This is a genomic window from Pseudonocardia sp. DxW (genome assembly GCF_058448985.1).
On record NZ_JBZFLK010000010.1, the window covers coordinates 1 to 114,047 of the forward strand.

Consider the following 114,047-nt stretch of genomic DNA (forward strand, 5'->3'; position numbering starts at 1 on the left):
ACGGGGTCGACCGAACCATGGCAAAACAAACTGGCATAAAAACGCCAAAACAATAAATAGCTCGACACACTGTTGAGTTCTCAAAAGACACCCGCACCACACCACCGGCCTCACAACCGGATCCGAAGGCGGATCGCCTTGACCCCACCACCATAAACACCCGAGAAACTCGGACATCCACCGGGGGGACCATCTGGCCAACGGGGCCTGTTGACCGGGCTCTGCGGCCCGTTCTGTCCGGCTCACTCGCTGACAGGAACTAAGTTACGCCACGGTGTCCGGGCGCGTCAAACCGGGGTCCCAAACACCCGCTGACCTGCGCAAACCCTCCGGAGAGGGCGCAGGGCCACCAGGTGGACCCGAGCCGTCCGTGCGACGAACGGTCACCCCGTCCGGCTCTCCCTGCATCCTGATTGACCAGCACCGATCGCGCAAGGGCAGGCGACGAGCGATGGTCGCGAAGTCCGATGGGGACGTCGTTCGTCCTGCGCTCCGGCGCCCGTCCGTCGTCGAGAATTTTTTTCCGACCGTCCGGCGCGGGCCGGGCGGCCGACGAACGGTCGGTGCCCGCCCGCCGGCTGCACCCGGCGGGTACCGCCTGGGGCACACCACGATCACCGGCGGTACGGCGCCGCTCGCCGTGCCGGACACCAACCGGCCCGGCGCTGCGCGAGACTGCCCGCGTGCCGACCGCCGGAGACGTCCTCGATCCCGTCCTGCACCGGCTGCGCGCCGGCAACGGTCCGACGGCCGCCCAGTGGTGCCGGTCCCCGGGGGCGACCAGTCGGGTGCGGGCCACGCTCGTCCAGGACGGGATCGCGCTCGAGGCGGGCGACGGCGCGTTCGGTGTCGTCCGGGCCCGTCCGCTCGCCCTGCCGCTGCGGACCCGCTCGGTGGACCGGATCGCGGTCCCGCTGCTCCTGCCCCTGCTGCACGACATGAGCGGGCTCTTCGCCGAGCTCCGGCGGGTCCTCGCGCCGCACGGCCTGCTCTCGGTCCTGCTGCCGGCGCCTGCGTCGCTCGGCTGGCGCGGCGGCGAGCTGCGCCGCGCGGTGCGGGCGTCCTGGCGGCACCGCTCGGCCGTCGAACACCCGGAGTGGCTGGCGTCGTCGGCGGATTTCGCCGTGCTCGCCGACGACCGGCTGGACTTCACCCTCGACGGGGCGGCCGAGGACCGGCCGGTGGCGGTGGCCGATCTGTGCGCCGCGGGCGTCTATCCGCCCGAGCTGCCGGCGTCGGCGCGGGCCGGGCTGGTCGCACACCGGTACGCGGCGCACCGGGTCCGGCTGCGGCGGATCGTCGCCCGCCGGTGAGGGCCCGCATCGGGTGCCGGGTGCGGCCCCACGGTGCGGCCCGACGACACGGCCGCACGCGCAGTACGGCCGGGCGCTCCCGCTGACGGCCGGCGCTGCACGACACCCCGCCGGTCGCCCGCGCGGGTGTCAGTTCGGGGTGGTGATCTCCGCGGCCGCGCCCGCGACGGTGACCTCCTGCGTCCGGTCCGCGTCCTCCGGCAGCTCGACGACGTCGGCGACGATCGCGGTGATGTTGTCCGGCCCGCCGCCCTCGTTCGCGAGGTCGATCAGCCGCTGCACGATCTCCGCCGGGTCCGCGTCGGCGGCGAGCTCGCTCAGGAGCGCGGCGTCGTCGAGCACGGCGGTCACGCCGTCCGAGCAGAGCAGGAACCGGTCGCCCTCGACGATGTCGATCCGGTCGAGATCGGGCTCCGGGGCGTGGTCGGTGCTCAGCGCGCGCATCAGCACCGAGCGGCGCGGATGGTGGGCGGCCTCCTCGGCGGTGATCTGCCCCTGGTCGACGAGCTGCTGGACCATCGTGTGGTCGTGGGTCAGCTGGGCCAGCCCGCCGTCGCGGAGCCGGTAGATACGCGAGTCGCCGATGTGCGCCAGCGCGAGCTGGTCGCCGGTCAGCAGCAGCGACACGACCGTCGTCCCCATCCCGCGGGTGTCCGGGTCCTCCCCCGCCCGCCGGGACAGCCGGTCGGTCGCGTCGACCAGGGCGGCCGTCATCTCGGCTGCCAGGTCGAGGTCGCCGAGGTCCTGGGGCAACCGTGCGTCCAGCTCGGTGAACGCCGACACCGTCATCGCGCTCGCGATCTCGCCGTGGGCGTGACCGCCCATCCCGTCGGCCACGATCAGGAGCCGGCCGGTCGTCGCGCCGGAGTCCTGGTTCGACGTCCGGCGGCGACCTACATCCGACCCGATCGCGGATCGCAGTCCCAGAACCATGGGGACAGTATGGACGTGACCGTCCGTCAGCGTCGCAGGCGAGGCCCTGTTCGCGCCTGCTTCAACCGTACGGATGGCGGAGCGCGGCCCGCGGCGGCCCGCGGGGCGACGTCGGATGGGTGATCGCTTGCCCGTGTCGCTACGGTTGGGGCCGCGCGCCGCGCCGCTGGTGACGGTGCGCGCAGCCTCCGTAGCTCAGGTGGATAGAGCATGGCCCTTCTAATGCCGTGGTCGCAGGTTCGAGTCCTGCCGGGGGCACCCACGGACCGAATCCCGCCGGTCCCCGCGGTCCGCCCACCCGCCGGGCCCGCTCACCGGTCCCCCGGCCTCGGCCCCGGCCGGGGAGGTGCCCGCGCAGGCACCGGGCAACGCCCACGTCACCGCCGGTGCGGCCGGCCGGCCGTGGCCGGCCGTGGGCCCGGGTACGAGCACCGGGACCACCACCCCCGCCGTCGGCGCGACGACCGGCACGGGCCCCGACCACGCCCGGTAGCGGCCCGACCGGCAACAACGACACCGCGGTCGGGACCGCCGTCGACACCGCGGTCGCCGCGGGCCCGGCGGCCGGCACGGCTCGCCCCGGCGCAGGCCACTGGCAGCGCAGCCGGCGGCAGCGACACCCACCACCGACACCCGACACCCGACACCCACCACCGACACCCGCTACCCGCTACCCGCTACCCGCTACCCGCCTCGCCACGAGCTCGGCGAACGGCACGGCTCGCGCCGGTTCGACCGCGGGCGCGGCCCGTCGGCGCAGACCTCCTCCGGTCCGGCCCCCACCGCAGCAGCGGCCGGTCCACCGGCCGGATGGCCGATGCTCGGCCCGGCACCCGTACCGACGATGTCCCGACGGACGGACGGACGGACAGATGGACGGACGCGGGCGCGGGGCGGGTCCTGCGGGATCGACCACGACCACGGCCGGGAACACGGCCGGACTCACGGCCGGGCTCACGAGAGGGCTCACGACAGGGCTCACGAGGTCGGGACCGTCCCGGACATCCCGCCACGAGCACACGGAGGCGACGACGGTGACCGACCACGAGCAGAACGACCCGGCACCCGGTGCGGGCCTCCCCCCGGTGGTCGACCGGGCGACCTGGCGGGCGGCCCGCGACGCGCTGCTCGCCCGGGAGAAGGCGCACACCCACGAGGGCGACGCGATCGCCGCGGCCCGCAGGCGGCTGCCGATGGTCGAGGTCGACGCGGGCATCGAGGTCGTCGGGCCGGACGGGCCGGTCACGCTGCTCGACGTCTTCGACGGGCGCAGGCAGCTCGTCGCCTACTTCCACGCCTGGTGGCCGGGCCGGACCGCGACGGAGCAGTGCGAGGGCTGCACGTTCTTCAACAGCCAGGTCCGCGAGCTCTCCTACCTCCACTCCCGCGACGTCACCTACGCCACCTTCTGCAAGGGGCCGTACCCGGAGAGCATCCGGTACCGGGACTTCCTGGGGCTGGACATGCCGTGGTACTCGGTCGAGCGGACGGCCCCGCAGCTCCTGGAGGGTCGCGACTGGCAGCGCCACCACCCGGTCTGTTACGTCCGCGACGGCGGGCGGGTGTTCGAGACGTACTACACCGGCGGTCGCGGGGTGGAGGTCATGACACCCACCCACGGGCTGCTGGACATGACGGTGTTCGGGCGTCAGGAGCTCTGGGAGGACTCGCCGGACGGCTGGCCGCGGCCGTGGGGCGACGGGGAGAACTCCGACGGCTGGCGACGCGACGGCCGGCCGATCGTCCAGTGGGCCCGGCTCGACGCCGGCCACCCGGACGACCTGACCCGGTGAGGTCCGGCGGGCGCGCTGCGCGAGCGCCGGGCGGCGCGAACCGGGTGGGACGACCGGGCCGGCGGCTCACCCGCCGGACGCGACCCGGCCGGGACCGGACCGGCGGACGGCTGCGGCGGCGAGCTCGGCGCGGCTGGTGACCGCCAGCTTCGCGAACACGTGGGCCAGGTGGGTCTTCACCGTGGACCGGCTCATGAACAGCCGCACCCCGATCTGCGGGTTCGTCAGCCCGTCGGCGACCAGCGCGACGACCTCGCGCTCCGCCCGGGTCAACCCGTCCCAGCCGGGCGCCGGGCGGCGCCGGGGGCCGCGCGACCGGTTCAGGTAGGCGTGCAGCTCGTCCCGGGACAGCGCAGCGCCCTCAGCCGTCGCGGTCGCCAGTGCGGCCGGCCCGAGCGCGGCGCGCAACCCGGCGAGCAGTGCCGTGTGCCCCGGCCGCTCGGCCGGCGTCCGCGGCCGGTCGACGCGCTCACGGGCGGCGTCGCAGGCGCCGAGCACCCGGGCCGCCCGCAGCGGGTCACCGGGCGCCGCGAGCCGGGCGAGCGCGTCGTAGGAGGAGACGGCGCACGTCCACAGCGCGGCCGCCACCCGCACCTCCAGCGCGCGGTGGTGCAGGTCCCCGGCGGCCGCCGGGGAACGGGCGAGATGGGCCAGCTCGTCGAGGGCGTCCGCACGGACCTGCGGCAGGTCCAGGGCCGCGGCGAGCCGCAGCGCCCGTTCGGCGTGCGCGCGGGCCTCGTCGTCCCGGCCGAGCCCGCGCAGCGCGGCGGCGAGCCCGGGCAGTGCCTGGGCGACGACCGGGTCGTCGCCCAGCGCGGCGGCGGGGCCGGCCGCGGCCCCGAGTGACCGGACGGCCTCCCGGTGTTCCCCGGCCCACCGCTGCACCGTGCCCGCCACCAGCGAGAACCGGCGCAGGACCGCGGACCCGGGCCCGGCGGCCCCGGCCGGGACAGCCCCCACTCGAGCGCGGCGCGGAGGTTGTCGCGCTCGGCCAGCAGGACGGTCCGCCACCGGTCCCGGTCGCGTTCCCGCAGCGCGGCGGCGGCCCCGGCGAACGCGACGTAGTGGTCGAGATAGTGGTCGAGATGGCGCCCGCGCAGCGCCGTGGCCGCTGCCGGTCCCTCCCCGGCTCGCGCAACGCGTACGCGCGGACCGAGTCGAGCAGCCGGAACCGGGTCACCGTCCGCGTCTCGACCAGCACCAGTGACCGGTCGGCGAGCCGCGCGATCCCGGCGAGCGTGCCGCCGCCGCAGACCGCGGTGGCCGCCTCGGCCGTGAACCCACCGTCGAACACCGACAGCCGGCGCAGCAGCCGCCGGTCGGCGGGTTCGAGCAGGTCGAGGCTCCACCCGAGGGACGCGGCCAGCGTGCGGTGCCGGTCGTGCACCCCGCGCGGGCCGTCCACGAGCAGCGCGAACCGGTCGTCGAGCCGGTCCTCGATCTCCGACGGCGTCAGCACCCGGGTCCAGGCGGCGGCCAGCTCGACGGCCAGCGGGATGCCGTCGAGCCTGCGGCAGATCGCCGCCACCGCCCCCGGCTCGATCCCGGCCGCGTCCGGGCACACCAGGGCCGCCCGCTCGGTGGACAGCCGCGCCGCGTCGTCCGGGCCCAACGGCGGGACCGGCCGCACCCGTTCGCCGGGCAGCCCCAGCCGTTCCCGGCTGGTGGCCAGCACCGTCACCTCCGGACAGGTCCGCAGCAGGGCCGCGACCAGCCGGGCGCAGGCGTCCAGGAGGTGCTCGCAGCTGTCCAGGCAGACCAGCGCACGGCGCCCGCGCAGCCACGTCGTCAGCGCGTCGGGCGCGCACCACCCGGTCCGACCGGTACCCGGGCGGCCGCCACCACCTGCGCCACCCGCTCCGGGGAGCCGGCCGACCCGAGATCGGCCCAGCACGCAGGGTCCCCCGGGCGAGCCGCGAGGGCCTGCCGGGCCAGCCGGGTCTTCCCGACACCGCCCGGCCCGGTCACGGTGACGAGACGGTCGCGATCCAGCAGGGCGCGCAGCGCGGCCGGCTCGGCGGACCGCCCGACGAACGACGTCGCGGCCGTCATCGGCGGGGCCCGCCGGGCGACCTCCCGGCGACCACGAGCGCCCGGAGCAGGCAGCCGAACGCGATGACCGTCAGGACGGTGCGGACGACGTGCCAGCCGGCCCACCGGGCCTCGTCGAAGGCGGCCCGCAGGACCGCCGGATCGGCCGCCTGCCCCGGTGCGCCGCCGCCCCGGACGACCAGGTTGAGCGGTTCGTGGACGGCGACCGTGATGAGGAACGCGGCCAGGTGCAGGCCGAACGCCACCAGGACGAGCGCCGACAGCCGCCGGCCGGGCCGGCTGCGGGCGAGCACCGCCGCGGCGCCGGTCGCCGCCGGCGCACCCAGGAACAGCAGCAGGAACAGCGGGGTGAGGATCGCGGCGTCCAGCGCGTGCTGGGCCGCGACGAAGGTGCGGTCGCCGGTCGTCCGCAGTGCGGGCATCACCGTGTGGGCCCAGTCCAGGTACACCCCGGCCAGCAGCCCGGTGGCCAGTGCGGCCACCGGCAGCAGGACCACCGGGGCCGGCCGGAGGTCACCCGGCCGCAGCCGGTTCGGCTCGATCACCCGACCACCCTCGACGGCGCGCCGGTGCCGAACAACCACCGAGTGCGCAACGATCGACGGCTCCAGGGTTCACGAACGGGGGCGCGTGCCGGTGGAACAGCGGGACATCGAGGTCTTCCTGGCGGTCGCCGACGAGCTGCACTTCGGGCGGGCCGCGGAGTCGCTGCGGGTGTCCACCTCACGGGTCAGCCGGACGATCCGGACACTCGAGCGGCGGATCGGCGGTGCGCTGTTCGAGCGCACCAGCCGCTGGGTGCGGCTCACCCCGCTCGGCACCCGGCTGGCCGAGGACCTCCGGCCGGCCCACCGGCAGATCCTGGACGCGGTCGCGCTGGCCAGGGCGACCGCCGGCGCGGCCCGGTCGACGCTGCGGGTCGGGTTCATCGGAGCCGCCTCGGGCCGGTTCGTGCTCGACGTGGCCGAGGCGTTCCGGGCCGGGCATCCCGGCGTCGACGTCGGGCTCCGGGAGATCCAGTTCGGACAGGGGTTCGCGCTGCTGCGCGGCGGCGAGGTCGATCTCGCACTCGCCACGGTGCCCGCCCGCGGCGCGGAGCAGGCACTGCTGCGGGCCGGCCGGGTGCTGACCGAGGAGGGGCAGCTGCTGGCGGTGCCCGCCCGGCACCGGTTCGCCCGCCGGGCGTCGGTGTCGTTCGCCGATCTCGCGCGCACCACCGTGCTGCGCACGCCGCCCACCATCCCCGCCTACTGGGACGACGAGCTCGTCCCGAGCCACACCGCCGACGGCAGGCCGGTCGAGCGCGGCCCGGTGTTCGACACCACCCAGGAGATGCTCGCGCTGATCGGCGCCGGTATCGGCACCTATCCGGTGTCCGCCCAGTTCACCAGCCACTACGTCCGTCCCGACGTGATCTACGTGCCGATCCGCGACGCCCCGCCCTACCAGCGGCGGCTGTTCTGGCTCCGGGGCGCGGAGACCGCCACGATCCGTGACTTCGACCGGGTCGCCAGCGCCGTGTCCGGCACCGGCTGAGATCACCCGCTGTGCCTCCCGACCCCCCGCTCTCTACCCTGCAACCGTGCGGATTCTGGTGGTCGAGGACGACGACCGGGTGGCACGTGGGCTAGTGCGCGCCCTGCTCCGTGCGGGCTACCGCGTCGTGCGTGCCGCCGACGTCACCGAGGCGCTCGGCCTGATCGACGAGCAGGTGCCCGATCTCGCGCTGGTCGACATGGGCCTGCCCGACGGGCACGGCAGCGCGGTGGTGCGCAGGCTGCGCGAGCAACCGGCCTGCGGGGTGCTCGTGGTCACCGCGCAGGACAGCGAGGCGGAGCGGGTGGTCGGGCTGCGCGCGGGCGCCGACGACTACGTCGTCAAGCCGTTCAGCCTGGCCGAGCTGCTCGCCCGGATCGAGGCGGTGAGCAGGCGGACCCGGGCGCTGCGGCAGGCCGTCGCGCCGGCCGCCGTCGTGCACCGCTGGGGCACGCTCGAGCTCGACGTGACCGCCCGGACCGTGCGGGACGCCGCCGACGGCTGGTCGGCCTCGCTCACCGCGATCGAGTCCGCGGTGCTGGCGCTGCTGTTCGAGCGGGCCGGGCAGCCGGTGGAGCGCGGGTTCGTGATCGACCAGGTGTGGGAGGCCCCGACCGAGTCCAGCTCGCGCACCCTGGACACGCACATGGCCACGCTGCGCGGCAAGCTCGGGGGCCGGGTCACCATCCGCACCCTGCGCGGCGTCGGATACCAGGTCGGCCCGTGAGACGCCGGCTGGTCGTGGCGATCGCGCCACTGCTCGTCCTGCTGATGCTGGGCGTGCTGGTGCCGACCGCCGGGACCGTCGCCGAACGGCACACCGCCACGCTGGTCGCCGACCGGCTCAGCGACGCGAGCCGGTTCTCGGTGCTGGCCCTCACCGCGCTGACCGGCGGGACCGCGCTGCAGGCCGACCTGGTGCGGCTGCGCGCCGAGCTCGACGAGTACGCCGACCTCTACGACACCCCGATGTGGTTCCTCGACCGCGAGCAGCAGGTGCTGCACGCCACCGACGGCTCGCCGCCGCCCGCGGCCGCGACGGACCGGCTGACCGGCGTGCTGGCCGGGCAGCTGCCGCCGGTGGAACGCACCGTCTGGCCGTGGCGGATCGAGCCCGAGCTGATCGTGACGCCGGTCGGCCGGGACTCCCAGGTCGTCGCCGCGCTGGTGCTCGCCGTCCCGACGGACTCGGTGCGCGCCGAGATCCTCGGCGACTGGGCGCTGCTGGGCGGGCTGTTCGCGCTGGTCGCGACGCTGGCGGTGTGGCTGGTCGGGCCGATGACCCGGTGGATCCTGCGGCCGGTCGCGGACCTGGAACGCAGCGCGGCCGCGGTCCGCGCCGGCCGGCTGGACGCCCGCGCCGCACCCGACTCCGGGCCGCCGGAGCTGCGCAACCTCACCGCCGGCTTCAACGACATGGTCGACGCGGTGCGCCGCACCATCGAACGTCAGCAGCGGTTCGTCGCCGACGCCGCCCACCAGCTGCGCAACCCGATCGCCTCGGTCCGGCTGTCGGTGGAGAACCTGGAACCGCACCTGGCCGCCGACGACGACGCGCGGGTCGCCTACTCCGACGCCGTCGACGATCTCGACCGGATGAGCACCGTGCTGTCCAGCATGCTCGCCGCCACCGCGGTCGCCGACCGGCCCGCCGCGTCGTCCGGGCCGGTCGGGACGGCGCTGGGACACCGCGCCGCGGCCTGGCGGGCGGCCGCCGAGGAGGCCGGGATGGAGTTCGCCGAGGACCTGACCGCCACCGCGACCCGGGTGCGGGAGCCGACCGGCGGGCTCGCCGCGGCCGTCGACGAGCTGGTCGCGAACGCCGTCCGGCTCTCCCGCGGCAGCACCGTCACGGTGCGCGGCCGCCCGGACGGGGCCGGCTACCGGATCGACGTCGTCGACGACGGCCGCGGGCTGGACGAGGAGGGCAGGCGGCGCGCGACGGAGCGCTTCTGGCGCAGCCCGCACGACCAGAACGTCCCCGGCACCGGGCTCGGGCTGGCCATTGTCGCCCAGGTGCTCGGCGACGCGGGCGGGTCGCTGGAGCTGACCGGGACGCCCGGCGGCGGGCTGACCGCCGTCGTCCGGGTGCCGCCCGCGACCTGAGCGCCGGTCAGGGCTTGCGTTCCCGGAACCAGCGCCGGGCACCCGGGTGCAGCGCGACCGGGGTGGTCGCCGCGCCGGTGCGCGGGTTGATCTGGCTCGCCTCGCCGCGCACCCGGGACAGCTCGGCGGCGTGCGCGAACAGCACCCCGGTCAGCCAGTTCGCGAGCTGCTCGTCCATCGAGGGCTGCACCGCGAGCAGGGTCGGCACGGCCAGCGCCGGCGCCGACTCCATCGGCGGGTACATCGTCGCCGGGACCACCACCGGCACGTACTCCAGCGGATGGGCCCGGACCAGCGGCTCGACCTGGGCGGTCAGGTCGAGCAGCCGCACCGCGCCGTCGCGGGCCAGCTCGGTGACCGCCGGGGTGGGCATCCCGGTGAGGCTGAGCACCGCGTCGACCTCGCCGGAGCGGAACGCGCGCACCGAGTCGGCCTGCGAGTAGCTGCGCAGGTCGGCGTCGCTGCCGGCCTGGTCCAGCAGCCGGCGGGCCAGGTACCGGGTCCCGGACAGCGGCATCCCGGCGGCGAGCGTCGCGCCGTCGAGGTCGCGCAGGTCGCTCGCGGTGCTGCCGGACGGGACGAGCACGTGCATCACCGAGTCGAAGACCCGGGCGAGCGCCATCACCTGCCCGGCGTGCGCCGCGGCGACGTCGACGTTGACGAACGCCATCTCGACCCGGCCGCCGGTCAGCATCGCCATGTTCTCCGGCGCCGCGTCGGTGTAGACGAGCTCGACGACGGGCCGGCCCCACGCCCGGTCGAGTACCCCGGCCAGTGCGAGACCGATCTCCCGGTAGACCGCCCCCTCCGGGCCGGTGGCCAGCCGGAACGGCTCCGGCGGCCGCGGCGGCGCCGGGGCGCAGCCGGTGACCAGACCGCCGCCGAGCGCCAGTCCGGCGAGGGCGCCGGAGGTGCGCAGCAGCGCGCGACGCGACAGCCCGGTCATGTCCGAAGGGTACGGCGCACCCGATATGACCGGTACGTCAAGCCAATCCCAAGAAGCCGTCCACGGAGTGGAAGACCGGGCCGCCGGCCGGGAGCCTCCCTGCAGCATCGTGACGCGAGGGAGCGAACCATGAGCAGTCCCACGGCGGACCCGGGACCACCGACGGTCGACCGGTCGCAGCGGAAGCGGACACCCATCTGGAAGCACCTGTACTTCTGGGTGCTGATCGGCATCAGTGCCGGAATCCTCGTCGGGCTGCTGCTGCCCGAGGTCGGCGCGCAGATGCAGTGGCTGGCCACCCTGTTCATCGACCTGGTGAAGGTGGTCATCGCCCCGGTCATCTTCGCGACCGTGGTCGTCGGCATCGCCGGCCTGGGCAACCTGGCCAAGGTCGGCGGCCTGGCCCTGCGGACGGTCATCTACTTCAACGCCACCACGGTCGTCGCGCTCGGCCTGGGCCTGATCACGATCAACCTGATCGCGCCGGGCGCCGGCCTGGGCTACAACCGGGAGACGTTCGACGGCTCGGCCGCGAACGACACCATCGAGTCCGCGGGCGGCGCCGCGGGCGGCGGCTTCACCGACTTCATCCTCAACCTGGCGCCGACCTCGTTCGCGTCGGCGTTCGTCGACGGGCAGCTGCTGCAGGTGCTGCTGCTGGCGATCCTGGTCGGCGTCGCGATCACCATGCTCGGTGAGCGCGGCAAGAGCGTCGTCTACGCGCTCGACTCGTTCGCCAAGGTCATGTTCGGCGTCATCAAGCTGGTCATGTGGGTCGCGCCGATCGGCGCGTTCGGCGGCATCGCCTACACCATCGGCGAGCACGGCAGCGCGATCCTGGGCAGCCTGGCGCAGCTCATGGTCACCTTCTGGCTGACCTGCCTGCTGTTCATCTTCTTCTGCCTCGGCCCGATCTGCCGGCTCGCCGGCTTCTCGATCCTGAAGTACATCCGCTACATCAAGGACGAGCTGCTGATCGTGCTCGGCACGTCGTCGTCGGAGACGGTGCTGCCGCGGATGATGACGAAGCTGGAGGCGGCCGGCACGCCGAAGCACGTCGTCGGCCTGACCATCCCGACCGGCTACTCGTTCAACCTCGACGGCACCGCCATCTACATGACGATGGGCGCGATGTTCATCGCCCAGGCGTTCGGCGTCGACGTGCCGATCTCCACCCAGATCGGCCTGCTGCTGTTCATGCTGATCTCGTCGAACGGCGCCGCGGGCGTCTCCGGCGCCGGGCTGGTCACCCTCGCGGCCTCGATCGCCGCGTTCGACCACATCATCCCGCTGGTCGGCCTCGCGCTGATCGTCGGCATCGACCGCTTCATGTCCGAGGGCCGCGCGCTGACCAACCTCACCGGCAACGGGATCGGCACCCTGGTGATCGCCCGCTGGACCGGGGAGCTGGACCGGGAACGGCTCGAGGACGTCCTCAACGACCCGGGCCAGGTCGACGTCGACGAGCTGATGAAGGCCGAGGCCCAGGGCCACGGCCCGGCCGCGCCCACCGCCCTGGACGCCTCGGCCGAGGCGTCCGAGCGCAAGGCCGCCGTCGCCACCGTGAACACCGGCGAGGGCGAGGTGCAGGCCGGCCGGGACCTGGAGTCCGGCCCGGGGCGCTGAGCCCCGCACGACCGCCACGACGGCCCGTCCCGAGCACCGCCCGGGGCGGGCCGTCGGCCGTCGCGACCCGATCCGCCGGCCCGGCCGGTGGACCGGCACCGATCTGTGTCAGGAACGTCGACCCGCGGCAACCCGCCCGCAACAGCGGATCCGCACCCTCTGGATCACACGAACCGGTGATACAGGACGAGAGGGTGCCGATGACCCACCCCGGCCGACCCCACCGCGACGACGTCCGGCTCGCGGCCCGAGCGCGTGCCGCCCGGCCCCAGCGGGTGCGCGTCGCCTCCGCGCTCGGCGCCCACGGCGCGCTGGTCACCAGCCTGCGGATCGGCGAGATCGGGGTGAACGACCGGCTCGACGAGGCCGAGCTGGGCGTCCGGTTCTCGGTGAGCCGCAACGCGATGCGCAGCGCACTGCGGCTGCTGGCGGCGGAGGGGGTGGTGTCGCGGTCGCCGCGGGCCGGGACCGTCGTCACCTCCGGGATGATCGACATCCCGATCGACAACGGCGTCGCCTGGAACATCGGGACCGACCCGGAGCGCCAGGTGGTGATCACCGACAACCGCTACATCGCGTCGTCCCCGGTCACCCGGCACCACCTGCGCACCACGGCGAGCCGGGTGCACGCCTGCGAGGTGCTCGACCTGCACGTCGGCAACCCGATCCTGCTCTACACCCGGTACACCCTCGACGAGGGACGGGACCGGCCGCTCGTCCCGCGCAGCGACGACGGGCGGTTCGAGGAGACCTTCGAGCGGACTTACCGGAGCCCGCTGGCCCGGATCGACACCTGGGTCGAGGGCCGCGCCGCCGACGACCGCACCGCCACCCAGCTGCGCACCTCCCCGGGCGCGCCGCTGATCGTCAAGTCCCGGGTGCTGTGGAGCGCCGACGGCAGACCGCGCGAGTTCAGCATCACGCACTACCCGGCGGCCCGCGTCGTGCTGTCCACCACGACCAGCGGGGCCGAGCTCGACGACGACCCGCTCGCCGCACCGTTCCCCGCGGCGCAGCCGACGCCGCCCGGCCCGGCGGCGGCCCCGACGTTGCTCCGGAGCTCGCACGCCGACCTGCACATGGAGCTGCGGGCCGCGATCCGGGAGGGGATCCTCCCGGCCGGCTCCCGGCCGGTGGAGGCCGACCTGGCCCGCACCTACGGCGCCGCCCGCTCGACCATGCAGCAGGTGCTCGCGCAGCTGCACGCCGAGGGCACGCTGGTCCGCCGCAACGGGCACACCGTCGTCCGCCCGGTCACCGCCTACCGGCTCAACTCCGGCGTCCCGTTCCGGGAGAGCGAGGCCGGCCGGCACGGCTACCGGCACCTCACCTCGGTCACCATCCCGGTCGCGCCGTTCCTCAGCCGGATGCTGCCGACGGCCGGTGACACCGTCGCGCTGGACGAGTTCCTGGTGCACCGGGACGGCCGGCCGTCCTCGCTGTACCTGCGCTACACCGAACCCAGCGCGGACCCGCGCCCGCTGGTGGTGGGCACCCGCCACGAGTTCAGCTCCGCGTTCCGGCGCACCTACGGGCGCCCGCCCGGCCGGATCCTCACCAACCTGCACGCGGTGTGCGCCGACGAGGCCGCGGCCCGCCGGCTGCGTGTCGCACCCGGCGCGGTGCTGCTGCTCTGCGAGCGGCTGCTGATCGACGCCGACGGGCGGCCCCGGGAGTTCAGCCACGCCTACCGCAGCGCCGCGCAGAGCTGCCTGGCGACCCGGACGCTGCTCGGCCACGCATCCCCGGCCGCCGTCTGCGCCTGACGGCACCCCAGGCGGCCGGGGCGGCATCGTCGGCTCGGCCCGCGCACCGGCCGGGGTGGCACGGCTCAGCCCGGCCCACCCGTGGGCCGGGGCCCGGCGCGGTCGGCCGGCCCGACCGCCGCGGCCCGGTCGTCGGGGCCGGTGCGCGGCCCGTCCGGCCGGCGCTGCTCGCCGGCGGCGCCGCCGGCCGGCCGGCGCACCCGCCACGGGCCGCCGCGCAGCACCGCGAACAGCAGCGCCAGCGCCGCCGCGCCGGCGCTCACCCCCATCGCGACCGAGAACGCGAGGACCACCGGGCCGTCGTCGGTCTGCCCCGCGTAGCTGCCCACCCCGCCGGTGACCACGATCAGCAGGCTCACCGAGGTGCCGACCGCCTGCCCGCTGTTGTAGAGCATCGAGCGCACCGAGTTGGCCACCGCGCGCCGCCGCGGCGCCACCCCGGCCATGATCGCCTCGGTGTTCGGGGCGGTGAAGAACCCCACCCCGAGACCGACGACGACCAGCCAGGCCGCGGCGACCGGCATCGACGGGTTCGCCGTGGACGCCGCCGACCCGGCCAGGCCGACGACGAGCAGCAGCCCGCCGCCCGCCGACACCGCCCGCGCCGTCAGCACCCGGCTCAGCCGCCCGGTGAGCGGGGTCGCGGTCATCATCGCCAGCGCCAGCGCGGTGAGCACGGCGCCCGCCTCGGCGGCGCTGCGCCCGCCGACGATCTGCTGGTGCAGCACGACGAGCACGGTGATGCCGGCCCTGGCACAGGAGTTGAAGTAGGCCGCGGCGTAGGCGCAGGCCCGGCGCAGGTCCCGGACCAGCGCCGGGTCCACCAGCGGATGCCGGGACCGGCGTTCGACGAGCACGAACAGCACCCCGGCGAGCACTCCCGCCAGGCCGACGCCGAGCACCAGCGGATCGGCGAGCCCGGCGGTGGCGCTGCGGTTGATCGCGTAGATGACCGCGGTCAGGCAGGCGACCGAGAGCACCGCGCCGGCCACGTCGAACCGCTCCCGCACCGCGCCGTGCGGGCGGCCGCCGGGGATCAGCCGGATCCCCAGCAGCAGCGCCACCAGCCCGAACGGGAGGTTGATCAGGAACACCGAGGTCCACCCGAAGGTCGAGACCAGCACCCCGCCGATGGCCGGGCCGAGCGTGTTCCCGACAGCGGCGGCGGTCATGTTGACGCTCAGCGCCTGGGCGAGACGTTCCCGGGGATAGGCGTCGGCGATGATCGCCGTGGTGTTCGCGACGATCGTCGCCGCCGCCACCCCCTGCAGCGCCCGCAGCAGCACGAACGTCGCCGCGTTCGGAGCGAGCACGGCGAGCGCGCTGGCCACCATGAAACCGGCCATCCCGCCGAGGAAGATGCGTTTGCGGCCGATCATGTCCGAGATCCGGCCGAAGATCAGGATCGACGCGGTGTTGGCCAGCATGAAGGCGAGCAGGAACCAGTCCGCGACGCCCGCCGGCGCGTCGAACGCGGCCGAGAGCTCCGGCAGCGCCACGTTCACCGAGGTGCCGTTGACCAGCACCAGCAGCAGCCCGAAGCTGGTGACCCACAGGACCGAGGAGGCGCCGGGCCGGTCGGCCCGGGCGCCCCCCGTCACGCCTGGACCTCGAGGTTGCCGTAGTCGATGGCGTTCTCCGAGCGGTAGGCGAAGCCGTGCACGGTGCTGCGGAACACCTGCGAGGGCTGGATGCCGCAGACGAAGATCTCCGGCGTGGACTCCAGCAGGATGGTCTGCGCCCGGTGCCACAGCTCCCCCGCCTCCGGGCTGAGCGGATCGGGCAGCGCCTGCGCCCGGTCCACCACCTCCCAGAACTCCCGGGACGCCGGCTCGTCCCAGCGGGACGGGTTGGACGGGTCGTCGTCCGGCCGCCAGAAGATCGTGCAGGCGTAGGTGGGGGTCTGCACCTGCGATCGGTTGCGGTAGATGAGCGCCTGGTTGGTGGCCTCGGTCCGGGCGGTGCCGAAGTCCGCGGCCGCCATCTGGGCGACGTCGATGGTGAAGCCGGCGTCGGCGGCGTAGGAGCGCAGCAGCACGCAGGTGTCGACGAGATCGGGGTTCGCGGTGGACACCGCGACGGTGAAGGAGACGCCGTCCGGGAAGCCGGCCTCGGCCAGCAGTTCGCGGGCGCGGGCCGGGTCGTAGCCGTAGCGGGGCAGTCCGTCGGTCGTGTAGTTGAGGGTGTTCGGGTTGATGTTGCCGATCATCGGCACGGCCCGGCCGTTGTAGATCTCGGCGGCGATCTGGTCGTAGGGCACCGCGTGGGCCATCGCGCGGCGCACCGCCGGGTCGTCGAACGGCGCCTTGTTCGTGACCAGCGTCAGGTCGACGTACTCGATCGGGTCGGCCTCGGGCACCACGACGCCGTCGTTGCCGGCCAGCCGGGCCTGGTCGGCGGGCCGGATCGCCTGCGCCATCTCGACGTCGCCGGCCACCACCAGGCTGGCCCGGGTGCCGGCGTCGCCGACCACCCGCAGGGTGACCTGGGAGATCGCCGGCTCGCCGAGTGCGTAGTGCTCGTTCGCCGTCAGGATCATCTCCTGGTCGGGGACCTGCGAGGTGACGTGGTACGGCCCGAGGCCCCAGCCGCCGTTCACCCGCGCCCACTCCAGCGCGTAGGGATCGTCCGGGGTGGCGTGCTCCTGCAACGCGGTGGAGTCGTAGACGTGGCCCTGCAGGTTCGCGAGCAACCCGAGGAAGGTGAGCCCGAAGCCCGCCGACAGCAGCTCGAACGCGACGGTCCGGTCGTCCACCCTGGTGATCGCCTCCGGGCCGGCGAACCCGGACTCCCAGACCGAGCGGCTGTAGGTGGGCACGTTCCACTTGCGCTCGAAGGAGTACAGGACGTCGTCGGCGGTGATCGTGTTGCCCAGCGGGCTCATCAGCCCGTCACGCAGCACGAAGGTGTAGGTCAGGCCGTCGTCGGACACCTCGTAGCTCTCGGCCAGGTAGCCGACGTAGGTGTTGAAGTCCTGCACGACGGTGTCCGGGGTGAGCCCCGGGATGTAGGGGTTGCGGACCAGCCCGGCCTGCAGGTTGGCGTTCATCTCGAACGACTCCAGGTTGATCCCTCCCCCGCCGACGACGCCGTCCAGGGTGGGGGCGAGCGCGGGCACGGCGACGACCAGCTGCCGGACGCCGTCCCCGCCGCCGGAGGCCCCGCCGGCCGGGGCGCCGGACCGGTCGGCGCAACCGGCGAGTGCCAGTGCGGCGATGCCGCCGAGGGTGCCGGTCAGCAGGCTGCGCCTGCTGAGGCCGCGGCCGATCGCGCGGGCGGGGTCGAACTCGTTCACGGGTGTCCTCCGGGGGAAGGTGGTGGTGGGTGGGACGGGTCAGCGCGCCGCGGGGCCCCGGCTGAGCCGGGTCAGTGCGCCGGACAGCGAGGCGGCGGTGATCACCGCGAGGCAGAGCGCGAGTGCCGGGAAGAGGGTGGTCCACCAGCCGCCGAGCATCACGTCGGAGACGCCGGTGGAGATCATGTAGCCCCACTCCGGGGTGGGCGGGTTGAGCCCGATCCCGAGGAAGCCCAGCGAGGCCAGGACGACGATCGACACGCCGAAGACGTTCGAGCTGTTCTCGATGGCCGGCCGCGCCGAGTTGGGCAGCACGTGGCGCACGGTGACCCGCCACGGCCGCAGGCCCGCCATCAGCGCCGCGTCGACGAACGCCTCACCGCGCACCCGGAGCACCTCGGCGCGGGTGAGCCGGGCCTGGTTGGGCAGCAGGATCAGGGCGAGCGCGGCGCTGAGGCTGGTCATCGTCGCCCCGAACAGGCCGACGATCACCACCCCGACCACCAGCGGCGGCACCGAGTCGGCCAGGTCGATCCCGCGGGTGACGCCCCGGCCGAGCAGCCCGAACGCACCGGCGCGGGCCTCGTTGGTGCCGACCGCGATCCCGACGACCAGGCCGCCGGCCGTGGCGAACACCGTCACCAGCAGCGCCATCGTCAGGTTGACCTGCGCCGCCGCGACGGTCCGGGAGAAGACGTCCATCCCGGTCGAGTCGGTGCCGAACAGGTGCCCCGCACCGGGCGGCAGGTTCGCCGGGGCGACCACCCGCTCCGGGTCGTAGGGCACCACCAGCCGGGCCGTCGCGATCACGCCGAGCAGCGCGGCCAGCGGCCACAACGCCCACCACGCCCGCGGCACCGAACCGATCCGCCCGACGCCCGGGAGACGCGCCACCACGGTGCTGCCTCGTACTGCCATCACTGCTCCATCCGCACGCCCGGCCGCCTGCGCGGATCGAGCAGCATGTTGACGATGTCGACGACCAGGAAGGTCACGAGGCTGAGCGCGGCGATGACCACCAGGAAGCCCTGCAGCCCGAGGAAGTCGAGGGTGTCCACCGAGTCCAGGGCGAACTGGCCGACCCCGCCGAAGCCGAACAGCTGCTCGAGCACGATCACCCCGCCGAGCAGCGCGCCGAACTTGGCGCCGAGCATCACGATCGAGCTGGCGCAGGCCCGGCGGAGCACGCTGCGGTAGATCGACCAGCGGGTCGCCCCGGAGGCCACCTTGAACAGCGTCGCCGGATCGGCGCGCTGCTCCTCGATGCCCAGGCTCAGCTGCCGCCAGAGCCCCGAGGTGTGCACCACGACGATCACCGCGAGCGGCAGCACGTAGCGGGCCGCGATCGCCGCGAACACGTCCCACCGGCCGGTGAGCACGGCGTCGACCAGCGGGAACCCGAGCACCAGCGGCTGCTGGGTGCCGGGCGGGACCCGCCCGACCGGGGCCGGGACGATCCGCAGCGCCACGTAGAACAGGACCAGCCCGACGATCGCGACCGCGAAGTCCGGGAGCGCGCCGGTGGTCTTGGCGTAGAACCGCATCGCCCCGTGCACCCGGTCTCTGGTGCTGGTCATCGCGATCATGCCGAGCAGCAGCGTCGCCAGCAGCGAGGCGAGCAGGCCGAGCACGATCAGCTCCAGGGTGCCCGGGAGCCGGGTCATCAGCTCAATCCAGACCGCCCGCCCGGTCACCGCGGAGTTGCCCAGGTCGAACCGGAGCAGCGCGCCCATGAACGTGACGAACTGCGACCAGATCGAGCCGGACAGGCCCATCGCCTCGGCCATCCGGTCGTACTCCTGCTGGGAGAACCCGCCCGAGGTGTCGATCCGGGCGAGCACCGGGTCCCCGGGGACCAGGCGCACCAGGAAGAACGCCGCGGCGGCGAAGGCCAGTACGTGCACCGGCAGCGCCAGGGTCCGGGTGATCCACCACCGGTTGCGCCGCAGCAGGCCGCGAAGCTGTTCGATCACGGCTGTACTCCTCTCTGCACCGGTCCACCGGGCTCGAACAAGGGGGGCGGGACGTCCGGCGGCCCGATCCGGTCGTGTTCGGACCAGGAGCCGCCGCGGGCCAGCGAGGCCGCCGTCGCGGCCAGCGCGCAGCCGAGCAGGACCGCGCCGGCGGCCCGGAAACCGGCGAGCACCTCGGGATCGGCGCCGGTGACGGCGTCGTACCCGGCGAACCCGCCCGCGGTGAGCGCCGCGGTCACCAGCACCAGCACCACCGCGTTGCCGCCGGTCTGCCCGCTGTTGAACAGCACCGAGCGGACGCCGTTGGCGATGCCCCGCCGGGCGGTCGGCAGGGCCGCCATGATCGAGGCGGTGTTCGGGGCGGTGAAGATCCCGTTCCCGGCACCGATCAGCAGCAGCCCGACGAGGAACACCGGGCCGGGCGGCCCGCCGTCCAGCCCCCACAGCACGGCGCCGTAGCCCGCCGCGGAGACCGCGCAGCCGGCCGAGGACACCGCACGCGGGGACAGCCAGCGCGCCGCCAGCCCGGCCACCGGCGAGGTCACGACCAGCGCGACCGCGGTGAGCGCGGCGGCGACACCGGCGTCCGCGGCCGAGCTGCCGATCACGATCTGCTGGTAGAGCACCACCACGACCAGCACCCCGGCCTGCGGCACGGCCATCAGGAAGGCGGTCGCGTAGGCGCACGCCCTGGACCACTCGGTGATCACCGCGATGTCCACCAGCGGGGACGGCACCCGCTGCTCCACCAGCACGAACAGGCCCAGCAGGACGAGCCCGGCGAGCGCCAGCGCCGGGGCGGCGGTGCCCCAGCCCGGGTCGGCGAGCCGGTTCACCCCGAGCACCAGCGCGCCCAGCCCGGCCGCGACCAGCACGGCGCCCGGCAGGTCGAGGCGTTCCCCGTCGCGGGGCCGGTGCGCGTCCCGGCGCAGCACGGCCAGCCCGAGCGCCACCGCGGCGAGCCCGAACGGGACGTTCACCAGGAACAGCGACCGCCACCCGTAGGCGTCGAGCAGCCGGCCGCCGATCACCGGGCCGACGATCATCGCGACCGAGGCCATCATGATGTTGACGCTGAGCCCGAGCGCGAGCCGGCGGGGCGGGAACGCGTCGGAGATCATCGCGTTGGCGTTCGGGATGATCGCGGCGGCGCCGACGCCCTGGGCGACCCGGGCGGCGATCAGCGGGCCGATCTCGTCGGTCCCGGCCGCGACCAGGCTGGCGACGATCATCAGGACCAGCCCGCCGAGGTAGAGCCTGCGCCGGCCGATCATGTCCGAGAGCCGCGAGAAGACCAGCACGCAGACGCTCAGCGCGAGCATGAAACCGAGCAGCAGCCAGTCCACGGTGGACGCGCTCGCCGCCAGGTCGGCGGAGATCGCGGGCAGCGCGACGGTCACCGCGGTGCTGTTGAGGAACACCAGCTGCCCGCCGAGCGTGGTCACCGCGACGACCGTCCACGGGCGCGGATGGCGGCCCGCGCCGGTGGCCCGGCGGTCGCCGGTCGCCGGGCCGTTCACGCGACCGGATCGACGGCGACGACCCGGCGCGGGCCGCGGCGGTAGGCGTCGAGCAGGGTGCGGGTGTAGGGGTGCTCCGGCCGCTCCACGACCTGCTCGGTCGGCCCGGTCTCGACCACCGCGCCGTGCCGCATCACCAGCAGGGTGTCGGCGATGAACGTGGTGGCGGGCAGGCCGTGCGAGATGAACCCGAGGCCGACCCGGTAGGTCTCGCAGTAGTCGCGGATCATGTTCAGCACGGCGCCCTGCACCGACACGTCCAGCGCCGAGACGACCTCGTCGCACAGCAGGATCTGCGGCCGCACCACCAGTGACCTGGCCAGCGCGAACCGTTGCCGCTGCCCGCCGGAGACCTGGCTCGGGTAGCGGTCGAGCAGCGCCGGATCGAGCTGGAGCAGGCCGAGCACGTCGCGGATCTCGGCGTCCGCGGCGGGGCCGGTGACCTCGCGCAGCACCCGCAGCGGGGTGGCGACGGCGTCGCGCAGGGTCCGCCGCGGGTCGAACGCGGAGAAGGTGTCCTGCGCGACGAACTGGACGGCCCGCCGGAACTCCCGGCGCTCGCGCGGCATGGACAGCATCCGGCTGATCGGCCGCCCGTCGAGGTGGATCGCGCCCGCCGTGGGCGTCTCGAACCCGACCAGCAGCCGGGCCAGCGTGGACTTGCCGGAGCCGGACTCCCCGACGATGCCCAGCGCCGTCGAGGTGTCGATCTCCAGGTCCATCGGCTGCACCGCGACGGTGCGGCCCGCGCCGCGGCCGAACACCTTGGTCAGTCCCTCGACCTGCAGGGTGGTCATGCCGGTACCGCCCGGCCCGCCCCGGCGAGCTGCTCGGCGAGCATCGTGTCGTCCAGGGTGGGCAGCCGGTCGGCGCGCGCCGACTCCAGCGTCGGGACGCAGGAGGTGAGCGCGAGCGTGTAGCGGTGGGTGGCGTCGGACTCGATCCGGTCGGCGCGGCAGATGTCGACGATCTCGCCGCGGTACATGACGACGACCCGGTCGACGTACATCCGGCACAGCTCGATGTCGTGGCTGACCACGAGCAGCCCGGCCCCGGTGCGGTCGGTCATGTCCCGCAGCAGGTCCATCACCTCGCGGCTGACCGCGGCGTCCAGTGCGCTGGTCGGCTCGTCGGCGATCAGCAGCCGCGGGTCGCTGCAGACGGCGAGCGCGAGCATCACCCGCTGCCGCATGCCGCCGGAGAGCTCGTAGGGCCGCAGCCGCAGGATCCGGTCGGTGTCGGCGAGGCCGACGCTGCGCAGCAGCTCCGCGGCCCGGGCCCGGGCCGCGGCCGGCCGGATCCGTTCCAGCCCGCGCAGCACGTCGACGAACTGGCTGCCGATCGGGGCGACCGGGTCCAGCGAGACCATCGCGTTCTGGAAGACCATCGACATGCCGGGCGTGCGGTACGGGATCGGCGGCCGGACCGGGCTGCGGTGCACCGGGCGGCCGTCGAACTCGAACCGGCCGAACACCGCCTCCGCCCCCGGTGCGGTGAGCAGCCCGGCGATCGCCAGCGCGAGCGTGGTCTTGCCGGAGCCGGACTCGCCGACGATGGCGACCCGTTCCCCGTACCCGATCGAGAACGTGGCGTCGCGGACGGCGACGGCGGGGCCGGCCTGCGCCGGGTAGCTGATCGTGGCGTCCTCGACGACGAGCAGGTCGTGACTGGTACCGCTCATGGTTGCCTCTCCTCACAGCGGCGGGGCGGGGGCGGGAGCGGCCACGGCGCCGCCCGCTGCCGGGCCCGTCAGAACTCGAGCAGGTTGTCCCGGAAATGGGCCGAGCCGTAGTCGGTACGGGTGAGCCCGCGACGCTGCAGGGCCGGTGCCAGGCCGTCGGCGATCTCGCTGACGTAGCGGCGGTTGAGGTCGAAGTTGGCGATCAGGAACCCGTCGCCGCCGACCTCCTGCATGACCTCGTCCATCTGCGCGGCGACGGTGTCCGGGCTGCCGACGAACTCCAGCGAGCCGGTGCCCTTGCGCAGGATCTCCCGGGGGGTGCGCCCGATCGCCTGGGCCAGCATCTGCTGGTGGCCGTTGGTGGTGGCGGTCTCCGGGATCGGCTCGTCGAGGTCCCACCGGGCGAAGTCGATCCCGGAGTGCCGGGACAGGTGCAGCAGGCCGAGCTCGGGATGGGCCTCGGCGAACCGCTGCTGGCGCTCGCGCTTGGCGTGCGCCTCCTCGTCGGTCTCGCCGAGCACCGGCGAGGTCATGAACAGCACCTTCACGTCGTCGGGGTCGCGGCCGAACTCCTGGGCGGTGGCCCGGACGTCCGCCCGGAACTGCGTCATCGCGCCGACGCCGCCCTCCACCCCGGAGATCACCGAGTTGGCGCTGCGCGCGGCGAACCGCTTCCCCCGCGGCGACCCGCCCGCCTGGACGAACACCGGCCTGCCCTGCGGGGACTGCGGCGCGTTCAGCGGGCCGCGGCAGCCGAAGAACTTCCCGTCGAAGTCGACCGTGTGCACCTTGGTGTGGTCGCCCCAGGTGCCGGTCTCCTCGTCCAGGACGACGGCGTCGGGCTCCCAGGACTCCCACAGCGCGCAGGCCAGGTCGAAGAACTCGTCGGCCATGTCGTAGCGCAGGTCGTGCTCGAACAGCTCGTCCCGGCCGTAGTTCTGGGCGGCCCGGTGGCTGGAGGAGGTGACGATGTTCCAGCCGGTCCGGCCGCGCGACATGTGGTCCAGGGTGTTGATCTTCCGGGCCAGCATGTACGGCTGGTACTCGGTGACCGACAGCGTCGGGACCACGCCGATCCGGGTGGTGAAGTGCGCCATCAGCGGGGCCAGCACGCTCGGGTCCATCTTGGGCGTGGCGGTCGCGCTGCGGACGTAGGCCTCGAAGCTGGACCCGTAGGCGTCCGGGACGTAGGACGAGTCCTCGATAATGATGTAGTCGAACCGGGCGCGCTCGAGCGCCTGGGCGATGTCGATCCACAGCTGCGGGTCCGCCCAGTCCGAGCCGCCGCGGCCGGACCAGGTACGGCCCCAGGACTTGACACCGAAACCACCGGCGCCGAACCAGGCCATGTGGAAGGGGCGTGCCGGCATGGCAGCCCTCCTTTCGTCGTCCGGCCTCCGAGCGGAGGCGGTGCGGTCAGAAGTCGCGCAGGTTGTCCCGGAACAGGCGGTGCCGGTAGCCGTCCCGGATCAGCCCGCGCCGGCGCAGCTCGGGGGCCAGCCCGGAGCAGATCGCGTCGATGTAGCGGCGGGTGTGGGTCAGCCCGGTCTCGGCGCGGATCAGGAAGCCGTCGCCGCCGACCTCGGCGACGATCGCTTCCATCTGGTCGGCGACCGACTCGACGGTGCCGACCACCTGCGGGCCGAGCTGGGCGCGTTCGGGCAGCGACTCGCGCAGCGTCCGGCCCTTGTTGCGGCGCATGAAGTCGTCGAGGATCGACTGGTGGCCGTTGGTGCGCAGGTCCTGCGGCATCGGGGCGTCCAGGTCGAGCGCACCGAAGTCGATCTCGGTGACCGCGGAGATCATCGCCAGGGTCTGCTCGATCTGCAGCGGGTCCTCCATCCCGAACACCCGGTGGTGCAGCTCGCGCGCCTCCTGCTCGGTCTCGCCGAGCACCGGCCCGAGGTGGAACAGCACCTTGATGTCGTCGGGATCGCGGCCGTGCCGCGCCGCCCGCTCCCGGATGTCGGCGCGGTACTCCTTCATCCGGTCGATCCGCGGGTTGGTGGCGACGATCGCGTCCGCGTGCTTCGCCGCGAAGTCCCGGCCCTTCGGTGAGCCGCCCGCCTGGCAGAGCACCGGATGACCCTGCGGCCCGGCGGGCATGTTCAGCGGGCCGCGCGAGCGGTGGTACTTGCCGACGTAGTGGATCGGGTGGACCTTCGTGTGGTCGGCGTAGCGGCCGGTCTCCCGGTCGGCGACGACGGCGCCCGGCTCCCAGGAGTCCCACAGCGCGGTGACGATCTCGACGAACTCCTCGGCCCGGTCGTAGCGCTCGTCGTGCGGCGGCAGCCGCTCCATCCCGTAGTTCTGCGCCGCGATGTCCTCCGAGGAGGTCACGATGTTCCAGCCGATCCGGCCGCCGGTGAGATGGTCCATAGTGGCCATCACCCTGGCCAGGATGAACGGCGGGTAGAACGACGTCGAGCCGGTCGCGATCAGTCCGATGTGCTCGGTCTCCCGGGCCAGCAGCGGCAGCAGCGGGAACGGATCGAGCTTCGGCGAGTGCAGGCTGTGCTTGAGATCGGCCTCCATCGTGCCGCCCATCGCCTCGGCGACCATCGTGGAGTCCTCGAACATGATGAAGTCGAACCCGGCGCGTTCGAGCTGGCGGACCATCGAGACGTAGTAGTCGCCCGACATCCACTCCCGGTCGGTGGCGCCGCCCCACGGCGAGCGCCACGCGGGCGGGGTGAACGAGGTGAACCAGGCCAGGTGGAACGGGGTAGCCATCAGGCCGCCACCTCCGTGGTGATCCGCGGGTCGAGCTCGTCGAGCCCGAAATGACCGGCGAGGGTGGACGCCGTGTAGCGGGTGCGGTGCAGGCCCCGGCGTTGCAGCTCGGGGACGACCGCGTCGACGAAGTCGTCGATCGTGCGCGGCAGGATCGGGGCCACCAGCGAGTAGCCGTCGCAGGCCCCCGCCTCGAACCACTCCTGCATGGTGTCCGCCACCTGCACCGCGGTGCCGGTGACGACGAACTGCATGTTCGCCAGGCCGCCGACGTAGGAGCGGTGGGCGACCTCGGCGATCGTCAGGCCCTCCTCGCGCGCCATCCTGGTGAACAGCGTCGCCTGGCTGACGCTCGCCGACCGGACCTGCGGCAGCAACTCGAACGGCAGCGGACCGGCGGGATCGTGCCGGGACAGGTCGTACTCCAGCAGCCTGCTCAGGTGCCCGACGACGTCGGCGCCCTCGGCGTGATAGGCGTCCAGGGTCCGCCGGAGCGCCTCGGCCTCCTCGGCGGTGCGCCCGAGGAACGGGGCGATCCCGAGCATGATCTTGATGCTGTCCGGGTCCCGGCCGTAGCCCGCCGCCCGGAACTTGATGTCGTCGTAGTACTCGCGGGCGCGGTCGAGCGTGGAGCCGCCGGCGTAGATCGCGTCCGCCCACCGGGCGGCGAGATCGCGGCCCTCCGGCGAGGATCCGGCCTGCACGATCACCGGCCGGCGCAGCACCGGCCGGTGCACGTCCAGGCAGCCCTCCACCTGGAAGTGCCTGCCGTGGTGCACCACCGTCTCCCCGCGGCTGCCCGCGGTCGGCGCCGCCGCCCAGAGCTTGGTGACCACTTCGAGGAACTCGTGCGAGCGCTCGTAGCGCTCGTCGTGCGGGAGCTGGGCGGCCCGGTCGAAGTTGCGGGCGACCGCGTCGCCGGTGGAGGCGACGTAGTTGACGCCCAGCCGGCCGCCGCTGACCGCGTCCACCGACGCGGCCCGCCTGGCGACGTCGAACGGCTCGTTGTAGCTGGTCGACAGGGTGGCGATGATCCCGATCCGGTCGGTGACGGCGGTGAGCGCGGCGGCCACCTCCAGCGGGTCGATCCGGGTGCCGGTGGCGCTGGTGCGGCCGTACTCGTGCACCGGGTTGTCGGCGATGAAGACCTGGTCGAACAGCCCGCGCTCGGCCTGCCGGACGGCGTGCAGGTACGCGTCCAGGTTCGGGATCCGGGACAGGTCGCTCTCCGGGTGCCGCCAGGCGCCGGAGTGCCGCCCGTACTCGGCCAGGTTCAGGCTCAGGTGCATCTGGGCGCTCATGCGGCGGTCCCCCCGTGCGCGAGGGCCGGCTCGATCCCGAGTGCCGCGGCGAGGCCGGGCCGGTCCGGCCGCGGCGCCGGGGACAGCCCGGCGACCAGCTCCGCGCAGTCGTCGGCGGGCCCCGGGTGCAGCGCCACCCCGGCCGCGACGCCGCGGTCGACCAGCGTGGCGGCGGCGTCCGGCGACAGCCGGCCCGGCCCGGGCGCGGGTCCGGCGGCGATCAGCACGAGCGGGCGGCCCGGCCCGCCGGGCAGCAGCCCCACCAGGTCGCGGGCGGCGTCCGGATCGGCTGCGCCGACCAGCACGACGTCGGCCGGGCCGGCCAGGTGGTGGACGTCGGCGGGGCCGGACACCTCGGCGAACAGCACCGGCCTGCGCTGCGGCGACGGCGGCACGTCCAGCGGGCCGTCCACCCGGAACGCGGTGGACCGGTAGCCGATCGGCCGGATCCGGTCGTCGTCCTTGAAGTCGCCGCTGTCCCGGTCCGGCCACTGCGCGCCGTCCTCCCAGCTGTCCCACAGCTCCAGCGCGATCTCGGCGAACTCGCCGGCCCGGTAGAGCTCCTCGCCCCGCCCGGCGCCGGCCCGCCAGCGGTAGGCGGCCCGCTCGGAGGGGGCGGTGCGGGTCCGCATCAGCCAGCCGGAGCGGCCACCGGCGAGATGGTCGAGCGTGGCCAGCCTGCGGGCGGCGTGGTACGGGAACCCGTAGAGCGCCGATCCGGTGGCGACCACGCCGATCCGCGAGGTCTCCACCGCGACCCGGGCGGCCAGGGTGCTCGACTCGAACGCCGACGACGGTGCGGCGGCCGCACCGTCCGGCCCGCCCGCGGTGCCCGCGGCGGCGGCGTCGGCGCCGTCGAGCAGCCCGACGGCGTGCGCCCCGGCCCGCTCCAGGTCGCGCGCCGCGGCGAGCACGGTGTCCGGCCCGGCCCGGCCCGGGTCGGGCGCGAGGAATGCGGTGACGATCATCGATGTCTCCGGTTCCGGCTCAGAAGGCCATCAGGTTGTCGCGCAGGTGCGGATGCTCGTACGCGGTCCGGGTGAGGCCCCGCCGCTGCAGCTCGGGCACCAGCCCGTCGCAGATCTCGGTGACGTAGCGGCGGGAGAAGTAGCTCTCCACCATCAGGAAGCCGTCGCCACCGACCTCCTGCACCACCTCGTCCATCTCGGCCGCGACCGACTGCGCGGTGCCGGTGAGCGGCAGGCATTCCAGCGTGCGGTGGTGGCGCAGCACCTCGCGCAGCACCTTCCCCTCGATCTGGCGGGCGCTGGACTGGTGCCCGTTGCTCTCCAGCGGCGGGATCGGCTGGTCGAGCTCGAACCGGGAGAAGTCGATGCCGGTCATCCGGGACAGGTGGGCGAGACCGAACTCGACTTCCTCCTCGGCGGTGTTCCAGCGTTCCGCCCGGCGGGCCTGCGCGGCCTCCACGGTCTCGTCGACGATCGGCGACACCAGGAACATCACCTTGATCGTGTCCGGGTCCCGGCCCGCCTCGGTGGCCCGCCGCCGGACGTCGTCGCGGTAGGCCTTCATCTCCTCGACCCCGCGGGCCGCGCAGATGATCGTCTCGGCCCACTGCGCGGCGAACTGCCTGCCGCGGCCGGAACCGCCGGCCTGGCAGATCACCGGGGAGGTCTGCGGCGAGCGCGGCGCGGACAGCGGCCCGCGGGACCGGAACCAGGTTCCCTCGTGGTGGATCGGGTGCACCTTCGAGCCGTCGGCGAAGACGCCCTTCTCCAGGTCGAGGACGAGTGCGTCGTCGTCCCAGCTGCGCCACAGCCCATGCGCGACCGCCATGAACTCGTCGGCCATGTCGTAGCGCTGGTCGTGCGGGAACTGCTTGTCCCGGCCGTAGTTCTGCGCGCCGCCGTCGTTCGAGCCGGTCACCACGTTCCAGCCGATCCGGCCGTCCGACACGTGATCGAGCGTGTTCATCTTCCGGGCCAGCATGAACGGGTGGTACTCGGTGGTGGAGCAGGTGACGACGACGCCGAGCCGCTCGGTCGCCGCCGTCACGAACGGGGCGAGGACGGTGGGGTCCAGCTTCGGGGTGTCGACCGAGTGCCGCAGGTAGGCGTCGTGCGATCCCTGGAAGGTGTAGGGGACGTTGGAGGAGTCCTCGAGCATCAGGTAGTCGAATCCGGCCCGTTCCATCGCGACCGCCAGCTCGACCGCGGTGTCCGGCTTGGTGAAGCGGTGCACCGCCGAGCCCGCCCATGCGTGCTTCCATGCCTTCGGGCCGAAGCCCTTCGAGTAGAACCAGCCCAGGTGGATACGAGGATCCGGCATCCGGCCACCACTTCCGACGATCGACGACGTAGCTCCTCCGCAGGCCCTGCGGGAGCTGCCACCGGAACGCTAGGAACACCGTGTTACGAGGCCACGCGTCCGCCGTCACGAGGCCCTTACGCCAGCCCGCCGCCACCGCGGGAAGCGACGTCGGTGCAGGTCAGGGCCGGTTCGGCGGGCCTGTGGACGCGATCGGGCCACGCGGGCGGCGCAACGCGGCGTCAATATCGGGGGCCGCCCGGAAATGCCTCCGTCACAGCCCGGGAGGCCCGTCCGGCGCACCGGGCCGACCGTTGCGCCGCGGTCCGCGGACGGCGCAAACGCCCGGATCGACGCCGGTAACGAGAGCGCAACCGGGCGGGCCGGGAGCGCCCCGCCGACCGCCTGTCACCGGCCCGTCGGCGCAGTGCGCGGTCACCGGTTCGCACCGGCCCGGCGGACCTGCGACGCTCGACGGGGTCCCGCCGGGACCGCCCGACATCCGCACCCGCCGGCCCGCTCCGGCCGGGCGCCGCCGAAGGAGCATCGAGCCGCATGGCCCTAGCGGAGACCGCCGGTACCGGAGCCGGGCCCGCCGGCACCCGGTCCGGAACCTCCGGCCACGAGGCGCCCGGGACATGGGAGACCGCGGCGCTGCTCGCCTCGGGCACCGGGCCGGGCACGGCGCTGCTGCTGCGCGCGCTCGTCGAGGCCGTCCGGTACCGCTACGTCGGCCGGGAGACCACGCTGCGCAGCGGGGATGTCGACGTCCGGCTGGTGCCCACCTCGGTCTCGACGTCCGGGCTCGGCCCGCGCGCGCTGAGCACCGGCAGGCTCGACGAGGTCCGGCTGACCGCCCGGGACGTGGTCCGCCCGGCGCTGCGGCTGCGCGAGCTCACCGTCGTCGCCAGCGACGTGCGGCTGCGGCCGGCGCTCACCCCGGAGCTGCGGACCGGCCCGGTCGCGTTCACCGCGGTGCTGGACCCGGCCTGGATCGCCGGCCGGCTGCGTGAGCGGGCCCCCGGGCTGGCGGTGACGATCGATCCGGACGGCGTGGTGCGGGCCCGCAGGCGCGGGCGCCCCGGGTTCGGCTCGGCCGACCTGGATCTCTCGCTGGACGGGCACACCCTGGCCTGGACCGTGACGGCGCTGACCGTCGCCGGGCGCCGGATGGGGCCGCCCCGCTCGGCGGAGGCGCGGCGGTCGGTGCGCGCGCTGCTCGACCGCAGCCCGCTGCGCGGGGTCCGGTCCGGCACCGTCACGATGCCCGGCCTGCCGGCCGGTCTGCGGCTGCACCGGCTGGACACCGCGCCCGGCCGGGTCGCCGTGCACGGCACGCTCGACGGCTGGCAGCGGGAGATCCCGGTCGCCGGGCTCGACGGGGTGCTGCGCGGCGCGCTCTCCCTGCTCGATCTCGGCCGCTGATCCGGCGCGGCCCGGTCCGGCGCGGCCCGGTCCGGCGCGGCCCGGGTCAGCGCCGCAGGCGGCCGGCGAGGGCGCGCAGCCCGGTGCCGGACCGGGACCGCTCCGGCAGCCGCCCGGCGACCGCGTCGTCGAGCAGCGCGCCGACGGTCTCCGCGGCGCAGGTCCGGTTGGCGCCGATCCCGCCGGACGGCCCGCGCTTGATCCAGCCGACCACGTAGTGCCCGGGCCTGCCCTCGACCCGTCCGGCGTCGTTCGGGACGATCCCGCGGCCGTCGTCGAACGGCAGGCCGGGGACGGGCCGCCCGCGGTGCCCGACCGCGCGCACCACCAGGCCGGCCGGGATCAGGGTCCCGTCGGCGGTCTGCACGCCCTGTACCCGAACGGACCCCTCGAGCCGTTCCGGCGCGGAGTGGAAGCGGAACACCACCCGCGGCCGGTCCGCAGGCACCGACCAGTCGATCTTCTCCCGGACGGCGCCGCGCAGCAGGCCGTGCGCCTCGCCGGCGGCCGGCCCGTCCAGCGACTCGGCGATCCGCGGATCGTGCTCGTCGACCACCACGTCCACACCGGACCGGCCGAGCAGCTCGCGCAGCTCCGGCGCCGTCGCGGCGACCGCCTCCGGCCCGCGGCGGGCCAGCAGCACGACCTCATGGATCGAGCCGGCCCGCAGGGCGGGCGGCACGTGCGGCGCGACCGGGGTGCCGGCGAGATCCTCCGGATGGGCGGTGAGCACCCGCGCCACGTCGATCGCGACGTTGCCGGTGCCGACCACGACGACCCGCGGCACCGCGGTGTCGACGGCGTCGGCGGGCACCTCGGGATGGCCGTTGTACCAGCCGACCACGGTGTCCGCGGCGATGCTGCCGGGCAGCCCGGCGCCGGGCAGGTCCAGGTCCCTGGGCTCCGGTGCGCCGACCGCCCACACGACCGCGTCGTGCCGGCGGGCGAGCTCGTCGGCGCTGACGTCGCGTCCGACCTCGGTGCCCAGCCGCATCCGCACCCGGGGATGGCGGTGGAACCGGGCGAACGACTCGCCGATCCGCTTGGTCGACGGGTGGTCCGGGGCGACGCCGAAGCGGACCAGGCCGCCCGGGGTGTCCAGCCGGTCCACCAGGGTGATCCGGGACGAGGTGTGCAGCAGCAGGTCCTGCGCGGCGTACATGCCGGCCGGCCCGGTCCCGACGACGGCCACGTCCAGTGGCGCCATGTCCGCGGGCAGCGTCCGGGTGAAGGTCGGCTGCTGCCACTCGTGGAAGGTCGGCGATCCGCCCGCGGTCGCCGCCGAGATCGGCCGGTCGGCGTAGAAGTCCGCGTTGACCTGCGCGTACCCGGCGAGCGATGCGCTCAGCCGCTCCACCGGGAACACCGCGTCGACCGGGCACGCGTCGGCGCAGGCGCCGCAGTCGATGCAGGTCCGCGGATCGACGTAGAGCATGTCGGTGGTCCCGAAGTCGGGCTCACCGGGCGCCGGGTGGATGCAGTTGACCGGGCACACCGACACGCAGGACGCGTCGGTGCAGCAGGTCTGGGTGATCGCGAAGGGCACGATGGACCGCCGGTTCAGATCAGGTTGGCGCGGCGGTAGAAGTGCAGCGCCGGCCTGGTGAGCAGGCCGCAGGAGGACAGGAACTCCATCAGCCCGGCGCAGGAGCTGCGCAGCAGCGCCTTGTGGTGCTCGTTGGCCCCGGCCTCGCGCACCGCGCGCGCCCGGTCCAGCCCCACGTTCTCGTAGACCTGCTCGTTCCACATGCTGGAGACGATGAAGTAGGCGGCCGCGGCGACGTAGAGCGCGTTGAACTGCCTGCGCACCCGGCCGGCCCGCTGCAGGTGCTCGCGGGTCTCCTCGCGGGCGAACTTCATGTGCCGCGACTCCTCGACCACGTGGATGTTGGAGACGGTGCGCACGAACGGGACGACGCGCTCGTCGCGCATCCAGTCCCGCTGCATCACGTCGAGCACCTCCTCGGCGACCAGGATCGACGCGTAGGCGGCCTCGCCGCTCGCGGTCGTCTTGAACAGCCTGCCGAGCTCGATCGTGGAGCGCTTCGGCACGTAGGCGGGTGCGCCGAGCTTCGCCGAGCCGCGGGCGAACATGATCGAGTGCCGGCACTCGTCGGCGATCTCGGTCAGTGCCCACTGGAACGACGGGTCGGTCGGGTCCTTGGCGTAGAAGTCCCGCAGCATCATCTGCTGCAGGATCATCTCGAACCAGATCCCGGTGGAGGCGACCGACGCGGCCTCGTGCCGGGTCAGCTCGGTGCGCTGCTCCTCGGTCAGCTCGTCCCAGTAGGCGGTGCCGAAGAGGCTGCACCACTCCGGGCTCATGCCGTGCTTGGTGCGGTCGAGCGGGGTCTCCCAGTCGACCTGGGTGGTCGGGTCGAACGACAGCTCCGCGGACGAGCGCAGCAGCCGCTCGGCGGTGTCCTTCCGGTCGGCGGGCTGGTCGGCCCTGGCCTCGGGAACGGTCGCGGTCATCTCGACTCCTCACGGACGACGACGTCACATGGTCCATGTCGTGTGCTGTAACCGGCGGTAACGTTACCACCGGTAACGCGATGATGCACGATCTCGCGCCGACACGGAACCCCCGGATCGACGGGTGGCGGCGGGACCACCCGACGGGGCCCCCGGCCGGCGCAGCGGGGACTACCGGGCGTCGCGGACCCCCGGCGGAAGCGTGATCCCGGCCACGTCCGGGTGCGGACGTGCGGACGGCCACCCGGCCGCCGCCGGAGCGGTGGCCGGGTGGCCGTCGGTGCGGCTCGCGGGCCCCGGCGAGCCGATCCCCCGGACGCCTGTGCGCACGCCCGGGGAGGTCGTCAGGTCAGGCCGTCGAGCACCGCGAACGCGGGTGCGGTCAGGTCGACCGGGGTGAGCAGTGCGTCCGGCGCCGGCAGAGCCGGGGCGCCGTCGAGCAGAAACACCGGGACGCCCGGAGGAGTCGCCGCCGGACTGCTGACGGGCCTCCGGCATGAGGTTGTTCTCGACCCAGTAGGTCTTGTCGTCGGCACCGGTCACCTCCGACCGGACCACGTCGATGCTGTTCTGGGCCTGCGCCGGGAGCACCGCGACCCCGGCGACGACTGCCGCACCCAGCAGGCGAACGCGGACCGCCGCCCTCACCGGGACTTCGGGACGAGACTCATTCGCCGACCGTTCCGTTCTGCAGCACGGTCGGGGTGATCTGCTTCGGCGCCTTCGAGACGACGTCCACCAGGCCGGCGACGGGCACGCCGGCCGGCGCGAAGTCACGCAGCTGCTGCAGCGGCTGGTCGGAGTCGAAGGCGGTGTACGACAGCTCGACGTAGGGCGCCTCGGGGGCCGGGGTCGGCTGGGCGTCGTTCGGGGCGCTGAGCAGCGGACCGAGGTCCGGGACGAGGTCCGGGGTGGCCGCCTGGGCGGCGCCGGACAGGCCGAGCAGGGCGGTGCCGGCGAGCGCGGCGCCTCCCGCGACGAGCCCGACCCGGGAGGGCCGGTGTGCACGGTGCTGGGGCACGAGGTGCCTCCTGATTCTTCGGTGGGGAGCGGAGTCGGGGTCCGGCACGGAGCGGGGCGCCGGGGGCCGGCGCCCACTGTGCACGTCGCGGTAGCGGCGGGCCGGGCCGTCCGCCGGTGCGGGCACCGTCGGACGCCGGGGCGCGGCAGGGGCGGACGTGGGGTTCCGGCGGGTGTCGGACCCCGCCCTCCCGGGCCGCCGTGACGGCGGGGCGGGAGGGTCGCGCACGGGGCGCGGGCCGGAGGGGTGGTGCGGGCCGGGCCCGTTCCGGGAGGCACGGGACCGGCGGGCACCGGAGGAGGGTGGCCACGGCGGGCGCACCCCCTGCTCCGGCGCGTCAGGCGCCGGAACAGGGTGCGCTCGCCTGGCGGCGCAGGTCGACGTGACGCCGACTCGCGAACCGGGAGACGAGGTGCATGGCAGACAGTGTGCACACCCGTTCGGACTAACCCGGCGGCCGGATACGTCCACACTGTGAGAAGTCGTCCGACATCGGCCGTTCCCCGGTGCAACGAGTGATCCAAGTCACTTCATGCGCCGCGAAACGAACCGCTGCGCGCCGGGAAACGTTGTGGAGCGAATCATCCGATCGTGTCAACGACGTCGGGAACCGGATCGGCTCGCCTCGCTGACCTGCGACGATGCCGGCGCTGTCGATCTCTGCGGGAACCCGTCCGGACAGCCGTCGCGCACGGCGGGCCCGCCGGGGCGGGCCGGCGGTGCGTCAGAGCCCGAGCATCCGGACCGCGTTCTCCTTCAGGATCAGCGGCCGCACCTCGGGCTTGAGGTCGAGCCGCTCGAAGTCCGACAGCCAGCGGTCCGGGGTGATCACCGGGAAGTCCGATCCGAACAGCACCTTGTGCCTGATCAGCGAGTTCGCCGCCCGGACCAGCTGCGGCGGGAAGTACTTCGGCGACCACCCGGACAGGTCGATGTAGACGTTCGACTTGTGGGTCGCCATCGAGATCGCCTCGTCCTGCCACGGCACCGACGGGTGCGCGAGCACCACCATCAGCTCGGGATGGTCGGCCGCGACGTCGTCGAGCAGCATCGGGTTGGAGTACCGCAGCTTGATACCCCGGCCGCCGGGCAGCCCGGCGCCGATCCCGGTCTGCCCGGTGTGGAACAGGGCGGGCACACCGAGCCCGGCGATCGCCTCGTACAGCGGGTAGAAGCTGCGGTCGTTCGGTTCGAACGCCTGCAGGCTGGGGTGGAACTTGAACCCGCGGACCCCGTGCTCGGTGACCAGCCGGTGGATCCGGGCGACGGATGCCTTGCCGCCGTGCGGATCCACCGAACCGAACGGGATCAGCACGTCGGTGTGCTCGGCGGCGAGATCGGCGATCTCCTCGCTGGACAGCGCCGGATGCCCGGTGCCGGCCGGTGCGTCGACGGTGAACACCACCGCGGCCAGCCTGCGCTCCCGGTAGTGCTCGGCGATCGAGGCGATCGTCGGGGTGCGGTCCTGGCCCGATCTGAAGTAGGCCGCCGAGGCGTCCATCAGCTCCTGGTCCAGCGCGAAGCAGCCGTGACCGTCCTGCTCGACGTGCACGTGCACGTCGATGGCGTCCACCGTGCTCGGGTCGAGGGCCATGTCGTCGTCCTCCGGTCGGGGCGGGGTCGGGGCAGGGTCGGGGTCGGGGTCGGGGTCGGGGCAGGATCAGGGCAGGTCGGTGCGGGACTTGGCGTCCAGAAGCTCGGCCAGCACGGCGTCGCGCCGGGCGGCCAGCTCGGCCGGGTCGGTGTCGCCCAGCTCGTCGTGCACGCCGTCGACCAGGGTCCGGGCGAGCTCCGGGGTGAGGGTGACCCGGCCGAGGTCGCGCCAGTAGCGCTCGGTCGGCGGGCCCAGGTGCTCCAGCACGTGGGCGAGGCCGCCGGCCCCGCCGGAGAGGTGCTGGTTGGCGAACGGCCCGAGCACCGCCCAGCGCAGGCCGGGGCCGTGCGCGATCGCCGCGTCGACGTCGGCGACGCTCGCGACGCCGCGCTGCACCAGCGAGTACGCCTCCTGCCACAGGGCGGCCTGCAGCCGGTTCGCGATGTGCCCCGGGATCTCGGCGCGCAGCCGGATCGGCCGCTTGCCCAGCGCGGTGTAGAAGTCCAGCGCGTCGGTCACCGCGCGCTCGGTGGTCCGCTCCCCCGGCACGACCTCGACCAGCGGGATCACCTGCGGCGGGTTGAACGGGTGGCCGACCAGCACGCGTTCGGGGTGCGCGGGTGCGCCGCGGGCGATGTCGGTGGGCAGCAGCCCGGACGAGCTCGACGCGAGCACCACCTCCGGCCGGGCGGCCTCGTCGAGCTCGGCGAACAGCCGGTGCTTGACGTCCTCGCGTTCCGGGCCGTTCTCCTGCACGAAGTCGGCGTGCTCGGCGGCCGCGGCGGCGGTCGGTGCGAAACCCAGCCGGTCCGGCGAGGCGCCCGGTACCGGATCCAGCCGCGGCCAGAGCGCGGCGACGCCGTCGCGCAGCCGCTGCTCGGCCCCCGGCGAGGGATCGGTCGCGGTGACGTCCAGGCCGCGGGCCAGGAACAGCGCGGTCCAGCCGAGACCGACCACCCCGGTCCCGACGACGGCGACCCGGCGGACCGGGCTCACAGCCGGGCTCCCCGCCGGACTCACTGCCGGACTCACTGCCGGGCTCCCCGCCGGACCCACTGCCGGGCTCCCTTCCGGGCTCACGGCCGGGTCCCTGCGAGCTCGGCGAACGCGTCGAGGGCGTCCGGATCGGCCAGCACGTCGCGCGAGGCGACCTCGTCCACCGCGGCTCCCAGCAGGATCCGCTTGGCCGGGACCTCCAGCTTCTTGCCGGTGCGGTTGCGCGGGACCACCGGCACCTCCTCGATCCGGTCCGGCACGTGCCGGGGGGTCAGCTCGGTCCGCAGCGCATCCGCGATCCGGCGGCGCAGCGCGTCGTCGAGCACGGTCCCGGGTGCCGGCTGCACGAACAGCATCAGCTCGCCGTTGCCGCCCGCCGGGTCCTCCAGGTGCAGCACCAGGCTGTCGTCGATCCCGGGCAGCTCCTCGACGACCCGGTAGAACTCGGCGGTGCCCAGCCGCACCCCGCCCCGGTTGAGGGTGGCGTCCGACCGGCCGGCGACGACCGCGCTGCCGGTGGGGCCGAACCGCACCCAGTCGCCGTGCCGCCAGATTCCCGGGTAGTGGTCGAAGTAGGTGGACCGGTAGCGGCTACCGTCGTCGTCGCCCCAGAAGCCGACCGGCATCGACGGCAGCGGCCGGGTGATCACCAGCTCGCCGAGCTCACCGACGACGGGCCGGCCGTGCTCGTCGAACGCCCGGGCGTCCACCCCCAGGCAGGGCCCGGAGATCTCGCCGGCCCACACCGGCTGCCACGGGCCGCCCTGCAGGATCCCGGAGCAGATGTCGGTGCCGCCGCTGCCGACGTTGAGCAGCACGTCCGGGCCGAACTGCTCGGCCACCCAGCGGTAGCCCTCCGGCGGCAGCGGGCTGCCGGCGGCGCCGAGCTGGCGGACCCGGGACAGGTCGTGCTCGCGGGCCGGTCGCAGGCCCGCGGCGCGGCAGGCCATCAGGAAGCCGGGGGCGGCGCCGACCAGGGTGGCCCCGGTCTCGGCGGCGAGCCGCCACTGCAGCCCCAGGTCGGGGTACTGCGGGTTGCCGTCGACGAGCACGATCGACGCGCCCCGCAGCAGCCCGGAGACCAGCGCGTTCCACATCATCCAGGCGGTGGTGCTGAACCACAGGATCCGGTCGCCGGGGCGCAGGTCCCAGCTCAGCGCGTGGTTCTTGAGATGTTCGAGCAGGATCCCGCCGTGCCCGTGCACGATCGCCTTGGGCTTGCCGGTGGTGCCCGAGGAGAACAGCACGCAGAGCGGATGGTCGAAGGGCACCGGATCGAACGCGAGCTCCCCCGGCCCGGCCAGCAGCTCCGCCCAGGACACCGCGTCGGGCAGCGGATCCGGCCCGTACCCGACGTCGACGACGTGCCGCAGCCCCGGCAGCCCGGCCCGGATCGCGGCCACCTGCTCGCGCCGGTCGACGTGCTTGCCGGCGTAGCCGTAGCCGCTGACGGCGAGCAGCACGACCGGTTCGACCTGGCCGAACCGGTCGAGCACGCTGCTCGCGCCGAACTCGGGCGCGCAGGAGGTCCAGATCGCGCCGAGCGAGGCGGTGGCGAGGAAGGCGACCACGGTCTCGGTGATGTTCGGCAGGTACCCGGCGACCCGGTCGCCGCGGCGGACGCCGAGCCGGTGCAGCCCGGCCCGGGCGGCGGCGACCTGCCCGCGCAGCCCGTCCCAGGTGAGCTCGGTGCGGTCGCGGGTCTGCGAGTACCCGACGACGGCGACGGCGTCGGCGTCGGCGCCCGCCGCGGCGAGGCCGACGGCGTGCTCGGCGTAGTTCAGGGTGGCGCCGGGGAACCACTGCGCGCCGGGCATGGCGGTGTCGCCGCGGACCGCGGTCGGCGGCGTGGCGAACCGGACGCCGGTGTGCTCGGCCAGTGCGCCCCAGAAGCCGTCCGGGTCGGCCACCGACCAGCGGTGCAGGTCGGCGTAGTCGGCGAACTCGCGGCCGTGCGCGCGGCGCAGGTGCTCGACGAAGCCGCCGAGCGCGCTGTCCGCGGGCGGACGGGCGGGCGCGGCCCGCAGCAGCTCCGGCCCGGCCGGGCCGGTCACCGGTCCCCCTCCCGGCGGACCCGGCCGCCGCGGCCGTCGAGGAAGGCGCGCATCCGGGCCTGGGCCTCGTCGCTGCTGGCTGCCACCGCGGCGACCAGCGACTCCAGCAGGTAGCCCTGGGCGGGTGCGGCCTCGGCGATCCGGGGCAGCGCCTGCAGCACGGCGAAGTTCGTCATGTCGGAGTTGGCGGCGACGGCCCGGGCCAGCTCGAGCGCCTTGGGCAGGCCCTCGCCGGGCCCGACCAGGTGGTGCGACAGACCCAGGGCGAGACCCTCCGCGGCGTCCAGCACCCGGCCGGTCAGCATCATCTCGGCCATCCGGTGCGCGCCGATCAGCCGGGGCAGCCGGACCGATCCGCCGCCGCCGACGAACAGGCCGTGCTGGCCCTCCGGCAGCGCGTAGAACGCGCTCGGCTCGGCCACCCGCACGTGCGTGGCGGCGGCCAGCTCCAGCCCGCCGCCGACCACCGCGCCGCGCTGCACCGAGACCACCGGCACCCGGCCCTCGGCCATCCGCTCGAACGCCCGGTGCCACATCCGGGAGTGCTCCATCGCCGCGACGACGTCCCGGTCCCCCAGCTCGGACAGGTCCAGGCCGGCGCAGAAGTGGTCGCCCTCGGCGTCCAGCACGACGGCGCGCACGCCGGGCGGCGGATCGGCGAAGAACGCCTCGATGCCGAGCACGGTGGCGTCGTTCAGCGCGTTGCGCTTGGCCGGGCGGGCGAGCCGCAGCACCACGACATCGTCGTGCCACTCGGTCTCCAGCGAGGCCGGCAGGCCGGTGTGCTCCACCGCGGTCATCGGGCCGCCGCCCGGTCCCGCAGCTCCACCCGGCGGACCTTGCCGGTGGCGTTGCGCGGCAGCTCGTCGACCAGCTCGACGTGCTTGGGCACCTTGTACCGGGCGAGCCGGGCGGACAGGTACCCGCGCAGCTCGTCCGGGTCGACGACGGCGCCGTCGCGCGGCTGGACGTAGGCGACGCCGACCTCGCCCCACCGCTCGTCGGCGATCCCGACGACGGCGCAGTCGGCGACCGCGTCGTGCCCGACGGCGACGGCCTCGATCTCGGCCGGGTACACGTTCTCGCCGCCGGAGATGAACATGTCCTTCACCCGGTCCACGGCGAACGCCCAGCCGTCCGGGCCGGCCCGGACGACGTCGCCGGTGCGGAACCAGCCGCCGTCCACCCGGGACGCCGCGGTCTCGTCCGGCCGTCCCCAGTAGCCGGGACCGACGTGCGGGCCCCGGACCAGCAGCTCGCCCGGCTCGTCGCCGACCGGCTCCGGACCGCCCTCGCGCAGGGTCGCGACGTCGGTGAAGAAGTGCGGCACCCCGATCGACGTGGGCGGGTGCCCGGCGGTGCCGTCCCGGGTGGCCATGTAGACGCCCGGCGACGCCTCGGTCATGCCGTAGCCCTGCTGCAGGTGCACCCCGCGTTCCAGCCAGGCGCGGGCCACCCGTTCCTGCACCGGCGAGCCGCCGTAGACGACGCTGCGCAGCGACGACAGGTCGGTGTCGGTCCAGCTCGGGTGCTCGCAGAGCATCTGCAGCATGGTCGGCACCGCGGCGAAGCCGGTGATCCCGGAGGCGATCCGGGACAGCACCAGCGCCGGGTCGAACCGCTCGACCAGCTCGACGCTCGCGCCCTTGAGCAGCGCGGGCAGCGTGACCTGGCTGAGCCCGACGCAGTGGAACAGCGGCGAGATGCACAGCGTGCGGTCGGTGGAGAGCAGATCGACGTGTGCGAGCTGGTTGACCGTGTTCCAGGTCAGGTTCCCGTGGGTGAGGATCGCGGCCTTGGGGCGGCCGGTGGTCCCGGAGGTGTAGAGGAGCACGGCCGGGTCGTCGAGCCCGGTGGCCGCATCGGACGGTGCGGACGCGGCGGACGGGTCGGACGGTGCGGACGGGACGGGCGGGGCGGCGGCCAGGTCTGCCTCGAACTCGGCCTCGAACTCGCCGGCCCGGTCGGGGCTGGACGGGTCGGGGCGGACCGCGACGAGATGGCGCACCGAGGGCGGCAGCGGCGCGGCGGCGGCGACCAGCCCGGCGGCGTCGGCGCTGTACACGAGCACCCCGGCGCCGCAGTCGTCGAGCATGTAGCGGACCTCGTCACCGGCCAGCCGGTGGTTGAGCGGGACCGCGATCGCGCCCAGCGACCAGGCGGCGAAGCAGGTCTCGAGCACCTCGACGGCGTTCACGCCCAGGTAGGCGACCCGGTCACCGCGGCGGACGCCGAGCCGGGCGAGTCCGCCCGCCACCTGCGCGACACGCTGCGCCAGCTCCGCGTAGGTCAGCGACCGGTGCCGGTCGAGGAGCGCGGGGGCGTCCGGACTGATGCGGGCCCGCCGGGCGGGCCAGGTGCCCAGGCCGAGGCCCGGGCCGGTGATCGGGCTCATTGCTCCCTCGCACGTCAACCTATATCAGGAACCTTGATAGCAAGGATGCTGATAAAGGGTCAAGCGTCGAGGCCCGCGTCGGCGGGGGGAGGTTCGATGTAGCCGTCCGGCTCGGTCAGCGCGTCCAGGCAGCGTTCCAGCGTGATCGCGAAGGCGGTCGCCTCGTCGGGCTCCAGGTTCGCGAGCATCCGCTGCTCGACCCGACCGGCGGCCTCGTGGCAGGCGGCGAGCATCCGCTCCCCGTGCTCGGTCAGCCAGACCCGCAGGATCCGCCGGTTCGCGCTGTCCGCCCGGCGCTCGATCAGCTGGTCGCGCTCCATGCCGGCGACGAGCTGCTGCATCGCCTGCGGGGTCACGAAGTGCCGGCGGGCGAGCTGGGCCGAGGACAGGCCGCCCCGGCGCTCCAGCACGCTCAGTGCCGTGTACTGGCCGAGCGTCACCCCGAGCGGGCGCAGGCGCTCCTCGAGGCGGGCGCGCTCGGCCATCTCCAATCGTTTCACCAGATAGGTCAGTCGTTGACCGCGCCGCCCGGTGGGCACGGCCGGAGTCGCCGGATCAGTCACGACTGCCAGCGTAACGGCCCTCGACCCAATGACAATCTACTTGCTATAAAGCTGCTTGACATACATCCGGGTGCCCCGGCGGACCGGTGCCCGGGACCGACGACATTCAGGGAACTGCAATGACGCAACCCCGGTTCTCCCGCAGCCAGCGGCGCCGTGCCGTCCTGTCGAGCTACCTCGGCAGCATGATCGAATACTACGACTTCCTGCTCTACGCGACCGCGTCCGCGGTCGTGTTCAACCAGGTGTTCTTCTCCGATCTGGATCCGCTGGTCGGCACGGTCGCCGCGTTCGGCACCCTGGCCGCCGGCTACGTCGCCCGCCCGATCGGCGGCATCGTGTTCGGGCACTTCGGCGACCGGGTCGGCCGCAAGAAGATGCTCGTGATCAGCATGGTCATGATGGGTGTGGCGAGCACCCTGATCGGCCTGCTGCCCACCTACGACCAGGTCGGTGTCCTCGCGCCGATGCTGCTGGTGTTCCTGCGGATCATCCAGGGCATCGCGGTCGGCGGCGAATGGGGCGGCGCGGTCCTGATGTCGGCCGAGCACGCCTCCTCCCGGCGCGGGCTCTGGGCGAGCTTCACCAACGCCGGGGCGCCCAGCGGCATGGTGCTGTCCACCGTGGTGCTGGCGCTGTTCGCCTCGATCTCCGGCCCGGAGGGCTTCCTCGTCTGGGGCTGGCGGATCCCGTTCATCCTGAGCGTGGTGCTGCTGGCGATCGGGCTGTTCGTGCGGCTCTCGGTCACCGAGACGCCGGTCTTCGCGGCCGCCGCGGCCGCGAAGAAGCCGGCCCGCCCGCCGCTGATGGAGGTGCTCCGCAACCACCCGCGCAACCTGGCGCTGGCGGTCGGCATCGGGTTCGGTGCGTTCGTCGCGCAGGGCACGCTGACCACGTTCCTGATCTCCTACGCGGTGCAGGCCGGCTTCGAGCGGCAGACCGTGCTGAACGCGCTCACCCTGTCCTCGGTGGTCGCGATCGGCGGCATCATCGGGTTCTCGGCGCTGTCCGACGTGGTCGGACGGCGGCCGGTGGTCCTCGGCGGCGCCGTCGCCACCGGCGCCTGGTGCTTCGTGGTGTTCCCGATGGTCGACACCGGATCGGCGGTGCTGCTGACGCTCGCCGTCGTCGTCGGGCAGGGGATCACGCACGCCGCCTGGTTCGGCCCGTCCGCGGCGCTGTACTCGGAGCTGTTCTCCACCGGGTCCCGCTACACCGGGGCCTCGATCGGGTTCCAGCTCTCCGGGGTCGGCGCCGGGCTCGCCCCGGTGACCTTCGCGTCGATCATGGCGGCGGGCGCCGGGCCGTGGACGATCAGCGTGGTGATCGGCCTGTTCGCGCTGGTGTCCGTCGGCTCGGTGCTGGTGCTCTCGGAGACCTCGCGCGGCGGGCTCGCCGACACCCGCGACGCCGAGCCGGAGGGCGACACCGAGAGCGGCCGGGCGGCCAGCGAGGGCGGGGCCGGCCGGTCCTGAGCGGACCGGGTCGGACCTGAACCGTCGGGCGGCCGGTGCAGCGCTGCGGCACCGGCCCGCCCCCGGCTCAGCCGGCCGCGGGGGCCCGGTCCGCCGGGCGCCCGACGAACAGCGCGACCACCAGCACGACCAGCGACACGAACGCCGCCGTCAGGAACGCCGCCTGCACCCCGGCCGCGTCCACCCCGGCCCCGGCCGAGGCCAGCGTCATCACCGTGATGAACAGCGCGGTCCCGGCGGCCCCGGCGACCTGCTGCAACGTGGTCAGGATGGCGCTGCCGTGCGAGTACAGCCCACCGGGCAGCGAGCCGAGCGCGTCGGTCATCAGCGGGGTGAACATCAGTGCCAGTGCCGCCGACAGGCCGACGTGCAGCACCACGACCAGCCAGATCGGGGACGCCGCGCCGAGCGTGGTGAACCCCCACATCACCGCGCTCAGCAGCAGCGCGCCCGGGACCACCAGCGGGCGCGCCCCGATCCGGTCGTAGGCGCGGCCGATGAACGGCGCGAGCAGCCCCATCACCAGGCCACCGGGCAGCACCACCAGCCCGGCCACGAACGCGCTGTCGCCGAGCACGTCCTGGATGTAGAGCGGCAGCAGGATGATCGCGCCGAACAGCGTCATGAAGCCGACGGCGACCAGCACCACCGCGACGGTGTAGCGGCGGATCGCGAACGGCCGCAGATCGAGCAGCGGCGCGGCGGTGCGCTGCAGCCTGATCTGCCGGTACACGAACAGCGCCAGCGCGAGCACACCGACGACCAGCGGCACCCACGGCGGGACGCCCTCCCCGACGCCGGCACCGCCGTGCGCAGCGCCCGCTGCGGACTCGCCGATCGCGGACAGGCCGTACACCAGCCCGGAGAAGGCGACCGCGGAGATCAGCACGGACAGCACGTCCAGCGGGGCCTTCGAGGTCTCCGCGGTGACCCGCAGCCAGACCGCCCCGGCCGCGAGCGCGACCAGCGCGATCGGCAGGACCAGCCAGAACATCCAGCGCCAGCCGAACGCGGACAGGATCACCCCGGACAGCGCGGGCCCGACCGCGGGCGCCACCGCGATCACGATCGAGATGGTGCCCATCGTCTGCCCGCGGCGGGACGCCGGGACCAGGCGCAGGATCGTCGTCATCAGCAGCGGGATCATCACCGCGGTGCCGGTGGCCTGCACGACCCGCCCCGCGAGCAGCACCCCGAAGACCGGGGCGAGCGCGCACAGCAGGGTGCCCGCGCTGAAGAGGCCCATCGCCGCCAGGTAGACCGAGCGCGGCGGGAACCGCTGCAGCAGGTACCCGGTGATCGGGATGACCACGGCCATCGTCAGCAGGAACCCGCTGGTCAGCCACTGCGCGGTGGAGGCGGTGATCCCGAGGTCGGCGATCAGCACGGGCAGCGCCACGCTCATGATCGTCTCGTTCAGGATCATCACGAACGCGGAGCCGACCAGCAGCGAGATGATCAGCGGTGCGCCCGCCGGGAGCCGTTCGGCCCCGGCGGGCTCGGTCGTCGGCTCGGTCGTCACGGCGGGTCGCCTCCTGCGGTCGGGGCCGGGCCCGGACGTGCGCGGACCCGGCGAGGTCGATGCGGTGGAACCGAGTCAACACGAGACGGTCCCGGGCGGCGACCGGATTCGTGCTGCGCGGACGCCGCGCCGGACCCGTCACCGGTGGTGCTCGATCCGAGGATGGCACGCGGGTCCGACAGTTCCGTGGCGCGTCCGTGGTGCATCCGTGGCCCGAGCGTTCCCCCGAGGGTGATCCGGCACCGCCGCCGGGCCGGTGCGGGCCCGGTCCGGTAGACAGGGACACATGGAACAGGTCGTGTTGCTCGACGACGACGGCAAGCCGGTCGGGGTCGCCGACAAGGCGACCGTGCACGGCGCGAGGACCCCCCGGCACCTGGCGTTCTCCTGCTACGGCGTGGACGACGCCGGGCGCCTGCTGGTCACCCGGCGGTCCCGGAGCAAGGCCGCGTTCCCGCTGGTCTGGACGAACACCTGCTGCGGGCATCCGGCACCCGGCGAGGACATGGCGGACGCGGTGCACCGCAGGCTCGGCGACGAGCTCGGGGTCCGGGCCACCGAGCTGCGGCTGGTGCTGCCCGACTTCAGCTACCGGGCGTCCCAGGACGGGGTGGAGGAGAACGAGCTCTGCCCGGTGTTCGTCGCCCGGCTCGCCGGTGAGCCGGATCCCCGGCCGGACGAGGTCGAGGACGCCGAGTGGTGGAGCTGGGACCGGTTCCGGGCCGCCGCCGACGATCCGGGGTCCGGCCTGTCGCCGTGGGCCCGGCTGCAGGTGCCGCTGCTCGACGCCCTCGACGACCCGCTGCTGGCGGCCGCGCGCGGCTGATCGCGCCCGGCTGGTGTGATGGTGGGCGTGAGACCCGCGCCCACCGGACCCGATCTCGCGGCCGGCCTGGCCGCCGCGCTGGACGACGCGCTCGATCCGGTCCCGGCCGGGCGGCTCGGCCCGGTGGTGGACCGGCTGATCCGCGACTACCGCAGCGGCTCGGTGCCGGCCGCGCCGATCCTGCGCACCGCCGACGATGCCGCGGCCTACGCCGCCTACCGGATGCCGGCCACCCACGCCGCCGTGCTGGACGTGCTGGGCCGGGCCGCCGGCCTGGTGCCGGAGCCGCGGGAGCTGCTCGATCTCGGCGGCGGCACCGGCGCGGCGGTCTGGGCGGCGGCGCAGACCTGGCCGTCGCTGCGCCGGGCCACGGTGCTGGAGGCGGCCGCCCCGGCCCGCGCACTGGGCGGCCGGCTCGCCGCCGGGGCCCCGACCGCCGCCGTGCGGGACGCGCGCTGGGAGCACGCGGTGCTGGGCACCGGCACCGAGCTGCCGGCGACCGACCTGGTCACGGCCTGTTACCTGCTGGGTGAGCTGCCGGAGCCGGTGCGGGACGCGCTGGTGGACGCCGCCGCCCGGGCCGCCCGGGTGGTCGCCGTCGTCGAACCGGGTACGCCCGCCGGGTACGCCCGGGTGCTGGCGGCCCGGCAGCGGCTCGTCGCCGCCGGGATGACGGTCGCGGCGCCTTGCCCGCACTCCGGCGCCTGCCCGGTGACCGGCGACGACTGGTGCCACTTCGCGGTCCGGGTGAGCCGCAGCTCGCGGCACCGGGCGCTCAAGGCCGGCTCACTGGGTCACGAGGACGAGAAGTTCTCCTACGTCGTGGCGACCCGCCCCGGCGACGCCGGACCGGCCCCCGGACGGGTCGTCCGGCATCCGCGTTCCCGCAAGGGACTGGTGACGCTGAGTGTCTGCTCGGCGGACGGCTCGCTGCGCGACACCCCCGTTCCGCGCAGCCGCCGGGAGCTGTTCCGGGCCGCCCGCGACACCGCGTGGGGCGACCCGTGGCCGCCCGCCTGACGATCATCGGCCAGGGTGACCGAGCACACGTCTGTGATCGACGACATTTTCGTTGTGAACCTGTAACACGCACCGGCATCGTGGGCGACTGACCGGGCGCGACGGCCATCCGGTGGGCCGCGAGCAGCGACTTTCTAGTAGATCGAGCACGACCATGACCGACACCCCCACCGGTGCCCCCACCGATCGACTCCCCACCCTCGTGCGCACCCGGCACGGCTACCGGGTGCACGACCCGGCGCTGGTCGCCGGCACCTCCTACGTGATCGACGACGCCGGCGATCTGGTCTGGACCCGGGTCCCGGCCGGCGCGATGACCGCGGGCGCCGTGATCACCTCGCTCGTCGTGGCCGTCACCACGGGTGACAACAGCTGGACCTGGTCGATGCTCACGTTCCTGGTCGCGCTGCCGGTGTCGTTCGCCGCCGCGATCGCCGTGCTGTCGGTGGTGCACGCCGTGACCGACCCGGTGCGGGCGTACCGGGCGCGGTTCGGGCACAGCCGGTTCGCGGTCGACGTCACCGACCGGGGATCGGCGCGCTGGCAGCTCTGCGTCCGGGCCGAGCGGCTGGCCGCGAGCCGGTCCTGGCAGGCCGGCCGGATCGACCCGACCCGCACCCTCGGCGGCCTGCTGTGGACCGCCGTCGGCGGCGGCGAGGAGTGGGCCGCCCAGGCGCTGCACTCGCTCACCGAACCGGCGACCGGCCCGGATCTCACGTCCGTCTGAACCACGACGGCGGTCACACCGCGTAGCGGGCCACCGGGAGCAGCGCCTCCGGATCGCGGCGGTCGCCCTCGGCGGCGACGCAGGCGCGCAGCGAGCGCTCCAGTGCGTCCTCGTCGAGCCCGGTCCCGATCAGCACCAGCGTGGTGCGGCGCGGCTCGCCGGCGTCCCACCGGTTGCGCTGGAACCGGACGTAGCGGCCGACCGTGTGCAGGTCCCAGCGTTCCCGGGCCGGGGCGGCCGCGAACCGCACCGAGCCCTTGATCCGGTACAGGCCGGACGGGCGGGCGTCCAGCAGGTCCTGCAGCCGGGCGGCGTCCAGCGGCTCGTCGCACTGGAACGTCACGCTCTGGTAGCCGGCGTGCAGGTGCGCGGCGTGGTCGCCGGCGGCGGGACCGTCGCGCACCTGCTCGCCGAGCATCAGCTGCCGCCCGGGCACGATCTCGATGTCGAACAGCAGCGCCGGGTCGATCATGCCGTCGCGGACCGGGACGATCGGGGCCCGCGGGTTCGCCTCCCGGCACAGCCTGCGCACCCGCCACAGCGGGCCCGGCCCGACCCGGTCGATCTTGTTGAGCACCACCAGGTCGGCCATCCCGACGTGCCGGTCCAGCTGCGGATGCCGGCGGCGGGTGGTCTCGAACTCGGCGGCGTCGACCACCTGGACGAGGCCGCCGAAGCTCAGGTGCTGGCCCAGCGCGTCGAGCACCAGCCGGACCAGCGTGCCCGGCTCGGCGATCCCGCTGGCCTCGATCACCACGACGTCGATCTCGTCCCGGCGCCGGGTCAGGTTCGCCAGCACCTCCCCGATGCCGCCCTCGCCGATCTCGCAGCACAGGCAGCCGTTGCCCAGCCCGACGACACCGCCCGCCTGACCGGCCAGGCGCATCGCGTCGATCCCGACCGAGCCGAAGTCGTTGACGACCACGCCGATGCGCGCGTCCCCGCCGGCGGCGAGGAGGTGGTTCAGCAGGGTCGTCTTGCCGGCTCCGAGGAACCCGGCCAGCACCACGACCGGGATCTTCCGGGGCACCCGACATGAGTACCACGCTGGGCGACCGTGGCAGAGTTCCCCCTATGCCCGACTCAGCTGCCGGACGTCCGCCCCGCGGGACGATCGCCGTCGCCGGTGAGGCCCTCGTCGACATCGTTCCTGCTCCCACCCAGGGCTACTGGGAGTTCGCGCCCGGTGGCAGCCCGGCGAACGTGGCGGTCGGGCTCGCCCGGCTCGACGTGCCGGCCCGGATGCTCGCCCGGCTGGCCGACGACCTGCTCGGGCGCAGGCTGCGCGATCACCTCACGGTCAACGGCGTCGACCTCACGCACTCGGTCGAGGCGGACGAGGCGTCGTCGCTGGCGATCGTCGAGATCGCCGGGGACGGGCAGGCGTCCTACGACTTCCGGGTCGACGGCACCGCCGACTGGCAGTGGACCCCGGACGAGCTGTCCGGGGCGCTCGACGACGGTCCGGCCGGCCCGGTCGTGGCCGTCCACTCCGGGTCGCTCGCGCTCACCACGGCGCCCGGTGCCGAGGTGCTGCGCGAGCTGATGGCGACCGCGGTGGACACCGCGACGGTCAGCTACGACCCGAACTTCCGGCCGCTGCTGATGGGGTCCCCGGCCGAGGTGCTGCCCGGGGTGCACGAGCTGCTCGGCCTCGCCGACGTGGTGAAGGTCAGCGAGGAGGACCTCGCCTGGCTGCATCCCGGCCGGGAGCCGGGTGACGTCGTCGGTGAGTGGCTGGAGCTCGGGCCGGCGGTCGTCGTCGTCACGCTGGGGGCGAACGGGGTGCTCGCCGGCACCGCCTCCGGGCTGCACAGCGTGCTGCCCGGGCGGAAGGTCGACGTGGTGGACACCGTCGGTGCCGGGGACAGCTTCTCCGCGGCCCTGCTGGCCGGGCTGCACCGGCGCGGGCTGCTCGGCGCGACCGCCCGCGACGACCTCTACCGGATCGACCGGGCGGCGCTGGACGGCGTGCTCGGCGAGGCCGTCACCGCCGCCGCGATCACCTGCTCGCGGCACGGCGCCGATCCGCCGACCCGCGCCGAGCTCGACGCCGAGGGCTGAGCCGCTACTCGCCGGCCAGCATCGCGTCCTGGGCCTGCTGCTCGTCGGGCGTCAGCTCGCGCGGCGCCCGCTCCGGGTAGTCGCGCGGCTGACCGGTCGCGTTCGCGCCCGGCGGCAGGCTCAGCGTCGCCGGCTCGCTCTCCGGGATCGCCCACTGGCTCGCCCAGTCCATGTGCATCGCGGTCGGGCCGCCCGCCGGCGGGAAGTAGTCGAGCTGCATGGTCATGTTCATCGGGCGCGGCGGGAAGTGGTCGGTGTTCGTGTTGGTGTACCACTCCTCCCCGTCGACGTAGGCGGTCATCTTCTCCGGGGTCCACTCCAGCGCGTAGGACGACCACTCGGTGGAGTCGTGCTGCGTGGCGCCGTAGTCCTGGTCGTTGTTCGGCCCGTAGTGCAGGAAGAAGCTGGTCTCCTGGCGGTCGTCGGAGAGGATCTCCATCCAGTCGATCTCGCCGCCGACCGGGAAGTCCTCGGCCACCGGCCAGAGCAGCAGCAGCGCGTTGAGCCCGCCGCTCGCCTCGTCGGACTTCACGCACGCCTCCCACCGGCCGTGCCGCTGCCCGGGGTGCCAGCTGACCGCGCCGGTGGTGCCCTCGGCATCGGCGGTGATGGACATGACGCCGTCGGCGACGGTCACCGCGTCCGGGGTGCGGATGCCGTTCTTCGCGTGGCCGGGCTCGGGGCCGTAGGGGTGCCAGTCCGGCGGGACCTCGTCGATCCCCTCGAAGTCGGAGTGCCGGTCCGGTTCGCCCCAGCCGTGCTGTTCGGCCGCGGTGGTGGAGCAGCGCGACACCGGCTCCGCGGGGGCCGGCTGTGCGGGGCTCGGCTGCTCGGGGCCGGGCTGTGCGGGGCTCGGCTGCTCGGGGCCGGGCTGCTCGGGGCCGGGCTGGGCGGGGCTCGGCTGGGCGGGGCCGGGCTGGGCTTGGCCGGGCTGGGCGGGGCCGGGGTCCTCCTGGGTGATCGCGGTCCGGGTGGCCGACGCGGCCGACGCGGCGGGGGCGCCCACCACGGTCGTCGCCGCCGACACCGCCACGGTCGCGGCCAGCACCGTCAGCGCCGCCAGACCGGTCCTCGTCCTCGTTCGCACCGTGGGTCACTCCCGTCCCTCGCGTTACCGTCCGTCCCATCAGACGAGCGGACGGTGAACGAGGCCAGCGGAAACACCCGTCCGAGCCTCCCCCGATCAGGGCGACATACCGGACACCTCACCCACCGTGAGTCCACCGGGCGCCCCCGTCACCTCGGGTAGCCCCCGGCGGAGGCCCGCCATCGTTCGCACGGGTTCGTGGCGTTCGCACGGGATCGGATCCCGTGCGAACGCGACGAACCCGTGCGGACCGTGCATGCCCGTGCGGGCGGTGGGAGAGTGCGGGGTGTGGGGCGTCCTGGGGTGGCTGTCGCGTTGGACCTCGCACCGCATCCGGAGGGCGGCTGGTACCGCCGCACCTGGGCTTCCCCGTTGACGGTCGACACGCCGTACGGGCCGCGGCCGTCGGCGACCGCGATCCTGTACCTGTTCGACGGGCCGGGGCGCTGGCACCGGGTGCGCTCGACCGAGCTGTGGTGCTGGCACTCCGGCCCGGAGGCGGAGCTCCTCGTCGCCGGTGACGGCGACGAGCCCGGCGATCCCGTCCCGCTCCGGCTGGGGCGCCCCGGCCGGCTCGTGGTGCCGGGCGCGGACGGCCGTCCGATGGCGGGCCCGGGCGATCCGGTGGCGCTGGCGGGCGATCCGGCGGGGCTTCCGGGCGAGCCGGCAGGGATCCCGGGCGAGCCCGCCGGCGGTCCGGTGGTGCCGGGCGGTCCGGACGTGCTGCCGCAGCGCGAGGTCCCGCCCGGGGTGTGGCAGCGGGCCGTTCCGCTGGGCGACGGTCCGGTGCTGGTCAGCTGCGTGGTCTCCCCCGGCTTCGACTTCGCCGACTTCGAGATGCGCTGATCCCCGCTGCGCGGTCAGCGCCCCAGCAGCCCGGCCGCGTCCCGGGTGTTGCGGATCTTCTCCGGCGCCACCCCGCAGGCCACGGCCCGGGCGCAGCCGTGGTCGAGCCAGTCGAGCTGGCCGGGGGCGTGCGCGTCGGTGTCGATCGTGAAGTCGCAGCCGGCCTCGACGGCGAGCCGCAGCAGCCGTTTGGGCGGGTCCAGCCGCTCCGGCCGCGAGTTGATCTCGACGGCGACGCCGTGCTCCGCGCAGGCGTCGAACACCCGCTGCGCGTCGAACTCGGACTCGGGGCGCTTGCGGCGGCCGGTGACCATCCGGCCGGTGCAGTGCCCGAGCACGTCGACGTGCGGGTTGGCGACGGCGGCGAGCATCCGGGCGGTCATCTCGTCGCGGGGCATCCGCAGCTTGGAGTGCACGCTGGCGACCACGACGTCCAGCGCTCCGAGGAGCTCCTCGGACTGGTCGAGGCCGCCGTCGTCGAGGATGTCGACCTCGATCCCGGTGAGCACCCGGAACCCGGACCCGGCGGCGGCGATCCGCTCGTTGAGCGCGGCGACGTCGTCGAGCTGGCGGCGCAGCCGCTCGGCGGACAGCCCGTTCGCGACGGTGAGCCGCGGCGAGTGGTCGGTGACGACGAGGTAGTCGTGCCCCAGCCCGATCGCGGTCTCGGCCATCTCGGCGAGCGGCGAACCGCCGTCGGAGGCGTCGGTGTGGCTGTGGCAGTCCCCGCGCAGCGCCTCGCGCAGCCGCTGCGCGGCCTCGGCCAGCGGGACGCCGTCGGCGTCGGCGCGGGCCACCGCGTCCTCCAGCCGGCGCAGGTACACCGGTTCCTCGCCGGTCACCGACTCGCCGACGCAGCGGGCGGTGACCTCGCCGACGCCGCGCAGCTCGGTGAGCCCGCCGGAGGCGTGCAGCCGGGCCAGCTCGTCGGGGTCGCGGCCGCGCAGCGCGGCCGCCGCGGTGCGGAACGCGCGGACCCGGTAGGTGGACTCGCCGGCCCGTTCCAGCAGGAAGGCGATCCGCCGCAGGTCGGCGACGGCGTCGCGCGGGTCGCTCATTCGGACGAGGTTAGCCGCGCATCCAGCGCCGGGCCCGCGGCGTCCACACCTCGGCCCAGACCCCGGGCAGCCGCCGCTCCAGCTCCAGCATCCGGGCGGTGTCCCGGCCGTGCAGCACGCCGAAGGTGAATCCGTTGCCGTTCTCCGCGCCGGCCCGGGCACCGAGGGTGCGCAGCAGGTCCCGGGAGACGACGGCGTCCTGGTGGTCGCCGAGCACCCGCTGCACCCGCTTGAGCCGCTTCGCGAACCGGCGGGCGTCGGCGCCGGCGACCGGGCGGACCACCTCGGTGGCGTAGCGGAGCTGCTTGCCGGTCTTGCGGGCGTCGTGCAGGGTCACCGGCGCCACATCCCCGGCCTCCAGGTCGCCCAGCGCGCGTTCCATCCGGCGGTCCAGCTTGCGGGCGGTCCGGCCGATCATCGCCGGCATCGTCCGCGCGGCCGGGCGCTCCGCCCGCGACGACAGCGGCGGATCGGCCAGCAGCCTGCGCAGCGCGCCCTTCAGCGCGGCGTACCGCTCGCCGTCGACGACCTCCAGCACCGCGGCGCCGGTCTCGGCGCGGGTCCGGGCGAAGTGCCGGGTGACGGCGGCCTGCACCGGCCCGAGCAGCAGCTCCGGCTCCAGCTCGGCGAGCCGGGCGTCGAGCCGTTCCTGCTGCACCTCGGCGTCGCGCTCCCCGGCGAGCGCCCGGCCCAGCCAGCGCAGCTCGGCGATCAGGTGCGCCACCCGGGGGCCCTCCAGGACCCGGCGGTAGGTGCGCAGCGCGCTGCGGGCCCGGCGGGCGGTGACCCGCATCTGGTGCACCGCGTCCGGCACGTCCTCGCGCAGGTCCCGCTCCCGGGCGGTCAGCGTGTCGAGCTGCCCGCCCAGGTAGTCGAGCAGCACCGCGCCGGCGCTGCCCCGCCGCCCGGTGCGCCGCGGCGGCTCCGCGGCGGCGGCGACGGCGAGCAACTCGACGAGCCTGCGCTGGGCGACGCCCGGTCCGCGGCTCAGCCCGGTGGTGCGCAGCGCCTCGTCGATCTGCTGCAGCAGACCCGTCGGGGCGGTACCGGGCCGGACGACGGTCTCGGTCCAGCTCTCCACCGCGGTGGACACGCCGAGGGTGGCGACCCGGACCTGGTCGCGGCGCAGCAGCGCCAGCTCGCGGCCGCCGGCGTCGTGCAGCTGCTCGACCGAGCGCACCACGTGCACCCGGCCGACCGGGCCCAGCTCGCCGTCGCCGCGGACCCGCCGGACCAGGGTGTCGATCTCGTCCGGGACGCCGCCGGTGCCGGTGCCCTCGACCTGCGGTTCCGGCAGGTCGACGCGCAGCTCGTCGTCCGGTTCGCCGTCCGGGAGCCGGAGCACCCAGGCCGAGCTGCCGGGTCGTCCGCTCGCCCGGTCCGGCACGATCCGTTCGACGAGGAGCTCGATCCCGGCGGCGGACAGCCGCAGGTCCGGGGTGTCGAAGCGCTCGTGCTCGCGGACCTCCGCGTCGGTCACCGTGCGGACGCCGTGCAGCCCGGCCAGGCCGGTCAGCCGGGGCGCCCCGGTGTGCGCGGGCCCGCGGTAGGCCAGTTCCCCGGAGGACGTGCTGGTCGTGCGGGTGTCACTCATGCTCCCGGGGTTCCCGCGGGCCACCCGGCGTAGTCGCCGCCATCCGGGGGACCGTTCAGACCGCCTTGCCCGGATTGAGGATGCCGTGCGGGTCCAGCGCCGCCTTCACCGCACGCTGCATCGCGACCACCCGCGGGCCGAGCTCGCGCTCCATGCCGTCCCGCTTGAGCAGCCCGACGCCGTGTTCACCGGTGACGGTGCCGCCCAGCTCGACGGCCGCGGCGATGATCTCGTCGAAGGCCGCGCGGGTGCGCTCCCGGGCGGCCGGGTCGCCGTGCGGGGTGAGCATCAGCGGGTGCAGGTTGCCGTCGCCGGCGTGCGCGACGGTGGCGATCCGCACGTCGAGCCGGCGGCCGATCTCCTCGATCCGGCCCAGCATCTGTGCCATCCGGGTGCGCGGGACGCAGACGTCCTCGGTGAGCATCCCCATCCCGAGCTGTTCCAGCGCCGGATAGGCCATCCGGCGGGCGGCGAACAGCGCGTCGGCCTCGGTGGGGTCGGTGGAGGCCATCGCGTCGGTGGCGCCGTGCCCGGTGAAGGCGTCCAGGATCGCTTCGGCCTCCGCGGCCGCGGCCGGCTCGGGCAGGTCGGTCTGGGCGAGCAGCAGCGCCGCCGCGCCCTCCGGCAGCCCGGCGTTGCGCCAGCTGTTCACCGCGGCCAGGCACTCCCGGTCCACCAGCTCGAACACGGCGGGCTGCAGCCCGCGTTCGGTGACGGCGGCGACCGCGGCGCCGCAGTCGGCGAGCGAGTCGAAGAACCCGACGACGGTGCGCGGCGCCGCCGGGCGGGCCGGGCGCAGCTTCACCGTCACCTCGGTGATGACGCCGAGGGTGCCCTCCGAGCCGACGATCAGCCCGGCCAGGTCGTAGCCGGCGACGCCCTTCGCGGTGCGCCGCCCGACCCGCACGATCTCGCCGTCGGCGGTGACCACCTCCAGCGCCAGGACGTAGTCGCGGGTGACGCCGTACTTCACGCAGCACAGCCCGCCCGCGTTGGTGGCGACGTTCCCGCCGATCGTCGACCAGGGCGCCGAGGCCGGGTCCGGCGGGTACCAGAGGCCCTGCGCGGCGCAGGCGGCCCGCAGGTCGTCGTTCACCACCCCCGGTTCGACGACGGCGAGCCGCTCCCCCGCCGAGATCTCCCGGATCGCGGTCATCCGTTCCAGCGACAGCAGCACGCAGCCCTCGACCGCGTTCGCGCCGCCGGACAGCCCGGTGCCGGCGCCGCGCGGGACCACCGGGACCCGGTGCCGCGCGCAGGCGGCGACCACGGCGGCGACGTCGGCGGTGCTGCGCGCCCGGACCAGGCACAGCGGGGTGCCGTGCTCGGCCCACTCGGCCTCGTCGTGCACGTAGAGGCGGACCGTGTCCGGGTCGGTGCGGACCTGGTCGCCGCCCAGCGCCGCGGCCAGCTCGGTGAGCACCGCCCGGCCCGCCGCGTCCGGGCCGGACGGGTCCAGCCGGGCCGGGGCGGTGGACCCGCCGAACGGCCTGCCCTCCGGTTCGACGACCACCGGCGGGGTGTCGAGCAGGTGGTCACCGACGGGTTCGCGCTCGGACATGCCGCTGACGGTAGGTCCCGGCCCGGCGCCGGGCCAGCGCGCCGGCCGCACGGCTCGAACACCGCCGCCCGGCCCGGTCAGGCCCGGCCCGGCCGCACCCCCGGGTGCCGGGTGCGCGGCGCCGGGACCGCGGCGTCCGGCCCGGGCACCGCGGCCGGCGGCGCGGGCGCCCCGGCCCACTCCATCCGCGACCACGGCAGCGCCAGCTCCCCGGTCCCGGTGACCGGGTGCGGCGCCAGGTCCGCCAGCGGTCGCGCCTCGGCGTGCCGGGCGAACACCCCGCCGACGTAGCGGTGCCCGGTGTCCGGCGCCACGAACAGCACGGTGCGGTCCGGTTCCAGGCCGCCTTCCCAGCGGGCCGCCAGGTACGCCGCGCCCGCGGACAGCCCGGCGAACACCGCGTGCCGGCGGAGCAGCGCCACCGCGCCGGACAGCGCGGCGCCGAAACCGGTCCAGTGCACGACGTCGTAGGCGGTGTGGTCGACGTTGCCGAACGGGATGGAGCTGCCGATCCCGGCGATGATGATGTCCGGATCGGCGACGTGCTCGCTGCCGAAGGTGACGCTGCCGAACGGCTGCACCCCGACCAGCCGGGTCCGCCGCCCCGGCGGGTCGCCGGCCCGCAGGTAGCGGGCCAGCGCACCGGTGGACGCCCCGGACCCGACGCCGCCGACGACGGTCAGCGGGACCGGCCCGAGCGCGTCGCGCACCATCCGGGCGACCGGGCGGTAGCCGAGATGGTGCACGTCGTCGTGGTACTGGCGCATCCAGTGCAGCCGCGGATCGGCGGCCAGCAGCGCGTGCACCCTGGCGACCCGCCTGCTCTGGTCGAGCTTGAGATCGTCCGAGGGCGGCATCGGGTCCAGCCGGGCGCCGAGCAGCTCCAGCTGGACCCGGACGGCGTCGTCGACCGTCGTCGAGCCGACGACGTGACAGCCCAGCCCGTAGCGGTGGCAGGCCAGCGCGAGGGCGATCGCGTAGATCCCGCTGGAGGAGTCCAGCAGGGTGTCGCCGGGCGCGATCCGGCCGGTGTCGAGCAGGTGCCGGACGGCGGCGTCGGCGCTGAGCACCTTCATCGTCTCGAACCGCAGGCAGTGCAGGCGCTCGCCGACCCGGACCAGGTCCGGCCGGCCGACGGCGTCGGCGACGTGCTCGACCGGGTTCACCGGTGCACCCCCGCCGCGACGGTGGGCGCTCCGGAGCCGGCCGCGAACGTCCCGGTCACCGGCAGCCCGGCGGCCCGCAGCGCCCGCGCCGCCCGCCGCAGCACCGCCGCCGGATCGGTGCCGGCCGGGTCCACGACCAGCCCGGCGACGTTGCCGCTGTGCGCGATCTGCACGCCCAGCACGCCGGGTTCGTCGGCGGCGCCGAGCAGCCGGTCCAGCTGCCCGTCGGTGCGGTGCAGCCGGGCGCTACAGGTGGCGACGGCGGCGACCCCGGCCGGGTCGGCGCGCTGCACCGCCGTCCGCAGCCGGTCCCGCAGCTCCTCGTAGCCGTCGACGACCGGCGGTGGCGGGACCGGGGGCGCGTCGGCCGGGGTGTCGACCGGGCGCCCGCCGTCGAGCAGGCAGCCGAGCACGAGCAGCGGCGGCAGTGCCGGACCGAGAGTCTCGATCACGACGCCGTCCCGCTGCGCGAACAGCCGGACGGCCGGGTCGTCGAACATCAGCGGGTCGCTGGCCGCCTCCGCGGCGACGGCGATCCGGGCGACCGTGCGCGGATCGGGCATCACCCCGCAGGCGTCGGCGACCGCGCGGATGGTGGCGACGACGTCGGCGGTGGACGAGCCCATCCCGAGCCCGGCCGGAACCGGCCCGGTCAGCCGCAGCCGGCCGCCGGCCGGCGCATCCGGCGGCGCCACCGCGCGCAGTGCGAGTGCCGCGGCGCGGGCCGCCTTCGTGCGGTCCCGCGGGTGTACGGCGACGCGGGGGGACGCCGGATCCGGCCGGAACCGGGCGTGCACCCCCGCGACCGGCGACGGCAGCGTGACCAGGCCGGGCCGCGGGCGGCCGTCCGGGCCGCGGAAGAACCCCTGAAGCAGCTCCCCGTGATGGCACCCGCCGTACCCGTGGCCGGTCCTCACCGGCCCGTCCGGTACCGGTACAGCGCCGTCGGATCGGCGCTGAACTGGGAGAACGGGAACGGCTCCGCGGACAGCGCGGTGACCCCGGCGCCGAGGAACGCCCGCGCCACCGCGGCCCCGGTCTGGGCGTAGACGGTCAGCGGCACACCGCGCTCGCGGCAGCGCGCGACGATCGGGTCGAAGGTGCCGTTGGCCAGCGTCATCCCGGTCGCGACGACCGCGTCGGCGGCGTCGATCACCTCGTCCGCCGAGTCGGACACCGGATCGTCCCACTGGGTGCGGCGCAGGTCCAGGTCGCACGGCAGGCACTGCGCGCCGCGCTCCCGGATCGCCGCGACCAGCGGGTTCACCACGCCGATCAGCGCCACCCTGGCCCCGGCGGGCACGTCGAGCAGCCCGGCGACGGCGGCGTCGCGGGCCAGTGCCCGGGTCTCCGGGGTGCCCGCGGGGAGCTCGACGCGTTCGGCGCCGGGATCGGTGGCGAACGGCCGGCCCGCGGCGAGCCGGGCGTCCAGCGCGGCGATCCGCACCGGGTAGGGCCGGTCCGGCGCCATCAGGTCGGTCAGCGGGAGGCCGGACAGGTCCTGGCAGGCGACCGGATCGAGCTCGCCGGCCCGCACCGAGGCCGCGCCGAACGCCCGGCCGCAGCGGACCAGGACGTAGTGGTTGCGGTAGGTCACCGGGCCGCCGGCCAGCCGGGTCCCGTGGCCGAGCCAGAACACGCTGGTGGCGGTGTCGCCGTCGGGCAGCGGCCCGGCGCCGCCGGTGAGCGCCTCGTCCAGCAGCTCCGCGACGCTCACCGCGGACACCCGGTGAAGCGGAACAGGTGGGTGAGTACGCCGTCGCCCCAGTCGTGGCGCAGCGCGAGCTCCGTGTCGAAGCCGTTCCGCTGGGCGGCCGTGACCAGGCCGGGCAGGTCCGCGGTGTTGGAGGCGATCACGAAGACCTCCGCGCCGGGGGCGAGCACGTCGCGCCCGGCCAGCTGGGCGAAGAACCGCTCCAGCAGCGCGACGCCCTGGCAGACGTTGCGCACCACGTCCGGGTCGTCGGCGACCGGGACGCTGACCGCGGGCGGGTTGAACGTCACGACATCGATCCCGAGCCCCTCGGGCAGCCCGTCCAGCAGGTCGGCGACCACGCCGGTGCAGGCGTCGCCGCCGGCGAACCGCCGGTGGTGCCGCACGGCCGTCTCGACGCTGGCCGGGTGCACGTCCACCGCCCAGGTGTGCGCGGCCCCGCGGAGCCCGGCGGCGATCACCTCGATCCCCACCCCGCAGCCCATCGCCAGGTACCGGCGCCCGCGCGTCTCGATCTCCCCGGACAGCACCCGGTCGGCGACCATCGCGCTGGTCAGGCCCGGCTTGAACACCCCGGGCGGCAGGTCGAGCTCCAGGTCGTTCCAGCGGTGCGTGCGCGGGGTGTGCAGCGACCCGTCCGGCCGGTTCAGCTCGGCGATCCGGTCGGCGGGCAGCGGTGGCGGCAGCTCTCGCGGCGTCACGGGAACGGGTGAGATCGTCATGTGTTAACGACTATCATTATCATTACGGTCTCGCAACGGTGACGGGTCGTACAGGCCGCCCCCCTGGCCACCGTCCCGTCCGGGTGATAAATACTCACGATAATCATGTTCATCAAAGGCGCCCTCGGGCTCTCCGTCGTGCTGCTCGTCTCGATCGTCCTGGCGATCGGGCTCGGGCCGGCACCCGTCCCCCCGGACGACACGCTCCGCTACCTCACCGCCGCGGTCACCGGCGGCTCGATCACCCTGGACGAGCTGCCCACCTACGAGATCATCTGGCAGCTGCGGACCCCGCGGGTGCTGCTCGCCGCGGTGGTCGGGGCCGGTCTGGCCGCGGTCGGGGTCGGGGTCCAGGCGCTGGTGCGCAATCCGCTCGCCGATCCGTTCGTGCTGGGCATCTCCTCGGGCGCCTCGGTCGGTGCGGTGACCGTGATGGTGACCGGCGCGCTCGCCTTCGCCGGGATCCACGCGCTGTCGGTCGGGGCGTTCCTCGGCGCGCTCGCCGCGGCCGCACTGGTGCACCTCGCCGCGCGGCGGCGCGGTCCGGCCGGGACCAGCCCGCTGCGCCTGGTGCTCACCGGGATCGCGCTGGCCTACGCCTTCCAGGCCGCGATGGCGCTGCTGATCTACCTGGTGCCGCAGGGTGAGGCCACGTCCACGGTGCTCTACTGGACGCTCGGCGGGTTCGGCGCCGCGACCTGGGAGTCGCTGCCGGTGGTCACCGTCGTGGTGCTGGCCGGGATGGTGCTGCTGCGGTCCGGTGCCCGCGATCTCGACGTGCTCGCCCTCGGCGACGAGACCGCCGCCAGCTCGGGTGTGGACACCCGCGTCCTGCGCAGGCGGCTGTTCGTGCTCACCTCGCTGATGACCGGTTCGATGGTCGCCGTCTCCGGTGCCATCGGGTTCGTCGGGCTGATCGTGCCGCACCTGGTGCGGATGGTCACCGGGGCGGTGCACAGCCGGGTACTGCTGCTCGCGCCGCTGGTCGGCGCGGTGCTCGCGGTCTGGGTCGATCTGCTGTCCCGCACCGTCGTCGCACCGCGCGAGCTGCCGCTCGGGGTGGTCACCGCGCTCGTCGGCGTCCCGGTGTTCCTGGTGCTGCTGCGCCGCCGCGGCTACGTGTTCGGCGGGGCGTGAGACCGGTGGGCCTGGAGCTGAAGGGGATCTCCGTCGTCGCCGGCGGCCGGGAGATCGTGCGCGAGCTGTTCCTGGACGTCGCGACCGGCACCGTCGTCGGGCTGGTCGGGCCGAACGGCAGCGGCAAGTCCACCGCGCTGCGCTGCATCTACCGCGCGCTGCGGCCGGTCCGCGGCACCGTCCGGCTCGACGGCGACGATCTCGCCGGCTCCGGGCTGCGCGAGAACGCCCGCCGGATCGCCGCGATGACCCAGGACCACGGGTCCGATCTGGACTTCACCGTCACCGAGCTGGTGTCCCTCGGGCGCGCGCCGCACCTGGCCGGGCACCGCTCCCCCGGCCCGGAGGACGAGCGGATCTGCGCCGAGGCGATGGCCAGGGTCGGCGTCACCCACCTCGCCGACCGCGGGGTGCTGACGCTGTCCGGCGGTGAACGGCAGCGGGTGCTCGCCGCCCGCGCGCTCGCCCAGACCCCCGAGGTGCTGGTGCTCGACGAGCCGACCAACCATCTCGACATCGCCCACCAGCTCGGCCTGCTCGCCGCGCTGCGCGACGCCGGGCTGACCGTGCTGGTCGTGCTGCACGACCTCAATCTCGCCGCGGCGGCCTGCGACCGGGTCGGCGTGCTCGACGACGGCCGGCTGGTCGCCGCGGGCACCCCGGAGCAGGTGCTCACCCCGGACCTCGTGCAGCGGGTGTTCGGGGTGCGCGCCGACGTCGTCGCGCACCCGGTGACCGGCGCACCCCGGCTGCTCTACGCGCTGCCGTCCCCCGACTTCCCCTGATCCACCCGACCCTGGAGGCCCCCGTGCGGACCACCCGCGCCGTCCCGTTGCTGCTCGCCACCCTGCTCGCCGCCACCGCCTGCGGCGCGCAGGTGGAGGGCGCCGACGCCGCTGCCATGACGACCGTCCCCCGCTGTGCCCAGCCCGTCGAGTACCGCGAGCCGCAGAACGCGGTCGCCTACGAGGGCGGCAGCGCCGACAAGCTGTTCGCGCTCGGCCTCGCCGACAAGGTCCGCGGCTACGTGATGCCGCCGGCCAACCCGCCGGTCACCGAGTCCCCCTGGGCCGAGGACTACGCGAGCGTCGAGATGCTGTCCGACGACCTGCTCAACCGCGAGCTGGTGGTCGACGCGGGCGCCGATCTCGTCGTCGCCGGCTGGCGGTCCGGGTTCAGCGACGAGCGCGGCATCACCCCCGAGCTGCTCGACCGGCTCGGCATCCAGAGCTTCATGCACACCGAGACCTGCTGGAACTACCCGGGCTTCCCGGAGCGGGTCACCCCGATCGAGGGGCTCTACGAGGACCTGCGCCGGCTCGGCGACATCTTCCGGGTGCCCGAGCGGGCCGACGCCGTCGTCGCCGACATGCAGGCCCGGGTCGCCGCGGTCGAGGCGGCCGCGCCCCGGCTGGACCCGCCGCCGTCGGTGTTCCTCTACGACTCCGGCACCGACCGGCCGAACAGCGCCGCGAACCAGGTGCCGCCGAACGACATCATCCGGCTCGCCGGTGGCCGCAACATCCTCGACGACGTCGACGGCCGCTGGACCGACGTCGGCTGGGAGACCGTCGTGGAGCGGCAGCCCGAGATCATCATGATCCTCGACTACGGTGACCAGTCCGCCCAAGAGAAGATCGACTTCCTGAAGTCGCTCCCGACGCTGCGGAGTGTCCCGGCCGTGCAGAACGACAACTTCTTCGTGCTCGACTACAACGAGGGCATCTCCGGCCCGCGCAACATCGACGGCCTGGAGCGCCTCGGCGGCTACCTGCGGGAGTTCAGCCGGTGACGGCCCGGTCGGTGCTCCGCGAGCCCGCCTTCCTGCGGCTGTGGACCGGGACGACGGCGTCCGGCCTGGCCACCTGGGCGCTGCCCTTCGTGCTCGGCCTGGCCGTCGTCGACGGCTCGGTCACCGCGGTCGGGCTCGGGCTGGCACTCGGGGTGCGCACCGCGGGGTTCCTCGCGGCCGTCCCGGTGAGCGGGGTGCTGGCCGACCGGTACTCACGACGGGCGACCGTCGGCTGGTCCGGCGCCGCGGCCGTGCTCGGCTCGGTCGCGGTGGCCGGCGGGCTCGGCGGGCCGCTCTGGCTGCTGCTCGCCGGCTGCGCGCTGGCCGGGGCCGGCCAGGGCGCCTGCCGGCCGGCGTTCCAGGCGCTCGTCGTCGAGGTCGTCGACGCCGAGCGGCGGCAGCAGGCCAACGCGGCGATGACCTTCTCGGTGCGGGCCAGCACCCTGGTCGCGCCCGCGCTGACCGCGCTGGCCGCCACCGCGTTCGGCGTGCGGGTGCTCGCGCTGGCCATCGCCGCGCTCTGGGTGGTCGCCGCGGCGCTGCCACCGCGCGGGCTGCGCCGGCCGGCACCCGCCGGAGCGCGGCCGGGCTTCCTCGCCGAGTTCGCCGAGGGCGTCGCCGAGGCCCGGCGGCATCCCTGGTTCCTGGCCGGGCTCGGCGCGCTGACCGCGGTCATCGCCACCGGGTACTCGGCGACCGGGGTGGCGCTGCCGCTGGTCAGCCGGGACACCTACGGCGGCGCGGCGGTGCTCGCCGCCGCGCTCACCGGCTACACCGCGGGTGCGCTGCTCGGCGCCGTGCTGGTCGCCCGGTGGCGGCCGGTCGCCCGCGGGTGGACGGCGCTGGCCGGGCTCGGGGTGTACGCGGTCGCCCCCCTTGCTCTGCTCACCCCGCTGCCGGTGTGGGTCGTCGTCGGGGCCTACGTGGTCTGCGGGATCGGCATCGAGCTGTTCAACGTGCCGTGGTTCACCGCGGTGCAGCGCGAGGTCGACCCGGCGACCCTGGCCCGGGTGTCCTCGCTGGACTTCCTGCTCTCCTACGGCCTCGCCCCGCTCGGGCTGGCGCTGATCGCGCCGGCGATCGCCGCCTTCGGGCTGCAGCCGGTGCTGCTGGTGTGCGCCGCGGTCTGCCTGCTGGCCCCGGCGCTGGCCGCGCTCGCCCCGGGGGCGCGGCGGTTCTCCCGGGAGCCGGCGACCACCGGCTGAGCAACGCTCCAAACCCGGCCCGGCCGCACTGCCCGGCTGCTCTGCCCGGTCGGGCCGGCTCAGCTGCCGAGCCGGGCGGCCAGCTCGCGGCCCAGCCGCAGCCCGGACAGCCACGCCGTCTGCACCCGGGACCGGCCCCAGCCGTCCCCGGCCAGGCCGATGCCGTCGTCGTCGAGGTGGAACGCAGGCTCGCGCCGCCCGCGCGGGGCGGCGAACCGCCACCGATGCTGGTGCGTCCACTCCGGCTCCGCCCCGATCCCGAGCAGCCGCCGGACGGCGGCGGTCATCGTGGCGGCGGCCCCGTCCGGCGCGGCGTCGTAGGTCCGGGCCAGCGCGCCGGTCGAGTGCGCGACGAGCACCGGGGCGCCGTCGCCGCGCCGGTCGCCGTCGTCGGCCACCGACGACAGCACCGGATGGTCGTTGACGAACGCGGCGGGCAGCTCCGGCCAGTCCCGGCGGGCGAACCCGAGGGTCAGCGCGAGCACCGGGTCCCACTCCCGGTCCGCGACGGCCGCGCCGGCCGCGGTGTGCGGGTCGAGCAGCCGGGCGGCCTGCGGGTCCGGCATCGCGACGACGACCGCGTCGCACGGTTCGCCGTCCACCCGGGGGCGCCCGTCCGGGCCGGGCCGGACCTCGCGGACCTCGTGTCCGGTGTGCACCGTCAGGTCCCGCGCGGACTCGGTGACCAGCGAGCGCAGGCCGCCGGGCGCGGCCCAGCGCATCGGGCCGGGACTGTCCGCGACCCGGGCGCCCGGCTCGAACACGGCGAGCGTGTCGGTCCACTCCCGGACCAGGCCGTCCCGGCGCCAGTGGCGGACGCGGGCGTCGAACTCGTCGTCGGACACGGTGAAGTAGGCGGCCCCGATGTCGGCCGGGCGCCCGCCGTGCCGGTGCACCGCGAGCCGGCCGCCGACGCCGCGCGCCCGCTCCAGCACGACGACGTCCACCCCGCGGGCGGCGAGCTCCCCGGCACAGGTCACCCCGGCGATCCCGGCCCCGATCACGATCACAGCCACACCGACGAACCTAGGGCGCCGCTTCCCGCGCCGCGCACCGGCGGTTAGGGTCGCCTCACAACGAGAGGGGGCCGGGTGGAGGACATCACCGACGAGGCACGGTTGCGGGAGATCGTCGTCGAACCGTCGAAGGCGATCAAGGAGAAGGAACGCGACCGGGTCGACGCGGTGACCGCCGAGTGGCTCGCCGCGTCGCCGTTCTTCCTGCTGGCCACCTGCGGGCCGGACGGCGTCGACGTCTCCCCGCGGGGCGATCCCGCCGGCAGCGTGCTGGTGCTCGACGAGGGCCGGGCGATCGCGTTCGCCGACCGGCGCGGCAACCACCGGCTCGACTCGATGCGCAACATCCTGCACGACCCACGGGTCGGGATGATCTTCCTGGTGCCCGGGTCGAACGACACCGTGCGGGTCAACGGGCGGGCCCGGATCGTGCACCGGCCGGACTTCGCCGAGCAGCTGGCCGTCAAGGGCTCGGTGCCGGAGCTGGCGATCGTCGTGCAGATCGACGAGCTGTTCCTGCACTGCGCGAAGGCGTTCCTGCGGTCGTCGCTGTGGGATCCGGCGACCTGGCCCGGCAAGGGTGAGGTGCCCAGCGCCGGGAAGCTGGTGAAGGGCCAGTACCGGATCCCCGGCCCCGCCCGGGTGCTCGACGCCGCGATGCGCCGCGAAGCCAAGGCCAACCAGTACTGAGACCCCGTAGTCCGGCCGCACACCCCTTCGCCCCGGTTCGCACCCGCTGCAGCGGGTGTGCAGCGCGGCGAGGGGGTGTGCACCGCGGTGACGGGGTGCGGACCGGGGTGCCGCGGTGCTGGCGGGGCGGCGCAGCGCAGGGCAGCGCACGGCGGGATCAACGCAGGGCGGGATCAGCGCAGGGCGGGATCAGCGCAGGGCGGCGACCCGGGCGTACCGGGCCCGCCACCAGGCGTCCCGCTCCGGCGGCGCAGCGACGTCGGCGCGGCGGACCGGCTCGGGGGCGCGGCGCGGCACCGGGAGGGCGCCGTCCGCGGGCAGCAAGCGGTCGGCGTCGGCGACCACGTCCTCGGCGAGCAGCGACGCCGTCCCCAGCCCGCAGGCGTGGTGCAGCTCGGGCAGCGCCCCGGCGAGCGCGAGCCCGGCGGCCAGCCCGACGCTGGACTCGACCGCCGACGACACGACCACCGGCAGACCGCACTCCTGCGCGATCCGCAGCGCGCGGCGCACCCCGCCGAGCGGGGCGACCTTGAGCACGACGATGTCCGCCGCACCGGCCCGCACCACCCGCATCGGGTCCTCGGCGCGGCGCACCGACTCGTCCGCGGCGATCGGGACGTCCACCGCGCGGCGCACCGCGGCCAGCTCCTCGACGGTCGCGCACGGCTGCTCGACGTACTCCAGCCCGCCGGCCGCCCGCCCGATCCGGCGGATCGCGGCGATCGCCTCGTCGGCCGGCCAGGCGCCGTTGGCGTCCACCCGGACCAGGCCGGACGGGCCGAGCGCGTCGCGCACCGCGGCGACCCGCTCCTCGTCGGCGCCGGCCGGGGCGCCCGGCTCGGCGACCTTCACCTTCGCCGTGGTCGCCCCGGAGGCGCGCACGATCCGCTGCGCGTGCTCCGGCCCGACGGCGGGCACGGTGCAGTTGACCGGCACCCGGTCGCGCACCGGCTCCGGCCAGCCGTCCTCGGCCGCCTCCCGGGCCGCGGCCAGCCAGCCGAGCGCCTCGCGGTCGTCGTACTCGGGGAAGGGGCAGAACTCACCCCAGCCGGCCGGGCCGTGCAGCAGCAGCCCCTCCCGGACGGTGATCCCGCGGAAACGGGTGGTCATGCCGAGCGCGTAGACGTGCACGGCGGGCCACGCTAGGCGACCAGCTCGTGCGCGGCCGGATCGACCCGGCGGGTCCGGTTGCGGAAGGTGAACGTGTAGCCGGGCCACAGGGTGCGGTTGTGGCCGTCGTCGTCGAGGTACCAGGACGCGCAGCCGCCGGATCCCCAGACCGCGGCGCCGAGCCTGCGCTGCAGCTCGGCGTTGTGCTCCTCCTGCACGTCGGCCCGGGTGTCGATGGCGACGGCGCGGTTGCGGTCGACCAGCGCCATCGCGTCGAGCACGTAGTTCAGCTGGGACTCGATCATGAGCACCATCGAGCTGTGCCCGAGCCCGGTGTTCGGCCCGACGACGGTGAACAGGTTCGGGAAGCCGGCGATCGTGGTGCCGTGGAACGCCTGCGCGCCGTCCCGCCACACGTCGGCGAGCTTGGTCCCGTCCCGCCCGGTGATCGCCATCCGGCCCAGTCCGGCCCCGGCCGAGGAGCCGACCCGGAACCCGGTGCCGAAGACGATCGTGTCCACCTCGTGCAGCACGCCGTCGGTGGTGACGACGCCGTGCTCGGTGATCCGCTCGATGCCGGCGGTCTCGACCGTCACGTTGTCCCGGCGCAGGGCCGGGTAGTAGTCGTTGCTCATCAGGACCCGCTTGCAGCCCATCGTGAAGTCCGGCGTGACGGTGCGGCGCAGCTCCGGGTCGCCGGCGAACACCCGGCGCAGGTGCAGCCGGGCGACCCGCTCGGCGAGCTTCATGACGCGCGGGTGCATGAAGCCGAGCACCATCGCCTCGTGCCGCCAGTAGAGCGCGGCCCGGTACCCGGCGCGCAGCCAGGGGACCCGGCGGAACGCCCGCCGGGTGCGGTCGCTGATCGGCTTGTCCGGCTTGGGGAGCACCCACGGGGCGGTCCGCTGGAAGAGCGTGAGGTGCTCGACGCCGGGGGCGACGGCGGGCACGAACTGGATCGCCGAGGCCCCGGTCCCGATCACCGCGACCCGCCTGCCGCGCAGGTCCTCGCCGTGCGGCCAGCGCGCGGAGTGGAAGGCGCTGCCGGCGAACCGGTCGAGGCCCTCGATCTCGGGCACCGCGGGCTCGTGCAGCGCGCCGGTCCCGAAGATCACGTAGCGGGCGCGCAGCGCGGAGCCGTCGGCCAGCCGGACGTCCCAGCCGGTGCCGTCCCACTCCGCGCCGGTGACCTGCGCGCCGAACCGGATCCGGCCGCGCAGCCGGTGGTGGTCGGCGACGTCCTCCAGGTAGCTGCGGATCTCGGCCTGACGGGCGAAGGTGCGGGTCCAGTCCGGGTTCGGGAAGAAGGAGAACGAGTACAGGTGCGACTCCACGTCGCAGGCGCAGCCGGGGTAGGCGTTGTCCCGCCAGGTGCCGCCGAGGGTGTCCGCCTTCTCCAGCAGCAGCCAGTCCCGGCGGCCCGCCCCGTCCAGCCGGACGGCCGCGCCCAGCCCGGCGAACCCGCTCCCGACGATCAGCGTCTCGACCTGCTGCCCGGACATGCGACCTCCCGACAAATAGTGTTACCGGCGGTAACATAACACGGGTAACCTACTGCCGGTAGCGTCCGCGCCATGACCTCGCGGACCGCCCCGAACGCGCGGCGCCGGGTACCGCGGGCCGAGCGGGAACGCCAGATCGTGGACGCCGCCGTCGCCGTCTTCGGGGAGCGCGGGTACGCCGCGACCTCGATGGACGCCGTCGCCGAGCGGGTCGGCGTCACCAAGCCGGTGCTCTACACGCACTTCGGCTCCAAGGAGGGGCTGCTGCTCGCCGCGATCGCGCGGGCCAGGGCGGAGCTGCTGGAGGTGGTGGCGGCGGCCGCCGCCGGCGCGACCGATCCGGAGTCGATGCTGCGGGACGGGACGCTGGCGTTCTTCACCTACCTGGACCGGCGGGCGCCCGCCTGGCAGCTGTTCTGCTCCGAGGCCGGGGTCGCCGACACCGCGCTGGAGGAGATCCGCGCCCAGCAGACCGACTTCATCGCCGCGCTGCTCGCCGCGCAGGTCCCCGGCACCGCACCGGAACGGCTGACCGGCTGGGCGCAGGTGATCGTCGGGGCCTGCGAGCGGCTCGCGGTGTGGCGCGGGCAGGACGACGCCGTCACCGCCGAGCAGGCGACCGAGTACCTGATGGAGGTCGCCTGGACCGGGCTCGCCGGGCTGGGGCGACGGACCGGGTAGCGGGCCGCGGTGCGCGGTCCGGGAGACTGGACCGTCATGAGCACGACCGCCCCCCGCCTGCTGCAGGTCGCCCGCACCGAGCGGATCACGCCGGCGATGATCCGGGTCACCCTCACCGGCGAGGAGCTGGCCGGGTTCCCCGGGCACGGCCCGGACCGCCGGATCAAGATGTTCTTCCCGGTCGAGGGGCAGGAGCGTCCCGCGGTGCCCCGGGCGAGCACCGGCGGCCCGGTGTGGCCGGCCGGCGAGGCGCGGCCCGCGATCCGCACCTACACGGTGCGCCGGTTCGCCCCCGACGCCGGCGGGCACGGCGAGCTGGACGTCGACTTCGTGGTGCACGCCGGGCACGGTCCGGCCGCGGCGTGGGCGGTCGCGGCCGCACCCGGGGCGTGGGTCGGGGTGTCCGAGCCGGGCGGCCGCTGGGAGCCCGACCCGCACGCCGAGCACCATCTCGTCATCGGCGACGAGTCCGCGCTGCCCGCCGTCGCCACCGTGCTGGAGACCCTCGCCGCGGACCATCCGGCGGTCCCGGTGCAGGCCGTGCTGGAGGTCGCCGACGCGGGCGAGGAGCAGCAGCTCCCGGGCGGCGCCCGGATCGTCTGGGTGCACCGGGGCCACGCGCCGGCCGGCACGCCGCTCGTCGACGCGGTCCGCGCGGTCACCCTGCCGGACGGGCGCGGGCAGGCGTGGCTGTCCGGCGAGTCCGCCGCGGTGAAGGAGCTGCGCGGGCACCTGCTCACCGACCGCGGATTCGACCGTCGCGCGGTCTACGCGACCGGCTACTGGCGCGCGCGCTGACACCGGTCTCCGGCGCGGCCCCGCACCCCGGGTGCGCCGTCGCACCGGCCGTACCCGGTGCGGCACCGGAGCCGGGGTGCGGGGCCGCGGGAGTCGCAGTCGCCGGACAGCCCGCGCACAGCCGGTCCACAGGTTCCTGCGATGTGCTCCTAGCATGACCGACGTGACCGCCCGGGTTCCGCGCGACGGCGCGCTCGTCCGCGCCGACGGCAGCCCGATCCAGGTGCTGGTGGTGGACGACGAGGCGACCCTGTCGGACCTGCTGTCGATGGCGCTGCGCTACGAGGGCTGGGAGGTCCGCACCGCGGGCGACGGCGGCACCGCCGTGCGGCTGGCGCGCGAGTTCCGGCCGGACGCGATCGTGCTCGACGTGATGCTGCCCGACATCGACGGCGTCGAGGTGCTGCGCCGGGTGCGCGCCGACACCCCGGAGGTGCCGGTGCTGTTCCTGACCGCCCGCGACGCCGTCGAGGACCGGGTGGCCGGGCTGACCGCCGGTGGCGACGACTACGTGACCAAGCCGTTCTCGCTGGAGGAGCTGGTCGCCCGGCTGCGCGGGCTGCTGCGCCGGGCCGGGATGGCGGCCGCGAAGCGCTCCTCGGAGCTGGTCGTCGGGGACCTGGTGCTCGACGAGGACGCGCACGAGGTGCACCGCGGCGGCCGCCGGATCGAGCTGACGGCGACCGAGTTCGAGCTGTTGCGCTACCTGATGCGCAACCCGCGCCGGGTGCTGTCGAAGGCCCAGATCCTCGACCGGGTGTGGAACTACGACTTCGGCGGCCAGTCCAACGTCGTCGAGCTCTACGTCTCCTACCTGCGCAAGAAGATCGACGCCGGGTACCAGCCGATGATCCACACCGTGCGCGGCGCCGGGTACGTGCTGTCCGGCGGCGGGCTGACCGGCGTGGTCGTGACCCGGATGTCCGGGCGGGTCCGCTCGCTGCGGGCCCGGCTGGTGATCACCGTGCTGCTGGTGTTCACCGTGGCCTGCGTCGCGATCGGGGTCGCGACGACGGTCTCCCTGGAGCACTACCTGTCGTCCCGGCAGGACCGGGAGCTGGTCGTCGCGCTGGACGGGTTCGTCGCCCGGCAGACCGGCCGACCGCCCGGCCCGGGCGCCGTCCCGCAGCCGGAGGGCGTCGACGGGTACCGCACCGCACCCGACGGCGGCAGCCCGGAGACCGGCACCGGGCCGCCCGACGAGGGCTTCCTGCTCGGCCCCGGGCAGGGCCCGGACTCGGTGGGCGCGGTGTTCCGCGACGACCGGGTCGTCCGCGCCGAACAGGCCCGGCGCGGCGGCAGCACGGCGGTGCCCGCCGACGATCTCGCCGCGCTGCAGGCCACCCCGGCCGACGCCGCCCCGCACGACGTCACGCTGTCCTCCGGCCCGTTCCGCTCGATCGCCTACACCGACGGCACGACGACCTACCTCGTCGCGCAGCCGGACAGCGCGGCCGACACGGTGAGCCGGCTGCTCGTCACCGAGATCGTGGTGCTCGGCGGCGCGGTGCTGCTGGCCGGGCTGGGGGCGGCGGTGCTGGTGCGCCGCGAGCTCCGGCCGCTGGAGCGGGTCGCCGACGTCGCGGCCGGGGTGGGCGCGCTGCCGCTGGACCGCGGCGAGGTGCACCTGGTGGCGCGGGTGCCCGATCCGGACCCGCGGACCGAGGTCGGCCAGGTCGGCACCGCGCTGAACCACATGCTGGACAACGTCGAGGGCGCGCTCGCGGCGCGGCAGGAGTCGGAGACCCGGTTGCGCCGGTTCGTCGCCGACGCCAGCCACGAGCTGCGCACCCCGCTGGCCGCGATCCGCGGCTACGCCGAGCTGTCCCGCCGGGAGCCCGATCCGGTGCCGCCGGGCACCGCGCACGCGCTGGTCCGGATCTCCTCGCAGGCGGAGCGGATGAGCGCGCTGGTCGAGGACCTGCTGCTGCTCGCCCGGCTGGACTCGGGCCGCTCGCTGGAGCGCACCGAGGTGGACCTGACCCGGCTGGTGCTCGACGGCGTCGGGGACGCGCACGTCGCCGGCCCGGAGCACCGGTGGTCGCCCCGGCTGCCGGACGAGCCGGTGACGGTGACCGGCGACGAGCACCGGCTGGCCCAGGTGGTGACCAACCTGCTGGCGAACGCGCGCACGCACACCCCGCCCGGCACGTCGGTGACGGTGGAGCTGGACCGGCCCGCCCCGGACCGGGTGCGGCTGCAGGTGACCGACGACGGCCCGGGCATCCCGCCGGAGGTGGCACCGCGGGTGTTCGAGCGGTTCGTCCGGGGCGACGAGGGCCGCAGCCGGGCCGGGAACGGCACCGCGGGCACCGGCCTCGGCCTGGCGATCGTGTCCGCGGTGGTGGCCGCGCACGGCGGGACGGTGTCGGTGCACAGCGAGCCCGGCCGGACCACGTTCGGGGTGGAGCTACCGGTCGGCGGATGACCGGTCGGCGGGTGCGAGGTCCTCGGACAGCTTCCGGATGAAGTCGTCCATGGCCTCCTGCATGGTCTGCCGGAACGCGCCGAGCAGCGACTGGGTCGCCACCGGCTGCAGCGCCTCCACCGCGGTCCGCAGGTCGGCGACGCCGCTGCGCGGTAGCCCGGCCTCGACGTGCCGGCGCCACACCTCGTCGCGGAACAGCCCGACGAACACCTCGGCGATCTCCCGGGTGCGTTCCTGCAGCTGCACCCCGACGTCGACGACGGCGTCCGGCGGCAGCCCGAGCGCGACGGCGTGCGCACCGGCCCGCACCATCGACGGGTTGAGGATCCGCAGCCGGCCCGGCCGGGGGCGTTCCACCAGCCCGGACCCGGTGAGCCGGGCGGTCGCCGCCGCGGGCAGCTCGGTGCCGGCCCAGCGCGCGAAGTCGTCCTCGTCGATCTCGACCGGCTCCTCGGGCTGCCAGGGCGCGAGCATCCCGCGGTAGAGGCGCAGCGCGTCCTCGGCGCTGCCCGAGGGCGTCTGGTTGATCAGGACGCCGATCGCGGCGAGCGAGAACCCGCGCCGCTGCAGGCCGGAGATCAGCTCGAGGCGGGCCAGGTGCTCGGGGCCGTACCAGGCGGTGCGCCCGCGCATCTCGCCCGGCGGGACGAGGCCGCGGGACAGGTGCGCGCGGACGTTGCGCACGGTCATCCCGGCCTGCGCCGCGAGCCGGTCGATCGGGTACACGTCCCCCGTGGACGACGATCCGGACATCGCCGGGGAGCCTACTCGCGGACGCCCGGTCCGGCCTCCCGTCGCGAACCGGAACCGGCCGTCGTCGGTCAACGGTGACACGCCGGGCCGGACACCGACGGCGACATCGGCACCGAACCGGCACGGTCATGATCTCTGCAGCTCACAGGCTCCTCCGAGGCATACGTTGACATGGCGACACCACCGGCGAGTAGGGTTCGGCGGTGTCTTCGTCACGCGGGTGGACGCGGCTGCGGCCGCCCCGGCGGGCCGGTTCCCGGCCCGCGGCGCCCCGGGTGGCGGTGACCCGCCGGACGCCGGCCGCATGCCCGCGGCAGGCGCCCCCCGGGCCGGGCGGCGGGCCCCCCTCCCCGCCGGCCGGTCCGGACCCCCGGGGGTCCGGTTCAGCTCCGGCCGAGGTGCTCGCGCTGCAGGATCGCCATCCGGTGGGCGTCCCGGTAGCGCCCGCCGGCGAAGTACTCCTCGCGCAGCGTCCCCTCCACGGTGAACCCGGTCTTCTCGTAGACCCGCACCGCCCGGGGGTTCTCGACGTCGACGACCAGGTAGATCTTGTGCAGGTTCAGCACGCCGAACGCGTAGTCGAGGGCGGCGGCGGTCGCCCGGGCGGCCAACCCGCGGCCCTGGAAGCCGGGATGCACGATGATCTGGAACTCGGCGTTGCGGTGGATGTAGTCGATCTCCACGAGCTCCACCAGCCCGGCCCGCTCACCGGCGCAGTCGACGACGAACCGGCGCTCCCGGTTGTCGTGCACGTGCCGGTCGTAGATCTGCTGCAGCTCGACGAGCGCCTCGTAGGGCTCCTCGAACCAGTAGGACATGATCCCGGAGTCGTTCGACAGGCCGTGCACGAACGGGAGGTCGTCGCGCTCGAGGGCGCGCAGCCGCATCTCCGGACCGGCGTCGCCCGGCATGCTCAGCGGCCCGCGCGCACCCGCTGCGGGGTGCAGGACGGACAGTCCCGCCAGGGCAGGGTGCGGGCGTCGGCGGGCCGGGCCTCGCCGCACCGGCAGACACCGGCGATCCCGCCGAAACCGGGCATGGCCTTGGCCGGACGACCGGCCCGGACGAGGGTCGCGCCGGTGGCGGACGTGCGGGCAGGCAGGTACAGACGCATCAGGATCCCCGACGGTGTGTGGTGGGAGGGCGGCGACCGGTGGGTCACCGACAGATACTTCGTATTCACCCTACGAAACATGACGGACATGCCCAGTGAGCTCTGACACAGATCACCGCAACGGGTCCGGCGACCACCCGGATGTGCCTGCGAGACTGCGGCTCATGGCCGCCTCCCCGCTGATCCGGAACCTGACCGGCACCGCCCGCACCGCCTACGAGCTGGGCAGCGGCACGGCGCGGGCGGGTGTCGCGCTGGCCCGGTCCGGCGTGGTCCGCCCGGTCGGGCCCGGCCGGCTGTTCGGCATGGGCCGGGCGCTGGTGCGCTACGGCCACAGCATCACCGCGGCCTTCGCGGTCGGCGCCGCCCGGCACCCGTACCGGCTGGCGGTCGTCGACGACGACGGCGTCACCACCTACGCCGAGCTGGAGGAGCGCACCGACCGGCTGGCGCTGGCCCTGCTCGACTCCGGTGCGGGGCCCGGTGCGCCGGTCGGCGTGCTGTGCCGCAACGCCCGCGCCCCGATCGAGGCGATGATCGCCGCCGGCAAGGTGGGCGCCGACGTGGTCCTGGTCAACACCGGACTGTCCGCCGAGCAGCTGCGCGGCGTGCAGGAGCAGCAGGGGCTGCACACGGTCGTCACCGACGAGGACTTCCTCGACGTCGTCCCGGCCGGGCCGCGGGTGGTGCTGACCTCCACACCGGACGGTCCGCGGCCGGCGGGCGACCGGGCGCTGGACGATCTCGGCTCGATGATCGTCCGCAGCGGGCCGGGCGAGCTGCCGTTCCGGCCGGAGCCGTCGAAGCAGATCGTGCTGACCTCGGGCACCACCGGGACCCCGAAGGGCGCCAAGCGGCCGCACCCGTCCACCCTCGCCCCGGCGGCGTCGATCCTCTCGGCGATCCCGCTGCGCGCGGCGGAGCCGGTGCACATCGCCGCGCCGCTGTTCCACACCTGGGGCAACGCCGGCCTGCTGCTGGCCGCACTGCACGGTGCGACGGTTGTGCTGCGCCGCCGGTTCACCCCGGAGGGCTTCCTCGGCGCGGTGGCGCAGCGCCGCTGCACCACGGTGTTCGCGGTGCCGGTGATGCTGCAGCGGGTGCTCGAGTCAGGGGCCGACGGCTGGGGTTCGGCGCACGCCCCGCGGATCGTCGCCGTCTCCGGTTCGGCGCTGCCGGGCGGGCAGGCCACGGCGTTCATGGACCGGTTCGGCGACTGCCTCTACAACCTGTACGGCTCCACCGAGGTCTCCTGGGTCTCGATCGCCGGGCCGGAGGACCTGCGCGACGCGCCCGGCACCGCGGGCCGCGCCCCGGCCGGGACCACGCTGGTGATCCTGGACGAGCACGACGAGCCCGCCGGGCCGGGCGTCGAGGGCCGGGTGTTCGTGGGCAACGACCTGCCCTTCGACGGCTACACCGGCGGCGAGGCGGGCCTGGAGGAGCGCGACGGGCTGCTCGGCACCGGCGACGTCGGGCACCTCGACGAGCAGGGCAGGCTGTTCCTGACCGGCCGGGCCGACGACATGATCGTCTCCGGCGGGGAGAACGTGCACCCCGGGCCGGTGGAGGACCTGGTGTCCGGCATGCCGGGCGTCCGCGAGGCGTGCGTGCTCGGCGTCGACGACGACGAGTACGGCCAGCGGCTCGCCGCCTGGGTGGTGCGCGACCCCGGCGGGGACGTGACGGCCGACACGATCCGCGAGAAGGTCCGCTCCGACCTGGCGAAGTTCGCCGTCCCGCGGGACGTGCACTTCCTGGAGGAGTTGCCGCGCAACCAGACCGGCAAGGTCCTGCGGGCGGAGCTGCCCGGGCGGGGGTGACCCCCGACCGGGTGGCGCAGCCTGCCCCGACTTGAACTTAGGCTGCCCTTCCCTATACTGTCCCGATGACGGTGACGGACGCGCAGCGCGGTTCTGCGCCCGCTCCTGGCCGCCCGGGCACCGGTTGCGCGGCCCTGAGCGGCGCGGCAGGCGAACCGCTCGCCGGTACCGCACCGGCGGCGCGCCGGCTGGTCGCCGTGGAGCACGTGGGTGCCTGGCCGCGCACGGTCGCCGGCCATCCCGATCCCGATGTCACCGAGCTGTTCCACCGGTTGCGCGGCGACGGCGTCGTGCTGCTGCTGATCCGGCGCACCGGCCGGGCCGGCCGGGACTGCGACGGGGCGCGCACCGTCTACGTCGCCGATCTCGCGCCGGGCGCGTCCCGGGTGACCCGCCGCACCGTCTGCAGCACCGACGACCTGGCCGGCATCACGTTCGAGCCCGATGCCGGGGAGCCGGTCACCGATCCGGTGATGCTGGTCTGCGCGCACGGCAGGCGCGACGTGTGCTGCGCCGTGCACGGGCGGGCGCTGGCCGCGGAGGTGGCCGCCGAGGACGCCGACGTCTGGGAGTGCACGCACCTGGGCGGGCACCGGTTCGCGCCGACCGCGCTGGTGCTGCCCACCGGCTACGCCTACGGCAGGCTGGACACCGGCAGCACGCTGTCCGCGCTCAAGGCGGCGGGCGGCGGCAACGTCGATCCGTGGTCCTGCCGCGGGCACGCCGGGCTGGATCCGGTCGCGCAGGTCGCCGAGCTGGCGGTCCGCGAGCACACCGGGATCGGCGACGCCGGCGCGCTGCTCGTGCAGCCGGTGGACGGTCCCGGTCCGGTCGTCGTCCGGGCCCGTGACGGCCGCCGGTGGTCGGTGGACGTGCGCAGCGACAGCAGCCTCCCGCCGCGGCCGCCGTCCTGCGGTGCCGCCCTGGAACCGACGACGCCGCTGGTCGCGGCCGCGCCGGTCGCCCTGCGCGGCTAGAAGAACCGGCGCAGCGCGGCGGCCAGGCCGTCGTCGGTGACCGGTCCGGTGGTCGCGTCGGCGTCGGCCAGCACCTCGGCGGGCGCCTGCCCCATCGCGATCCCGTGCCCGGCCCAGCGCAGCATCTCGCGGTCGTTGTCGCCGTCGCCGACGGCGAGCACCTCGGACCGGTCGATGCCCAGCCGGGCGGCGACCCTGGCCAGGCCGGACGCCTTGGACACCCCGGCCGGGACCAGCGTCACCCAGGGCAGCTCGTGGTCGAGGGTCATGGTGGTGCCGTCGACGTCGAGCGCGGCGGCCCGGGCCGCGGTCTCGGCGGGGGTGCGCCCCGGCCAGTAGGCGATCAGCTTCGGGGTCGGTTCGAGCAGCAGCCCGTCGTGCCCGACCTCGGTGACGGTGCCGGCCAGCAGGCCGTCCGGGAACGGGCCGCTGACCCGCTGGCCGACGCCGACGTGCTCGGCGGCGAACACCGCGTCCGGGAACAGCTCGCGCAGCCGGCCCAGGGCGGCGGTGACGTCGAACCGGGCGACCGAGAGCACCTCGCGGGACGCGGTGTCCATCTCGACGGCGCCGTTCGAGGTCAGCGTGACGCCGCCGGTGAGCCCGATCTGGTCGAGCGCGACGGCGGCGCCGATCACCGTGCGGCCGGTGCAGAGCATCACCTCGGCGTGCTCGGCGGCCGCGGCGATCGCCGCGTGCACGGCCGGGCTCGGCGGGTTCCGGCCGTCGACGATCGTGCCGTCGATGTCCAGGGCGACGAGTCGGGGGCGGTGCACGTCCCGACCCTAGTCGTCGTGCGCGGGCGGGCCGGGTTCACGGCAGGGCGTACCGGTCGACGCCGTCGACGGTGCCGGTGTGCTGCATGCCGAGTCGTTCCAGGACCCGGACCGAGGCGTCGTTGCCGGGCTCGACGCCGGCCACGATCCGCCGCACCCCGCCGGCCCTGGCCAGCTCGACCAGCGCCCGGGCCGCCTCCACGGCGTAGCCGCGGCCGCGCCGGGACGCGACGACGCCGTAGCCGACCTCCAGCCCGCCGTCGCCGTCCGGGAACAGGCCCGCCCCGCCGACGACGAGCCCGCTGGCCCGTTCCACCAGCAGCCGGTGCCCGTAGCGGCCCCAGCCGGGGCCGTCCGGTTCGTCCGCGAGCAGCCGGGCGACGACCCGGTCGCCGTCCGCGGGGAAGTCGGCGGCCCAGCCGTCGCGCCGGGCCCCGGCGACGACGGCGGCCGCGGTCTCCGGCGTCCACGGGCGCAGCAGCAGCCGCACGGTCGGCAGGTCGGGCCCGGTCATCGGGGCATCCTCCTCCGTGCCGCCGGCCGACACACAGCCGGTGCACAGGTCGGCCACCGCTGCGGCACAGCCGGCCCGACGAGCGTCGGTGCACGTGACCAGCACCCTGGACCGGGTCCGGGTCCGTCCGGACATCCCAGCCCACTCCCCCAGCCCGTCGCACCGGCTCCGGCACCTGCCGCTCGCCGTCCTGCTCGCCGGGACGGCGCTGCTGTACCTATGGGGCCTGTCCCGGTCCGGCTGGGCGAACGCGTTCTACGCCGCCGCGGCGCAGGCCGGTGCACAGAGCTGGTCGGCGTGGTTCTTCGGCGCCTCGGACGCGGCGGGCGGCATCACCGTGGACAAGGCGCCCGGCGCCCTGTGGATCATGGGGCTGTCGGTGCGGCTGTTCGGCCTGAGCAGCTGGAGCATCCTGGTCCCGCAGGCGTTGATGGGCGTCGGCTCGGTCGCGCTGCTGTACGCGACCGTCCGCCGGGTCGCCGGGCCCGGCGCCGGGCTGCTCGCCGGCGCGGTCCTCGCGCTCACCCCGGTCGCGGTGCTGATGTTCCGCTTCGACAACCCGGACGCCGCGCTGGTGCTGGTCCTGACCGGGGCCGCGTACGCGCTCACCCGGGCCGTCGAGCAGGGCCGCACCCGCTGGCTGGTGCTGGCCGGGGCGCTCGTCGGGTACGGCTTCCTGGTCAAGATGCTGCAGGCGTTCCTGGTGTTGCCGGCGTTCACCCTGGTGTGGCTGCTGGCGGCGCCGGTGGCGTGGTGGCCGCGGATCCGAGCGCTGCTCGCGGCCGGCGCCGCGCTGCTGGTGTCGGCGGGCTGGTGGGTCGCGGTCGTCGAGCAGTGGCCGGCCGCGGACCGCCCATACATCGGCGGCTCGCAGACCAACAGCGTGCTGGAGCTGGTGTTCGGCTACAACGGCCTGGGCCGGCTGACCGGCGACGAGGTCGGCTCGGTCGGCGGGAACGGCGGCTGGGGCGAGACCGGGATCCTGCGGCTGTTCGGCTCGGAGATGGGCGGCGAGGCGTCCTGGCTGCTGCCCGCGGCGCTGCTGCTGCTCGGGGTGCTGCTGTGGCGGACCCGGCGGGCGCCGCGCACCGATCCGCTGCGCGCCGCCACGCTGCTGTGGGGCGGCTGGCTGCTGGTCACCGGCCTGACCTTCAGCTTCATGGCCGGGATCGTGCACGGCTACTACACCGTCGCGCTCGCCCCGGCCGTCGCCACGCTGGTCGGGATCGGCGCCACCGTGCTGTGGCGGGACCGGGCCGCGGCGTCGTCGCGGGTGCTGCTCGCGGCGACGGTCGCGGTGACCGCGTTCTGGTCCGCTGCTCTGCTCACCGACGCGACGGGCTGGCTGCGCTGGACGATCGTGCTCGGCGGGCTGCTCGCGGCCGCCGCACTGACCGGGGTGCACCGGATGCCCCGGGTGCTCGCCGCCGGGGTGGTCGCGCTGGCCGTGCTCGCCGGACTGGCCGGGACCGCGGCCTGGTCGGTCGCGACGGCGGCGACGGCGCACAGCGGGGCGATCCCGACGTCCGGGCCGGAGGGGTACGGCAGCGGACCGGTCGGGCGGGGTGGGCTCGGGATGGGCGGGCCGGGTGGGGCCGGCGGTCCGGGTGGGGCCGGCGGGTTCGGCCGGTCCGGTACCGCCGGGCCGGGTGGTACCGGCACCAGCTCCGGCAGCGGCGGGACCGGCACCGGCGGGACCGGTGGCACCGCCGGGACCGGTGGACCGGGCGGTACCGGCACCAGCCCCGGCAGCGGCAGCGGCGGCGGCCCCGGAGGCACGGCCGGCCCCGCGTCCGCTGGGCCCGCCGCCCCGTCCGGCAACAGCCACCGGATCGGCGGCCCGGGCGGCATCCTGAGCGCCCCCACCCCGTCCGCCCGGGTCACCGCCCTGCTCCAGGACGACGCCGACTCCTACACCTGGGCGGCCGCCGCGGTCAGCTCCAACCAGGCCGCGGGGTACCAGCTGGCGTCCGGCCGCCCGGTCCTCGCGCTGGGCGGGTTCAACGGCACCGATCCCTACCCCACGCTCGACCAGTTCCGGTCGATGGTCGCCGAGGGCCGGGTGCACTGGTTCGTCGGCGGCGCCGGACGGACCGGTTCCGCGTCGGGTGGCAGCGACGCCGCCGCCGAGATCGCCGCCTGGGTGGAGGCGACCTTCCCGGCCCGCACGGTCGACGGCGTCACCCTGTACGACCTGTCCGGGGATGCGTCGTGACCGGCGTCGCACCCGGCCGCACGGCACGCACAGCCGGGGCACAGCCCGGCCACACGGCCGCGACAGCGCAGGCGACGAGCGTTCCGGTCATGACACCTGTCCTGGCCGGTCCGACCGGCATCCGCCCGCCGGGCGAGCGCCCGCTCGCCGTCGACGCACCGGTCGCCCGGCCGGTGCTGGACATCGTGGTGCCGGTGTTCGACGAGGAGACCGACCTGGAGCCGTCGGTCCGCCGGCTGCACGCCTTCCTGACGGCCGGGTTCCCCTACACCTTCCGGATCACCATCGCCGACAACGCCAGCACCGACGCCACCCCGGTGATCGCGCGCCGGCTGGCCGCCGAGATCCCCGGGGTCCGCGCGGTCCGGCTGGAGCGCAAGGGCCGCGGTCATGCGCTGCAGGCGGTCTGGTCCGCCTCGGACGCCGACGTGCTCGCCTACTGCGACGTCGACCTGTCCACCGATCTCGACGCCCTTCTCCCGCTGGTCGCGCCGCTGGTGTCCGGGCACTCGGACCTGGCGATCGGGACCCGGCTCGGCCGGGGCTCCCGGGTGGTCCGCGGCCTCAAGCGGGAGATCGTCTCGCGCGGCTACAACCTGATCCTGCGCGGTGCGCTCGCCATCCGGTTCTCCGACGCCCAGTGCGGCTTCAAGGCGATCCGGTCCGACGTCGCGCGCCGGCTGCTGCCGCTGGTCGAGGACACCGGCTGGTTCTTCGACACCGAGCTGCTGGTGCTCGCCGAGCGGGCGGGCCTGCGGATCCACGAGGTCCCGGTGGACTGGGTGGACGACCCGGACTCGCGGGTGGACATCGTGCCGACCGCGATCGAGGACCTGAAGGGCGTCTGGCGGCTCGGCCGGGCGCTGGCCACCGGGGCGCTGCCGCTCGACGGGATCCGCGACCGGCTCGGCCGCACCGGGCCCGGCCGGATCCCGGGTGTGCCGTCCGGCCTCCCGGCGCAGCTGGTCCGCTTCGGCGTGGTCGGCGTCGTCTCGACGGTGGCGAACGTGGCGCTGTTCCTCGCGCTGCGCGGCGTGCTCGGGCCGATCGCGGCGAACGTCGTCGCGCTGCTGCTCTGCGCCGTCCTGAACACCGCCGCGAACCGCCGGTTCACCTTCGGCGTGCGCGGCCGCGACCGGCTGGCCGTCCACCAGTTCCAGGGGCTGATCGTGTTCGGCCTCGGCCTCGCGCTGACCACCGGTGCGCTCGCCCTGCTGGGCGTGCTGGCCCCGGGCGCGCCGCTCGCCGCCGAGGCCGCGGTGATCGTCGCCGCGAACCTGGTGGCGACGGTGCTGCGCTTCGTCCTGTTCCGCTCGTGGGTGTTCCGCCCGGCGAGCACCACCGCCCCGACGGAGGCTGCACTCCGATGACGACCACCCTCGACCGCGATCCCGCGACCGCCGCCGATCCGGCGCCCCCGCCGCGCCGGCGGCGCCGCGAACCGATCGCGCTGCTCGCCCTGCTCGTCGGCACCGGTCTGCTGTACCTGTGGAACCTGGGCGCGTCCCGCTACGCGAACTCGTTCTACGCCGCCGCGGTGCAGGCCGGGGCGAACGACTGGACGGCGTTCCTGTTCGGCTCGCTCGACCCGTCGAACGGGATCACCGTCGACAAGCCGCCCGCGTCGCTGTGGCCGATGGAGATCGCGGCCCGGCTGTTCGGCTTCGGCCCGTGGTCGCTGCTGGTGCCGCAGGCGCTGATGGGGGTCGCCGCGGTGTGGCTGCTGTACGCGGCGGTCCGCCGGGTGTCCGGGCACGGCGCCGGGCTGCTCGCCGGGGCGCTGCTGGCGCTCACCCCGGTCGCCGCCCTGATGTTCCGCTTCGACAATCCGGACGCGCTGCTCACGCTGCTGCTGGTGGCCGCGGCGTACCTGGTCGTCCGGGGTGTCGACGACGGCCGCACCCGCTGGATCGTGGCCGCCGGGCTGGTGATCGGGTTCGCCTTCCTGACCAAGTCGTTGCAGGCGTTCCTGGTGCTGCCCGGACTGGCGCTGGCCCACCTGTGGGCGGCGCCGGGCGGGTTGTGGCGCAGATCGTGGCAGCTGGCGGCCGGCGCGGCCGGGATCGTCGCCGGTGCCGGATGGTGGCTGCTGACGGTCGCACTGTGGCCGGTGGACGCGCGCCCCTGGATCGGCGGGTCGGGCGACAACACCCCGCTCGGCCTGGCGTTCGGCTACAACGGCCTGAGCCGGATCGTCGGTGGCGGGGGCGGCGGCCCGGGTGGCGGCGGGGGCGGGTCGTTCGGCGGGGAGCCGGGCCTGCTGCGGATGTTCGGGGCGGCGTTCGGCACCCAGGTGTCCTGGCTGCTGCCGGCGGCGCTGCTGCTGCTCGTCGCCGCGCTGGTGGCACGCGGGCGGGCGCCCCGCACCGATCCGGTCCGGGCGTCGCTGCTGCTGTGGGGCGGATGGACGCTGGTCACCGTGCTGGTGTTCAGCCTCATGGGCGGGATCGTGCACCCGTACTACGCGGTGGCGCTGGCACCCGGGATCGCGGCGCTGGTCGCGATCGGCAGTCGGACGCTGCTCGGACCGGGTGCCCCGCGGTGGTCGCGCGCCGTGCTCGCGGCCTCGACCGCCGTCACCGCGGTGTGGGCGTTCGTGATGCTCGGCTGGTCCCCGGAGTTCCTGCCCTGGCTGCGGTGGGTGGTGCTGGTCGCCGGGCTGCTCGCCGCCGCGGCGCTGCTGCTCCCGTCCCGCCTGGTCCGGCCGGGCCGGGTGCTCGCGGTGGTGCTCGGCGTCGCGGTACTCGCCGGGGTCGCCGCGCCGGCCGCCTACGCGGTGCAGACCGCCGCGACCACGCACACCGGTTCGACGCCGTCGGCCGGGCCCGAGGTGGCCGGTGCGGGCGGCGGGCCCGGTGGGATGCCGGGCGGCACCGGCAGCGGCACCGGACCGGACGGCAGCGGGCAGGGCGCAGTCGCCGGACCGGACGGCAGCGGGCAGGGCGGCAGCGGCACCGGCAGCGGACCGGACGGCGGCACTCGGGGCGCGGGCCCCGGGGAGACCGCGACCGTCGCGGAGCTCACCGAGCTGCTGCGCACCGCGGGCGACGCCCGCTGGGCGGCCGCGACGATCGGCTCGCAGCGGGCCGCGTCGATGATGCTCGCCGCCGGCGGCGACACCGCGGTGCTGGCGATCGGCGGCTGGTCCGGCGGCGACGCCCACCCCACCCTCAAGCAGTTCCAGCAGTACGTCGAGCACGGCGAGATCCGCTGGTTCGTCGACGGTGACGACGGCGGCGGGCCCGGCGGCGAGCGTGGCACCGGCGCCGCGATCGCCGCATGGGTCGCCGAGCACTACGCCGCGACGACGGTCGGCGACAGCGTCGTCTACGACCTGAGCGCTCCCGTCCGATGAGCACCCACCCCTCTTTCGGACACGGCACCGTGACCGACGGCGCGGCCACATGCCCTCCCCGCCCGCGTTCGGCAGAGTGGGGGCATGACCGCCACCGGCCCACTCACGACCGGCGACGCCGCCGACGCCGGCGCGCTCCCGCTGCCACTGCGCCCGCCCGCGAACCGGGTGAGTCCGCGCGCGATCTGGTGGTGGCGGCTGCGTGCGGTGCCGACGCCGGTCGTGCTGCTGGTCGGGCAGGGCGTCGCCTGGTCGCTGCTGCCCGCGGCGCCGTGGCACGGGCTGCTGATCGCGACGATCACGCTGACCGTGCTGTGGCTGCTCGCCGGGACGCTGGTGGTACCGACCCTGCGCTACCGGCTGCACCGCTGGGAGGTCACCGACGAGGCCGTCTACCACCGGTCCGGCTGGCTCGTCCGGGAGTGGCGGATCGCGCCCATCCCCCGGGTGCAGACCGTCGACACCGAGCACGGCCCGCTGCAGCAAGCGCTGCGGGTGGCGACGGTGACGGTGACGACGGCGTCCGCCCGCGGGCCCGTCCGGATCGCCGGGCTGGACGCCGACGAGGCCCGTGAGCTGGCCCGGCGGCTGGCCGAGACGACCGGCCGCCACCCCGGGGACGCGACGTGAGCGACCGCGAGCACCGGGGCCCGGCCGTGCCGGGGCCGGCCGTCCCGTGGGACGACGACGGCCGGCCCGGCCCGGCACCCGCCACCCCGGACGACGGCGGCCGACCCCACCCGGGACCCGCCACGCCCGACCCGGGCAACCGGCCCGGCCCGGCACCTGCCATCCCGGACCCGGGCAACCGGCCCCACCCGGCACCCGGCATGCCCGGCCAGGGCACCCCGCCCGGGCCGGCGTCCGCACCGGCCTACCCGCGCCCCGGCGCACCCGTCGTGCACGGGCTGCCCCCGGGCCGTCCGGGCGCGGCGGCCGCGCACCGCGAGACCGCCGGCATCCCGCCGCCCTGGGCGCGCTACCCGACCCCGGCCGGACCGCCCACCGCACCCCCCGCCCAGGACGACGGATGGCGTCGGCTGCCCGCGATGATGTTGCTCGTCGCCCCGGCGACCGCCCTGGTCAAGCTCGCCCCGGCGGTGATCGCGCTGCTGATCTTCGGCGCCGGGCGGGGCAGCGCCACCCAGCTGTGGATCGCCGCCGGGATCGCGCTGCTCGCCGTCGGGGCCGGGGTGATCCGCTGGCGGACCACCCGCTACCGGATCACCCCGGAGCGGGTGGAGCTGCACAGCGGGCTGCTGAACCGGCAGCGCCGCTCGGTCCCGCGGGACCGGATCCGGACCGTCGATCTCACCGCTCCGCTGCTGCACCGGCTGGCCGGACTGAGCGTGGTCAAGGTCGGCTCCGGGCAGAGCGCCGGATCGGACTCCGGTCTCGATCTGGACGCCGTCAGCACCGATGAGGCCGAACGCCTGCGCCGCGAGCTGCTCACCCGGTCCGATCCGGACACCGGGCCGGGGACGGCACCCGGCACCGGACCGGACGCCGAACCGGCCGAGGAGATCGACCGGATCGACTGGTCGTCGCTGCGCTACGCCCCGCTGACCGTCAGCTCGCTGGCCGCCATCGGTGCGCTCGCCGGGGCCGGCTGGAACCTGCTGCGGGAGGCGAACATCGACCCGCGCACGCTGCCCGGCGCCGACGCCGTCACCGGTGAGCTGACCACCGCGCCGATCTGGCTGTCGGCGCTGCTGGGCGTGGCGGTGCTGCTGTCGGTGATGGTCGCCGGCTCGATCGTGCTGTTCGTCGAACGCTGGTGGGGCTTCCGGCTGACCCGGGAGCCGGAGGGCACCCTGCGGGTCCGCCGCGGGCTGCTCACCCGGCGCTCGCTGTCGGTGTCCGAGCAGCGGCTGCGCGGGGTCACGGTGACCGAGCCGCTGCTGGTCCGGGCGATCGGGCGCGGCGCCCAGGCCGGTGTGCTCACGGTCGGGCTGGCCGGGGCGGGCGGCGAGGAGACCGGCGGCGGGGCGATCGGCCCACCGGTCCGCCGGGACCGCGCACACGAGGTCGCGGCGACCGCGGCCCGCGCGGAACCCACGATCACCTCCGGGCCGCTGCGGGCGCATCCCGCCACGGCGCGCACCCGCCGGCTGGTCCGCGCGACCGTCCCCGCGCTGGCGCTGCCGGTCGCCGCGGGCGTCGTCGCCTACCTGGGCGGTCCGCTGTGGCCGGTGGTCGTCGCGGTGCTGCTGCTGCTCGCCGCCGTGCCGCTCGGGCTGGACCGCTACCGGGCGCTCGGGCACCGGCTCGACGCGCGCTATCTGGTCGCCCGGCACGGCTCGCTGGTCCGGACGACGTCGGCGCTGCGCCGCGACGGCGTGATCGGCTGGCGGATCCGGCAGAGCCGGTTCCAGCGCCGGGCCGGCGTGCTCACCCTGGAGGCGACGACGGCGGCCGGTCCCGGATCGGTGCTGATGCTCGACCTGGCCCCGGCCGACGCCGTCGCGCTGATGGCGGAGATCACCCCGGACGCCGTCGCCGGCTTCCGTACCGCGGAGCAGGCGGTCAGCGCCGGCGGCGGGTCCCGAACAGGCTCCGGGTGATCTCCCGGGTGACCGTGTTCGTGATCTGCCGCCCGGTCGGTGACGACAGGAAGTCACCGATCTTCGACAGGAACCCGCCGGACGGCTCCGGCGGGGGCGGCGGGGCCGCGTCCGCCGGCGGCGCGCCGACCGGTGTCGCGGTGTCCCCCGGCCCGGCCGCGATCCGCTGGGTCAGCTGCTCGTAGGCGGAGTCCCGGTCGATCGCCTCGCCGTACTTGGGCTGCAGCGGCGACCCGGCGGCGGACTCGCGCACCGCGTCGTCGCCGATCGCGGACATCAGCGACCGCGGAGCCCGCAGCCGGGTCCAGGCGACCGGGGTCGGCGCGCCGCGTTCGGACAGCACCGTGACGATCGCCTCGCCGGTGCCCAGGGAGGTCAGCGCCGACTCGAGGTCGTAGACGTCGGACCGGGGGTAGGTCCTGACGGTCCGGGTGAGCGCCTTCTGGTCGTCCGGGGTGAACGCGCGCAGCGCGTGCTGCACCCGCGCGCCCAGCTGGGACAGCACGTCGTTCGGGATGTCGGTGGGCAGCTGCGTGCAGAAGAACACCCCGACGCCCTTGGACCGGATCAGCTTCACGGTCTGCTCGATGCGCTCCAGGAACGCCTTCGACGCATCGGCGAACAGCAGGTGCGCCTCGTCGAAGAAGAAGACCAGCTTCGGCTTGTCCAGGTCGCCCGCCTCGGGCAGCTCCTCGTACAGCTCGGCGAGCAGCCACATCAGGAACGTCGAGAACAGCACTGGCTGGGCGGCGCGCTCGGCGAGCTGCAGCAGGGTCACGACGCCCTTGCCGTCCAGCACGCGCATCAGGTCGGCCAAATCGAACTCGGGCTCCCCGAAGAACGTGTCGCCGCCTTGCGCCTCCAGGTTCACCAGCGCGCGCAGGATCACCCCGGCGGTGGCCGCCGACACCCCGCCGATCCCCTTCAGCTCGGCCTTGCCCTCGTCCGAGGTGAGGTGCGTGATCACCGCCCGCAGGTCCTTGGTGTCCAGCAGCGGCAGCCCCCGCTGGTCGGCCCAGTGGAAGATCAGCCCCAGGGTGGACTCCTGGGTGGCGTTGAGCCCGAGCACCTTGGACAGCAGGATCGGTCCGAAGTCGGTGATCGTCGCCCGTACCGGCACCGCGATCCCGCCGTCGCCGAGCGACAGGAACTGCACCGGGTAGGCGGTCGGCGTCCAGTCGTCGCCGGTGTCCCGGGACCGGGCCTCGATCTTGTCGTTCGGTTCGCCGGGGCGGGCCATCCCGGACAGGTCGCCCTTGACGTCGGCCAGCAGCACCGGCACGCCGTGATCGGAGAGCTGGCCGGCGAGCGCCTGCAGCGTCTTGGTCTTGCCGGTGCCGGTCGCGCCGGCGACCAGGCCGTGCCGGTTCAGCGTCGCCAGCGGGATGCGGACCCGGGCCTCCGGATCACAGACGCCGTCCACCAGCACCGTGCCGAGTTCGAGCGCGGCGCCCTCGGTGGCGTAGCCGGCGGCCACCGTCCGGGCCGGGGAGTCGGGGCTGGCTGGGGTGTCGGAGGTCACGGACCCGCAGCGTAGGGCACTCACGCGGACGCGCACCGCGAGGCGCGCGCCACCCGAACGGAAGTCACATAGTCTGCACCGATGACGGACCGGCTGGTGTGGATCGACTGCGAGATGACCGGGCTCGATCTCGGCAAGGACGCGCTCATCGAGATCGCTGCGCTGGTCACCGACGGCGACCTGAACGTGCTGGGCGACGGCGTCGACGTCGTGATCAGCTGCGACGAGGAGAAGCTCGCCGGGATGCCGGACGTGGTGCGCGACATGCACGCCCGCTCCGGGCTGACCGAGGAGGTCCGCCGGGCGACGGTGACCCTGGAGGAGGCCGAGCAGCGGGTGCTCGACTACATCCGGGCGCACGTCCCGGACGCCCGCAGCGCGCCGCTGGCCGGCAACTCGATCGCGACCGACCGCGGGTTCCTGGCCCGCGACATGCCCGAACTCGACGGCTACCTGCACTACCGGATGATCGACGTCAGCTCGGTGAAGGAGCTGGCCCGGCGCTGGTTCCCGCGGGTGTTCTACGCGAAGCCGGAGAAGGGCCTGGCGCACCGCGCCCTCGCCGACATCCAGGAGTCGATCCGGGAGCTGGCGTACTACCGCAAGGCGCTGTTCGTCGCCCCGCCCGGCCCGACCACCGAGCAGGCGCAGGCCGCCGCGGCGTCCGTCGCCGACGTCGCCGGTGGGGTGGATCCGCAGGCCGGGGGCGGTGCGCAGGCCTGAACGAACCCCCGCGCGGCCGGGCCCGGCCCGGGGGCTATGCTGTATCAGCGCTTCCGGCCACGGCCGGGAGAGTCCGCATGGTGGGTGTAGCTCAGCTGGTAGAGCACCTGGTTGTGGTCCAGGGGGCCGCGGGTTCAAGTCCCGTCACTCACCCGGTTGCCGACCTGGCGATCGACCCCGGAATGTCTGCTGCTGGCTTTCCGGGGTCGCAGTCGCCCGGGTCCGGGACACACCCAAAATGAATACGCGCCGTTAGCTCAATTGGCAGAGCAGCTGGCTCTTAACCAGCGGGTTCGGGGTTCGAGTCCCTGACGGCGCACGCACGACAATTCCACATGCGCCGTTAGCTCAATTGGCAGAGCAGCTGGCTCTTAACCAGCGGGTTCGGGGTTCGAGTCCCTGACGGCGCACCATTTGTTGACTCGGCCGTTCTTCTTCGGAAGAGCGGCCGGTGTCGTCTCCGGCACCTCCGGCGGGGATCCGGGTTCCTGGACCGAGTGGCCGTCCTGCGGCGGCACGTCCGCACGGGACGCTCCCCGGCGGGAGACGCGATGCTCCGCCACGGTCACCCGCGCGCCCGGTGGCCGGGCCACTCGACATGCCACGATGTCCCCATGGCGCGCCCCGACCACACCGTGTTCCTCAAGCGGTCCTTCTCCAAGATGGACCAGCTGGCGACCCCGTTCCTGACCGGTCGCCGGCTCTGCAGGCAGCTCGCCCAGGTGGTCCCACAGGGGACGAACGGCGTGGTCGTCGAGCTGGGTGCCGGGCCCGGTGTGCTGGCCGAGCCGATCCGCGCCCGGCTCGGTCCGGACGCCCGCTACCTCGCGATCGAGATCGACGAGGAGCTGGTCGCCCACCTGCGGGCACACAAGCCGTGGCTGGAGGTCGTGCAGGGCGACGTCGCCGATCTGGACCGGATCCTCGACGACGCCGGCATCGACCGGGTGGACGCGTTCGTCTCCACCCTGCCGTGGGCGGTCTTCCCGCAGGCCCTCCGGATGCGGGTGATGGGGGTGATCGCGCGCCGGCTGGTCCCGGACGGGGTGCTGAGCATGATCATCACCTGGATGGCGCTGCCGAACCGGGTGCGTGACCTGCGGGCGCTGCTCGACGCGCACTTCGACGAGGTCGTCGAGACCGCCACCGAGTGGCGCAACCCGCCGCCGGCCCGGACCTTCCTGTGCCGGCGGCCACTGCCCCGGTTCAACTCTCTCGACGAGCGAGACACTCGCTCAGCAAGCTAATGTTGCGGGCGTGAACACACCGGTCCGGACCGTCGTCGCGGGCGGCGGCCCCGGCGGGATGCTGCTGGCCTACCTGCTGGCCCGCGCCGGCCTGCCGGTGACGCTGCTGGAGCGCCACCACGACTTCGACCGCGACTTCCGCGGCGACTCGCTGCACCCGTGGACCCTGGAGCTGCTCGACCGGCTCGGCCTGGCCGGACGACTGCTGGAACAGTCGCACATCAAGGCCCGCCAGTTCCGCTTCCGGACCCCGCGCGGCCTGGTCCCCACCTCCGACTACGGCCTGCTCGACACCCCCTACAACTACGTCGCGCTGATGCCGCAGGCCCGGTTCCTGGACTTCCTGGCCGCCGAGGCCGCCACCCTGGAGACCTTCGAGCTGCGCACCGGCGCCGGCGTCTCCGGGCTGCTCGGCACCGGCACCGCGGACGATCCGGTGCGCGGCGTCCGGCTGCGCGACGGCGAGGAGATCCCGGCCGGGCTGGTGGTCGCCGCGGACGGCCGGTTCTCCAAGATCCGCGGCCTGGCCGGGCTGACCGCGCAGTCCCAGGGCGCCACCACCGACCTGCTGTGGTTCGCGCTGCCGCAGTACGCCACCGACCCGCCGGACGCCGACGTCGACCTGTTCTTCGGCGAGCGCCACTACGTCGGCCTGCTCGGCGGCCCGGTGCCCGCCGCGGACCCGCCGGACCCGCGGGTGACCGGCCGCTGGCAGGTCGGGCTGTCGCTGCCCAAGGGCGGGTACGCCGAGCTCCGCGAGCGCGGCGTGGAGTACGTGCGACGCGAGGTCGGGACCCGGGTGCCGTGGCTGGCCGACCGGACCGCGCTGCTCCCCGGTCTCTTCGCGGCGACGCTGCTGTCGGTGGACATCTCCCGGGTGCCGGTCTGGCACCGGGCCGGGCTGCTGCTGATCGGCGACGCCGCGCACGTCATCTCCCCGGTCGGCGGCAACGGGATCCTGATGGCCTGCCAGGACGCGCTGGCCGCGGCGGACCGGCTCGTCCCGGCCCTGCGCGGCGGCGGCGTCCCCGGCCCGGACGTGCTGGCCGCGGTCCAGGCCGACCGGGAACCGGCCATCGTCACCGTGCAGGACCAGCAGGTCCGGGTGGAACGGACCGTCGCCCGGGCCCGCGAGCGCGGCCGGCCGGTCACCCCGCCGTCGTTCCTGCGGCTGCTGACCCGGATCCCGGCGGTCCGGAAGCGCTCGGCCCGGCGCAACGCCTACGGGCCGGTGCCGGTCCGGCCGTCGGCCGAGCTGGAACGTGCACTGCGGCTGGGCCCGCCGCCCGCCTGACCAGCCGCATCCCGGCCGCCGCCGGACCGTGTCGGCCGCCGCCGACCGCCGGCGCGGCACCCGGCGGTCGCCGACGTAGCGTCGTCCCGTGCTCCCCACCGGTAGTGCCGTCCCACCCGTCCTCGCCGGCGCCGTCCCGCTGGCCCACGTCGAGCGGGCGGGTGAGATCGAGTCGGTGCACCTGGGCATCCTCGCCGCCGTCGGCCCGGACGGCGCCCCGCTACCGGGGCGGGGCGGGGCTGACACCCCGTTCCTCCCCCGCTCGGCGCTCAAGCCGCTGCAGACGGTCGCGATGCTGCGCGCCGGGCTCGATCTCGACGGCGAGCTGCTCGCACTGGCCTGCGCCTCGCACTCCGGCGAACCGGGACACGTCGCGGGCGTGCGCCGGATCCTGGACGGCGCCGGGCTCACCGACGCCGACCTGGACAACACCCCGGACCTCCCGCTGGGCACCGAGGCCGCGGCGATCGCGCGGGCCGCGGGCACCGCGCCGTCGGCGCTGCTGCAGAACTGCTCCGGCAAGCACGCCGCGATGCTCGCCTGCTGCGTCGCCGCCGGCTGGCCGGTCCGTGGCTACCGGGATCCGGGGCACCCGCTGCAGCAGCTGGTCCGGGACACCGTCGCCGACCTGACCGGCGTCGACCCGCACGTCACCACCGTCGACGGCTGCGGCGCACCGCTGTTCGGCTGCACCCCGGCCGGGCTGGCCCGCGGGTTCGGCCGGATCGCCGTCGCCGATCCCGGGACCCCGGAGGGGCGGGTCGCCGCCGCGATGCGGGCACACCCGTGGTGGGCCGGCGGGACCGACCGGCCGGTCACCCGGCTCGCCGAGGCGGTCCCGGGGCTCGTCGTGAAGGACGGCGCCGAGGGCGTGCTGGCGGCCGCCCTGCCGGACGGCCGGGCGTTCGCGGTCACCGTGCTGGACGGGTCGGCGCGGCCGCTGCCGGTGCTGGCCGCCGCGGTGCTGGCGGGCTGGGGCGCCGGCGGCCCGGCGCTGGCGGCGGCCGGGCGGGTGGAGGTACTCGGGCACGGGCGGCCGATCGGGCTAGTGCACGCCGTCCTGGATCTGTAGTGATCGTTGCGTTCCCTATTTCCTCTCCGCTAACTTGAGGGAACGCAACGTTCACTATCGGGGGTGTGATGGCCGGACCACGCACCGGCGCACCGGTCGCGGCCCTCGCCGCGGTCATGGTGCTGACCCTGCTCGGCGCCCTGGACCAGACGCTGCTCACCGCCGCCCTCGCCGTGATCGCCCGCGACCTCGGGCAGCCGCACCTGGTGCCTGCCGTGCTCACCGCGTTCCTGGCGGCGACCACCTCGACCATGCTGCTGTCCGGTGCGCTGGGCGACCGGCACGGGCGCCGGCCGGTCCTGCTCGGTGCCATCGCGGCGTTCGTCACCGGCGCTGCGGTCTGCGCGTTCGCGCCGAGCCTCCCGGTGCTGATCGGCGGCCGCTTCCTGCAGGGGCTGGGCGCCGGAGCGCTGATCGTCGGGGCCCAGGCCGCCCTGGGCGACGTGCTCGGCCCGCGCGAGCGGGGCCGGTACCTGGGCCTGCTCGGCGCCGTGTACGCGCTGGCCGCGGTCGGCGGCCCGGTCCTCGGCGGCCTGGCGGTCGACCACCTGACCTGGCGTGCGGTGTTCGCCGTGCACGTGCCGCTCGGGGCGCTCGCGTCCACCCTGGTGCTCCGCGGCCTCCCCCGGGCCTCGGGCCACCCGAACCGGCCGTTCGACGTCGCGGGATCGGCCTCGTTCGCGGTGCTGTCGCTCTCGGTCGTGCTGTGCGGCGCCGCCCTCGGACGGACCGGCGGGCTGCCGCCGTGGACCGCACCCGCCGCCGCGGCACTCGCCGCGGCCGCCGCCATCGGCTGGTGGGTGAGCGCGCGCCGCGCACCCGCCCCCGTCCTGCCGGCCCGGCTCCTCACCGGGCGCGGCACCGGCGTCCCGGCGCTCGTCTCGTTGCTGACGGGTGCCGCCCTGTTCGGCACGGTCGCCTTCCTCCCGGCGGCGGTGCAGGTCGTGCACGGGATCCCGGCGACCACCGCCGGGCTGACCGTCACCGCGGCGATGGCCGGGATGATCGTCACCAGCACGCTCGCCGGGCGCCGGATCACCCGGACCGGCCGCTACCGCGCGATCCCGGTCGCGGGCGCCGCGGGCTGCGCGGCCGCGCTGGGCGCCCTCGCGGTGCTCGGGCCCGGTGCGCCGCTGCCGCCGCTGGTCGCCGTGCTGTTCCTGCTCGGTGGTGGTGCCGGGATGGTCGTGCAGGTGATGGTCCTCGTCGCGCAGAATGCCGCCGGCCCCGACAAGCTCGGCTCGGTCACCGGCACCGTCACCTGCCTGCGTCAGATCGGCGCGACCCTCGGCGTCGCGGTCATCGGCGCGCTGCTGACCGGCCGGGGCGGGTCGTTGCTCGATCCGGGAACCGCGGGGCACGCCCTGCAGGTGGGCAGCGCCGTGCTGGCCGTCGCGGCCGGGACCGCCGCCCTGCTGTGCCTGGCCGTGCCGGCCGTCCCGCTCCGTACCCGGCCCGGCGGAACGGCCACCGGCCCGGTCGGGGCGACCCGATCCGGCCCGGCCGCACCCGCGCCGCCCGGTCACCCCCACGTGCCACGGCCCGGCCGCACCCGGACCGCACCCGTCCCACCCGACGGAAGGACCACCCGATGACCCGACCGACACCGGCCCGGCCCGATCCGTCCGTCCCGGACACCGGGCACCGCTGGATCGTCCCGCTCGGAGCACTCGGCAGCGGTGATCTCGCCGTCGCCGGAGGCAAGGGCGCCAACCTCGGCGAGCTCGTCCGGGCCGGGTTCCCGGTGCCGGACGGCGTGGTGATCACCACCGCCGCCCACCGGGCCGTGATCGGGCACGATCCGGCGCTCCGCGACGCCGTCGCGGCCGGCGATCCCGGCGACGGCGCGTCACTGCGCGAGCGGTTCGCCACGGCGGCCGTCCAGGACGCACTCGCCGACGCGATCACCGACGCCTACCGCCGGCTCGGCGCCGGCCCGGTCGCGGTGCGCTCCAGCGCGACCGCGGAGGACCTCCCCGGCGCCGCGTTCGCCGGCCAGCAGGACACCCTGCTGGGGGTCGTCGGCGAGCAGGCGCTGCTCGACGCCGTCCGGCGGTGCTGGGGTTCGCTGTGGACCGACCGGGCGATCGCCTACCGGCGGCGGCGCGGAATCGACCCGGCCGGGGCGGCCGTCGCCGTCGTCGTGCAGCGGATGGTCCCGGCCGACTCCGCGGGCGTGCTGTTCACCGCGAACCCGGTGACCGGCGCGCGGGACGAGATCGTCGTCGACGCCGGCGCCGGGCTCGGCGAGGCGGTGGTGTCCGGGCTGGTCACGCCGGACCATGTCGTCGTCGGCCCGAACGGCGGGATCCGGTCCCGGCGGACCGGGCGGCGCGAGGTCGTGCTGCGCCAGCTGCCCGGCGGCGGCGTCGAGCGGATCACCCCGGACCCGCGGGACACCCCGCAACCGCTGCTCCCCGATCCGGTCGCCCGCGAGCTCGCCGACCTGGGCCGGGCGGTCGCCGCCCACTTCGGCCGGCCGCAGGACGTCGAGTGGGCCCGGCACGGCGACCGGCTCGTGCTGCTCCAGGCCCGGCCGATGACCGCGCTGCCGCCGGCGCCGATCCGGCTGAACCGGCGGCAGCGGTTCCTCGGCCCGGTGTTCGCCGAGCTGGTCCCGGTCCGGCCGTACCCGATGGACATGAGCGCGTGGCTGCTGCCCGGGCCGGGCCGGATGCTCCGCCGGATGCTCGCCGAGATCCCGGGCGCGCACCTCGATCTCGCGGACGTGCTGCCCGAGGTGGACGGCGTGGTGGACCGGTTCGTGCCGCCCTCGCCGCGGCCGACCCGGGCCGTGCTCGGCGCGCCGCGACGGCTGCTGCCGCGGCTGCGCCGGTTCCGGCCGGCCGAATGGACCGCGGACCGGCGGTTCACCGCGTTCGAACAGCAGGTCCGGCAGCTCGACCGGCTCGACCCGGCCACCCTGGACTGGCCGGAGCTGCGCGGGCTCCCGCGGCGCGCCGCCGGGATCGCGGACCTGATCACCGACCTGCGGGTGGACTACCTGCCGCGGGCCGGGCTGGACCTGCTGCGGCTGCGGCTGGCCCTCGGCGCGCTGCGCTCGGGTGCGCTGTTCGGCGACCTGGCGGCCGGGCCGACCCGCACCACCGACGCGAACAGCGCGCTCGACGCGCTCGCCGCCACGGTGCGGGAGACCCCCGCGCTGCGCACCGCGTTCGCCGGGGCCGACGTCGCCGGCCTCGCCGAGCGGATCGCCACGGATCCGGGTTGGGCGACCTTCCGGGACGCGCTGCACGTGTTCCTCGCCGAGTACGGGCACCGGGAGACCACCAGCCTGCTGCTGATGTCCGGGCCGACCTGGCGGGAGGACCCGACCGCGGTGCTGTCCACGCTGGCCGCGCTGGTCCCCGGCCCGCCCGGGCCCACCGGTCCCGGCCGCGCCGAACGGGCCCGGCGCGCGTTGCACGCGCACCCGCTGCTCGGACGGCGCCGGACCGCCTGGCTGGACCGGCTCGTCGAGGACGCCCGTGCGGCCGTCGCCCTGCGGGAGGACACCCACTTCCACTGCACCCGCACCCTGCCGGCGCTGCAGCGCGCGGTCCGCGAGATCGGGTCCCGGCTGGCCGCCGCGGGCGTGCTCGACGACCCGGCCGACGTCCTGCACCTGCGCCGGGAGGAGATCGAGCGGCTCCCCGCGCCGGACGTCCTGTCCGCGGCCGAGGCCGGTGCGCTCCACGGGCTGGTCGCGGCGCGTTCCGCCCGGCGCGACGAGCTCGCCGGGAGCCCGCTGATCGCCCCCGCCGTGCTGTTCGGCGACCGCACCCGCGACGACGACGTCCTGCTCACCGGCACTCCCGCCGGTGGCGGCCGGGTCACCGGGCCGGTCCGGATCGTCGACGGGCACGCCGGGTTCGCCCGGCTCACCGCGGGCGACGTGCTGGTCTGCCCGGCCACCAACCCGTCCTGGACACCGCTGTTCTCCCGGGCCGCCGCCGTGGTGGTCGACCAGGGCGGCGCCGCGTCGCACGCCGCGATCGTCGCCCGGGAGTACGGGATCGCCGCCGTGATGGGCACCGGGACCGGCACCACTGTGCTGACCGACGGGCAGCTGGTCACCGTCGACGGGGACGCGGGCACCGTCGCCGACGCCGGCACCCACACGGGCACCGACGCCGGCCGGGCAGGCTGAGCGGATGGACACCGGACCGACCGGCAGCGCCACACCCGGCAGCGCCACCCCCGACGGCGCCACACCCGGCAGCACCGCACCCGGCAGCGCCACCCCCGACGGCGCCACACCCGGCGGCGCCACACCCGGCAGCACCGCACCCGGCAGCGGTCACCGCAACCGGCCGCGACGCCGGGGCCCGCAGCTCGACGCCGAGATCCTGCAGGCGACCCTGGCCGAGCTGGCCGAGCGGGGGTACCCGGCCCTGACCGTCGAGCGGGTCGCCGCCCGGGCCGGGGCCGGGAAGGCGTCGGTGTACCGGCGCTGGCCGGACCGGGCACATCTGGTGCTGGACGCCGTCCGGTCGGTGATGCCGGAGCCGGAGCGGCCGCCCGACACCGGTTCGCTGCGCGGCGACCTGATCGCGGCGCTGGGGGCGGTCGCCGCGGCGCTGGACGGGGCGCTCGGAGAGGCGCTGCGCGGGCTGCTCGGCGAGCTGCTCACCGGGCCGGACCGGGTCGAGTCGCTGCAGGCACTGTCCCGGCGCAGCGGACGGCGGCTGGTCGCGGAGGTCGTGCGGCGTGCCCACGACCGGGGCGAGCTCGACATGTCCGGGATCACCGACCGGATGCTCGACGTGGCGCCGACCATGCTCCGGTTCCACGTCCTGGTGCACGGCGCCCCGGTGCCCGACGACGTGGTCACCGGCATCGTCGACGAGGTCGCCCTGCCGCTGCTCGCCCCCGGGCACTGCTAGGGGCCCGGGCCGCGCTGCCGGGTGCGGGTTGTCGATCACCGGTACGGTGTCCGGTATGCCCGTTACATCCGGTCGCGCGCGCCTGCTCGGCGCCGGGGTCCCGCTCGTCGCCGCGCTCGCACTGCTCGCCGGATGCACCGGCGGGGGCGCGGAACCGCAGCCCGGGGGGGACACCCCGGACGGGCCGGAGCTGAGCTCCGCCTCCGTCGCACCCGCGGACGGCCTGCTCCCGCAGGCCACCGCCGGGGAGCCCGAGGTGCTGGCGACCGGACTGTCCGCGCCGTGGGCGGTGGCGTTCCTGCCGGACGGCGACGCACTGGTCACCGAGCGGGACACCGCGCGGATCCTGCGGCTGTCCCCCGACGGCGAGCTCACCCCGCTCGGCGTCGTCGACCAGGTGACCCCGCAGGGCGAGGGCGGCCTGCTCGGCATCGCGGTGTCCCCGGACTTCGCGACCGACGACCGGGTCCTCGTCTACTACACCGCGGCCGACGGCAACCGGATCGTCGCGCTCACCATGGCCGACGACGGCACCATCGACGGCGCCGACCAGCAGACGGTGATCGACGGGATCCCCAGCGGGTTCACCCACAACGGCGGCGCCCTCGTCTTCGGCCCGGACGGCGACCTGTTCGTCGGCACCGGCGACGCGGGCGACCGGTCGCGCTCGCAGGACCCGGACGACCTCGCCGGCAAGATCCTCCGGCTGACCGCGGACGGGGCCGCCGCACCGGGCAACCCGTTCGGCACCGAGGTGTACGCGCTGGGCATCCGCAACTCGCAGGGCATCGCGTTCGGCCCGGGCGGCGAGGTGTTCGCGACCGAGTTCGGCGCCCGGACCGCCGACGAGATCAACCTGATCGAGCCGGGCCGCAACTACGGCTGGCCCGAGGTCGAGGGCACCCAGGAGCCCCCGATCGACGACGCCTACACCGAGCCGCTGCTCGTCTGGCCGGTCGACCAGGCGTCCCCGAGCGGGCTGGCGCAGGCCGGCGGCTCGCTGTGGATGGGCGCGCTGCGCGGCGAGCGGCTGTGGCGGATCCCGATCGGCGCCGGGGACGGCGCGGCCGGGACCGTCGGGGAGCCCGAACAGCTACTGAACGACGACTTCGGCCGGCTCCGCGGCGTCACCGCCACCCCGGACGGCTCGGCGCTCTGGATCACCACCAGCAACCGGGACGGCCGCGGGAACCCGACCGGCGACGACGACCGGATCATCGTCCTTCCGCTGGAGTGATCCCGGCGCCGCGGGACGCCGCGGCGGCCCGGCCGAACCGGGCCGCCAGCACGTCCAGGTGCTCCACCAGCTCCGGCGGCTCCAGCACGTGGAAGTCCACCCCGAACGAGCCGAGCCACATGCCGAGCGAGTCCAGCGTCCAGGCGCCGACGGCGAGCTCGCAGCGCCCGTCGCCGAGATCGGTGACGGTGCCCGACGCCGGGGTCACCCACTCCCCCACCTGCTCGGCGGGCGCCTCCAGCAGCACCCGCGCCCGGTACGGGTAGGCCCCGCTGGTGATCCCGCGCTGGGCGAACGCGGCGATCCCGCCCGCCGGCGGCTCGCGCGGGACGAACCGCGGACCGGCGGGCAGCTTCAGCCGCATCCGGTCCACCCGGAAGGTGCGGCGGTCGTCCCGCCCGGTGTCCCAGGCGACCAGGTACCAGCGGCGGCCGGTGTGCACCAGCCCCTCGGGCTCGGCGGTCCGGCGGGTCGGCGTGCCGTCCGCCGCGACGTAGTCGAACCGCAGCAGCTCGTGGTCCCGGCAGGCCGCGGCCAGCGCGGAGAGGTCGTCGGCGTCGACGGTCGGGCCGCGGCCGGCGAGCGTCTCGGTGGCGGTGCCGAGCGCGGTGACCCGGCGGCGCAGCCGGTTGGGCAGCACCTGCTCCAGCTTCGCCAGCGCCCGCACCGAGGTCTCCTCGATGCCGGCGACGGTGCCGCCCGCGGCCGTCCGCAGCCCGACGGCGACGGCGACCGCCTCGTCGTCCTCCAGCAGCAGCGGCGGCAGCGCGGCACCGGCGCCGAGCCGGTAGCCGCCGGTCGTGCCGGGGGTGGAGTGCACCGGGTAGCCGAGGGTGCGGAGCTTGTCGACGTCGCGGCGGACCGTGCGCACGTCGACCTCGAGCCGCTCGGCCAGGGCCGGCCCGGTCCAGTCACGGGGCACCTGCAGCAGCCCGAGTAGGCGCAGCAGCCGCGCCGAGGTCTCCATCACCGGACCAGTGTGCCCGTCGATGCGGACAGTTCCGGTCCTGGATCGCCGGGGTGCCGGGGCGGCCGGACCGGCCGGGGCGGCCGCCGTCTACGGTCGCGCCCGTGGAGACGAGCGAGCGGGTGGGCCGGTACGTCCGGATGGTGGCCGTCGAGGGACAGGGGACCGAGCTGGCCGCGGCGCTGCTCCGGGTCGCCGACGGGATGTCGGTCCAGCCCGGCTGCCTGGCGTACGTGGTCAACGCCGCGCCCGACGAGCCGGACACCGTCTGGGTGACCGAGGTGTGGTCGGACCCGGCGGCGTCCGAGGCCGCGCTCAACCGCGACATCGGCGAGGCCGGGCTCGGCGCGGTGCTGGAGCTGCTGGCGGCACCGCCGGAGTACATCGAGGTCACCCCGCTCGGCGGCCCGGGCCTGCCCTGACCCCGAGGCCCGGCCCGGACCGCACCCTCAGTTCTGCTGCTCGGTGCGCTCCTTGCGCGCCCGCAGCGACCCCGGCTTCGCCTTCATCCCCGGGTCGCTCCGGGTCTTGATCAGGCTCGCGACGGTGACGATCGCCAGGATGCCCAGGATGACGACCAGGCTGAGCATGGTCGGGATCTCCGGCACCGAGGGCGAGATGTCGACGTGTGCCCAGTGCAGCACCAGCTTGACCCCGATGAAGCCGAGGATGATCGCCAGCCCGGTGGACAGGTACACCAGCCGGTCGAGCAGGCCCTTCACCAGGAAGAACAGCGCGCGCAGGCCGAGCAGGGCGAAGGCGTTCGCGACGAAGACGATGTAGGCCTCCTGCGTCACGCCGAACACCGCGGGGATCGAGTCGAGCGCGAAGAGCAGGTCGATCCCGCCGATCGCCACCAGCACGATGAACATCGGGGTGGCGACCCGGCGGCCGTTCTCCCGGGTGAACAGGCGGCCGCCGTCGTAGTTCTCGGTGACCGGGAACAGCCGGCGCGCACCGCGCACCACGAGATTGTCCTCGACGTCGGGTTCCTCGTCCTTGTGCCGGTAGAGCTGGACGGCCGTCCAGAGCAGCAGCAGGCCGAACAGCAGGAACATGAACGAGAACAGGTTCAGCAGGGTCGCGCCGACCACGATGAAGATCGCCCGCATGATCAGGGCGAGCACGATCCCGAAGGTCAGGACCTTGTGCTGGTGCTCCTCGGGCACCGCGAACGTGGTCATGATGATCACGAAGACGAACAGGTTGTCGACCGAGAGGCTCTTCTCGACGATGTAGCCGGTGAAGTACTGGGTGCCGAAGTCCCAGCCGTGCACCATCGCGAAGACCACACCGAAGGCGATCGCGATCGCGATGTAGAAGACCGACCAGGCCGTCGCCTCGGCGAAGCCGACGCGATGCGGCTTCCACCAGGCGAGAAGCAGGTCGAGCGCGAGCAGCCCCACGATCACGCCGATCGTGATCGCCCATTCGAGCCCGCTGATCTCCAGCACCGGACACTCCTCCCCCCGGGTGCCACGGCCGGGCCGGTTCGGACCGGTTGCGCGGCGCACCGCGTTGCGCTGTGCACCATAGCGGGGGATACCGACATTTTGCTGCGGAACGGGCGCCGGTGCCGCCCGTTCCGCCGCCGGTCAGCGCCTCGGCGCGGCGAACACCCCGTCCGCGGGGAACGCACCGTTCGCGAGCGCGGTGCGCACCAGCCCGCCGCCGATCTCCCCGAGCCGAGCGGCGCGCTCGCTCCCGAGCGCGGCCCAGGGGGCGGCCCCGATCCGGTGGGTCTCGTCCTCCAGCCGCTTGCGCAGCGCGGTGCCCTCCTCGGTGAGGACCGGATCGACCGCGTCGTCGGACGGGGCCGCCTGCTCCAGCAGGCCGCGCTCGGCGAGCCGGGCGACGCCGTCGTTCCACTCGGTCCGCGACCAGCCGCGGCTGGCCCGCGCGAACGGCACGGTGAACCCGGTGCCGGTCGCGGTCGCGGTGATCAGCGCCTCCAGGCCGCTCAGCCCGGCGGCGGTGAGCAGCGCGATGTGCCCGTCGCCGCGGTGCTCGCGCAGGATCGACAGCGCGTGCCAGAGCACCACGTGCGGCGCCGTCGGCCACTCGAGGTCCAGGTGCGCGGCGGCGAGCGGGCGGCCCTCGGGCGTCACCGCCTCGGCGGCGGTGCGGGCCAGCGCCGCGGCCTCGGCGACCTCGGGCGAGCCCACTCCGTCGTCGCCCAGCAGCCTGCGCAGCGAGGCGTCGGCGACCTCGAACCGGGCCGCGACCAGGTCCGCGGGCGACACCAGGTCCCAGGCCCGCGGGATCGACGCGGCCACCAGCCGGGGCGAGAAGTTGTAGAACGTCGCGGTGACCGTGGACGGCCCGACCGCCCCGATCGGCGCGGCGCGCGGGGCGAAGTAGGTCATCCGGCCCTCGTCGAGACCCGCCCGGACGAACCGGGGCTCGGCCTCGGGCGCGAAGTAGATCTGGGCGTGCAGCGGCTCGAGGCCGCGGGCGAGACGACCGGCGGCGACGGCGGCATCCGAGTTGCTCATGATCGTGACGGTAGCCCGCGCGCCCGCACCCCGCGCGATCCCGCACGGCGCGGCCGGAGCACGTGCCGATGCCCGCCGGCCGGGCGGCCACCCGGTCAGCGCCGGGCCCACCCCATGCTGCGCTCCACCGCGCGCTGCCAGTTGACGTGCTCCCGGTCGCGCAGGGCGGGATCCACCGACGGCTCCCACGCGGCGGCCCGGTGCCAGTTGCGGCGCAGCACCTCCTGGTCCGGCCAGTACCCGACGGCGAGCCCGGCGGCGTAGGCGGCGCCGAGCGACACCGCCTCCGATCCCAGCGGACGCTCGACCGTCAGGTCCAGCACGTCGGCGACGCACTGCATGAGCAGGTGGTTCGCCGTCATGCCGCCGTCCACCTTGAGCCGGGTGACGCCGAGCCCGGAGTCGGCGTTCATCGCGTCCAGCACCTCGCGCGTCTGCCAGGCGGTCGCCTCCAGCACCGCGCGGGCCAGGTGCCCGCGATGGATGTAGGACGTCAGTCCCACGATCACGCCGCGCGCGTCCGGCGACCATCGCGGCGCGTACAGCCCGGAGAACGCCGGGACGACGTAGCAGCCGCCGTTGTCCGGGACGCTCAGCGCGAGGGTCTCGATCCGGGCCGCGGTGGAGATCATCCCGAGCGCGTCGCGGAACCACTGCACCAGCGAGCCGGTCATCGCGATCGAACCCTCCAGCGCGTAGACCGGATCGTCGCCGAACAGGTAGCCGACGGTCGGGATCAGCCCGGCGTCGGAGTCGGCGATCCGGGACCCGGTGTTCTTCAGCAGGAACGCGCCCGTCCCGTAGGTGCACTTCGCCTCGCCGGGCGCGAAGCAGGTCTGCCCGACCAGGGCTGCCTGCTGGTCGCCCAGCGCGCCGGCCACCGGCACCCCCGGCAGGATCCCGACGCACCTGCCGTAGACCTGCGCGTTCGGCACGATCCGCGGCAGCATCGCCGGCGGCACCCGCAGCGCCGCGCACAACCGGGGCGACCACTCGCAGGTGCGCAGGTCCATCAGCATGGTGCGGCTGGCGTTGGTGACGTCGGTGACGTGCACCCCGCCGTCCGGGCCGCCGGTCAGCCGCCAGATCAGCCAGCTCTCGATCGTCCCGAACAGCACGTCGCCCCGCTCGGCCCCGTCCCGGGCGCCCGGCACGTGATCGAGCAGCCACTGCAGCCGCGGCCCGGCGAAGTAGGTCGCCGGACCGAGCCCGGACACCCGGGCGTAGAGCCCGGCGTCGTCGGCCAGCCCGGCGACGATGCCGTCGGTGCGGGTGTCCTGCCAGGTGATCGCCCGGGCGAGCGGGACGCCGGTGTGCCGGTTCCAGATCACCGTCGTCTCCCGCTGGTTGGCGATGCCCAGCGCGGCGACGTTCTCCGGGCCGAGGCCGGCCTGCCGCAGCGCCGCGGGCACCACCCGGGTCACCGCCCGCCAGATCTCGGCCGCGTCGTGCTCGGCCCGGCCCGGGCTCGGGAAGTGCTGCCGGTGCTCGCGCTGGGCCACCGCGACCATCCGGCCGGACCGGGTGAACAGCAGGCAGCGGGTCGACGTCGTCCCCTGGTCGATCGCCGCGACCACCCGCTCGGACGCCGGGACGGCGCTCACGCGAGCCCCTCCAGACCGGCCGCGATCTCGGCGGCCGCACCGGTCAGCCCGTCCAGCGGATCCGGCCGCGCCCGCCCGTCGCCGCTGAACAGCTGCTCCACCGGCCCCCCGACGCCGAGCGCCGCCACGGTCAGCCCGCCCCCGCTGCGCACCGGCACGGCCAGCCCGCCCGCACCCGGCTCCCACCCGCCCGGGTCGGCGGCCCAGCCGCGCCGCCGGACCGCGGTCAGCTCGCGGGCGAGCACCACCGGATCGACGACGGTGCGCCGGGTGTAGCGGTCCAGCGGCTCCACGACCCGCACCGACGCCGGCGCGAACGCCAGCAGGCACAGCCCCCACGCGGTGGCGTGCAGCGGCTGCACCGTGTTCGTCCGCAGCTCCTGCGGGCTGCCGTCCGGCCGGAACACGTGGTGCACCACGTCCACCCCGCGGCCGTCCGCCGCGGGCACCCCCAGGTAGACCGCACAGCCGGTGCCGGCCGCCAGCGCGTCCGCCCAGTTCATCGCCCGGGCCCGCAGGTCGTGCCGGTCCCACGGGGTGCCGAGCCGGCCCAGCCCGTCGCCCAGCAGGTAACGGCCGGACGCGCCGTCCTGCGCGACCAGGCCCTCCTCGCGCAGCGTCCGCAGGATCCCGTGCGCGGTCGGCCGCGGCAGGTCCAGCGCCGCGGCGAGCTCCGCCAGCGCCAGCGGCCGCCCCGCTCCGCCGAGCAGCCGCAGCAGGGCGGCCGCCCGTTCCACCGACTGGATCTGCCGGGCCACGCCGCCGATCCTAGGCACCGGAAAGCGATCATGGGCCGTTCGACCCGCAACATTCGACATCGCCGAACGCCTCGCGTTGCCGCGGGACCCTGTCGCTCCTAGCGTCCCCGGGCACGCGACGGGGCCGCCCGGCCCCGTGCTGGGACGACACCAGGAGGGGGTTCGATGACGAGCTCCGAGAAGACCGGTGACGGGGCGACCGCCGCCGCACCGAGCACACCGGCCCGCGGACGGCCGCCTTCCCTGCTCGGCGAGCTGAGCGCCGAGTTCGCCGGAACGATGATCCTGATCCTGTTCGGCGTCGGCGTCGTCGCACAGGTGGTCACCACACCGGACGGCTCGGCCGGCCAGTACGACTCGATCGCGTGGTCCTGGGGCATCGGTGTGATGCTCGGTGTGTACGTCGCCGGGCGGATCTCCGGCGCGCACATCAACCCGGCGGTGACGATCGCATTCGCCGCCTACGACGGCTTCCCGTGGCGGAAGGTCGCCCCGTTCATCGCGGCCCAGTTCCTCGGCGCGTTCGTCGCGGCGCTGATCATCCGGGCCACCTACGCCGACCTGATCCGCTCGGTCGACCCGAACCTGACCGAGACCCAGGGCATCTTCTCGACCTTCCCGTCGGACGTCACCACCATCCAGACGGCGTTCCTCGACCAGGTGGTCGGCACCGCGATCCTGGTCTTCGTGATCTTCGCGCTGGTGCACCCGCGGAACAAGGGACCGGCCGCCAACATGGCGCCGTTCATGATCGGCGTGCTGGTCGTCGGGATCGGCATGGCCTGGGGTTCGAACGCCGGCTACGCGATCAACCCGGCCCGTGACTTCGGGCCGCGGCTGGCGTCCTGGATCACCGGGTACGAGAACGCCTGGGTGACCGGCGACGGCGTCCAGTACTGGTGGTTGCCGATCCTGGCCCCGATCATCGGTGGTCTGGTCGGCGGCGGGCTGTTCAAGCTCCTGGTCGACCGCTACATCCCGGCCGAGGACGCCCCGCAGGAGGTCGGGCGGGTCTGACGCCCGGCCGATCACGTACCCGACCCGCACATCCTTAGGAGAGCTCAATGGCAGAGTTCGTCGGCGCCGTCGACCAGGGCACGACCAGCAGCCGCTTCATGATCTTCGACCACTCCGGCAACGAGGTGGGCCGCCACCAGCTGGAGCACGAGCAGATCCTGCCGCAGGCCGGCTGGGTCGAGCACGACCCGATCGAGATCATCGAGCGCACCAACACCTGCCTGCAGCAGGCACTGACCAAGACCGGGCTGTCCGCGTCCGATCTCGTCGCGCTGGGCGTCACCAACCAGCGGGAGACGACCGTCGTCTGGAACCGGCGCAACGGCCGGCCCTACTACAACGCGATCGTCTGGCAGGACACCCGCACCGACCGGATCGCCACCGCCCTGGAGCGCGAGGGCAAGGGCGAGGTGATCCGCCGCAAGGCCGGCCTGCCGCCCGCCACCTACTTCTCCGGCGGGAAGATCCAGTGGATCCTGGAGAACGTCGACGGGGTCCGCGAGGCCGCCGAGAACGGCGACGCGATCTTCGGCAACACCGACACCTGGGTGATCTGGAACCTCACCGGCGGCACCCAGGGCGGGCGGCACGTCACCGACGTGACCAACGCCAGCCGCACCATGCTGATGGACCTCGAGACCCTGGACTGGGACGACGAGCTGCTGGGCTTCTTCGGCATCCCGCGCCGGATGCTCCCGGAGATCAAGCCGTCGTCGTCGGCGACCGCGTTCGGCACGACCCTGGCGACCGGGCCGCTGGGCGGCGAGGTCCCGATCACCGGCGACCTGGGTGACCAGCAGGCCGCCACCGTCGGCCAGGTGTGCTTCGCCCCCGGCGAGGCCAAGAACACCTACGGCACCGGCAACTTCATGCTGCTCAACACCGGCAACGAGCTCGTCCGCTCGGAGTCCGGGCTGCTCACCACGCTGTGCTACCAGTTCGAGGGCGAGCGCCCGGTCTACGCCCTGGAGGGCTCGATCGCGGTCACCGGGTCGGCCGTGCAGTGGCTGCGCGACCAGCTGGGGATCATCTCCGGCGCGTCCCAGTCGGAGTCGCTGGCCCGCCAGGTCGAGGACAACGGCGGCGTCTACTTCGTACCGGCGTTCTCCGGGCTGTTCGCGCCGTACTGGCGGTCCGACGCGCGCGGCGCGATCGTCGGGCTGTCCCGGTTCAACACCAACGCGCACCTGGCCCGGGCCACGCTGGAGGCGATCTGCTACCAGTCCCGCGACGTCACCGAGGCGATGTCGAAGGACTCCGGCGTCGCGCTGGACGTGCTGAAGGTCGACGGCGGCGTCACGCTCAACGAGCTGTGCATGCAGATCCAGGCGGACGTGCTCGGCGTCCCGGTGTCCCGCCCGGTCGTCGCCGAGACGACGGCGCTCGGTGCCGCCTACGCGGCCGGCCTGGCCGTCGGGTTCTGGAAGTCCACCGACGAGCTGCGGGAGAACTGGAACGAGGCGCGTCGCTGGGAGCCGCAGTGGGACGAGGCCCAGCGCGACGCCGGGTACGCGAAGTGGAAGAAGGCGGTCGAGCGGACGCTCGACTGGGTGGACGTGGACTGACATCCGCCCGCCCGGTGTCGCCCCGCGGGGCGACACCGGGCACATCCGGGCGCAGAACGCTGTTGGAACGGGTAGTCCCCGTGTGACGCAACGACTCAGAAGGGTCCGATCATGAAATCGGTGGCACTCTCCCCGGAGGCCCGTACCGCGGCGCTGCAGGCGATGGGCGACCGTGAGCTCGACGTGCTCGTGGTCGGCGGGGGTGTCGTCGGCGCCGGAGCGGCGCTCGACGCCGCGACCCGCGGCCTGTCGGTCGGCCTGGTCGAGGCCAGGGACTTCGCGTCCGGCACCTCCAGCCGGTCCTCCAAGCTCGTCCACGGCGGCCTGCGCTACCTGGAGATGCTGGACTTCCGGCTGGTCGCCGAGGCACTCGCCGAGCGCGGGCTGCTCATCCAGCACCTGGCGCCGCACCTGGTCCGCCCGGTGCCGTTCCTCTACCCGCTGCAGCACCGCGGCTGGGAACGGCTCTACGCCGGGGCCGGTGTCGCGCTCTACGACACCCTCGGCTTCCTGTCCGGGCGCTCGCGCGGCGTGCCGCACCACCGGCACCTGACCCGGCGCGGCGCGCGCCGGGTGGTCCCGTCGCTGCGCAAGGACGCGCTGGTCGGCGCCCTGCAGTACTACGACGCCCAGGTCGACGACGCCCGGCACACCATGTTCATCGCGCGCACCGCCGCCGCCTACGGGGCGCACGTGGCGACCCGGGCGCGGGTGGTCGGGCTGCTCAAGGACGCCGGCCGGGTGGTCGGCGCGACCGTGCAGGATCTGGAGAGCGGCGAGCGGATCGACGTCCGCGCCCGTCAGGTCATCAACGCGACCGGGGTGTGGACCGACGAGACCCAGGCGCTGGCCGGTGAGCGCGGCCTGTTCAAGGTGCGCGCGTCCAAGGGCATCCACCTGGTCGTCCCGCGGGACCGGATCCGCGGCGACTCGGGACTGATCCTGCGCACCGAGAAGTCGGTGCTGTTCGTCATCCCGTGGGGCAGGCACTGGATCATCGGCACCACCGACACCGACTGGGACCTGGACAAGGCCCATCCCGCCGCGTCCGCCGCCGACATCGACTACCTGCTGCGGCACGTCAACGAGGTGCTGGAGCAGCCGCTCACGCACGACGACGTCGAGGGCGTCTACGCGGGCCTGCGCCCGCTGCTGTCCGGTGAGTCGGAGTCGACCTCCAAGCTGTCCCGGGAGCACGCCGTCGCGACGCCGGTGCCCGGCCTGGTCGTGGTCGCCGGCGGCAAGTACACGACGTACCGGGTGATGGCCCGCGACGCGGTGGACGCCGCCGTGCACGGCCTGGACGCCAAAGTCCCGAAGTCGGTCACCGAGGACGTCCCGCTGCTGGGCGCCGAGGGCTTCCACGCGCTGCGCAACGCCACCGCGCGGCTGGCCGCGCAGTCCGGGCTGCACCCGGGGCGGATCGAGCACCTGCTCGGCCGGTACGGCTCGCTGATCCAGGAGGTGCTGGACCTGGCCGCCGAGGACCCGACGCTCGCCGAGCCGCTGGCCGGTGCGTCGGACTACCTGCGCGCCGAGGTCGTCTACGCGGCCTCGCACGAGGGTGCCCGGCACCTGGAGGACATCCTGGCCCGCCGCACCCGGATCTCGATCGAGACGTTCGACCGGGGTGCCGGTGCCGCCGAGGAGGTCGCGACGCTGGTCGCCCCGGTGCTCGGCTGGAACGACGAGCAGGTCGCCCGCGAGGTCGACCACTACGTCAAGCGGGTCGAGGCGGAGCGGGAGAGCCAGCGGATGCCCGACGACGAGACGGCCGACGCGGCCCGGCTCGGCGCGCCGGACGTGGTGCCGGTCAGCGGCTGAGGACCCCGCGGATGGGCGGTCCCGCATGCGGGCGGACCCCGGACGGCCGGTACGTGGTCGTCCGGGGCCGCCGCTGGCGGGCCGCCGATCCGATGCTGCCCGACGACGTGCGGGCCGAGCTGCAGCAGCACCTCGGCCGGGCACGCGCCGAGGTCGGGGCGGGGAAGCGGACCGGCGACGACGACCGCGTCCGCGCGGCCCGGGAGCGGGTCGGCGCCGCCAAGCACGGTCTCGGTGAGCGCGGGACGCCGTGGTGGGAGCTGGACGCGGCGGCTCGCCGCGCCCGCTGGGAGGATGCCCTGCGCGCGCTGCGGCGGTGACCGCCGTCCTCGCAGAACATGCGGATCCGTGTCCCATCGAGGACCGGAGCTGTCCGCATCGGGTCCTAGCGTCGTTCACGTCGGACCGGGGGGAACCGGGACGGCACCCGACGACCGAGAGGCGACCCGATCATGAACGCCACAGCCGAGACCACCGGGCAGCAGGCACCGGCCGGTGAACGCGCCGAGCTGATCACCACCCTGGAGCGGCACCGCGGGTTCCTGCTGCAGACCGCGCAGGACCTCACCGAGGAGCAGGCCCGCACCGCGAGCACGGTCAGTGCGCTGACGATCGCCTCGCTGCTCAAGCACGTCGCGGACACCGAGGAACAGTGGTTCCGGTTCGCCGTCGAGGGTGCCGGCGCGTTCGGCTCCGAGCACGAGGTCTACGGCGACGACGTCGACTGGAACGCGATCGCCGAGAACGACAGCTGGGCCGGGACCGAGTGGACCGACACCCGGTTCGTGCTCGCCGAGCACGAGACCCTGGAGCACCTGCGGGCCCGGGTCGAGCAGGTGGCCGCCCGCACCGAGGAGATCCTGCGCTCCGCCGACCTGGACTCGGCGCACCCGCTGCCGGTGGCACCGTGGTTCGAGCCGGGCGTCAGCTGGTCGGTGCGGCGGGTCGCGATCCACGTGCTCGCCGAGATCAGCCAGCACGCCGGCCACGCGGACATCATCCGCGAGGCGATCGACGGCCGGAAGACGATGGGCTGAGCGATGACCACCGCCGACTCCATGTCCGAGCTGCTCGCCGCCGTCCCCGCCGATCTCGACGGGGAGCGCCGCACCCTGCTCGAGACCCTCGCCAAGCACCGCATGCTGCTCCGGCACACCGTCGCCGAACTGTCCGACGCCGATGCCCGGCGGCGCCCCACGGCGAGCGCGCTGACCCTGGCCGGGCTGCTCAAGCACGTCGAGGGCGTCGAACGGGGCTGGGTGGACTTCATCCTCACCGGCACCGTCGAGGGCGCCGACGGCTGGGAGCAGGCCGCGGAGCCGGGAGCCGAACGGGACGACTTCGCTCTCGACGACACCGACAGCGACACCGACGCAGACACCCTCGCCGCGCTGCTCGACCGCTACACCGCGACCGCCGCCCGCACCGACGAGCTCGTGGCCACCGTCGACCTGGACCTCTCGCACCCGTTGCCGCCGGCGCCGTGGTTCCCGGAGGACATGCACTGGAGCGCCCGCCAGGTGTTCGCCCACATCGTCGGCGAGACCGCGCAGCACAGCGGGCACGCCGACATCATCCGGGAGACCATCGACGGCCGGAAGACGATGGGTTGACGCCCGCAGCGCCGGGCCCGGTCACTACCGTCGCGGCCATGGCCGATCTGGTGACCCTCGACGACATCGAGACCGCGGCGGACCGGATCGCCGGGGACGTGCTGCGCACCCCGACGGTCCCCTCCCCCGGGCTCTCCGCGCTGCTCGGCGCCCCGGTCCTGCTGAAGCTGGAGCAGTTGCAGCGCACCGGGTCCTTCAAGCCGCGCGGGGTGCTCGCGAAGCTCGCCACGCTCTCCGCCGACGAGCGCGCCGCCGGGCTGGTCGCGGTGTCCGGCGGGAACCACGGCCTGGCCGTCGCCGACGTGGCGGGCGCGGCCGGGGTGGCCGCCGTCGTCGTCATGCCGGCGAACGCACCGGCCCGCTCGGTGGCCGCGGCCCGCGCGGCGGGTGCGGACGTCCGGCTCACCCCGGACATCCCGGCGGCGTTCGCGCTGGCCACCCAGCTGCAGGCGGACGGGATGACGCTGCTGCACCCGTTCGACGATCCGGTCACCCTCGCCGCGCAGGGCACCGTCGGGCTGGAGCTGGCCCGCGACGCGATCGACCTCGGCGAGCCGCCCACCGACGTGCTGGTCTCGGTCGGCGGCGGGGCGCTGCTGTCCGGGGTGGCGGTGGCGGTCAGGGCGCTGCTCGCGGGAGCCCGGGTGTGGGGGGTGGAGACCGTGGGTGCCGAGGCGATGTCCGCGGCGCTGGCCGCCGGCGGCCCGATCCCGGTCACGATCACCTCGGCGGTCACCACGCTGTCCGCGCCGTCGGTGTCGCAGCTGACCTACGACCACGTCCGCGAGCTGGTCGAGGAAGTGCTGGTGGTCACCGACGCCGACGCCCGCGCCGGCTCGGTCGCGTTCGCCGAGCACGCCGGGATCTGGGCCGAGCCGGCCGCCGGCTGCCTGGTCCCCGCGGCCGAGACGGTCCTGGACCGGCACCCCGACGCCCGCCTGGCGCTGGTGGTCTGCGGCCGCAACGCCGACGTCCCCGGCTGATCACCGGTTGTGGAGCGCAGCGGCCGGGTGGGGGCGCCGCGCTCCACAGCCGTCGATCACCGCCGTCGATCACCGCCGTCGATCACCGCTGTCGATCACCCGGGATGAGCGCGGGTGGTGGCGGCGTTGCCCTTGAGGTGGGGCGGGTGGCGGTGGTGGTGATCGGCGCGGGGCAGGCGGGCCTGTCCGCGGCGGCCGGGCTGCGCCGCGGCGGGCTGGTGCCCGGCCGGGACATGGTGGTGCTCGACGGCGAGGACGGCCCGGGGGGCGCCTGGCGGCACCGCTGGCCGACCCTGGTGATGCGCACCGTCAACGGCATCCACGACCTCGCGGGCGTCCGATCCGGGTTCGACGAGCCGGGGGCCGATCCGGACCGGCCGGCCCGGGAGGCGGTGCCGGAGTACTTCGCCGAGATCGAACGGACCGCCGGCCTGCAGGTGGTCCGGCCGGTACAGGTGCACGCGGTGCGGGACGCGGTGCAGGACGCGCCGCCGGACGGCAGGCCGGACGCCCTGCCCGACGGCGAGCCCGACGGCGAGCCCGGCGCCCTGCCGGACGGCGGACCCGGCGCCCACGCACCCGGACCCGCCCCGGCCGCCCGGTCCGGCCCGCTGGCCGTCGAGACCGACCGCGGCACCTGGATCGCCGACCGGGTGATCAACGCGACCGGCACCTGGACCCGCCCGTTCGTCCCGGCCTACCCGGGGGCGGCGTCGTTCCGCGGGCGCAGCCTGCACGCCCGCGACTACCCGGGCCCGGCGGCGATGGCCGGGCTGCGGGTGGTCGTCGTCGGCGGCGGGATCACCGCGGTGCAGCTGCTGCTGGAGATCGCCCCGCAGGCCGCGGCGACGGCCTGGGTGACCCGGCGCGAACCGGTGTGGAACGACGGCCCGTTCGACGCCGAGCGCGGACGCGCCGCGGTGGCCCTGGTCGAGGAGCGGGTCCGGGCCGGGCTGCCGCCGCGCAGCGTCGTCGGGGTGACCGGGCTCGGGCTCACCCCCGAGGTCCGCGCGGGCATCGCGAGCGGGGTGCTGCGGCGGCGGCCGATGTTCGCCGCGCTCACCCCGGACGGGGTGCGCTGGGCCGACGGCAGCACCGAGCCCGCCGACGTCGTGCTGTGGGCGACCGGCTGGCGTCCGGCGCTGGGGCATCTCGCGCCGCTGCGGCTGCGCGGACCGGGCGGCGGGATCGTGATGGGTGAGCCGCTGGACACCGGGGTGGTCGCCGACCCGCGGCTGCACCTGGTCGGCTACGGGCCGTCGGCCAGCACGATCGGCGCGGACCGGGCCGGGCGCGCCGCGGCCAGGGCGGTACTGCGCGACCTCCCGCTCGCGGCCTGACCGCGGCGCGGCCACCCCCGTTCGGGCCCCGGACACCCGGGCGCGGCCCGCCCCGGCGCGGTCCGGCCCTCGGGCGCAGCTGCCCCGCCCCACCCCGCACCGTCACATCGCGCGTTCCCGGCGCAGCAGCCGGTACTCCCACACCACCAGCACGACGATCGCGATGTCCAGCAGCGCGAGCACCGGCAGCAGCACCGAACCGGTGTGCCAGGCGTGCACGAGCTCGTAGACCACGAACAGCCCCAGCACCACGACGGCCGGTGGATAGGCCGGCAGCCACCGGCGCAGCAACGCCCACACCAGCGCCAGCTTGATCACCCCGTGCAGCGCCAGGTAGACGATCACGAACGTCCGGCCGCCGCCCGCGACGTCGTCGACGGCCGTCGTGAGATGCCGGGCGAGCGGCGCGTCCGGCGGGCCCAGCAGGTCGCGGGCCAGCACCTGCACGACCACCCGGTGCAGCCGGTCCCCAGAGACCAGCAGCAGGGCGATCGCGGCGAGCAGCTCGGCCGCCCCGTCCACGCCCTTGACCAGCATCGCGATCCGGAACAACCGCTCGGTCCGCCGCGCGGCCCGCGGCCCGGACGGTTGCGCCATGCCACGAGCCTAGCGACCGGGGCGCCCGCGCCGGCGGGGTCAGTCGGTACGGACCTCCGCGCCGTCCTGGCTCCACCGGGTGTGGAAGACGCCGTCGGCGTCGATCCGGTGGTAGGTGTGCGCGCCGAAGTAGTCGCGCAGCCCCTGGATCAGGTTCGCCGGGCCGCGCTCGCGGCGGTAGCCGTCGTAGTAGCTCAGGCTCGACGAGAACGCCGGGATCGCGACACCGTGCTCGGTCGCCGTCACCACCACCCGCCGCCACGCGTCCTGCGCGTTGCCGACGGCCTCGGTGAAGTACGGGACCATCAGCAGGTTGTCCAGATCGGGGTGCGACTCGTAGGCCTCGGTGATCCGGTTCAGGAACTGGGCGCGGATGATGCAGCCGCCGCGCCAGATCCGGGCCATCGCGCCGAGATCGAGGTCCCAGCCGTTGGCCTGCGAGGCGGCCCGCATCTGGGCGAAGCCCTGCGCGTAGGCGACCACCTTGGACGCGTAGAGCGCCTGCCGGACGTCGTCGACCAGCCGGTCCACGTCAGCGGCCGGCTTCGGCGCGGGCCCGGCCAGCGTCGTCGACGCGGCCTGGCGCTCGTCGCGCAGCGCGGACAGCGTCCGCGCGAACACCGCCTCGGTGATGCCGGTGAGCGGGACACCGAGATCGAGCGCGTCGATCGCCGTCCAGCGGCCGGTGCCCTTCTGCTCGGCCTGGTCGGTGATCACGTCGACCAGCGGCCCACCGGTCCGCTCGTCGGTCTTGGCCAGCACGACGCCGGTGATCTCGATCAGGAACGACTCGAGGTCGCCGGTGTTCCACTGCTCGAAGATCGTCCCGATCTCCGGCGCGGAGAGCCCGCCGACGTGCGTCAGCAGGTCGTACGCCTCCGCGATGAGCTGGATGTCGGCATACTCGATGCCGTTGTGCACCATCTTCACGTAGTGCCCGGCGCCGCCCGGCCCGACGTGCGTGCAGCAGGGGGTGCCGTCGACGTTCGCGGCGATCGCGGTCAGCACGTCGGCGATCTCGGCGTAGGCGGCCGGGTCCCCGCCGGGCATGATGCTCGGCCCGTTGAGCGCGCCCTCCTCGCCGCCGGACACGCCGATGCCCATGAACCGCAGGCCCAGCTCCGCGCAGTGCGCGGTGCGCCGGTCGGTGTCCGGGAAGTGCGAGTTCCCGGCGTCGACGATGATGTCGCCCTCGTCGAGCAGCGGCGCCAGCTCGTCGATGACGGCGTCGACCGGCTTGCCCGCCTTCACCATGACGACGATCGTGCGCGGCGTCTGGAGCGCGTCGACGAAGTCCTGCAGCGACTCGGAGCCGGTGAAGGCGCCCTCGTGGCCGTAGTCCTCGATGAACTGGGTGGTCTTCGCGGTGGTGCGGTTGTGCACCGCCACGGTGAAGCCGCGGCGGGCCATGTTGCGGGCCAGGTTCGCCCCCATCACCGCCAGCCCGGTGACCCCGATCCGGCTCTTCTCCGCCATCGTGCTCCTCCGTCTCGCCGGGCGCGGCCGGCGCCGCGCCGTTCGTCCTGCCCCATCCTGGCCCCTCGCGCCCGCGGCGTGCGCGGACCGTCCGGTGTCCGCTCGGTCACCCCGGTGCGGGCGGGCTCAGCGCAGGAAGTCGAGCAGCAGCTCGCTGGTACGTTCCGGCGCCTCGGCCGGGATCCAGTGGCCCGCGCCGGCGACGCGCTCGTACCGGAAGTCCTCGGTGAACTCGGCGGAACGTCGCATCTGGCTCTCGGTGAGCGCCATGTCGCGCTCGCTCCACACCCCGAGCACCGGGACCCGGATCGGGGGCAGCTGCATCGGCCCGGTGGGCACGAACGTCGCCGGGTCGATGTTGGCGCGGTACCAGTTCAGCGACGCGGAGAGCGCGCCCGGCCGGGACAGGTCGGCGATCTGCTGCGCGGGCAGCGGGTCCCCGTCGTCGAACGAGACGTGCGCCCAGGTCCGCAGGAACGCCCAGTCGTCGGCGGGCAGCACCTCCTCGGCGACGCCGGGGAACTGGAACCACAGCATGTACCAGGACTTGGCCTTCTGGATGAGCCCGTCGGAGACGAACGCGGCCGGATGCCCGACCGAGAACGCGGCGTAGCGGGTGACCCGGGGCGA

99 protein-coding genes, 4 tRNA genes and 2 pseudogenes (1 of these 105 running past the window's edge) are annotated in these 114,047 nt (G+C 75.0%); 51 read left to right on the forward strand and 54 right to left on the reverse strand.

All coding sequences use genetic code 11. The features are described from left to right. Nucleotides 1-683 precede the first annotated feature (683 nt). Entirely contained in the window at nt 684-1,313 is a 630-nt protein-coding gene (locus ACVJO7_RS16755; protein WP_491673634.1) for a methyltransferase domain-containing protein, read from the forward strand. Between the two features lie 129 nt (nt 1,314-1,442). Here ACVJO7_RS16755 and ACVJO7_RS16760 read toward each other — a convergent pair whose 3' ends face one another. Continuing rightward, nucleotides 1,443-2,246 (reverse strand): PP2C family protein-serine/threonine phosphatase, encoded by an 804-nt coding sequence (locus tag ACVJO7_RS16760; protein ID WP_491673635.1) that lies wholly within the window; start codon nt 2,244-2,246, stop codon nt 1,443-1,445. Between the two features lie 184 nt (nt 2,247-2,430). On the opposite strand from ACVJO7_RS16760, the gene ACVJO7_RS16765 reads away from it, so the two are divergent. Both ACVJO7_RS16765 and ACVJO7_RS16770 read left to right on the forward strand, forming a co-directional pair. Further along, nucleotides 2,431-2,504: transfer RNA gene (locus ACVJO7_RS16765), tRNA-Arg, on the forward strand. Nucleotides 2,505-3,280: 776 nt separating this feature from the next. Beyond that, complete coding sequence (locus ACVJO7_RS16770) at nt 3,281-4,039, forward strand: DUF899 family protein (protein ID WP_491673636.1); 759 nt, start codon at nt 3,281-3,283, stop codon at nt 4,037-4,039. A 66-nt stretch (nt 4,040-4,105) separates the two neighbouring features. Here the strand turns inward: ACVJO7_RS16770 and ACVJO7_RS16775 are convergent, their stop codons facing one another. From ACVJO7_RS16775 to ACVJO7_RS16790, 4 genes and pseudogenes are all read right to left on the reverse strand, one after another. After that, complete coding sequence (locus ACVJO7_RS16775; RefSeq protein WP_491673637.1) at nt 4,106-4,999, reverse strand: helix-turn-helix transcriptional regulator; 894 nt, start codon at nt 4,997-4,999, stop codon at nt 4,106-4,108. A gap of 187 nt (nt 5,000-5,186) precedes the next feature. After that, nucleotides 5,187-5,933 (reverse strand): annotated as a pseudogene (locus tag ACVJO7_RS16780) (ATP-binding protein); the annotation flags it as partial. Beyond that, nucleotides 5,828-6,091 (reverse strand): ATP-binding protein, encoded by a 264-nt coding sequence (locus ACVJO7_RS16785; RefSeq protein WP_491673638.1) that lies wholly within the window; start codon nt 6,089-6,091, stop codon nt 5,828-5,830. The gene ACVJO7_RS16785 and the pseudogene ACVJO7_RS16780, both read right to left, overlap by 106 nt. Continuing rightward, nucleotides 6,088-6,636 (reverse strand): anthrone oxygenase family protein, encoded by a 549-nt coding sequence (locus ACVJO7_RS16790; RefSeq protein WP_491673639.1) that lies wholly within the window; start codon nt 6,634-6,636, stop codon nt 6,088-6,090. The genes ACVJO7_RS16785 and ACVJO7_RS16790 overlap by 4 nt, the downstream gene beginning before the upstream one ends. 91 nt (nt 6,637-6,727) lie before the next feature. Here ACVJO7_RS16790 and ACVJO7_RS16795 point away from each other — a divergent pair, with 91 nt between their 5' ends. The 3 genes from ACVJO7_RS16795 to ACVJO7_RS16805 are packed head-to-tail and all read left to right on the forward strand — an operon-like array spanning nt 6,728 to nt 9,733. Then, nucleotides 6,728-7,627: a LysR family transcriptional regulator gene (locus ACVJO7_RS16795; RefSeq protein ID WP_491673640.1), complete on the forward strand. Its 900-nt coding sequence runs from the start codon at nt 6,728-6,730 to the stop codon at nt 7,625-7,627. Between the two features lie 46 nt (nt 7,628-7,673). After that, nucleotides 7,674-8,354 (forward strand): response regulator transcription factor, encoded by a 681-nt coding sequence (locus ACVJO7_RS16800; RefSeq protein ID WP_344025689.1) that lies wholly within the window; start codon nt 7,674-7,676, stop codon nt 8,352-8,354. Continuing rightward, nucleotides 8,351-9,733: a sensor histidine kinase gene (locus ACVJO7_RS16805; RefSeq protein WP_491673641.1), complete on the forward strand. Its 1,383-nt coding sequence runs from the start codon at nt 8,351-8,353 to the stop codon at nt 9,731-9,733. The genes ACVJO7_RS16800 and ACVJO7_RS16805 overlap by 4 nt, the downstream gene beginning before the upstream one ends. Nucleotides 9,734-9,740: 7 nt before the next feature. On the opposite strand, the gene ACVJO7_RS16810 is transcribed toward ACVJO7_RS16805, so the two are convergent. Next, nucleotides 9,741-10,679, reverse strand: coding sequence for a TAXI family TRAP transporter solute-binding subunit (locus ACVJO7_RS16810; RefSeq protein WP_491673642.1), 939 nt, complete (start codon nt 10,677-10,679; stop codon nt 9,741-9,743). Nucleotides 10,680-10,808: 129 nt separating this feature from the next. On the opposite strand from ACVJO7_RS16810, the gene dctA reads away from it, so the two are divergent. Together dctA and ACVJO7_RS16820 are read left to right on the forward strand one after the other, a co-directional pair. Continuing rightward, on the forward strand, nt 10,809-12,305 hold the full coding sequence (dctA, locus tag ACVJO7_RS16815; protein WP_491673643.1) for a C4-dicarboxylate transporter DctA: 1,497 nt from the start codon (nt 10,809-10,811) through the stop codon (nt 12,303-12,305). 200 nt (nt 12,306-12,505) lie between these two features. Beyond that, a complete protein-coding gene (locus tag ACVJO7_RS16820) occupies nt 12,506-14,071 on the forward strand; it encodes a GntR family transcriptional regulator (protein ID WP_491673644.1) in 1,566 nt (521 codons plus the stop codon). 65 nt (nt 14,072-14,136) lie between these two features. Here the strand turns inward: ACVJO7_RS16820 and ACVJO7_RS16825 are convergent, their stop codons facing one another. The 12 genes from ACVJO7_RS16825 to ACVJO7_RS16880 form a co-directional block, all read right to left on the reverse strand. After that, the gene (locus ACVJO7_RS16825) at nt 14,137-15,672 is read right to left on the reverse strand and encodes an MFS transporter (protein WP_491673645.1); all 1,536 of its coding nucleotides are present in this window, start codon (nt 15,670-15,672) and stop codon (nt 14,137-14,139) included. After that, nucleotides 15,669-17,366: an ABC transporter substrate-binding protein gene (locus tag ACVJO7_RS16830; RefSeq protein ID WP_491673646.1), complete on the reverse strand. Its 1,698-nt coding sequence runs from the start codon at nt 17,364-17,366 to the stop codon at nt 15,669-15,671. The genes ACVJO7_RS16825 and ACVJO7_RS16830 overlap by 4 nt, the downstream gene beginning before the upstream one ends. 39 nt (nt 17,367-17,405) lie before the next feature. Continuing rightward, nucleotides 17,406-18,284, reverse strand: coding sequence for an ABC transporter permease (locus ACVJO7_RS16835; RefSeq protein ID WP_491673647.1), 879 nt, complete (start codon nt 18,282-18,284; stop codon nt 17,406-17,408). Beyond that, nucleotides 18,284-19,339 carry an ABC transporter permease gene (locus ACVJO7_RS16840; protein ID WP_491673648.1) on the reverse strand — a complete coding sequence of 352 codons (1,056 nt, stop codon included), beginning with the start codon at nt 19,337-19,339 and terminating at the stop codon, nt 18,284-18,286. Before ACVJO7_RS16840 ends, ACVJO7_RS16835 begins: the two co-directional genes overlap by 1 nt. After that, nucleotides 19,336-20,859, reverse strand: coding sequence for an MFS transporter (locus ACVJO7_RS16845; RefSeq protein WP_491673649.1), 1,524 nt, complete (start codon nt 20,857-20,859; stop codon nt 19,336-19,338). Before ACVJO7_RS16845 ends, ACVJO7_RS16840 begins: the two co-directional genes overlap by 4 nt. Continuing rightward, entirely contained in the window at nt 20,856-21,656 is an 801-nt protein-coding gene (locus ACVJO7_RS16850; RefSeq protein WP_491673650.1) for an ABC transporter ATP-binding protein, read from the reverse strand. Before ACVJO7_RS16850 ends, ACVJO7_RS16845 begins: the two co-directional genes overlap by 4 nt. Continuing rightward, nucleotides 21,653-22,540 (reverse strand): ATP-binding cassette domain-containing protein, encoded by an 888-nt coding sequence (locus tag ACVJO7_RS16855; RefSeq protein WP_491673651.1) that lies wholly within the window; start codon nt 22,538-22,540, stop codon nt 21,653-21,655. The genes ACVJO7_RS16850 and ACVJO7_RS16855 overlap by 4 nt, the downstream gene beginning before the upstream one ends. A 68-nt stretch (nt 22,541-22,608) precedes the next feature. Continuing rightward, entirely contained in the window at nt 22,609-23,910 is a 1,302-nt protein-coding gene (locus ACVJO7_RS16860; protein WP_491673652.1) for an NtaA/DmoA family FMN-dependent monooxygenase, read from the reverse strand. Nucleotides 23,911-23,956: 46 nt separating this feature from the next. Beyond that, nucleotides 23,957-25,273 carry an NtaA/DmoA family FMN-dependent monooxygenase gene (locus tag ACVJO7_RS16865; RefSeq protein WP_344026864.1) on the reverse strand — a complete coding sequence of 439 codons (1,317 nt, stop codon included), beginning with the start codon at nt 25,271-25,273 and terminating at the stop codon, nt 23,957-23,959. After that, nucleotides 25,273-26,574 carry an NtaA/DmoA family FMN-dependent monooxygenase gene (locus ACVJO7_RS16870; protein ID WP_344026866.1) on the reverse strand — a complete coding sequence of 434 codons (1,302 nt, stop codon included), beginning with the start codon at nt 26,572-26,574 and terminating at the stop codon, nt 25,273-25,275. Before ACVJO7_RS16870 ends, ACVJO7_RS16865 begins: the two co-directional genes overlap by 1 nt. Continuing rightward, nucleotides 26,571-27,542: an LLM class flavin-dependent oxidoreductase gene (locus ACVJO7_RS16875; RefSeq protein ID WP_491673653.1), complete on the reverse strand. Its 972-nt coding sequence runs from the start codon at nt 27,540-27,542 to the stop codon at nt 26,571-26,573. Before ACVJO7_RS16875 ends, ACVJO7_RS16870 begins: the two co-directional genes overlap by 4 nt. Before the next feature lie 19 nt (nt 27,543-27,561). Continuing rightward, nucleotides 27,562-28,863, reverse strand: coding sequence for an NtaA/DmoA family FMN-dependent monooxygenase (locus ACVJO7_RS16880; RefSeq protein WP_344026870.1), 1,302 nt, complete (start codon nt 28,861-28,863; stop codon nt 27,562-27,564). Between the two features lie 534 nt (nt 28,864-29,397). Between ACVJO7_RS16880 and ACVJO7_RS16885 the strand changes: the two genes are divergently transcribed. Further along, nucleotides 29,398-30,267, forward strand: coding sequence for an LmeA family phospholipid-binding protein (locus ACVJO7_RS16885; RefSeq protein WP_491673654.1), 870 nt, complete (start codon nt 29,398-29,400; stop codon nt 30,265-30,267). Between the two features lie 46 nt (nt 30,268-30,313). Here the strand turns inward: ACVJO7_RS16885 and ACVJO7_RS16890 are convergent, their stop codons facing one another. The 9 genes from ACVJO7_RS16890 to ACVJO7_RS16930 all read right to left on the reverse strand — a co-directional run bounded on the left by ACVJO7_RS16890 (nt 30,314) and on the right by ACVJO7_RS16930 (nt 41,365). Next, complete coding sequence (locus ACVJO7_RS16890) at nt 30,314-31,813, reverse strand: FAD-dependent oxidoreductase (RefSeq protein ID WP_491673655.1); 1,500 nt, start codon at nt 31,811-31,813, stop codon at nt 30,314-30,316. A gap of 14 nt (nt 31,814-31,827) precedes the next feature. Further along, entirely contained in the window at nt 31,828-32,742 is a 915-nt protein-coding gene (locus tag ACVJO7_RS16895; protein WP_344023456.1) for an AurF N-oxygenase family protein, read from the reverse strand. A 667-nt stretch (nt 32,743-33,409) separates the two neighbouring features. After that, nucleotides 33,410-33,763 (reverse strand): hypothetical protein, encoded by a 354-nt coding sequence (locus ACVJO7_RS16900; protein ID WP_491673656.1) that lies wholly within the window; start codon nt 33,761-33,763, stop codon nt 33,410-33,412. Between the two features lie 724 nt (nt 33,764-34,487). After that, nucleotides 34,488-35,357, reverse strand: a complete 870-nt coding sequence (couO, locus tag ACVJO7_RS16905) for a 4-hydroxyphenyl-beta-ketoacyl-CoA hydrolase (RefSeq protein ID WP_491673657.1) — start codon at nt 35,355-35,357, stop codon at nt 34,488-34,490. A gap of 66 nt (nt 35,358-35,423) precedes the next feature. Continuing rightward, complete coding sequence (locus ACVJO7_RS16910) at nt 35,424-36,353, reverse strand: 3-hydroxyacyl-CoA dehydrogenase NAD-binding domain-containing protein (protein ID WP_491673658.1); 930 nt, start codon at nt 36,351-36,353, stop codon at nt 35,424-35,426. An 80-nt stretch (nt 36,354-36,433) separates the two neighbouring features. Further along, entirely contained in the window at nt 36,434-38,407 is a 1,974-nt protein-coding gene (locus ACVJO7_RS16915; protein ID WP_491673659.1) for an acetoacetate--CoA ligase, read from the reverse strand. Beyond that, a complete protein-coding gene (locus ACVJO7_RS16920; protein WP_491673660.1) occupies nt 38,404-39,207 on the reverse strand; it encodes a crotonase/enoyl-CoA hydratase family protein in 804 nt (267 codons plus the stop codon). The genes ACVJO7_RS16915 and ACVJO7_RS16920 overlap by 4 nt, the downstream gene beginning before the upstream one ends. Further along, complete coding sequence (locus ACVJO7_RS16925; RefSeq protein WP_491673661.1) at nt 39,204-40,802, reverse strand: acyl-CoA synthetase; 1,599 nt, start codon at nt 40,800-40,802, stop codon at nt 39,204-39,206. The genes ACVJO7_RS16920 and ACVJO7_RS16925 overlap by 4 nt, the downstream gene beginning before the upstream one ends. A gap of 59 nt (nt 40,803-40,861) precedes the next feature. Continuing rightward, a complete protein-coding gene (locus ACVJO7_RS16930; protein ID WP_491673662.1) occupies nt 40,862-41,365 on the reverse strand; it encodes a MarR family winged helix-turn-helix transcriptional regulator in 504 nt (167 codons plus the stop codon). A gap of 119 nt (nt 41,366-41,484) precedes the next feature. Here ACVJO7_RS16930 and ACVJO7_RS16935 point away from each other — a divergent pair, with 119 nt between their 5' ends. Further along, nucleotides 41,485-42,840, forward strand: coding sequence for an MFS transporter (locus tag ACVJO7_RS16935; RefSeq protein ID WP_344023478.1), 1,356 nt, complete (start codon nt 41,485-41,487; stop codon nt 42,838-42,840). A 67-nt stretch (nt 42,841-42,907) separates the two neighbouring features. Here ACVJO7_RS16935 and ACVJO7_RS16940 read toward each other — a convergent pair whose 3' ends face one another. After that, entirely contained in the window at nt 42,908-44,362 is a 1,455-nt protein-coding gene (locus tag ACVJO7_RS16940) for an MDR family MFS transporter (RefSeq protein ID WP_491673663.1), read from the reverse strand. Nucleotides 44,363-44,648: 286 nt separating this feature from the next. Here ACVJO7_RS16940 and idi point away from each other — a divergent pair, with 286 nt between their 5' ends. From idi to ACVJO7_RS16955, 3 genes are all read left to right on the forward strand, one after another. Continuing rightward, complete coding sequence (idi, locus tag ACVJO7_RS16945) at nt 44,649-45,188, forward strand: isopentenyl-diphosphate Delta-isomerase (protein ID WP_491673664.1); 540 nt, start codon at nt 44,649-44,651, stop codon at nt 45,186-45,188. Nucleotides 45,189-45,215: 27 nt separating this feature from the next. Next, nucleotides 45,216-46,208 carry a small ribosomal subunit Rsm22 family protein gene (locus tag ACVJO7_RS16950; protein ID WP_491673665.1) on the forward strand — a complete coding sequence of 331 codons (993 nt, stop codon included), beginning with the start codon at nt 45,216-45,218 and terminating at the stop codon, nt 46,206-46,208. Between the two features lie 154 nt (nt 46,209-46,362). Then, nucleotides 46,363-46,935: a hypothetical protein gene (locus ACVJO7_RS16955; RefSeq protein WP_344023486.1), complete on the forward strand. Its 573-nt coding sequence runs from the start codon at nt 46,363-46,365 to the stop codon at nt 46,933-46,935. A gap of 13 nt (nt 46,936-46,948) precedes the next feature. On the opposite strand, the gene ACVJO7_RS16960 is transcribed toward ACVJO7_RS16955, so the two are convergent. After that, nucleotides 46,949-47,965 carry a CobW family GTP-binding protein gene (locus tag ACVJO7_RS16960; RefSeq protein WP_491673666.1) on the reverse strand — a complete coding sequence of 339 codons (1,017 nt, stop codon included), beginning with the start codon at nt 47,963-47,965 and terminating at the stop codon, nt 46,949-46,951. Nucleotides 47,966-48,009: 44 nt separating this feature from the next. On the opposite strand from ACVJO7_RS16960, the gene ACVJO7_RS16965 reads away from it, so the two are divergent. Next, a complete protein-coding gene (locus ACVJO7_RS16965; protein ID WP_491673667.1) occupies nt 48,010-48,999 on the forward strand; it encodes a carbohydrate kinase family protein in 990 nt (329 codons plus the stop codon). A 4-nt stretch (nt 49,000-49,003) separates the two neighbouring features. Here the strand turns inward: ACVJO7_RS16965 and ACVJO7_RS16970 are convergent, their stop codons facing one another. Further along, complete coding sequence (locus ACVJO7_RS16970) at nt 49,004-50,086, reverse strand: glycoside hydrolase family 16 protein (RefSeq protein WP_491673668.1); 1,083 nt, start codon at nt 50,084-50,086, stop codon at nt 49,004-49,006. 315 nt (nt 50,087-50,401) lie between these two features. On the opposite strand from ACVJO7_RS16970, the gene ACVJO7_RS16975 reads away from it, so the two are divergent. Next, entirely contained in the window at nt 50,402-50,932 is a 531-nt protein-coding gene (locus tag ACVJO7_RS16975; protein ID WP_491673669.1) for a cupin domain-containing protein, read from the forward strand. A 14-nt stretch (nt 50,933-50,946) separates the two neighbouring features. On the opposite strand, the gene ACVJO7_RS16980 is transcribed toward ACVJO7_RS16975, so the two are convergent. The 7 genes from ACVJO7_RS16980 to ACVJO7_RS17010 form a co-directional block, all read right to left on the reverse strand. After that, nucleotides 50,947-51,990, reverse strand: coding sequence for a PHP domain-containing protein (locus ACVJO7_RS16980; protein ID WP_491673670.1), 1,044 nt, complete (start codon nt 51,988-51,990; stop codon nt 50,947-50,949). Nucleotides 51,991-52,000: 10 nt separating this feature from the next. Beyond that, nucleotides 52,001-53,584, reverse strand: a complete 1,584-nt coding sequence (locus ACVJO7_RS16985) for a CYTH and CHAD domain-containing protein (protein WP_491673671.1) — start codon at nt 53,582-53,584, stop codon at nt 52,001-52,003. A 55-nt stretch (nt 53,585-53,639) separates the two neighbouring features. Further along, nucleotides 53,640-55,145 (reverse strand): FAD-binding oxidoreductase, encoded by a 1,506-nt coding sequence (locus ACVJO7_RS16990; protein WP_491673672.1) that lies wholly within the window; start codon nt 55,143-55,145, stop codon nt 53,640-53,642. Between the two features lie 77 nt (nt 55,146-55,222). Continuing rightward, nucleotides 55,223-56,311 (reverse strand): pyridoxal-phosphate dependent enzyme, encoded by a 1,089-nt coding sequence (locus ACVJO7_RS16995; protein WP_491673673.1) that lies wholly within the window; start codon nt 56,309-56,311, stop codon nt 55,223-55,225. Then, nucleotides 56,308-57,228: a GHMP family kinase ATP-binding protein gene (locus ACVJO7_RS17000; RefSeq protein ID WP_491673674.1), complete on the reverse strand. Its 921-nt coding sequence runs from the start codon at nt 57,226-57,228 to the stop codon at nt 56,308-56,310. Before ACVJO7_RS17000 ends, ACVJO7_RS16995 begins: the two co-directional genes overlap by 4 nt. After that, nucleotides 57,225-58,028: a Rossmann-like domain-containing protein gene (locus ACVJO7_RS17005; RefSeq protein ID WP_344023507.1), complete on the reverse strand. Its 804-nt coding sequence runs from the start codon at nt 58,026-58,028 to the stop codon at nt 57,225-57,227. Before ACVJO7_RS17005 ends, ACVJO7_RS17000 begins: the two co-directional genes overlap by 4 nt. Further along, nucleotides 58,025-58,726: a class I SAM-dependent methyltransferase gene (locus ACVJO7_RS17010; RefSeq protein WP_344023509.1), complete on the reverse strand. Its 702-nt coding sequence runs from the start codon at nt 58,724-58,726 to the stop codon at nt 58,025-58,027. Before ACVJO7_RS17010 ends, ACVJO7_RS17005 begins: the two co-directional genes overlap by 4 nt. A 126-nt stretch (nt 58,727-58,852) precedes the next feature. On the opposite strand from ACVJO7_RS17010, the gene ACVJO7_RS17015 reads away from it, so the two are divergent. From ACVJO7_RS17015 to ACVJO7_RS17030, 4 genes are read left to right on the forward strand one after another with little or no spacing between them, the layout of a single operon-like run. Beyond that, entirely contained in the window at nt 58,853-59,884 is a 1,032-nt protein-coding gene (locus ACVJO7_RS17015; RefSeq protein ID WP_344023511.1) for a FecCD family ABC transporter permease, read from the forward strand. Between the two features lie 5 nt (nt 59,885-59,889). Then, nucleotides 59,890-60,669, forward strand: a complete 780-nt coding sequence (locus ACVJO7_RS17020; protein WP_491673675.1) for an ABC transporter ATP-binding protein — start codon at nt 59,890-59,892, stop codon at nt 60,667-60,669. Between the two features lie 23 nt (nt 60,670-60,692). Next, a complete protein-coding gene (locus tag ACVJO7_RS17025) occupies nt 60,693-61,676 on the forward strand; it encodes an ABC transporter substrate-binding protein (RefSeq protein WP_491673676.1) in 984 nt (327 codons plus the stop codon). Next, entirely contained in the window at nt 61,673-62,881 is a 1,209-nt protein-coding gene (locus ACVJO7_RS17030) for an MFS transporter (protein WP_344023515.1), read from the forward strand. Before ACVJO7_RS17025 ends, ACVJO7_RS17030 begins: the two co-directional genes overlap by 4 nt. A 59-nt stretch (nt 62,882-62,940) precedes the next feature. Here the strand turns inward: ACVJO7_RS17030 and ACVJO7_RS17035 are convergent, their stop codons facing one another. Further along, complete coding sequence (locus ACVJO7_RS17035) at nt 62,941-63,897, reverse strand: NAD(P)/FAD-dependent oxidoreductase (RefSeq protein ID WP_491673677.1); 957 nt, start codon at nt 63,895-63,897, stop codon at nt 62,941-62,943. Between the two features lie 75 nt (nt 63,898-63,972). Here ACVJO7_RS17035 and ACVJO7_RS17040 point away from each other — a divergent pair, with 75 nt between their 5' ends. Next, nucleotides 63,973-64,587, forward strand: coding sequence for an MSMEG_1061 family FMN-dependent PPOX-type flavoprotein (locus ACVJO7_RS17040; RefSeq protein WP_491673678.1), 615 nt, complete (start codon nt 63,973-63,975; stop codon nt 64,585-64,587). Nucleotides 64,588-64,776: 189 nt separating this feature from the next. On the opposite strand, the gene ACVJO7_RS17045 is transcribed toward ACVJO7_RS17040, so the two are convergent. Together ACVJO7_RS17045 and ACVJO7_RS17050 are read right to left on the reverse strand one after the other, a co-directional pair. Continuing rightward, the gene (locus ACVJO7_RS17045) at nt 64,777-65,718 is read right to left on the reverse strand and encodes an o-succinylbenzoate synthase (RefSeq protein ID WP_491673679.1); all 942 of its coding nucleotides are present in this window, start codon (nt 65,716-65,718) and stop codon (nt 64,777-64,779) included. 11 nt (nt 65,719-65,729) lie between these two features. Beyond that, nucleotides 65,730-67,199: a flavin-containing monooxygenase gene (locus ACVJO7_RS17050; protein ID WP_491673680.1), complete on the reverse strand. Its 1,470-nt coding sequence runs from the start codon at nt 67,197-67,199 to the stop codon at nt 65,730-65,732. Nucleotides 67,200-67,271: 72 nt separating this feature from the next. Between ACVJO7_RS17050 and ACVJO7_RS17055 the strand changes: the two genes are divergently transcribed. From ACVJO7_RS17055 to ACVJO7_RS17070, 4 genes and pseudogenes are all read left to right on the forward strand, one after another. After that, nucleotides 67,272-67,880 (forward strand): TetR/AcrR family transcriptional regulator, encoded by a 609-nt coding sequence (locus ACVJO7_RS17055; protein WP_344023524.1) that lies wholly within the window; start codon nt 67,272-67,274, stop codon nt 67,878-67,880. A gap of 36 nt (nt 67,881-67,916) precedes the next feature. After that, on the forward strand, nt 67,917-68,678 hold the full coding sequence (locus ACVJO7_RS17060; RefSeq protein ID WP_491673681.1) for a siderophore-interacting protein: 762 nt from the start codon (nt 67,917-67,919) through the stop codon (nt 68,676-68,678). Nucleotides 68,679-68,832: 154 nt separating this feature from the next. Beyond that, nucleotides 68,833-69,573 (forward strand): annotated as a pseudogene (locus ACVJO7_RS17065) (response regulator transcription factor); the annotation flags it as partial. Nucleotides 69,574-69,597: 24 nt separating this feature from the next. Next, a complete protein-coding gene (locus tag ACVJO7_RS17070) occupies nt 69,598-71,106 on the forward strand; it encodes a sensor histidine kinase (RefSeq protein ID WP_491673834.1) in 1,509 nt (502 codons plus the stop codon). On the opposite strand, the gene ACVJO7_RS17075 is transcribed toward ACVJO7_RS17070, so the two are convergent. The 3 genes from ACVJO7_RS17075 to ACVJO7_RS17085 form a co-directional block, all read right to left on the reverse strand. After that, a complete protein-coding gene (locus ACVJO7_RS17075) occupies nt 71,089-71,859 on the reverse strand; it encodes a MerR family transcriptional regulator (protein WP_491673682.1) in 771 nt (256 codons plus the stop codon). The two genes, ACVJO7_RS17070 and ACVJO7_RS17075, sit on opposite strands and share 18 nt — an antisense overlap. A gap of 383 nt (nt 71,860-72,242) precedes the next feature. Next, complete coding sequence (gene speG, locus ACVJO7_RS17080; protein ID WP_344023533.1) at nt 72,243-72,770, reverse strand: spermidine N1-acetyltransferase; 528 nt, start codon at nt 72,768-72,770, stop codon at nt 72,243-72,245. A 2-nt stretch (nt 72,771-72,772) separates the two neighbouring features. Then, on the reverse strand, nt 72,773-72,973 hold the full coding sequence (locus ACVJO7_RS17085) for a hypothetical protein (protein ID WP_344023535.1): 201 nt from the start codon (nt 72,971-72,973) through the stop codon (nt 72,773-72,775). A gap of 164 nt (nt 72,974-73,137) precedes the next feature. Between ACVJO7_RS17085 and ACVJO7_RS17090 the strand changes: the two genes are divergently transcribed. Further along, entirely contained in the window at nt 73,138-74,796 is a 1,659-nt protein-coding gene (locus ACVJO7_RS17090; protein WP_491673683.1) for an AMP-binding protein, read from the forward strand. Between the two features lie 65 nt (nt 74,797-74,861). Then, complete coding sequence (locus ACVJO7_RS17095; RefSeq protein ID WP_491673684.1) at nt 74,862-75,773, forward strand: ferredoxin family protein; 912 nt, start codon at nt 74,862-74,864, stop codon at nt 75,771-75,773. Here ACVJO7_RS17095 and ACVJO7_RS17100 read toward each other — a convergent pair. Both ACVJO7_RS17100 and ACVJO7_RS17105 read right to left on the reverse strand, forming a co-directional pair. After that, nucleotides 75,770-76,549, reverse strand: a complete 780-nt coding sequence (locus tag ACVJO7_RS17100; protein WP_344023540.1) for an HAD family hydrolase — start codon at nt 76,547-76,549, stop codon at nt 75,770-75,772. The genes ACVJO7_RS17095 and ACVJO7_RS17100 overlap by 4 nt on opposite strands. A gap of 37 nt (nt 76,550-76,586) precedes the next feature. After that, nucleotides 76,587-77,063 (reverse strand): GNAT family N-acetyltransferase, encoded by a 477-nt coding sequence (locus tag ACVJO7_RS17105; RefSeq protein ID WP_344023542.1) that lies wholly within the window; start codon nt 77,061-77,063, stop codon nt 76,587-76,589. A 94-nt stretch (nt 77,064-77,157) separates the two neighbouring features. Between ACVJO7_RS17105 and ACVJO7_RS17110 the strand changes: the two genes are divergently transcribed. The 5 genes from ACVJO7_RS17110 (at nt 77,158) to ACVJO7_RS17130 (ending at nt 85,197) form a co-directional block, all read left to right on the forward strand. Continuing rightward, nucleotides 77,158-79,278, forward strand: coding sequence for a glycosyltransferase family 39 protein (locus tag ACVJO7_RS17110; protein ID WP_491673685.1), 2,121 nt, complete (start codon nt 77,158-77,160; stop codon nt 79,276-79,278). 89 nt (nt 79,279-79,367) lie between these two features. Beyond that, the gene (locus ACVJO7_RS17115) at nt 79,368-80,648 is read left to right on the forward strand and encodes a bifunctional glycosyltransferase family 2/GtrA family protein (RefSeq protein WP_491673686.1); all 1,281 of its coding nucleotides are present in this window, start codon (nt 79,368-79,370) and stop codon (nt 80,646-80,648) included. Continuing rightward, the gene (locus ACVJO7_RS17120; protein ID WP_491673687.1) at nt 80,645-82,633 is read left to right on the forward strand and encodes a glycosyltransferase family 39 protein; all 1,989 of its coding nucleotides are present in this window, start codon (nt 80,645-80,647) and stop codon (nt 82,631-82,633) included. Before ACVJO7_RS17115 ends, ACVJO7_RS17120 begins: the two co-directional genes overlap by 4 nt. 84 nt (nt 82,634-82,717) lie before the next feature. Beyond that, nucleotides 82,718-83,263, forward strand: coding sequence for a PH domain-containing protein (locus ACVJO7_RS17125; RefSeq protein WP_491673688.1), 546 nt, complete (start codon nt 82,718-82,720; stop codon nt 83,261-83,263). Further along, nucleotides 83,260-85,197, forward strand: a complete 1,938-nt coding sequence (locus ACVJO7_RS17130; RefSeq protein ID WP_491673689.1) for a PH domain-containing protein — start codon at nt 83,260-83,262, stop codon at nt 85,195-85,197. Before ACVJO7_RS17125 ends, ACVJO7_RS17130 begins: the two co-directional genes overlap by 4 nt. Here ACVJO7_RS17130 and ACVJO7_RS17135 read toward each other — a convergent pair. Next, a complete protein-coding gene (locus tag ACVJO7_RS17135; RefSeq protein WP_491673690.1) occupies nt 85,160-86,719 on the reverse strand; it encodes a helicase HerA-like domain-containing protein in 1,560 nt (519 codons plus the stop codon). The genes ACVJO7_RS17130 and ACVJO7_RS17135 overlap by 38 nt on opposite strands. Before the next feature lie 81 nt (nt 86,720-86,800). Between ACVJO7_RS17135 and orn the strand changes: the two genes are divergently transcribed. The 11 genes from orn (at nt 86,801) to ACVJO7_RS17190 (ending at nt 97,178) form a co-directional block, all read left to right on the forward strand. Continuing rightward, nucleotides 86,801-87,442 carry an oligoribonuclease gene (orn, locus tag ACVJO7_RS17140; RefSeq protein ID WP_491673691.1) on the forward strand — a complete coding sequence of 214 codons (642 nt, stop codon included), beginning with the start codon at nt 86,801-86,803 and terminating at the stop codon, nt 87,440-87,442. 80 nt (nt 87,443-87,522) lie between these two features. Further along, nucleotides 87,523-87,595 (forward strand) — tRNA-His (locus ACVJO7_RS17145). 93 nt (nt 87,596-87,688) lie between these two features. Continuing rightward, a tRNA-Lys gene (locus ACVJO7_RS17150) sits at nt 87,689-87,761 on the forward strand. 18 nt (nt 87,762-87,779) lie between these two features. Further along, nucleotides 87,780-87,855 (forward strand) — tRNA-Lys (locus ACVJO7_RS17155). A 201-nt stretch (nt 87,856-88,056) separates the two neighbouring features. Next, nucleotides 88,057-88,689, forward strand: coding sequence for a class I SAM-dependent methyltransferase (locus tag ACVJO7_RS17160; protein WP_344023576.1), 633 nt, complete (start codon nt 88,057-88,059; stop codon nt 88,687-88,689). 10 nt (nt 88,690-88,699) lie between these two features. Next, nucleotides 88,700-89,983, forward strand: a complete 1,284-nt coding sequence (locus ACVJO7_RS17165; RefSeq protein WP_491673692.1) for an FAD-dependent oxidoreductase — start codon at nt 88,700-88,702, stop codon at nt 89,981-89,983. An 88-nt stretch (nt 89,984-90,071) separates the two neighbouring features. Beyond that, nucleotides 90,072-91,055: an asparaginase gene (locus tag ACVJO7_RS17170; RefSeq protein WP_491673693.1), complete on the forward strand. Its 984-nt coding sequence runs from the start codon at nt 90,072-90,074 to the stop codon at nt 91,053-91,055. Between the two features lie 68 nt (nt 91,056-91,123). Beyond that, nucleotides 91,124-92,650, forward strand: a complete 1,527-nt coding sequence (locus ACVJO7_RS17175; RefSeq protein WP_491673694.1) for an MFS transporter — start codon at nt 91,124-91,126, stop codon at nt 92,648-92,650. Further along, on the forward strand, nt 92,647-95,205 hold the full coding sequence (locus ACVJO7_RS17180) for a PEP/pyruvate-binding domain-containing protein (protein WP_491673695.1): 2,559 nt from the start codon (nt 92,647-92,649) through the stop codon (nt 95,203-95,205). Before ACVJO7_RS17175 ends, ACVJO7_RS17180 begins: the two co-directional genes overlap by 4 nt. A 4-nt stretch (nt 95,206-95,209) precedes the next feature. After that, nucleotides 95,210-95,941, forward strand: a complete 732-nt coding sequence (locus ACVJO7_RS17185) for a TetR/AcrR family transcriptional regulator (RefSeq protein ID WP_491673696.1) — start codon at nt 95,210-95,212, stop codon at nt 95,939-95,941. 55 nt (nt 95,942-95,996) lie between these two features. Beyond that, complete coding sequence (locus ACVJO7_RS17190) at nt 95,997-97,178, forward strand: PQQ-dependent sugar dehydrogenase (RefSeq protein WP_491673697.1); 1,182 nt, start codon at nt 95,997-95,999, stop codon at nt 97,176-97,178. On the opposite strand, the gene ACVJO7_RS17195 is transcribed toward ACVJO7_RS17190, so the two are convergent. Then, complete coding sequence (locus ACVJO7_RS17195; protein ID WP_491673698.1) at nt 97,156-98,148, reverse strand: helix-turn-helix transcriptional regulator; 993 nt, start codon at nt 98,146-98,148, stop codon at nt 97,156-97,158. The genes ACVJO7_RS17190 and ACVJO7_RS17195 overlap by 23 nt on opposite strands. Nucleotides 98,149-98,249: 101 nt before the next feature. Between ACVJO7_RS17195 and ACVJO7_RS17200 the strand changes: the two genes are divergently transcribed. Continuing rightward, nucleotides 98,250-98,567 carry a putative quinol monooxygenase gene (locus tag ACVJO7_RS17200; RefSeq protein WP_344023592.1) on the forward strand — a complete coding sequence of 106 codons (318 nt, stop codon included), beginning with the start codon at nt 98,250-98,252 and terminating at the stop codon, nt 98,565-98,567. A 27-nt stretch (nt 98,568-98,594) separates the two neighbouring features. Here the strand turns inward: ACVJO7_RS17200 and ACVJO7_RS17205 are convergent, their stop codons facing one another. The 4 genes from ACVJO7_RS17205 to ACVJO7_RS17220 form a co-directional block, all read right to left on the reverse strand. Further along, a complete protein-coding gene (locus tag ACVJO7_RS17205; RefSeq protein WP_344023594.1) occupies nt 98,595-99,599 on the reverse strand; it encodes a TerC/Alx family metal homeostasis membrane protein in 1,005 nt (334 codons plus the stop codon). Between the two features lie 141 nt (nt 99,600-99,740). After that, nucleotides 99,741-100,640 carry an SCO6745 family protein gene (locus ACVJO7_RS17210; RefSeq protein WP_344023596.1) on the reverse strand — a complete coding sequence of 300 codons (900 nt, stop codon included), beginning with the start codon at nt 100,638-100,640 and terminating at the stop codon, nt 99,741-99,743. A 95-nt stretch (nt 100,641-100,735) separates the two neighbouring features. Further along, entirely contained in the window at nt 100,736-102,244 is a 1,509-nt protein-coding gene (gene glpK / locus ACVJO7_RS17215; RefSeq protein ID WP_491673699.1) for a glycerol kinase GlpK, read from the reverse strand. Further along, a complete protein-coding gene (locus tag ACVJO7_RS17220; RefSeq protein WP_344023599.1) occupies nt 102,241-103,002 on the reverse strand; it encodes an IclR family transcriptional regulator in 762 nt (253 codons plus the stop codon). Before ACVJO7_RS17220 ends, glpK (ACVJO7_RS17215) begins: the two co-directional genes overlap by 4 nt. Before the next feature lie 165 nt (nt 103,003-103,167). Between ACVJO7_RS17220 and ACVJO7_RS17225 the strand changes: the two genes are divergently transcribed. The 8 genes from ACVJO7_RS17225 to ACVJO7_RS17260 all read left to right on the forward strand — a co-directional run bounded on the left by ACVJO7_RS17225 (nt 103,168) and on the right by ACVJO7_RS17260 (nt 111,344). Further along, the gene (locus ACVJO7_RS17225) at nt 103,168-104,019 is read left to right on the forward strand and encodes an MIP/aquaporin family protein (RefSeq protein WP_491673700.1); all 852 of its coding nucleotides are present in this window, start codon (nt 103,168-103,170) and stop codon (nt 104,017-104,019) included. Between the two features lie 47 nt (nt 104,020-104,066). Then, nucleotides 104,067-105,584, forward strand: coding sequence for a glycerol kinase GlpK (gene glpK, locus ACVJO7_RS17230; RefSeq protein ID WP_344023604.1), 1,518 nt, complete (start codon nt 104,067-104,069; stop codon nt 105,582-105,584). 111 nt (nt 105,585-105,695) lie between these two features. Continuing rightward, the gene (locus tag ACVJO7_RS17235) at nt 105,696-107,408 is read left to right on the forward strand and encodes a glycerol-3-phosphate dehydrogenase/oxidase (protein WP_425563626.1); all 1,713 of its coding nucleotides are present in this window, start codon (nt 105,696-105,698) and stop codon (nt 107,406-107,408) included. A gap of 11 nt (nt 107,409-107,419) precedes the next feature. Then, the gene (locus tag ACVJO7_RS17240) at nt 107,420-107,728 is read left to right on the forward strand and encodes a hypothetical protein (protein ID WP_491673701.1); all 309 of its coding nucleotides are present in this window, start codon (nt 107,420-107,422) and stop codon (nt 107,726-107,728) included. A 132-nt stretch (nt 107,729-107,860) separates the two neighbouring features. Continuing rightward, a complete protein-coding gene (locus ACVJO7_RS17245; RefSeq protein ID WP_491673702.1) occupies nt 107,861-108,445 on the forward strand; it encodes a DinB family protein in 585 nt (194 codons plus the stop codon). A 3-nt stretch (nt 108,446-108,448) separates the two neighbouring features. Further along, nucleotides 108,449-109,021, forward strand: coding sequence for a DinB family protein (locus ACVJO7_RS17250; RefSeq protein ID WP_491673703.1), 573 nt, complete (start codon nt 108,449-108,451; stop codon nt 109,019-109,021). A gap of 38 nt (nt 109,022-109,059) precedes the next feature. Next, nucleotides 109,060-110,004: a pyridoxal-phosphate dependent enzyme gene (locus tag ACVJO7_RS17255; RefSeq protein ID WP_491673704.1), complete on the forward strand. Its 945-nt coding sequence runs from the start codon at nt 109,060-109,062 to the stop codon at nt 110,002-110,004. 137 nt (nt 110,005-110,141) lie between these two features. Then, nucleotides 110,142-111,344 carry a flavin-containing monooxygenase gene (locus ACVJO7_RS17260; RefSeq protein ID WP_491673835.1) on the forward strand — a complete coding sequence of 401 codons (1,203 nt, stop codon included), beginning with the start codon at nt 110,142-110,144 and terminating at the stop codon, nt 111,342-111,344. Between the two features lie 102 nt (nt 111,345-111,446). On the opposite strand, the gene ACVJO7_RS17265 is transcribed toward ACVJO7_RS17260, so the two are convergent. The 3 genes from ACVJO7_RS17265 to ACVJO7_RS17275 form a co-directional block, all read right to left on the reverse strand. After that, nucleotides 111,447-111,941, reverse strand: coding sequence for a DUF2127 domain-containing protein (locus tag ACVJO7_RS17265; RefSeq protein WP_491673705.1), 495 nt, complete (start codon nt 111,939-111,941; stop codon nt 111,447-111,449). A gap of 39 nt (nt 111,942-111,980) precedes the next feature. After that, complete coding sequence (gene gnd / locus ACVJO7_RS17270) at nt 111,981-113,417, reverse strand: NADP-dependent phosphogluconate dehydrogenase (RefSeq protein ID WP_491673706.1); 1,437 nt, start codon at nt 113,415-113,417, stop codon at nt 111,981-111,983. A 126-nt stretch (nt 113,418-113,543) separates the two neighbouring features. Beyond that, nucleotides 113,544-114,047, reverse strand: the 3' portion of a protein-coding gene (locus ACVJO7_RS17275) for an alpha/beta fold hydrolase (protein ID WP_491673707.1). Its footprint extends 372 nt past the window's final position; 504 of the gene's 876 nt are visible here — the last part of the coding sequence; its start codon lies beyond the right edge, outside the window; it ends in the stop codon at nt 113,544-113,546.

Excerpts from the sequence above, each read along its gene's own strand:
- ACVJO7_RS16760 (WP_491673635.1), bottom strand. The coding sequence starts at position 2,246 with ATGGTTCTGGGACTGCGATCCGCGATCGGGTCGGATGTAGGTCGCCGC.
- ACVJO7_RS16785 (WP_491673638.1), bottom strand. The coding sequence starts at position 6,091 with ATGACGGCCGCGACGTCGTTCGTCGGGCGGTCCGCCGAGCCGGCCGCG.
- ACVJO7_RS16810 (WP_491673642.1), bottom strand. The coding sequence starts at position 10,679 with ATGACCGGGCTGTCGCGTCGCGCGCTGCTGCGCACCTCCGGCGCCCTC.
- dctA (WP_491673643.1), top strand. The coding sequence starts at position 10,809 with ATGAGCAGTCCCACGGCGGACCCGGGACCACCGACGGTCGACCGGTCG.
- ACVJO7_RS16820 (WP_491673644.1), top strand. The coding sequence starts at position 12,506 with ATGACCCACCCCGGCCGACCCCACCGCGACGACGTCCGGCTCGCGGCC.
- ACVJO7_RS16835 (WP_491673647.1), bottom strand. The coding sequence starts at position 18,284 with ATGGCAGTACGAGGCAGCACCGTGGTGGCGCGTCTCCCGGGCGTCGGG.
- ACVJO7_RS16850 (WP_491673650.1), bottom strand. The coding sequence starts at position 21,656 with ATGACCACCCTGCAGGTCGAGGGACTGACCAAGGTGTTCGGCCGCGGC.
- ACVJO7_RS16855 (WP_491673651.1), bottom strand. The coding sequence starts at position 22,540 with ATGAGCGGTACCAGTCACGACCTGCTCGTCGTCGAGGACGCCACGATC.
- ACVJO7_RS16860 (WP_491673652.1), bottom strand. The coding sequence starts at position 23,910 with ATGCCGGCACGCCCCTTCCACATGGCCTGGTTCGGCGCCGGTGGTTTC.
- ACVJO7_RS16865 (WP_344026864.1), bottom strand. The coding sequence starts at position 25,273 with ATGGCTACCCCGTTCCACCTGGCCTGGTTCACCTCGTTCACCCCGCCC.
- ACVJO7_RS16870 (WP_344026866.1), bottom strand. The coding sequence starts at position 26,574 with ATGAGCGCCCAGATGCACCTGAGCCTGAACCTGGCCGAGTACGGGCGG.
- ACVJO7_RS16875 (WP_491673653.1), bottom strand. The coding sequence starts at position 27,542 with ATGATCGTCACCGCATTCCTCGCGCCCGACCCGGGCCGGGCCGGGCCG.
- ACVJO7_RS16880 (WP_344026870.1), bottom strand. The coding sequence starts at position 28,863 with ATGCCGGATCCTCGTATCCACCTGGGCTGGTTCTACTCGAAGGGCTTC.
- ACVJO7_RS16885 (WP_491673654.1), top strand. The coding sequence starts at position 29,398 with ATGGCCCTAGCGGAGACCGCCGGTACCGGAGCCGGGCCCGCCGGCACC.
- ACVJO7_RS16895 (WP_344023456.1), bottom strand. The coding sequence starts at position 32,742 with ATGACCGCGACCGTTCCCGAGGCCAGGGCCGACCAGCCCGCCGACCGG.
- couO (WP_491673657.1), bottom strand. The coding sequence starts at position 35,357 with ATGGCCCTCGACCCGAGCACGGTGGACGCCATCGACGTGCACGTGCAC.
- ACVJO7_RS16920 (WP_491673660.1), bottom strand. The coding sequence starts at position 39,207 with ATGACCGCGGTGGAGCACACCGGCCTGCCGGCCTCGCTGGAGACCGAG.
- ACVJO7_RS16925 (WP_491673661.1), bottom strand. The coding sequence starts at position 40,802 with ATGAGCCCGATCACCGGCCCGGGCCTCGGCCTGGGCACCTGGCCCGCC.
- ACVJO7_RS16935 (WP_344023478.1), top strand. The coding sequence starts at position 41,485 with ATGACGCAACCCCGGTTCTCCCGCAGCCAGCGGCGCCGTGCCGTCCTG.
- idi (WP_491673664.1), top strand. The coding sequence starts at position 44,649 with ATGGAACAGGTCGTGTTGCTCGACGACGACGGCAAGCCGGTCGGGGTC.
- ACVJO7_RS16955 (WP_344023486.1), top strand. The coding sequence starts at position 46,363 with ATGACCGACACCCCCACCGGTGCCCCCACCGATCGACTCCCCACCCTC.
- ACVJO7_RS16965 (WP_491673667.1), top strand. The coding sequence starts at position 48,010 with ATGCCCGACTCAGCTGCCGGACGTCCGCCCCGCGGGACGATCGCCGTC.
- ACVJO7_RS16980 (WP_491673670.1), bottom strand. The coding sequence starts at position 51,990 with ATGAGCGACCCGCGCGACGCCGTCGCCGACCTGCGGCGGATCGCCTTC.
- ACVJO7_RS16985 (WP_491673671.1), bottom strand. The coding sequence starts at position 53,584 with ATGAGTGACACCCGCACGACCAGCACGTCCTCCGGGGAACTGGCCTAC.
- ACVJO7_RS16990 (WP_491673672.1), bottom strand. The coding sequence starts at position 55,145 with ATGTCCGAGCGCGAACCCGTCGGTGACCACCTGCTCGACACCCCGCCG.
- ACVJO7_RS17015 (WP_344023511.1), top strand. The coding sequence starts at position 58,853 with ATGTTCATCAAAGGCGCCCTCGGGCTCTCCGTCGTGCTGCTCGTCTCG.
- ACVJO7_RS17050 (WP_491673680.1), bottom strand. The coding sequence starts at position 67,199 with ATGTCCGGGCAGCAGGTCGAGACGCTGATCGTCGGGAGCGGGTTCGCC.
- ACVJO7_RS17055 (WP_344023524.1), top strand. The coding sequence starts at position 67,272 with ATGACCTCGCGGACCGCCCCGAACGCGCGGCGCCGGGTACCGCGGGCC.
- ACVJO7_RS17060 (WP_491673681.1), top strand. The coding sequence starts at position 67,917 with ATGAGCACGACCGCCCCCCGCCTGCTGCAGGTCGCCCGCACCGAGCGG.
- ACVJO7_RS17070 (WP_491673834.1), top strand. The coding sequence starts at position 69,598 with ATGTCCGGGCGGGTCCGCTCGCTGCGGGCCCGGCTGGTGATCACCGTG.
- ACVJO7_RS17075 (WP_491673682.1), bottom strand. The coding sequence starts at position 71,859 with ATGTCCGGATCGTCGTCCACGGGGGACGTGTACCCGATCGACCGGCTC.
- speG (WP_344023533.1), bottom strand. The coding sequence starts at position 72,770 with ATGCCGGGCGACGCCGGTCCGGAGATGCGGCTGCGCGCCCTCGAGCGC.
- ACVJO7_RS17085 (WP_344023535.1), bottom strand. The coding sequence starts at position 72,973 with ATGCGTCTGTACCTGCCTGCCCGCACGTCCGCCACCGGCGCGACCCTC.
- ACVJO7_RS17090 (WP_491673683.1), top strand. The coding sequence starts at position 73,138 with ATGGCCGCCTCCCCGCTGATCCGGAACCTGACCGGCACCGCCCGCACC.
- ACVJO7_RS17095 (WP_491673684.1), top strand. The coding sequence starts at position 74,862 with ATGACGGTGACGGACGCGCAGCGCGGTTCTGCGCCCGCTCCTGGCCGC.
- ACVJO7_RS17105 (WP_344023542.1), bottom strand. The coding sequence starts at position 77,063 with ATGACCGGGCCCGACCTGCCGACCGTGCGGCTGCTGCTGCGCCCGTGG.
- ACVJO7_RS17115 (WP_491673686.1), top strand. The coding sequence starts at position 79,368 with ATGACACCTGTCCTGGCCGGTCCGACCGGCATCCGCCCGCCGGGCGAG.
- ACVJO7_RS17120 (WP_491673687.1), top strand. The coding sequence starts at position 80,645 with ATGACGACCACCCTCGACCGCGATCCCGCGACCGCCGCCGATCCGGCG.
- ACVJO7_RS17125 (WP_491673688.1), top strand. The coding sequence starts at position 82,718 with ATGACCGCCACCGGCCCACTCACGACCGGCGACGCCGCCGACGCCGGC.
- orn (WP_491673691.1), top strand. The coding sequence starts at position 86,801 with ATGACGGACCGGCTGGTGTGGATCGACTGCGAGATGACCGGGCTCGAT.
- ACVJO7_RS17160 (WP_344023576.1), top strand. The coding sequence starts at position 88,057 with ATGGCGCGCCCCGACCACACCGTGTTCCTCAAGCGGTCCTTCTCCAAG.
- ACVJO7_RS17175 (WP_491673694.1), top strand. The coding sequence starts at position 91,124 with ATGGCCGGACCACGCACCGGCGCACCGGTCGCGGCCCTCGCCGCGGTC.
- ACVJO7_RS17180 (WP_491673695.1), top strand. The coding sequence starts at position 92,647 with ATGACCCGACCGACACCGGCCCGGCCCGATCCGTCCGTCCCGGACACC.
- ACVJO7_RS17185 (WP_491673696.1), top strand. The coding sequence starts at position 95,210 with ATGGACACCGGACCGACCGGCAGCGCCACACCCGGCAGCGCCACCCCC.
- ACVJO7_RS17190 (WP_491673697.1), top strand. The coding sequence starts at position 95,997 with ATGCCCGTTACATCCGGTCGCGCGCGCCTGCTCGGCGCCGGGGTCCCG.
- ACVJO7_RS17210 (WP_344023596.1), bottom strand. The coding sequence starts at position 100,640 with ATGAGCAACTCGGATGCCGCCGTCGCCGCCGGTCGTCTCGCCCGCGGC.
- ACVJO7_RS17225 (WP_491673700.1), top strand. The coding sequence starts at position 103,168 with ATGACGAGCTCCGAGAAGACCGGTGACGGGGCGACCGCCGCCGCACCG.
- glpK (WP_344023604.1), top strand. The coding sequence starts at position 104,067 with ATGGCAGAGTTCGTCGGCGCCGTCGACCAGGGCACGACCAGCAGCCGC.
- ACVJO7_RS17235 (WP_425563626.1), top strand. The coding sequence starts at position 105,696 with ATGAAATCGGTGGCACTCTCCCCGGAGGCCCGTACCGCGGCGCTGCAG.
- ACVJO7_RS17240 (WP_491673701.1), top strand. The coding sequence starts at position 107,420 with ATGGGCGGTCCCGCATGCGGGCGGACCCCGGACGGCCGGTACGTGGTC.
- ACVJO7_RS17245 (WP_491673702.1), top strand. The coding sequence starts at position 107,861 with ATGAACGCCACAGCCGAGACCACCGGGCAGCAGGCACCGGCCGGTGAA.
- ACVJO7_RS17250 (WP_491673703.1), top strand. The coding sequence starts at position 108,449 with ATGACCACCGCCGACTCCATGTCCGAGCTGCTCGCCGCCGTCCCCGCC.
- ACVJO7_RS17255 (WP_491673704.1), top strand. The coding sequence starts at position 109,060 with ATGGCCGATCTGGTGACCCTCGACGACATCGAGACCGCGGCGGACCGG.
- ACVJO7_RS17265 (WP_491673705.1), bottom strand. The coding sequence starts at position 111,941 with ATGGCGCAACCGTCCGGGCCGCGGGCCGCGCGGCGGACCGAGCGGTTG.
- gnd (WP_491673706.1), bottom strand. The coding sequence starts at position 113,417 with ATGGCGGAGAAGAGCCGGATCGGGGTCACCGGGCTGGCGGTGATGGGG.